The 115343-nt window shown below is 60.7% G+C and carries 106 protein-coding genes, 2 tRNA genes and 3 pseudogenes (2 of these 111 cut by a window edge); 41 read left to right on the top strand and 70 right to left on the bottom strand.

The annotated features are described in order from the left end of the window. The 8 genes from RBB18_RS08915 to RBB18_RS08880 form a co-directional block, all read right to left on the bottom strand. Positions 1 to 893: the 5' portion of an ABC transporter substrate-binding protein gene (locus RBB18_RS08915; protein WP_103763586.1), read on the bottom strand. It extends 394 nt beyond the left edge of the window; the window shows 893 of its 1287 coding nt (coding positions 1–893); the start codon lies at positions 891 to 893; the stop codon falls past the left edge of the window. Between the two features lie 84 nt (positions 894 to 977). Continuing rightward, complete coding sequence (locus tag RBB18_RS08910) at positions 978 to 2354, bottom strand: hypothetical protein (protein ID WP_306110906.1); 1377 nt, start codon at positions 2352 to 2354, stop codon at positions 978 to 980. A 115-nt stretch (positions 2355 to 2469) separates the two neighbouring features. After that, on the bottom strand, positions 2470 to 3402 hold the full coding sequence (locus RBB18_RS08905; RefSeq protein ID WP_274593659.1) for a dimethylarginine dimethylaminohydrolase family protein: 933 nt from the start codon (positions 3400 to 3402) through the stop codon (positions 2470 to 2472). Positions 3403 to 3522: 120 nt separating this feature from the next. Then, a complete protein-coding gene (locus tag RBB18_RS08900; RefSeq protein WP_274593658.1) occupies positions 3523 to 3801 on the bottom strand; it encodes a YrhK family protein in 279 nt (92 codons plus the stop codon). A gap of 70 nt (positions 3802 to 3871) precedes the next feature. After that, positions 3872 to 4288, bottom strand: coding sequence for a BLUF domain-containing protein (locus tag RBB18_RS08895; RefSeq protein ID WP_306110905.1), 417 nt, complete (start codon positions 4286 to 4288; stop codon positions 3872 to 3874). 56 nt (positions 4289 to 4344) lie between these two features. Next, positions 4345 to 4857, bottom strand: coding sequence for a hypothetical protein (locus RBB18_RS08890; protein WP_306110904.1), 513 nt, complete (start codon positions 4855 to 4857; stop codon positions 4345 to 4347). After that, positions 4791 to 5864: a phenylalanine--tRNA ligase subunit alpha gene (gene pheS / locus RBB18_RS08885; RefSeq protein ID WP_306110903.1), complete on the bottom strand. Its 1074-nt coding sequence runs from the start codon at positions 5862 to 5864 to the stop codon at positions 4791 to 4793. The genes RBB18_RS08890 and pheS overlap by 67 nt, the downstream gene beginning before the upstream one ends. 178 nt (positions 5865 to 6042) lie before the next feature. Then, positions 6043 to 6936 carry a fatty acid desaturase family protein gene (locus RBB18_RS08880; protein ID WP_274593657.1) on the bottom strand — a complete coding sequence of 298 codons (894 nt, stop codon included), beginning with the start codon at positions 6934 to 6936 and terminating at the stop codon, positions 6043 to 6045. 252 nt (positions 6937 to 7188) lie between these two features. On the opposite strand from RBB18_RS08880, the gene RBB18_RS08875 reads away from it, so the two are divergent. Further along, positions 7189 to 7869, top strand: a complete 681-nt coding sequence (locus RBB18_RS08875) for a hypothetical protein (RefSeq protein ID WP_306110902.1) — start codon at positions 7189 to 7191, stop codon at positions 7867 to 7869. A gap of 333 nt (positions 7870 to 8202) precedes the next feature. On the opposite strand, the gene rplT is transcribed toward RBB18_RS08875, so the two are convergent. Both rplT and rpmI read right to left on the bottom strand, forming a co-directional pair. After that, positions 8203 to 8568: a 50S ribosomal protein L20 gene (gene rplT / locus RBB18_RS08870; RefSeq protein WP_103763595.1), complete on the bottom strand. Its 366-nt coding sequence runs from the start codon at positions 8566 to 8568 to the stop codon at positions 8203 to 8205. A 12-nt stretch (positions 8569 to 8580) separates the two neighbouring features. Beyond that, a complete protein-coding gene (rpmI, locus tag RBB18_RS08865; protein WP_103763596.1) occupies positions 8581 to 8781 on the bottom strand; it encodes a 50S ribosomal protein L35 in 201 nt (66 codons plus the stop codon). Between the two features lie 214 nt (positions 8782 to 8995). On the opposite strand from rpmI, the gene RBB18_RS08860 reads away from it, so the two are divergent. The 3 genes from RBB18_RS08860 (at position 8996) to adh (ending at position 12576) form a co-directional block, all read left to right on the top strand. Further along, positions 8996 to 9886 carry a cation diffusion facilitator family transporter gene (locus RBB18_RS08860; RefSeq protein WP_306110901.1) on the top strand — a complete coding sequence of 297 codons (891 nt, stop codon included), beginning with the start codon at positions 8996 to 8998 and terminating at the stop codon, positions 9884 to 9886. 43 nt (positions 9887 to 9929) lie between these two features. Beyond that, positions 9930 to 10922, top strand: coding sequence for a GAF domain-containing protein (locus RBB18_RS08855; RefSeq protein ID WP_306110900.1), 993 nt, complete (start codon positions 9930 to 9932; stop codon positions 10920 to 10922). Positions 10923 to 11055: 133 nt separating this feature from the next. Further along, entirely contained in the window at positions 11056 to 12576 is a 1521-nt protein-coding gene (adh, locus tag RBB18_RS08850; protein WP_103763598.1) for an aldehyde dehydrogenase, read from the top strand. Between the two features lie 43 nt (positions 12577 to 12619). On the opposite strand, the gene RBB18_RS08845 is transcribed toward adh, so the two are convergent. Both RBB18_RS08845 and pyk read right to left on the bottom strand, forming a co-directional pair. Then, the gene (locus RBB18_RS08845) at positions 12620 to 12844 is read right to left on the bottom strand and encodes a hypothetical protein (RefSeq protein ID WP_103763599.1); all 225 of its coding nucleotides are present in this window, start codon (positions 12842 to 12844) and stop codon (positions 12620 to 12622) included. Positions 12845 to 12890: 46 nt separating this feature from the next. Next, entirely contained in the window at positions 12891 to 14336 is a 1446-nt protein-coding gene (gene pyk / locus RBB18_RS08840; RefSeq protein ID WP_103763600.1) for a pyruvate kinase, read from the bottom strand. Positions 14337 to 14453: 117 nt separating this feature from the next. On the opposite strand from pyk, the gene RBB18_RS08835 reads away from it, so the two are divergent. Genes RBB18_RS08835 through RBB18_RS08825 form a run of 3 tightly spaced genes read left to right on the top strand, consistent with a single transcriptional unit; the run spans position 14454 to position 15950 of the window. Continuing rightward, positions 14454 to 15224 (top strand): N-formylglutamate amidohydrolase, encoded by a 771-nt coding sequence (locus tag RBB18_RS08835; protein WP_274593653.1) that lies wholly within the window; start codon positions 14454 to 14456, stop codon positions 15222 to 15224. 48 nt (positions 15225 to 15272) lie between these two features. Beyond that, complete coding sequence (locus RBB18_RS08830) at positions 15273 to 15614, top strand: 5-carboxymethyl-2-hydroxymuconate isomerase (protein WP_103763602.1); 342 nt, start codon at positions 15273 to 15275, stop codon at positions 15612 to 15614. 21 nt (positions 15615 to 15635) lie between these two features. Continuing rightward, positions 15636 to 15950 carry a DUF1244 domain-containing protein gene (locus RBB18_RS08825; RefSeq protein WP_103763603.1) on the top strand — a complete coding sequence of 105 codons (315 nt, stop codon included), beginning with the start codon at positions 15636 to 15638 and terminating at the stop codon, positions 15948 to 15950. 282 nt (positions 15951 to 16232) lie between these two features. On the opposite strand, the gene RBB18_RS08820 is transcribed toward RBB18_RS08825, so the two are convergent. From RBB18_RS08820 to RBB18_RS08805, 4 genes are all read right to left on the bottom strand, one after another. Then, complete coding sequence (locus RBB18_RS08820; RefSeq protein WP_103763604.1) at positions 16233 to 17096, bottom strand: D-amino-acid transaminase; 864 nt, start codon at positions 17094 to 17096, stop codon at positions 16233 to 16235. Further along, positions 17093 to 18058 (bottom strand): N-acetyl-D-Glu racemase DgcA, encoded by a 966-nt coding sequence (gene dgcA, locus RBB18_RS08815; RefSeq protein ID WP_103763605.1) that lies wholly within the window; start codon positions 18056 to 18058, stop codon positions 17093 to 17095. The genes RBB18_RS08820 and dgcA overlap by 4 nt, the downstream gene beginning before the upstream one ends. Positions 18059 to 18136: 78 nt before the next feature. Continuing rightward, entirely contained in the window at positions 18137 to 19138 is a 1002-nt protein-coding gene (dgcN, locus tag RBB18_RS08810) for an N-acetyltransferase DgcN (protein WP_103763606.1), read from the bottom strand. Between the two features lie 104 nt (positions 19139 to 19242). Continuing rightward, a complete protein-coding gene (locus tag RBB18_RS08805; protein WP_306110899.1) occupies positions 19243 to 20529 on the bottom strand; it encodes an MFS transporter in 1287 nt (428 codons plus the stop codon). Between the two features lie 143 nt (positions 20530 to 20672). Here RBB18_RS08805 and RBB18_RS08800 point away from each other — a divergent pair, with 143 nt between their 5' ends. From RBB18_RS08800 to mdoH, 6 genes are all read left to right on the top strand, one after another. Next, positions 20673 to 21629, top strand: a complete 957-nt coding sequence (locus RBB18_RS08800) for a CoA ester lyase (protein WP_306110898.1) — start codon at positions 20673 to 20675, stop codon at positions 21627 to 21629. A 168-nt stretch (positions 21630 to 21797) separates the two neighbouring features. Beyond that, positions 21798 to 23420 carry a thiamine pyrophosphate-binding protein gene (locus RBB18_RS08795; protein WP_103763609.1) on the top strand — a complete coding sequence of 541 codons (1623 nt, stop codon included), beginning with the start codon at positions 21798 to 21800 and terminating at the stop codon, positions 23418 to 23420. Between the two features lie 235 nt (positions 23421 to 23655). Beyond that, positions 23656 to 25020, top strand: coding sequence for a tetratricopeptide repeat protein (locus tag RBB18_RS08790; protein ID WP_306110897.1), 1365 nt, complete (start codon positions 23656 to 23658; stop codon positions 25018 to 25020). Between the two features lie 45 nt (positions 25021 to 25065). Continuing rightward, complete coding sequence (locus RBB18_RS08785) at positions 25066 to 26376, top strand: OpgC family protein (RefSeq protein ID WP_306110896.1); 1311 nt, start codon at positions 25066 to 25068, stop codon at positions 26374 to 26376. Then, on the top strand, positions 26373 to 27905 hold the full coding sequence (locus RBB18_RS08780; protein WP_306110895.1) for a glucan biosynthesis protein: 1533 nt from the start codon (positions 26373 to 26375) through the stop codon (positions 27903 to 27905). Before RBB18_RS08785 ends, RBB18_RS08780 begins: the two co-directional genes overlap by 4 nt. A gap of 2 nt (positions 27906 to 27907) precedes the next feature. After that, the gene (gene mdoH / locus RBB18_RS08775; RefSeq protein ID WP_103763612.1) at positions 27908 to 29776 is read left to right on the top strand and encodes a glucans biosynthesis glucosyltransferase MdoH; all 1869 of its coding nucleotides are present in this window, start codon (positions 27908 to 27910) and stop codon (positions 29774 to 29776) included. Between the two features lie 7 nt (positions 29777 to 29783). Here mdoH and RBB18_RS08770 read toward each other — a convergent pair whose 3' ends face one another. Both RBB18_RS08770 and RBB18_RS08765 read right to left on the bottom strand, forming a co-directional pair. Further along, positions 29784 to 30251, bottom strand: a complete 468-nt coding sequence (locus tag RBB18_RS08770; protein ID WP_306110894.1) for a rhodanese-like domain-containing protein — start codon at positions 30249 to 30251, stop codon at positions 29784 to 29786. A gap of 52 nt (positions 30252 to 30303) precedes the next feature. Further along, positions 30304 to 31092, bottom strand: coding sequence for a hydroxypyruvate isomerase family protein (locus RBB18_RS08765; protein ID WP_103763614.1), 789 nt, complete (start codon positions 31090 to 31092; stop codon positions 30304 to 30306). Between the two features lie 85 nt (positions 31093 to 31177). Here RBB18_RS08765 and RBB18_RS08760 point away from each other — a divergent pair, with 85 nt between their 5' ends. The 7 genes and pseudogenes from RBB18_RS08760 to RBB18_RS08730 form a co-directional block, all read left to right on the top strand. After that, positions 31178 to 32218 (top strand): zinc-dependent alcohol dehydrogenase family protein, encoded by a 1041-nt coding sequence (locus tag RBB18_RS08760; RefSeq protein WP_103763615.1) that lies wholly within the window; start codon positions 31178 to 31180, stop codon positions 32216 to 32218. Positions 32219 to 32554: 336 nt separating this feature from the next. Beyond that, positions 32555 to 33751, top strand: a complete 1197-nt coding sequence (locus tag RBB18_RS08755) for a glycosyltransferase family 2 protein (protein ID WP_103763616.1) — start codon at positions 32555 to 32557, stop codon at positions 33749 to 33751. An 18-nt stretch (positions 33752 to 33769) separates the two neighbouring features. After that, positions 33770 to 34777, top strand: coding sequence for a lysylphosphatidylglycerol synthase domain-containing protein (locus tag RBB18_RS08750; RefSeq protein ID WP_306110893.1), 1008 nt, complete (start codon positions 33770 to 33772; stop codon positions 34775 to 34777). Continuing rightward, on the top strand, positions 34774 to 35718 hold the full coding sequence (locus RBB18_RS08745) for a glycosyltransferase (RefSeq protein WP_306110892.1): 945 nt from the start codon (positions 34774 to 34776) through the stop codon (positions 35716 to 35718). Before RBB18_RS08750 ends, RBB18_RS08745 begins: the two co-directional genes overlap by 4 nt. A gap of 1 nt (position 35719) precedes the next feature. Beyond that, entirely contained in the window at positions 35720 to 36346 is a 627-nt protein-coding gene (locus tag RBB18_RS08740; protein WP_306110891.1) for a bifunctional 2-polyprenyl-6-hydroxyphenol methylase/3-demethylubiquinol 3-O-methyltransferase UbiG, read from the top strand. A 139-nt stretch (positions 36347 to 36485) separates the two neighbouring features. After that, complete coding sequence (locus RBB18_RS08735; RefSeq protein ID WP_306110890.1) at positions 36486 to 37853, top strand: glycosyltransferase family 39 protein; 1368 nt, start codon at positions 36486 to 36488, stop codon at positions 37851 to 37853. Between the two features lie 263 nt (positions 37854 to 38116). Beyond that, positions 38117 to 38260, top strand: a pseudogene (locus RBB18_RS08730) (transposase); the annotation flags it as partial. An 880-nt stretch (positions 38261 to 39140) separates the two neighbouring features. Here RBB18_RS08730 and RBB18_RS08725 read toward each other — a convergent pair. The 3 genes from RBB18_RS08725 to RBB18_RS08715 all read right to left on the bottom strand — a co-directional run bounded on the left by RBB18_RS08725 (position 39141) and on the right by RBB18_RS08715 (position 41558). After that, positions 39141 to 39217, bottom strand: a tRNA-Pro gene (locus tag RBB18_RS08725). 294 nt (positions 39218 to 39511) lie between these two features. Continuing rightward, entirely contained in the window at positions 39512 to 40618 is a 1107-nt protein-coding gene (leuB, locus tag RBB18_RS08720; protein ID WP_103763621.1) for a 3-isopropylmalate dehydrogenase, read from the bottom strand. Positions 40619 to 40673: 55 nt separating this feature from the next. Next, complete coding sequence (locus RBB18_RS08715; protein ID WP_245890493.1) at positions 40674 to 41558, bottom strand: LysR family transcriptional regulator; 885 nt, start codon at positions 41556 to 41558, stop codon at positions 40674 to 40676. A gap of 108 nt (positions 41559 to 41666) precedes the next feature. On the opposite strand from RBB18_RS08715, the gene RBB18_RS08710 reads away from it, so the two are divergent. Then, complete coding sequence (locus RBB18_RS08710) at positions 41667 to 42599, top strand: epimerase (protein ID WP_306110889.1); 933 nt, start codon at positions 41667 to 41669, stop codon at positions 42597 to 42599. Here RBB18_RS08710 and RBB18_RS08705 read toward each other — a convergent pair. The 6 genes from RBB18_RS08705 to RBB18_RS08680 form a co-directional block, all read right to left on the bottom strand. Continuing rightward, the gene (locus tag RBB18_RS08705) at positions 42563 to 43582 is read right to left on the bottom strand and encodes an endonuclease/exonuclease/phosphatase family protein (RefSeq protein ID WP_306110888.1); all 1020 of its coding nucleotides are present in this window, start codon (positions 43580 to 43582) and stop codon (positions 42563 to 42565) included. The two genes, RBB18_RS08710 and RBB18_RS08705, sit on opposite strands and share 37 nt — an antisense overlap. 41 nt (positions 43583 to 43623) lie before the next feature. Then, entirely contained in the window at positions 43624 to 44463 is an 840-nt protein-coding gene (locus tag RBB18_RS08700; RefSeq protein WP_306110887.1) for a hypothetical protein, read from the bottom strand. 362 nt (positions 44464 to 44825) lie between these two features. After that, positions 44826 to 45431, bottom strand: a complete 606-nt coding sequence (gene leuD, locus RBB18_RS08695; protein WP_103763625.1) for a 3-isopropylmalate dehydratase small subunit — start codon at positions 45429 to 45431, stop codon at positions 44826 to 44828. Further along, positions 45431 to 46834, bottom strand: coding sequence for a 3-isopropylmalate dehydratase large subunit (gene leuC / locus RBB18_RS08690; protein WP_306110886.1), 1404 nt, complete (start codon positions 46832 to 46834; stop codon positions 45431 to 45433). Before leuC ends, leuD begins: the two co-directional genes overlap by 1 nt. Before the next feature lie 320 nt (positions 46835 to 47154). Next, positions 47155 to 47856, bottom strand: coding sequence for a response regulator (locus tag RBB18_RS08685; protein WP_103763628.1), 702 nt, complete (start codon positions 47854 to 47856; stop codon positions 47155 to 47157). Continuing rightward, on the bottom strand, positions 47853 to 48350 hold the full coding sequence (locus RBB18_RS08680; RefSeq protein WP_103763629.1) for a MarR family winged helix-turn-helix transcriptional regulator: 498 nt from the start codon (positions 48348 to 48350) through the stop codon (positions 47853 to 47855). Before RBB18_RS08680 ends, RBB18_RS08685 begins: the two co-directional genes overlap by 4 nt. Positions 48351 to 48506: 156 nt before the next feature. On the opposite strand from RBB18_RS08680, the gene RBB18_RS08675 reads away from it, so the two are divergent. Next, positions 48507 to 49373, top strand: a complete 867-nt coding sequence (locus tag RBB18_RS08675) for a branched-chain amino acid aminotransferase (protein WP_103763692.1) — start codon at positions 48507 to 48509, stop codon at positions 49371 to 49373. 29 nt (positions 49374 to 49402) lie between these two features. Continuing rightward, positions 49403 to 50791, top strand: coding sequence for a citrate lyase subunit alpha (locus RBB18_RS08670; RefSeq protein WP_306110885.1), 1389 nt, complete (start codon positions 49403 to 49405; stop codon positions 50789 to 50791). 54 nt (positions 50792 to 50845) lie between these two features. On the opposite strand, the gene RBB18_RS08665 is transcribed toward RBB18_RS08670, so the two are convergent. From RBB18_RS08665 to RBB18_RS08650, 4 genes are all read right to left on the bottom strand, one after another. After that, the gene (locus RBB18_RS08665; protein ID WP_103763631.1) at positions 50846 to 52075 is read right to left on the bottom strand and encodes an ABC transporter permease; all 1230 of its coding nucleotides are present in this window, start codon (positions 52073 to 52075) and stop codon (positions 50846 to 50848) included. A gap of 3 nt (positions 52076 to 52078) precedes the next feature. Then, positions 52079 to 53818: an ABC transporter permease gene (locus tag RBB18_RS08660; RefSeq protein WP_211286150.1), complete on the bottom strand. Its 1740-nt coding sequence runs from the start codon at positions 53816 to 53818 to the stop codon at positions 52079 to 52081. 90 nt (positions 53819 to 53908) lie between these two features. Beyond that, positions 53909 to 55021, bottom strand: a complete 1113-nt coding sequence (locus RBB18_RS08655) for an extracellular solute-binding protein (protein ID WP_274593628.1) — start codon at positions 55019 to 55021, stop codon at positions 53909 to 53911. A gap of 114 nt (positions 55022 to 55135) precedes the next feature. Next, positions 55136 to 56239, bottom strand: a complete 1104-nt coding sequence (locus RBB18_RS08650; protein ID WP_103763633.1) for an ABC transporter ATP-binding protein — start codon at positions 56237 to 56239, stop codon at positions 55136 to 55138. A gap of 424 nt (positions 56240 to 56663) precedes the next feature. Between RBB18_RS08650 and RBB18_RS08645 the strand changes: the two genes are divergently transcribed. Continuing rightward, complete coding sequence (locus RBB18_RS08645; RefSeq protein ID WP_103763694.1) at positions 56664 to 57851, top strand: M24 family metallopeptidase; 1188 nt, start codon at positions 56664 to 56666, stop codon at positions 57849 to 57851. Between the two features lie 156 nt (positions 57852 to 58007). Here RBB18_RS08645 and RBB18_RS08640 read toward each other — a convergent pair whose 3' ends face one another. The 3 genes from RBB18_RS08640 to RBB18_RS08630 form a co-directional block, all read right to left on the bottom strand. Continuing rightward, entirely contained in the window at positions 58008 to 59195 is a 1188-nt protein-coding gene (locus RBB18_RS08640; RefSeq protein ID WP_306110884.1) for a leucine-rich repeat domain-containing protein, read from the bottom strand. Positions 59196 to 59300: 105 nt separating this feature from the next. Next, on the bottom strand, positions 59301 to 60698 hold the full coding sequence (locus RBB18_RS08635) for an aspartate aminotransferase family protein (protein ID WP_306110883.1): 1398 nt from the start codon (positions 60696 to 60698) through the stop codon (positions 59301 to 59303). A gap of 88 nt (positions 60699 to 60786) precedes the next feature. Continuing rightward, the gene (locus tag RBB18_RS08630) at positions 60787 to 61482 is read right to left on the bottom strand and encodes a GntR family transcriptional regulator (protein WP_274593625.1); all 696 of its coding nucleotides are present in this window, start codon (positions 61480 to 61482) and stop codon (positions 60787 to 60789) included. A gap of 148 nt (positions 61483 to 61630) precedes the next feature. Between RBB18_RS08630 and RBB18_RS08625 the strand changes: the two genes are divergently transcribed. The 5 genes from RBB18_RS08625 (at position 61631) to RBB18_RS08605 (ending at position 67410) form a co-directional block, all read left to right on the top strand. Then, entirely contained in the window at positions 61631 to 62725 is a 1095-nt protein-coding gene (locus RBB18_RS08625) for a polyamine ABC transporter substrate-binding protein (protein WP_103763636.1), read from the top strand. 63 nt (positions 62726 to 62788) lie between these two features. After that, positions 62789 to 64285: an ABC transporter ATP-binding protein gene (locus RBB18_RS08620; RefSeq protein ID WP_306110882.1), complete on the top strand. Its 1497-nt coding sequence runs from the start codon at positions 62789 to 62791 to the stop codon at positions 64283 to 64285. Next, positions 64282 to 65172 carry an ABC transporter permease subunit gene (locus tag RBB18_RS08615; RefSeq protein ID WP_306110881.1) on the top strand — a complete coding sequence of 297 codons (891 nt, stop codon included), beginning with the start codon at positions 64282 to 64284 and terminating at the stop codon, positions 65170 to 65172. Before RBB18_RS08620 ends, RBB18_RS08615 begins: the two co-directional genes overlap by 4 nt. Positions 65173 to 65251: 79 nt before the next feature. Continuing rightward, a complete protein-coding gene (locus RBB18_RS08610) occupies positions 65252 to 66073 on the top strand; it encodes an ABC transporter permease (protein ID WP_103763639.1) in 822 nt (273 codons plus the stop codon). A gap of 2 nt (positions 66074 to 66075) precedes the next feature. After that, complete coding sequence (locus tag RBB18_RS08605) at positions 66076 to 67410, top strand: FAD-binding oxidoreductase (protein ID WP_306110880.1); 1335 nt, start codon at positions 66076 to 66078, stop codon at positions 67408 to 67410. Here RBB18_RS08605 and RBB18_RS08600 read toward each other — a convergent pair. After that, the gene (locus RBB18_RS08600) at positions 67407 to 68330 is read right to left on the bottom strand and encodes a DMT family transporter (protein ID WP_103763641.1); all 924 of its coding nucleotides are present in this window, start codon (positions 68328 to 68330) and stop codon (positions 67407 to 67409) included. The genes RBB18_RS08605 and RBB18_RS08600 overlap by 4 nt on opposite strands. Before the next feature lie 129 nt (positions 68331 to 68459). Here RBB18_RS08600 and RBB18_RS08595 point away from each other — a divergent pair, with 129 nt between their 5' ends. Then, a complete protein-coding gene (locus RBB18_RS08595) occupies positions 68460 to 68993 on the top strand; it encodes a glutathione peroxidase (protein WP_371931612.1) in 534 nt (177 codons plus the stop codon). On the opposite strand, the gene RBB18_RS08590 is transcribed toward RBB18_RS08595, so the two are convergent. The 10 genes from RBB18_RS08590 to RBB18_RS08545 form a co-directional block, all read right to left on the bottom strand. Next, the gene (locus RBB18_RS08590; RefSeq protein WP_306110879.1) at positions 68950 to 69960 is read right to left on the bottom strand and encodes a GlxA family transcriptional regulator; all 1011 of its coding nucleotides are present in this window, start codon (positions 69958 to 69960) and stop codon (positions 68950 to 68952) included. The two genes, RBB18_RS08595 and RBB18_RS08590, sit on opposite strands and share 44 nt — an antisense overlap. Before the next feature lie 169 nt (positions 69961 to 70129). Beyond that, positions 70130 to 71161, bottom strand: coding sequence for an L-threonine 3-dehydrogenase (tdh, locus tag RBB18_RS08585; RefSeq protein ID WP_211286154.1), 1032 nt, complete (start codon positions 71159 to 71161; stop codon positions 70130 to 70132). A 15-nt stretch (positions 71162 to 71176) separates the two neighbouring features. Next, positions 71177 to 72097, bottom strand: a complete 921-nt coding sequence (locus tag RBB18_RS08580) for a PLP-dependent cysteine synthase family protein (RefSeq protein WP_274593621.1) — start codon at positions 72095 to 72097, stop codon at positions 71177 to 71179. Beyond that, the gene (locus RBB18_RS08575) at positions 72094 to 73293 is read right to left on the bottom strand and encodes a glycine C-acetyltransferase (RefSeq protein WP_306110878.1); all 1200 of its coding nucleotides are present in this window, start codon (positions 73291 to 73293) and stop codon (positions 72094 to 72096) included. The genes RBB18_RS08580 and RBB18_RS08575 overlap by 4 nt, the downstream gene beginning before the upstream one ends. A gap of 88 nt (positions 73294 to 73381) precedes the next feature. Continuing rightward, the gene (locus tag RBB18_RS08570) at positions 73382 to 75382 is read right to left on the bottom strand and encodes a hydantoinase/oxoprolinase family protein (RefSeq protein WP_306110877.1); all 2001 of its coding nucleotides are present in this window, start codon (positions 75380 to 75382) and stop codon (positions 73382 to 73384) included. Between the two features lie 44 nt (positions 75383 to 75426). Next, positions 75427 to 76476 carry a tRNA epoxyqueuosine(34) reductase QueG gene (gene queG / locus RBB18_RS08565; protein WP_306110876.1) on the bottom strand — a complete coding sequence of 350 codons (1050 nt, stop codon included), beginning with the start codon at positions 76474 to 76476 and terminating at the stop codon, positions 75427 to 75429. A gap of 117 nt (positions 76477 to 76593) precedes the next feature. Further along, positions 76594 to 77259, bottom strand: a complete 666-nt coding sequence (locus RBB18_RS08560; RefSeq protein ID WP_103763647.1) for a glutathione S-transferase family protein — start codon at positions 77257 to 77259, stop codon at positions 76594 to 76596. Positions 77260 to 77317: 58 nt separating this feature from the next. Continuing rightward, the gene (mtgA, locus tag RBB18_RS08555) at positions 77318 to 78046 is read right to left on the bottom strand and encodes a monofunctional biosynthetic peptidoglycan transglycosylase (RefSeq protein ID WP_103763648.1); all 729 of its coding nucleotides are present in this window, start codon (positions 78044 to 78046) and stop codon (positions 77318 to 77320) included. Positions 78047 to 78163: 117 nt separating this feature from the next. Further along, the gene (gltB, locus tag RBB18_RS08550) at positions 78164 to 82696 is read right to left on the bottom strand and encodes a glutamate synthase large subunit (protein ID WP_306110875.1); all 4533 of its coding nucleotides are present in this window, start codon (positions 82694 to 82696) and stop codon (positions 78164 to 78166) included. Between the two features lie 65 nt (positions 82697 to 82761). Further along, entirely contained in the window at positions 82762 to 84198 is a 1437-nt protein-coding gene (locus tag RBB18_RS08545) for an NAD(P)-dependent oxidoreductase (protein WP_306110874.1), read from the bottom strand. Positions 84199 to 84418: 220 nt separating this feature from the next. Here RBB18_RS08545 and RBB18_RS08540 point away from each other — a divergent pair, with 220 nt between their 5' ends. Next, complete coding sequence (locus tag RBB18_RS08540; protein WP_274593614.1) at positions 84419 to 85222, top strand: undecaprenyl-diphosphate phosphatase; 804 nt, start codon at positions 84419 to 84421, stop codon at positions 85220 to 85222. Here the strand turns inward: RBB18_RS08540 and RBB18_RS08535 are convergent. Then, a complete protein-coding gene (locus RBB18_RS08535) occupies positions 85213 to 85917 on the bottom strand; it encodes a hypothetical protein (RefSeq protein ID WP_306110873.1) in 705 nt (234 codons plus the stop codon). The two genes, RBB18_RS08540 and RBB18_RS08535, sit on opposite strands and share 10 nt — an antisense overlap. A gap of 26 nt (positions 85918 to 85943) precedes the next feature. Further along, the gene (locus RBB18_RS08530) at positions 85944 to 86927 is read right to left on the bottom strand and encodes a complex I NDUFA9 subunit family protein (protein WP_274593612.1); all 984 of its coding nucleotides are present in this window, start codon (positions 86925 to 86927) and stop codon (positions 85944 to 85946) included. A gap of 148 nt (positions 86928 to 87075) precedes the next feature. Here RBB18_RS08530 and RBB18_RS08525 point away from each other — a divergent pair. Next, positions 87076 to 87161, top strand: a tRNA-Leu gene (locus RBB18_RS08525). Positions 87162 to 87273: 112 nt separating this feature from the next. Here RBB18_RS08525 and RBB18_RS08520 read toward each other — a convergent pair. From RBB18_RS08520 to RBB18_RS08500, 5 genes are all read right to left on the bottom strand, one after another. Beyond that, positions 87274 to 87843, bottom strand: coding sequence for a PIN domain-containing protein (locus RBB18_RS08520; RefSeq protein WP_306110872.1), 570 nt, complete (start codon positions 87841 to 87843; stop codon positions 87274 to 87276). A 3-nt stretch (positions 87844 to 87846) separates the two neighbouring features. Next, positions 87847 to 88308 (bottom strand): helix-turn-helix domain-containing protein, encoded by a 462-nt coding sequence (locus RBB18_RS08515; protein WP_306110871.1) that lies wholly within the window; start codon positions 88306 to 88308, stop codon positions 87847 to 87849. Positions 88309 to 88461: 153 nt separating this feature from the next. Then, the gene (locus RBB18_RS08510) at positions 88462 to 88962 is read right to left on the bottom strand and encodes a hypothetical protein (protein ID WP_306110870.1); all 501 of its coding nucleotides are present in this window, start codon (positions 88960 to 88962) and stop codon (positions 88462 to 88464) included. 75 nt (positions 88963 to 89037) lie between these two features. Next, a complete protein-coding gene (locus RBB18_RS08505) occupies positions 89038 to 89274 on the bottom strand; it encodes a hypothetical protein (protein WP_274593608.1) in 237 nt (78 codons plus the stop codon). 31 nt (positions 89275 to 89305) lie between these two features. Beyond that, the gene (locus RBB18_RS08500) at positions 89306 to 89707 is read right to left on the bottom strand and encodes a hypothetical protein (RefSeq protein ID WP_306110869.1); all 402 of its coding nucleotides are present in this window, start codon (positions 89705 to 89707) and stop codon (positions 89306 to 89308) included. A 56-nt stretch (positions 89708 to 89763) separates the two neighbouring features. Between RBB18_RS08500 and RBB18_RS08495 the strand changes: the two genes are divergently transcribed. From RBB18_RS08495 to RBB18_RS08485, 3 genes are all read left to right on the top strand, one after another. Next, positions 89764 to 90018, top strand: coding sequence for a helix-turn-helix domain-containing protein (locus tag RBB18_RS08495; RefSeq protein WP_274593606.1), 255 nt, complete (start codon positions 89764 to 89766; stop codon positions 90016 to 90018). Continuing rightward, the gene (locus RBB18_RS08490) at positions 90015 to 90410 is read left to right on the top strand and encodes a Rap1a/Tai family immunity protein (RefSeq protein ID WP_274593605.1); all 396 of its coding nucleotides are present in this window, start codon (positions 90015 to 90017) and stop codon (positions 90408 to 90410) included. The genes RBB18_RS08495 and RBB18_RS08490 overlap by 4 nt, the downstream gene beginning before the upstream one ends. Before the next feature lie 1419 nt (positions 90411 to 91829). Next, complete coding sequence (locus tag RBB18_RS08485; protein ID WP_306110868.1) at positions 91830 to 92249, top strand: response regulator; 420 nt, start codon at positions 91830 to 91832, stop codon at positions 92247 to 92249. Between the two features lie 199 nt (positions 92250 to 92448). On the opposite strand, the gene RBB18_RS08480 is transcribed toward RBB18_RS08485, so the two are convergent. Then, entirely contained in the window at positions 92449 to 94038 is a 1590-nt protein-coding gene (locus RBB18_RS08480; RefSeq protein ID WP_306110867.1) for an ATP-binding protein, read from the bottom strand. Between the two features lie 298 nt (positions 94039 to 94336). On the opposite strand from RBB18_RS08480, the gene RBB18_RS23175 reads away from it, so the two are divergent. Beyond that, on the top strand, positions 94337 to 94780 hold the full coding sequence (locus RBB18_RS23175; protein WP_371931611.1) for a thermonuclease family protein: 444 nt from the start codon (positions 94337 to 94339) through the stop codon (positions 94778 to 94780). A 1158-nt stretch (positions 94781 to 95938) separates the two neighbouring features. On the opposite strand, the gene RBB18_RS08475 is transcribed toward RBB18_RS23175, so the two are convergent. Then, positions 95939 to 96310: a Rid family hydrolase gene (locus RBB18_RS08475; RefSeq protein ID WP_306110866.1), complete on the bottom strand. Its 372-nt coding sequence runs from the start codon at positions 96308 to 96310 to the stop codon at positions 95939 to 95941. 297 nt (positions 96311 to 96607) lie between these two features. Here RBB18_RS08475 and RBB18_RS08470 point away from each other — a divergent pair, with 297 nt between their 5' ends. Continuing rightward, the gene (locus RBB18_RS08470; protein WP_306110865.1) at positions 96608 to 97708 is read left to right on the top strand and encodes a cache domain-containing protein; all 1101 of its coding nucleotides are present in this window, start codon (positions 96608 to 96610) and stop codon (positions 97706 to 97708) included. 507 nt (positions 97709 to 98215) lie between these two features. Here RBB18_RS08470 and RBB18_RS08465 read toward each other — a convergent pair. The 14 genes from RBB18_RS08465 to RBB18_RS08400 all read right to left on the bottom strand — a co-directional run bounded on the left by RBB18_RS08465 (position 98216) and on the right by RBB18_RS08400 (position 111096). Continuing rightward, positions 98216 to 98506, bottom strand: a complete 291-nt coding sequence (locus RBB18_RS08465) for a hypothetical protein (protein WP_306110864.1) — start codon at positions 98504 to 98506, stop codon at positions 98216 to 98218. Positions 98507 to 98508: 2 nt separating this feature from the next. Further along, entirely contained in the window at positions 98509 to 101085 is a 2577-nt protein-coding gene (locus tag RBB18_RS08460) for a hypothetical protein (RefSeq protein WP_306110863.1), read from the bottom strand. Beyond that, positions 101082 to 102698 (bottom strand): hypothetical protein, encoded by a 1617-nt coding sequence (locus RBB18_RS08455; RefSeq protein ID WP_306110862.1) that lies wholly within the window; start codon positions 102696 to 102698, stop codon positions 101082 to 101084. The genes RBB18_RS08460 and RBB18_RS08455 overlap by 4 nt, the downstream gene beginning before the upstream one ends. Positions 102699 to 102953: 255 nt before the next feature. Beyond that, positions 102954 to 103190, bottom strand: coding sequence for a hypothetical protein (locus RBB18_RS08450; protein WP_306110861.1), 237 nt, complete (start codon positions 103188 to 103190; stop codon positions 102954 to 102956). Beyond that, positions 103187 to 103633, bottom strand: a complete 447-nt coding sequence (locus RBB18_RS08445) for a hypothetical protein (protein ID WP_306110860.1) — start codon at positions 103631 to 103633, stop codon at positions 103187 to 103189. The genes RBB18_RS08450 and RBB18_RS08445 overlap by 4 nt, the downstream gene beginning before the upstream one ends. Positions 103634 to 103785: 152 nt before the next feature. Further along, positions 103786 to 106317, bottom strand: a complete 2532-nt coding sequence (locus RBB18_RS08440; RefSeq protein ID WP_306110859.1) for a phage/plasmid primase, P4 family — start codon at positions 106315 to 106317, stop codon at positions 103786 to 103788. After that, positions 106314 to 106583, bottom strand: coding sequence for a hypothetical protein (locus RBB18_RS08435; RefSeq protein ID WP_306110858.1), 270 nt, complete (start codon positions 106581 to 106583; stop codon positions 106314 to 106316). Before RBB18_RS08435 ends, RBB18_RS08440 begins: the two co-directional genes overlap by 4 nt. Continuing rightward, complete coding sequence (locus RBB18_RS08430; protein WP_306110857.1) at positions 106580 to 106966, bottom strand: hypothetical protein; 387 nt, start codon at positions 106964 to 106966, stop codon at positions 106580 to 106582. The genes RBB18_RS08435 and RBB18_RS08430 overlap by 4 nt, the downstream gene beginning before the upstream one ends. Positions 106967 to 107069: 103 nt before the next feature. Further along, the gene (locus tag RBB18_RS08425; protein WP_306110856.1) at positions 107070 to 107249 is read right to left on the bottom strand and encodes an AlpA family transcriptional regulator; all 180 of its coding nucleotides are present in this window, start codon (positions 107247 to 107249) and stop codon (positions 107070 to 107072) included. Positions 107250 to 107338: 89 nt separating this feature from the next. Beyond that, positions 107339 to 107902 carry a hypothetical protein gene (locus RBB18_RS08420; protein WP_306110855.1) on the bottom strand — a complete coding sequence of 188 codons (564 nt, stop codon included), beginning with the start codon at positions 107900 to 107902 and terminating at the stop codon, positions 107339 to 107341. Then, complete coding sequence (locus RBB18_RS08415; RefSeq protein WP_306110926.1) at positions 107895 to 108095, bottom strand: AlpA family transcriptional regulator; 201 nt, start codon at positions 108093 to 108095, stop codon at positions 107895 to 107897. Before RBB18_RS08415 ends, RBB18_RS08420 begins: the two co-directional genes overlap by 8 nt. Positions 108096 to 108165: 70 nt before the next feature. Further along, positions 108166 to 109353 carry a site-specific integrase gene (locus RBB18_RS08410; RefSeq protein WP_306110854.1) on the bottom strand — a complete coding sequence of 396 codons (1188 nt, stop codon included), beginning with the start codon at positions 109351 to 109353 and terminating at the stop codon, positions 108166 to 108168. An 800-nt stretch (positions 109354 to 110153) separates the two neighbouring features. Then, entirely contained in the window at positions 110154 to 110402 is a 249-nt protein-coding gene (locus tag RBB18_RS08405) for a DUF6552 family protein (protein WP_103761795.1), read from the bottom strand. Next, entirely contained in the window at positions 110392 to 111096 is a 705-nt protein-coding gene (locus tag RBB18_RS08400; protein ID WP_103761796.1) for an SDR family oxidoreductase, read from the bottom strand. The genes RBB18_RS08405 and RBB18_RS08400 overlap by 11 nt, the downstream gene beginning before the upstream one ends. Before the next feature lie 116 nt (positions 111097 to 111212). On the opposite strand from RBB18_RS08400, the gene RBB18_RS08395 reads away from it, so the two are divergent. Then, the gene (locus RBB18_RS08395; protein ID WP_245890389.1) at positions 111213 to 112100 is read left to right on the top strand and encodes a LysR substrate-binding domain-containing protein; all 888 of its coding nucleotides are present in this window, start codon (positions 111213 to 111215) and stop codon (positions 112098 to 112100) included. 233 nt (positions 112101 to 112333) lie between these two features. Here RBB18_RS08395 and RBB18_RS08390 read toward each other — a convergent pair. After that, positions 112334 to 112477 (bottom strand): annotated as a pseudogene (locus RBB18_RS08390) (transposase); the annotation flags it as partial. 704 nt (positions 112478 to 113181) lie between these two features. On the opposite strand from RBB18_RS08390, the gene RBB18_RS08385 reads away from it, so the two are divergent. From RBB18_RS08385 to RBB18_RS08375, 3 genes are all read left to right on the top strand, one after another. Beyond that, on the top strand, positions 113182 to 114177 hold the full coding sequence (locus RBB18_RS08385) for a response regulator transcription factor (RefSeq protein ID WP_306121243.1): 996 nt from the start codon (positions 113182 to 113184) through the stop codon (positions 114175 to 114177). A 319-nt stretch (positions 114178 to 114496) separates the two neighbouring features. After that, positions 114497 to 114778, top strand: coding sequence for a type II toxin-antitoxin system RelE/ParE family toxin (locus tag RBB18_RS08380; RefSeq protein ID WP_306110852.1), 282 nt, complete (start codon positions 114497 to 114499; stop codon positions 114776 to 114778). Positions 114779 to 114790: 12 nt separating this feature from the next. Next, positions 114791 to 115081 carry a HigA family addiction module antitoxin gene (locus RBB18_RS08375; protein WP_274593586.1) on the top strand — a complete coding sequence of 97 codons (291 nt, stop codon included), beginning with the start codon at positions 114791 to 114793 and terminating at the stop codon, positions 115079 to 115081. Between the two features lie 254 nt (positions 115082 to 115335). Here RBB18_RS08375 and RBB18_RS08370 read toward each other — a convergent pair. Further along, a pseudogene (locus tag RBB18_RS08370) lies at positions 115336 to 115343 on the bottom strand (IS3 family transposase) (its annotated part continues 496 nt past the right edge of the window); the annotation flags it as partial.

Raw genomic sequence — 115343 nt, 5'->3', positions numbered from 1 at the left:
TCCTGCGCGTAACGCGGCATCCCTTCCCAGAAATACGTCCCTTCCAGAAACTCCAGGCCCGGGCTGGAAATATCCACCGCCTCCAGGCTGTCGATAAAGCCAAAGATCTCCGGCCCCTGGTCGCCGAAGAATTCGCCCAGCTCCTTCACGAATGTCAGCACCGCAGGGCCGACCATCACATGATACAGCACCTCGGTATCGCGCGGAATCTGCGGGAAATACTTGGTAAAGCTCGTCTCGCTCGGCGGAATCGCGATCTGCTCCAGCACCTCGCCCCCCTGCTCCTTGATCGCGGCGGAAAAGAAATCCCGGTGATCGTGGCCGAATGCGAAATCGGGGAAAATCATCGTGACCTTCTTGCCAAGGTTCTCCGACACGTAGGGCGCCATTGCCTGCACCTGGCTCTTCACATCGGTGATGCCGGGTTGCAGCGTATAGCGGTTCAGCATTCCGCTCGCCACGTGGTGCCCTTCCGATACCACGAAATAGGGCAGCTTCAACTCGCCAGCCCGTGGCGCGGACCCGATCACAACATGCGAAAACAGCGTGCCGAAACCCACGTCACAGCCATGCTGGTTGGCGAATTTCTCCACCACCTCGGCGCCGCGCTTGGGGTCCGTGCCGTCATCCTCTGCAATCAGCTCGATCATCCGGCCATTGATCCCGCCGCCATCGTTGATCAGCTTGACCGCCGCCTCGGTGGTGCGCCCGTACCAGCGCCCATAGGCGGCGCCGATGCCGGTGCTGTGCTGCTGAAACCCGATCTTGATCGGCTCCGAGCTTTGCGCCTGCGCATACCGCGCCCAAAGCGGAAGGCTCGCGGCTCCGGCGGCGGCCCCGGCCAATGTCTTCAGCGCGCCACGGCGCGACGTGGCCTTTTTCTGATTGGTCATCACGACCTCTCCCTGTTTCTCGATATGGATTGGCCCGATCCTGCGAAGCCTGCCCCGGTTTGTCCAGCGTTTTAAACCAGCGCCTTACCCCCGTGGCGACGCCAGAAGCCACAACCCGAAGAACGTGTAGGCCACCATGAACACCGCCAGCGGCGCCTGCCCCAGCACGGCCCGCCGCCGATCGGCCCGGTCCCGCATGGCCAGTGCATGCGCCATCAGGATCGCAACGACATGCCCCACCACCACGGCCCCGGCCTGGCTCAGCCAGATCCGCCGCACGGTATCCTGCGTATTGAAGAACCCGGTGGTCACGTAAAACCCGTCCATGCCCAGAAAATGGGCGCCACTGGACAGCGGATCGTCCAGCATCTGCACCACGTACTGAACCTCCACAAGAAACGTCGGCAAGTAATGCGCCACGTGATAGCCCAACGCGATCGGCAGGATCGACGGCGCGAAAAGGCAAAACGCCGCACGCAGGCGCCGCCCCGTCCCGGCGATCCGCTCCCCCAGCCACAGGCAAGCCGCGAAAACCGTCAACAGCCCAAGATTCGCCACCACCAGCCCGATCAGGTTCGGGACCACCACCGCCGACCGCCCCGGAAACTCCAGCGGGTTGACCCCGATCACACCCATCCACCAGAAGGTCTCGTTCAGCCCGTCGAAACTGCCCGTCCCGAGCAGCAGCACCATCAAAACGGCCAAGGCCAAGGGCGGCGCCCGCCGCATCACGCCCTGCCACCCCCACAAGCCCAGCGCCAGGCGCCCGCGCACCGGGGCAAGCACCCCCATGCGCCCATAGGCCCGCATCATCACCGTCACCATCTCGCCCCGCAGCAGGAACGCCGGCCCGAACAGCAGCACCCCGAACAGCACCGCGTACCAGTAAAGCCCCACGACACTGGCCAGTCGCGCCGGATCGGCCGGCGCCGGATCGCACAAGAGGAACGCAGCAAAGACCAGGAAAAGACCCACAGCAGGCCAGTATCCCCACCTGCGCGGGTACCGCATCAAGGGCCTGATCCCGGTCCACCGCGCCAAAACCGAGACCACCCCCGTCCAGGGGTTCGTCCAGCGCCAGTGATTGCCGAAAAGCCCTTGCAGACTCACCAACGCCACCCACCACACCGTCCACAGCAAAAGCGGCATCGGGTTTTCCATCGGCGTGCGCGGCCCTGCAAAGCCCTGCCAAACAGCAAAGGTCAGCACCCCGGTCGCCAGCAGACTTGTCGCATGCCGCCATGCCCAGCGCGGCCGCCGCACCAACGGCACCGGCGAAAACACCGCCTCCCCCGCCCGCGCCGGCAACACCGCCAGCAGCAGCACCGTCAGGACAACACTCGCCACCCCCGCCGAGATGTAGACATCCGTCGGCAGCAACAACACAAAGCTCTGCTCCGACGCATGCGCCGATGCCATCCCGCCCCAGAACAGGACGAGGCAAACCAGCAATCCGCGCATCACGATCTCTTCTTCTGGCCCAAAATACCCCGGGGTGAGCGTTGAAACGCAGTTTCAACGTGAGGGGCTGGCCCCTCCTCCCACGAATCGAGCGTGGCGCAGCCACTCATTCAGGTCACCCCGGGTCGCGGATCAGGCTCTGGCACATGCAATGCACGCCGCCGCCCCCTTGGGTGATCATGCTCAGGTCCGGGTCAAAAATCTCGAATCCCAGCGCCCTCAGCTTCTCTTTCAGCGTTTTCGACCCTTCCGGCAACAGCACCCGGTCCTGCCCCAGCGCCACCACGTTGCAGCCCAGCGCGATCGTTTCCTGGAACGGCACCTCGACGATCTCGATATTCTTCGCCCGCAGCCAGTCCACGATCTCGGGATCGGTGCAGTCAGTGCAGACAGCAGCCAACTTCGGCGCCAGCATCACCACCATCAGGTCGATATGCACATAAAACGGGTCGATATCGGCCAGCTTCACTTCCCAGCCCTCGGCCTCCATCCACGACGCCACCTGGCGTGCGCCCTGCTCCATGGTCCGGCCTTCCTCGCCTTCCCAACCGATCAGGACGCAGCCCGGCTCGATCACGTTGAAATCGCCCCCCTCGAAGGTGCCCGCCGTGACGAAATCGTAAATCGGAACCCCAAGACCCTGGTAGGTCTCGATCGCCCGGAAATTCTCGCCCCGGCGCCAGTATTGCGACATATGCGTGATGATCGCGCCATAGGGCGTCATGACCGAACTGTCCCGAGCATAGACCTGGTAGGGCAGCTCCGGGTCCGGCACGTGCGTGTGCACCGCGACGCCCGCACTTTCATAGGCGCTCACCATCTCGGCATGCTGTTTTTTCGCAATGTTAGGGTCGAATTCGATCCCCCGCCGCAGCGTCTTCTTGCTCACCGAGGATGTCTTCAGCCATCGGTAATTCTCGATCGGCCCCAGCAGGACCGATCGCAACGTGCCATAATCGCTATCCGCACCCCAGTCGTTCAGCCTGGGCGTGCCACCGCCCTCGCGCCGCGCGCGCAGAGTGAAATTGTCTGCCGGTTGATCTTTCATGTGGACTCTCCTTTGCGCGAAAGGCTGAGCCGATGCCGCGCCCAAGTCAAGCGCGACCGCGCCACCGCCGCCGTGGCCATTGTCCATTGCGCAAAATGAAGCCATCGCAGGGACAAAACCCTAAGGCTCGTACCGCTCCGCCAGGTCCTCGGTATCCCCGATCGACGCCAGCTTCACCTCCCGGATCAGCTTCAGCGTCGGTTTCAGGCAGAAGAACACCGAGCCCACGATAAACAACCAGATCGCCGCGGTCTCCGTCTCTTTCCACAGAAACAGGATCGACCCGATCAGGAACGAGAACGCCGCGACGAAATCCGCCAGCGTGTGCAACAGCTCGAATACCGCGTAAAGCCGCTGTGTCTCGGCGCTGACGTGGCGCTTGTCCTTGAACATCTGCATGGGGTGCCTCCGGGGTTCGACAGTCGCGCCCTAGAAAAAGCAAGCTCGCACGTTTGGCAAGACTCAGACCCTAATCCTGCGGAAAAGGCACAACGCCATCCGCCGCCAGCCGATTGAAAAAGCCCAGAACCTCGTCCTCGGTCGCCCGCTCCACCGCGCCCGCGCGCACCGCCTCGCGGCTCCAGACCCAGGATTGCGCCGGGTCATCCCGCATCGCCCAGGCCGGAAACAGCCGTGTCCGGATCGTCCGCTCCATCAGCTTGCGCGGCTCCAAGTGGCGGTCATCCTGTCTTATCCGGGCGTAACAGTCCCGAACGGCCTTGTCCGGCCCTTCCAGCAATTGCAGGTACCGATCCGCCCGACAGATCAGCGCCCCGGTGATATCATCGCGTTCATTGCACCGCCGCGCATCCAGCAGGATACCGGCCAGCATCGCGTCGTCATATCCGAAGGGGCGGGAGGCATAGATCAACTGGGTGAGCGCCATGGCGGGGCTCCTTTCCCGCACAGCCTAGGCGACAGCATCACAACTGTCCACGCGCCTCACGCGCCGCGCTTTGCCCGAAACACCTCGGCATTGGGAAACTGCCCCGCGCCACGATTCAGCTTCAGGTCGTCGCGCATCTTCACGTTCAGCTCGACCAGCTTTGCCTCCAGCGCCTGTTTCGCCGCCTCGATCCGCGCCGCGCCTTGGCCTTCGCTCCTGGCATGGTGATACGCCAGCACCGCCTCAAAGGCCTCCGTGCTGGCCCGCATCACCGCGACCGACGCGATCACGTCAATCGCCTTGCCCTCCCCCGGCGCACGCTCCGGCAGATCCTGCCCATGATACAGGGCGTGCGCCATCTTATGCAATTGGGTCAAATGCTCGGAATAGAGCCTGATCCGCGCCTCAGTCAGCCGCCGAAACGCCCGCGTGACCTTGACCGCGATATAGGCCAGCAGCGCCGCAATCACGCAAAGAAGCGCAAGAATGCCCTGCCCGACGCTCAGCGGCTCAAGCCCCCATGCAGCGTCGGCACGTCCAGCGCCGCAAACCCGTAGTGCCGCAGCCACCGCAGATCACTGTCGAAGAACGCCCGCAGGTCCGGGATGCCATATTTCAGCATCGCGATCCGGTCGATCCCCATGCCGAATGCAAAGCCCTGCCACTCGTCCGGGTCGATCCCGCCCGAACGCAACACATGCGGATGCACCATGCCGGACCCGAGGATTTCCAGCCAGTCGTCGCCTTCCCCGATCTTCAGCGTGCCGCCCTCCCACGAACACCGGATATCGACTTCCGCCGACGGCTCGGTGAACGGGAAATGCGACGCGCGGAACCGCAGTTCGACCTCGTCGACCTCGAAGAACGCCTTCACGAACTCTTCCAGAACCCATTTCAGGTTCGCCATGCTGATGTCCTTGTCGATGGCCAAGCCCTCGACCTGGTGGAACATCGGCGTGTGCGTCTGGTCATAGTCGGCGCGATACACCCGCCCCGGCGCGATCACCCGGATCGGCGCGCCCTGCGCCTGCATCGCGCGGATCTGCACCGGGCTGGTATGCGTGCGCAGCACATGCGGCGGGCGGTCGTCGCCTTCCGCGCGGTGGGTATAGAACGTGTCCATCTCGGCCCGCGCCGGGTGGTGGCTGGGGATGTTCAGCGCGTCGAAATTGTACCAGTCGCTTTCGATCTGCGGCCCCTCTGCCACGGCAAAGCCCATGTCCGCGAAGATCGCCGTGACTTCCTCGGTCACCTGGCTGATCGGGTGAATGGTGCCCTCGCGCCGTGGCCGCCCCGGCAAGGTCACGTCCAGCCATTCGCCGCGCAGCCGTTCGTCCAGCGCGGAATCCGCCAGCGCCACCTTCTTGGCCGCCAGCGCGCTGTTGATCTCGTCCTTTAGCGCGTTCAGCTTGGGCCCCATCTCCTGCCGCTCTTCGGGCGTCATCTTGCCCAGTTCGCGCATCTTCAGCGCGACCTCGCCCTTCTTGCCGACGGCCTGCACGCGCAAATCCTCCAGCGCGGCCTCGTCACCGGCCCCGGCAATGGCTTTCAGGTACTTGTCTCTCAGGTCATCCATGTCGTCTGTCCGGCCAAATCCATCGGGCCGGGGTTACCCCGCCTGACGCGATTGCGCAAGACAAGCCTCCGCCCCGCGCCTCAGGGCCGGTACAGCTCTACTATCCGCCGCATCAGGTCCGGGTCCGGCTCCTGCCCCGGCCTGATCTGGCGGGCCATTTCCTCGGGCATCCGTTCCATCAGCTCTTACGAAAACCGCTTGTGTAGTCTCTGTTGAAGGCAGCATAGCCCTCTGACGTGACACCGTGATGGCCCTGCATCATCCCGTGCAATTCCGGCAGCCGGTGAAACGGCACCTGCGGCAGGGCATGATGCTCTGTGTGATAGGGCATGTTCCACGCCAGGAACCGCACGAGGCGATTTGTGTAGGTCGTCCGGGTGTTCCGGAACATGTCCGCGACGAAGGCGCAGCGCCCGTGTTCCGCCAGCAGGTAGAGCCGCAGGAAAGGCTGACCAAGCAACGCGGGGAAGATCCAGGCCCAGAACAGCACCGGCGTCACCGGCAGGCTTGAAAACGCCAGCGCATAGATCGTCAGCATCACCCGTGCCTCCCTCACCACGCGCGGCCGCGCGCGCTCTGGCACGTAATCGCCCGGATCACCGCCCACCGCATTGCGCAGGGTCTGCCCGATCATGGCCCACCAGAACGGCAGACCGGTCACATGCCACACATACGCGCGCCAACTCTCGGGCTTCGCCCCGGCCAAAAGCTCGGGGTCCTTGCCGGGGATGTTGGTGTGCCGGTGGTGCGCCAGGTGAAAATACCGGAACCACTCGAATGGCTGCACGATCAGCAGGCCACAAACCCGCCCGACCCATTCATTCAGCCATAGCGTTCGAAACGGCGTCTTGTGCGTCGCCTCATGCTCCAGCGTGAACAGGAAACAGATCGCGATTCCCTGCGGGATCAGCAGCGCCCACCACAGCGGCCCGCCCAGCCCGATCCAGACACCGAACAGCACGATCAGCCCGAAATGCAGCGCCAATCGGAACAGGCCGGGCGCATTCTCGGCCTCGGCCAGCCCGGCCAATTTGTCTCGCGGCAAGGCGGCGATGAACTCCCGGTGATCCATGCGAAAAGCCTAAAGCGTTTCGCGAAAAACCTGAATCACAGATTTTCACGAAACGCAGTGCTCCGCTCAGTCGTTGCACGCGTTCCGCCTTTTGCTGATGCCTCGGGTTAAGAGCGGAACGCTTTAGGCAGCCCGTCGCGCTCCGGCAAGGGGAGAGCGCCGGCGCCCGCTCACGCACGGGTTACTTGACACCCCCAACGACGAACCATAGCGCAGGCGGGCAAGCTTTTTACTCAACAATAGCAGATCCCCATGAACAATCTTTCCCCCGTGGACCAGTTCCTTTTCGGGCTCATGAACGCCAGCCTTCTCTTTACGTTGGTCTACTGGATACTGGGCTTCGACATTCAGTTCGCCACTGGCTTCGCCATCGAGGACGGCCCCGTCGAGTACGGCACTGCCGTCATGCTGTTCGTGTCGGCGCTGGTGCTGGCGTGGCAATCCGCGCGCCAGTTCCGGAAAGGCCAGGCGCTTGCCGGGGTCTGCCTGTCGATCTACGCGCTGATTTTCGTTTTCGGCACGGGCGAAGAGATATCCTGGGGTCAACGCATCCTGGGGCTGGAGACGCCCGACTCCCTCCGCGAGGTCAACTTCCAGGATGAGATCACGCTGCACAACATCGTGGTGGGCGGCAAGCAGCTGACCAAGACGGTGTTCGGCAGCGGGCTGACCATCGCGATCCTGCTCTACCTGCTGGCATTGCCGGCACTTTATGGCAAATCCCGCCTTGTCACGCACATTGCGGACCGTCTGGCATGGCCGGTGCCGTCATGGCGTCACGGAATCATGGGCGTTATCGCCAGCGTGGTAATGCTGGTGGTCGAGATCCCCCGCCAATGGGAGGTGTACGAATTCGTCTTCAGCCTGCTGACCACGTCGATCTTTCTGGCGCCGGCCAACACCGCCAGGTTCGAACGGTCTGCCGCCACCTGAGCCGCAATTACGCGCCCGCCGCGTACCGGGCCAGTGGAAATCAGGCCGCTGACTTGCTGCGCAATGCGCGCACTTCGCGGTCATGCGCCGCCAGCAGCCGCTTGGCCTTTTCACTCAATTCGGATTGCCCGTCGCGGGTCTGCACGATGGTGCGTACCATGTTTCTGCCTCTTGGTTTTCCGTCCTTTTCGAACCGTTGTGTCAAAAGGCATCGCACATCTTTGCGGGGAGAGTATGGCAAATTTTAGGAAATTGTTAACGGATACGGCACAAAGAAAAACGCCGCCGGGCGTTCCCGACGGCGCTCATTTTCTTGTCCCTCGAACGGCAGGCTTACGCGGTCAGCGCGCCTTTTGCCTGTTCCACGATGGCGCCGAATGCGGCGGGTTCGTGCACGGCCAGATCGGCCAGGACCTTGCGGTCCACTTCGACACCGGCCAGCGACAGGCCGTTGATGAAACGCGAATAGGTCAGCGATTCGTCATGGGCGCGCACGGCGGCGTTGATCCGCTGGATCCACAGCGCGCGGAAATTCCGCTTGCGGTTCTTGCGGTCGCGCGTCGCGTACTGGTTGGCCTTGTCCACGGCCTGCGCCGCCACCTTGAAGGTGTTCTTGCGGCGACCGTAATAGCCTTTCGCGGCTGTGGTGACTTTCTTGTGACGGGCGTGGGTGACTGTCCCACCTTTGACTCTTGCCATGTCTCAAACTCCTCAGCGTGCGTAAGGCATCATCGGCTTGATGATACCTTCATCAGCCTTGCAAAGCGTCGTGGTGCCACGCGCGTTGCGGATGAACTTGTTGGTGCGTTTGATCATGCCGTGGCGCTTGCCGGCCTGGCCAGCCACCACGCGGCCCTTGGCCGTCACCTTGAACCGCTTCTTGCAGCTCGATTTCGTCTTCATCTTGGGCATTTCCGGCTCCTCTTGATGGTCGGTCTTATGCGCGACTCGGCATGCCACTTCGGCCGGCCGCGCGAATGAGAGCGCCGTATAGGACGACAGCGTACATAAAGCAAGGGGCGTTTGCCGCCGGATCAGTCGTCAGGGACCCCTGCCGCATGACGGGCGCTTGCCAACCGTCACGGGCAGGGCTAGACCGGATTTTCCCAGCCTAGGGAGACGCCCCGTGTCCACCACTCTCCGGCTCGCCATCGGAAGCATTTTCGTCGGCGCGCTCGTCCTCGCGATCAAAACCCTTGCCTGGTGGCTGACAGGCTCCATCGCCCTTCTGTCCGACGCCCTGGAAAGCACCGTCAACGTGGCCACGGCCATCGCGGCGCTCATCGCCATTCGCGTCGCGGCGCGCCCGGCCGATTCCTCGCACCCTTACGGCCATCACAAGGCCGAGTTCTTCAGCGCCGTGCTCGAAGGCATCATGATCATCATCGCCGCGCTGGTGATCCTGCGCGAAGCCTACCACGGCTTTCTCAACCCCGTGGCGCTGGACCTGCCGATCGAGGGGCTTCTGATCAACGGCGCCGCCACCATGATCAACGCGCTCTGGGCCTGGGTGCTGATCAGCCGCGGGCGCCTCAACCGCTCGCCGGCGCTGGTGGCCGATGGCAAGCACCTGCTGACCGACGTCGTCACCTCCGCCGGCGTCGCGCTCGGCGTCCTCATGGCCCTGGTCACGGGTTGGTGGGTGCTCGATCCGATCATGGCGGCCATCGTCGCGGTCAACATCCTGTGGTCCGGCTCCAAGGTGGTGCGCGAATCGCTCAGCGGCCTGATGGACGAGGCCGTCTCGCAGGAAACCCTGGACACCGTGCGCGAGATCATCGCGACCCAGGCCGGCGGCGCGGTCGAGGCCCACGACCTGCGCACCCGCCATGCCGGGCAGGCGACCTTCATCGACTTTCACCTCGTTGTGCCCGGAGAGACCACCGTCTTCGACGCGCACGAGATCTGCGACCGGGTCGAGGCCGCGCTGAAAGAGGCGGTCGAGGGTGCGCGGATCACGATCCATGTCGAACCCGAGCACAAGCAGAAGCATTCCGGCATCGTCGTTCTGGACTGACTGGGGCAGGCACGCCAGACGTGCCATTTGCGCGAAATCCCCGTTGCCCCTAACATCGCGGAACGGGAGGACAGGCACGCTGGACAAGAAAACCCATATCGACAAGGTCGTGAGCGCGGTCAATTCGCCCTCTGCCGCCGCGCGCTCGGCGCTGGCGGCCTCGTGGCACCGCTCGATGGAGCGGCACGGACTGGATCCCGCTGCCCCCGCGCAGGGCCAGCGCGTCGATCACAGCGTCGTGGACGAAAGCCGCGCACGGCTCGACCGCTTCATGACCATCGCCGCCCCCAAGCTCGATCAGCTCTTCGGCCTTGTCGGCCTTTCCGGCTGCGGCGTGCTCCTGACCGATGAAAGCGGCATCATCCTCGACCAGCGCTGTTCCGACGGCGACCGTACGACCTTCGAGGACTGGGGCCTGACCGTCGGCGCCGACTGGAGCGAGGCCGCCGAGGGCACCAACGGGATCGGCACCTGCCTGACCGAGAAGCGCCGCATCACCATACACCGCGACGATCACTTCCTTGCCCGCAACATCGGCATGAGCTGCATGGATGCGCCGATCTTCGGCCCCGATGGCGGACTTCTGGCCGCGCTCGATGTCTCCTCGGCGCGCGTCGACCAGACCGAGGCCTATAACCGTTTGATCGCCGCCATGGTCGACCAGACTGCCCACGCGATCGAGGCGGATTTCTTCCGCGCCTCCTATCCCAAGGCCCGCATCGTCGTCGCCGATTCGGCCGACGGCGGCGCGGCGACCCTCTTGGCCGTGGATGCCGACGACATCGTGGTGGGTGCCACCCGCGAGGCCCGCAAGGCGCTTGGCCTCTCGCCCAGCGGCACCTTCACGCCGCGTCCGGCATCGGACATCTTCGGGCGCGAGGACGGCCCCCGCGGCTTCGAGAAGGCCGAGCGCGCCGCCGTCGTCCGCGCCCTGACCCGTGCCAATGGCAACGTGTCCGAGGCCGCCCGCGCTCTGGGAATAGGCCGCGCCACCCTCTATCGCCGCATGAAACGGCTGGGTCTGGACGACACCTGACCGCACCTGTCTCAGTTCTGAGACACAAGCGCCCTATCACCGTTTGACCCCCTCCTGACGAATCGCCTCGCACACGGCACCCCTGTCCTCACGACTTCGGGCGGAGGACCCGAGGCGACCAGGAGGAACCAACATGAACGAACTCACGCAACTCTCGGCGGAATTCCAATCGCCGTTCAAATCCCGCTACGACAACTTCATCGGCGGCAAATTCACCCCACCCGTGAACGGCAAGTATTTCGACAACGTGACCCCGATCACCGGCCAGGCGGTCTGTGAAATCGCCCGGTCCGACGCCGCCGACGTGGACCTGGCGCTCGACGCCGCCCATGCCGCGAAAGACGCCTGGGGTCGCACTTCGGCCACCGAACGCGCCAACATCCTGCTCAAGGTCGCCGACCGGATCGAGGAAAACCTCGACCTGATCGCGGTGGCCGAGACATGGGACAACGGCAAGCCGATCCGCGAGACTGTCAACGCCGATATCCCGCTCGCCGTCGACCACTTCCGCTATTTCGCCAGCGTCCTGCGCGGACAGGAAGGCGCGATGTCCGAGATCGACGCCGACACTGTGGCCTATCACTATCACGAGCCGCTGGGCGTCGTGGGCCAGATCATCCCGTGGAACTTCTCGGTTCTGATGGCCGCGTGGAAACTTGCGCCTGCGCTGGCCGCCGGCAATTGCATCGTCCTGAAACCGGCGGAACAGACCCCCGCCGCGATCATGGTGCTGATGGAGGTCATCGCCGATCTTCTGCCCGATGGCGTGCTGAACATCGTCAACGGCTACGGCGCCGAGGTGGGCGCGGCGCTCGCGAAATCCAACCGCATCGCCAAGATCGCCTTCACCGGCTCCACCCAGACCGGCCGCACTATCATGCAATACGCGACCGAGAACCTCATCCCGGTCACGCTGGAACTGGGCGGCAAGTCCCCCAATATCTTCTTCTCCGATGTCATGGCCAAGGACGACGCCTTTCTCGACAAGGCAATCGAGGGCTTCGTGCTCTTCGCCTTCAACCAGGGCGAGGTCTGCACCTGCCCCAGCCGCGCCCTGATCCAGGAAGACATCTATGAAGAGTTCATCGCCCGCGCCATCGAACGGGTGAAAGCCATCAAGCAGGGCGATCCTCGCCTGATGGACACGATGGTCGGCGCCCAGGCCAGCCGCGAACAACAGGACAAGATCCTCAGCTACCTTCAAATCGGTGTCGAGGAAGGCGCCGAGGTGCTCGCCGGCGGTGCGGCGGCGCAGATGGACGGCGAACTGTCCGAAGGCTACTACATCCAGCCGACCATCCTGAAGGGCCACAACAAGATGCGCGTCTTCCAGGAAGAGATCTTCGGCCCGGTCGTCTCTGTCACAACCTTCAAGGACGAGGCCGAGGCGCTGGCGCTGGCCAATGACACCATCTACGGTCTTGGCGCCGGTGTCTGGTCGCGCGACGCGAACACCTGCTACCGTTTCGGCCGCGGCATCCAGGCCGGGCGCGTCTGGGTCAACAACTACCACGCCTACCCGGCCCACGCGGCCTTTGGCGGCTACAAGCAATCCGGCATCGGGCGCGAGAACCACAAGATGATGCTCGACCACTACCAGCAAACCAAGAACATGCTGGTCAGCTACAACCCCAACAAGCTGGGTTTCTTTTAGGGCAGGGTTCGGGGCGGCACAGCGTGTCGCCCCTTGTTCCATGTCAGGTCAGGTACCGCGCCACCACCTGGACAAAGACGTTGGGGATCTCGTTGATATCGTATCCGCCCGGCTTGTTCCCAACCGCCCAGAACACCATCAGCCCCGACGAGATGATCGTAATCGCCGCAACCCGCGGCGCATGCCCGTCAGACAGTGCCGACAGGATCGACGGGATTGAAAAAACGCCCAGAACCAGGCCGATGATGAAAATAAGATCGGGATCCATTTCAAAGATCCTCCATGAACTGCTCTGCGCAATAGTATAGCGCAGTTCAGTCCTGGTCGGTCGAAGAAAGTTCCTTTTGGTTACAAGGCGCTACCCGCAGGATATTGGTGGTCCCCGGCACGTTGAACGGCACGCCCGCAGTCACGATCACAAGGTCGTCCTCGGTGGCATAGCCTTGTTTCAGCGCCGCGCGCGTGGCGTTCTGCACCGCCATCTTGAACCGCGTCAGTTCGGGCGTCATCACGCAATCCGTCCCCCAGTTCAGGGTTAGGCGCCGCGCGGTTTCGCGCACGTTCGTCATCGCGATGATCGGCACGCGCGGCCGCTCCCGCGCGGTCAACAGCGCGGTCGTCCCGCTTTGCGTGTAACAGCAGATCGCCGCGACCTGCGTTGTCTCCGCGATTTCCCGCGCGGCGGCGACGATGCCATCGGCCACCGTGGTCCGGTCCGCCTTGCGCGAGGCTTCGATGATCTCGGTATAGGTCGGGTCGTCCTCGACCTCTTGCGCCACGTTGTCCATCGTCTGCACTGCCTCTACGGGATAGTCGCCCGCCGCCGATTCCGCCGACAGCATGATCGCGTCCGCCCCTTCGTAGATCGCGGTCGCCACGTCGCTGACCTCGGCCCGCGTCGGCATCGGGCTTGCGATCATCGATTCCAGCATCTGCGTGGCGATGATCACCGGCTTGGCCGCGGCCCGGCACTTGCGCACCATGCGCTTTTGCAACGGCGGCACGTTCTGCACGGGCAGTTCCACGCCCAGATCGCCCCGCGCCACCATGATGCCGTCCACCTCGTCCAGGATCTCGTCGAAATCGGTCACCGCAGAGGGTTTTTCCACCTTCACCATGATCGCCGCCCGTCCGCGCACCAGCGCGCTGGCCTCGATCACGTCCCGTGCCCGTTGCACGAAACTCAGCGCCAGCCAGTCCACCCCCAGCTCGCAGGCGAATTCCAGGTCGTCGCGGTCTTTCTCTGTCAGCGCCGCCAGCGGCAGCACCACGTCCGGCACGTTCACACCCTTGCGGTCGGAAATCGTGCCGCCGGTAATCACCTCGGTTTCGGCAAAGTCAGTGCCGCATTTCGTCACCTTCAGGCGAATCTTGCCATCGTTCACCAACAGCCGCGCACCGGGCTTCAGCGCCTGGAAAATCTCGGGATGCGGCAGGTTCACCCGGTCGATCGTCCCTTTCGCCTCGTCCAGGTCCAGCCGGAAAGACGCGCCTTCCTCAAGCTCTTCCGACCCGTTCTCGAACGGCCCCACGCGCAGCTTCGGCCCCTGAAGGTCGGCCAGGATTGCGATCGGGCTGTCCATCTCCTCTTCGACACGGCGGATGATCTCGTGCTTGGCGCGAATATCGTCCTGCGTGCCGTGGCTCATGTTCAGCCGGAACACGTCCGCCCCCGCTTCGTGCAGCGCGCGGATGGTTTCATAGGTCTCCGATGCCGGGCCCAGGGTGGCCACGATCTTCACGTTGCGATGGCGTCTCATGTCTGTCCTTACCTTTATGTTCAGCTTGCGTTAGCGCTAAACTTACAGAGGGTTTATTACCCAATTCCCATTTCCTGACAACTGACATAAAAGTGGTGGTCAAGAGATGACATCACCATGACATATCGACCGTTTTTTACAGAAGGGGCAAATCGTCCCTCCCGCTGGCTCGTGACCTGCGATCATGCCGCCAACACCGTTCCGCCCTTCGTGAACGGCGGCTCGCTCGGGCTCGATCCGGCGGACATGGCGCGCCACATCGCCTATGATCCGGGCGCCGCCGGGGTTGCGCGTGCGTTGGCCCGTGCGCTCGGCGCACCGTGCATCATGACCAACTTCTCCCGCCTCGTGATCGACCCCAACCGGGGCGAGGATGACCCGACCCTCGTGATGAAACTCTATGACGGGACCATCATCCCCGCCAACCGCCATGTCGGCCCGGCCGATATCGAACAGCGGCTAAACGCCTTGTATAGACCCTATCACAGCGAATTGGCCCGCATGGCGGCACGGCAGGACGACACGATCATCGTCTCGATCCACTCCTTCACCCGCCAGCTTCAGGGCCGCCCGCCGCGGCCCTGGCACATCGGCGTGCTCTATGCCACGGACGAGCGCCTGACCCGTCCGCTGATCAACCGAATGGCGCAAGAAACAGACATCTGCGTAGGCGAGAACGAGCCCTATGGCGGCCACCTGCCCGGCGACGCCATCGCCCGTCACGGCATCGCCTATCAGCGTCTCAATGCCCTGATAGAACTGCGCAACGACCTCATCATCAGCGAAGACCAGCAAACCGCCTGGGCCAATCGCCTTGCTCCCATGCTGATTGAAGCGGCTGGTCATGCCGGTGCCGAATTAGAGACTGTATCACCTCAACCGGGCTGATTCACTTCAACCGCCCTCACGCTCATCCCTCACGTCAGGAGACGCCCCGTGCCGCACATCATCATCGAACATTCCGGCGGATTGGAAGACAGCCACGACCTTCAGGCGCTTTGCGGCGACCTTTGGGAAAAATTCGCGGGTCACCATAGCGTCAGCGCACCCGACACCGTGCGCACCCGCACCATCGCCGCCACCGCCTCGCGCATCGGGGTCGAGCCACAAACCTTCGCCCACGCCACGCTCCTCCTCCTGCCCGGCCGCAGTGACGCTGTCCGTGCCGAACTGGCGCAACTGACGCTCGACACGCTTCAGGCCCACCTGCCGGACGTCGGCAGCCTGACCGTCCGGTTGGATGATATCCAACAGCCCTATATGAAGCGTATGCTCTGACTCAAAAAGGAGACCCCGGAAATGGACGATCAAACCCGCATCGAACTTGAGGCCGCCGCGTTCCGCACCCTGCGTGAACACCTGATGGAAAAACGCACCGACGTGCAGAACATCGACATGATGAACCTCGCCGGCTTCTGCCGCAATTGCCTCAGCCGCTGGTACCAGGAAGCCGCGAACGAGCGCGGCATCGACATGACCAAGGACGAGGCGCGCGAAATCTTCTACGGTATGACGATGGACGAGTGGAAAGCCAACTATCAGACCGACGCCTCGGACGACAAGAAAGCGGCGTTCGACAAGTCCTTTGCCGAAAACGTGGGCTCCAAGACCTGAGGTCATGAGGCCCGCCCGCGAGATGCTGTCGCACTTCAACAACGCCGGCGCGGGCCATATCGGCCTCACCCATGTCCCCACGCAGGGCGGTCTTGTCTGCGGGCCAGATCGACCCCGGTGCCAAGCGCTTCGAAGGACGGGAACGCTGCTTCATCGGTCAGATCGGCCCCAGAGCACCGGACGGTCGGTCAACGAACGCGATTTGCGGATTATACCGTCGCGATACCACCCAGATACCGACGCGATACCGACGTGGGTTTCCAGCGTTAACCTTCGATTCGCTCAGACCGCGACTTTCCGGCTTTCCTCGATGTAGATTTCCCGCAACCGCGTCGCCACCGTGCCGGGCGTCCCGTCGCCAAGAGCCACACCGTCGACTTCCACCACCGGCATGACGAAGGCACTGGCCGAGGTGACGAACGCCTCGTCGGCCGCCTTGGCCTCGTCGACGCTGAAATTCCGTTCCTCCACCTGCATTTGCGCCTCTTCGGCAAAGCGCAGCACGGCGGCCCGGGTGATCCCGTGCAGGATGTCGTTCGACAGCGCGCGGGTGATGATCTTGCCGTCCTTGACGATATAGGCGTTGTTCGAGGTGCCCTCGGTCACGAACCCGTCCTGCACCATCCACGCGTCATCGCAACCGGCTTTCTTGGCCATCATCTTGCCCATCGACGGATACAGAAGCTGCGTCGTCTTGATGTCCCGACGGCCCCAGCGCATGTCCTCTACAGTGATGATCTTGATACCTTTTTTCGCCACGGGGTTATCCGCCAGCCCGGGCTTCGACTGGGTGAACAGAACCACGGTCGGCGGCGTGTCGGGATCGGGATAGGCAAAGTCCCGGTCGCGAGGCGCACCCCGCGTGATCTGCAGGTAGACAAGACCGTCCTCGATCTCGTTCACCCGCACCAGCTCGCGGTGGATGTCCAGCAGATCATCCAGCACCGCCGGGTGCGGCATGTCCAGCTCGTCCAGCGACCGTTGTAGACGGCGATTGTGACCCTCGAAATCGATCAGCTTGCCGCCCAGCACGCTGGTCACCTCGTACACCCCGTCCCCCATCAGGAACGCCCGGTCGAAAATCGAGATTTTCGCTTCATTCTCGGGCAGGTAATCGCCATTCACATACACGGTCCGCATCGTCATCCCCATAGCTTTGCGGTGGGCGGATGCACCCCGGCCGCGTCGAAAATCAAAGGTTCGTCCCGGTCTTCGGCCAACAGAAGCGGGCCGTCAAGGTCGGTCACCGTCGCACCCTGCGCCACCAGCACCGCGGGCGCCATCGCAAGGCTCGACCCGATCATGCAGCCCACCATCACGTCATACCCTTCGGCCAGCGCCGCCTCGCGCAGCGCCAGCGCCTCGGTCAGCCCACCGGTCTTGTCCAGCTTGATGTTCACCATGTCGTATTTGCCCCTCAGCCTGGGCAGGCTAGCGCGGTCGTGACAGCTCTCATCCGCGCAGACCGGCACAGGCCGCTCCACGCCCAGCAACGCGTCGTCTTCCCCCGCCGGCAAAGGCTGTTCCACCAGCGCCACGCCCAACCGCACAAGGTGTGGGGCAAGGTCGGCATAGACTTCGGCACTCCAGCCCTCGTTGGCATCCACGATGATTTTCGCATCGGGCGCGCCGGCACGTACGGCCTCCAGCCGCGGCATGTCATCGGGCGTGCCCAGCTTGATCTTCAGAAGGGGCCGATGCGCGTTCTTCGCCGCCTGCTCCCGCATCTTTTCCGGGGCATCCAACGATAGCGTATAGGCCGTGATCTCAGGCCCCGGCGCGGGCAATCCGGCCAAGTCCCACACCCGCTTTCCGGCCTGTTTCGCCTGCAAATCCCACAGCGCGCAATCCACCGCGTTCCGCGCCGCACCAGCCGGTAACAGTCCGTAAAGCTTTTCGCGGGAAACTTCCTCGGGCAGGCTCTCGATCTGCGCCGTCACGCTGTCCAGCGTCTCATCATACCGCGCATAGGGCACGCATTCGCCCCAGCCGGTGATGCCGCCTTCGGTCACGCGCACGGTCAGGACCTTTGCCTCGGTGCGCGAGCCCCGGCTGATGGTGAACACCTGCGCCAGTTTGAACACATCGCGCGTCACGGTAATTTGCATCAATAACGGCCCCTTCTTCTGGCCATAAATATCCCCGCCGGAGGCATCCGGCAGACGCCACCAGCAAGAACGGTTGGATCAGAAAGCCTCCAGCGCGTCCACCAGCTTGGCCGATCCAAAGCGATACGGGTCCGTCGCGGGCAGCCCCATCTCGTCCTCGACCTTTGCGAGGTAAGCCTTCGCGTCGTCCTCGCTCATGTGCTGGGTGTTCACCGAAACACCGACGACGCGACAGTCCGCATTCGCAATCTGTGCCAGCGGCAACGCGGTGTCACGCAGCGTCTGAAGGCTGGGCAAGCTATAATCCGGCAGACCGCGCATGTGCGTGCGCGTCGGCTCGTGGCACAGAATCAGCGCATCGGGTTGGCCGCCATGGATCAGCGCCATGGTCACCCCGGAATAGGACACGTGAAACAGGCTGCCCTGCCCCTCGATCAGATCCCAGTGATCGTCGTCATTGTCCGGCGTCAGGTACTCGACCGACCCGGCCATGAAATCGGCGATCACAGCATCCAGTGGCACGCCGTCGCCCGTAATCAGGATACCCGTCTGTCCCGTGGCGCGAAACGCGGCCTTCATGCCGCGTTCATGCATGTCCCGCTCCATCGCCATCGCCGTGTACATCTTGCCGACCGAACAATCGGTGCCGACCGCAAGGCAACGCTTGCCGCTGCGTTTCTTGCCATCCGCGATCGGATAGCGCACCGACGGCACGCGCACGTCATGCAGCGTGCGGCCATGCTTCTGTGCCGCTGCCACAAGGTCCTCCTCGTGCTTCAGCAGGTTGTGCAGGCCCGACGCGATGTCATAGCCCATCGCAAGCGCCTCCAGCAGCACTTCCTTCCATTTGTCCGATATCACGCCACCGCGGTTCGCCACACCGATCACCAACGTCTTGGCGCCCGCTTCCCGCGCCTCGGCCAGCGACAAGTCCGTCAGGCCAAGGTCAGCCCCGCATCCCGGCAACCGGATCTGACCCGTCGCGTATTCCGGTCGCCAGTCCCGAATGCCAATAGCAACCTTGGCCGCCAGCATGTCAGGCGCATCGCCGAGAAAAAGCAGGTACGGGGTCTCGATCATCTCGCAGTCCTTTCCGGAATCAGGTTTGCACAATGGTGCGATGAATCCCGTTGTATTTGGTACCAATTTGGCCGCCGATGACCGTAGCGCGACAAGATTTCCTGTCATCTTGCGAATTTTTCAGCAGATTCTTGCGTCCCGGGGTCGGATGCATCTACCCGCCCCTCCAACTCATCCGACAAGGTCTCGGCCTGCAGCAGCCCGGGTTGCGGCACGCCGAGAACGCCCATCGCCTGGACGGAGCCGGTTTCTTCTGGCGGCTCGGACGAAACCCGCCGGGCAATGGCGATTCCGGCCACCACGACGCTTGTCGTGAAGATGAACAATTGCAGGCCCCGCCCATCCATCATGGAAATCAGGTTCGGCCCCAGCAACATGCCGCCGAACTGTCCCAGTTGCAGCAGGAACGCCATCGTTCCGCTTGCCGCCACGATCTGTCCAGGGCTCAGGTGGTCATTGGCATGCGCCGCCAGCACGGAATACACCGGGAAGGACACCGCCGCGATGACCGAAAAGCCCAGAACGATCCGCGACGGCGCCGTATCCACCGCCATCCAGAGCGCCGCAGCCGCGGTGATCAGGGCCAGCCCCATGACGACGAACCGCCGGTCCACGTTGTCCGCAATCCAGCCAACGGGATATTGCACCACCGCCGCCACGATCATCGCGACCACCAGCGCGCCCGACGCCTGCGCCTCGGAAAATCCGCTGCGCAGGGCATAAAGGGGCAAGGCGATGAACCACGAAACCACCCCCGCGCCCATGATCACGATCCCCAGCACGGCCATCGGCGACACGCGGTAGAGCCGGGCGACCGGCATCCGTTCCGGAGCGGTATAATCCGGGGCCCGATTATTGGACAAAAGCAGCGGCACGAACCCCACCGACAGCAGGATCGAGGCAAGCCCGAAGAGCATGTTTCCCGTCGGGTCCGGCAAGGCCACCATGGCTGTCCCAAGCGCCGGTCCCGCCGTCTGGATGATGAAATAGACCGACAGGATCTGCGCCCGCAGCCGGTTTTCGGCCTTGGCGTTCAGCCAGCTTTCGGTGATCACGTAGAGGCCCGGAAAACAGAACCCCGCCAACAGGCGCATAACGCTCCAGCTGACGGGATCGCTGGTCAGAAGGTGCGCAATCGCGGCCACCGACACCATCGAAGCCAGCGCCGAGAAGACGCGGATATGCCCCACTTTCTCGATCAATCGCGGGGTGACGACCGTTCCGGCCAGTGCCCCCAGCGGATAGCAGGCCTGCATCATCGCGATGGAAAAGTCCGAAAACCCGATCCCCGCGCCGCGAATCGTCAGCAACGTCACCAGCAGCCCGTTGGCCACCATCAGCATCGTCATGCCCAGGAACAGGGCCCAGTTTTCCAGCAAGGCGCGTCTCATGCGGCCATGCTAATCGGTGAGCGATGCCGCGACCGTGCGTTTGCGACGCGAGAAGGTCGTTGTCATCTGCTTGCCAATGTCCGCGCAATTTTATAGCTGGTCTGCGACGTGGTTTCGCAACAATCTGACCAAAGGATCACAATATGAGTTTCCGCCCGCAACCTCCCGCACCCGCGCGCCCCAACCGCTGCCAACTCTTCGGCCCGGCCTCCAACCCCAGCCTGTTCGAGAAGATGGCCGCGTCGAAGGCCGACGTCATCAACCTCGACCTCGAAGATGCCGTGGCGCCGTCGGACAAGGACCAGGCCCGCAAGAACGCCATCGAGGCCATCAACGACATCGACTGGGGCAAGAAGACCCTTAGCGTGCGCATCAACGGCCTTGATACCCAGTACTGGTACAAAGACGTCGTCGATCTGCTGGAGCAGACCAATGGCCGGCTGGACATGATCATGATCCCCAAGGCGGGATCGGGCGATGATATCTACGCCGTCGACGCGCTGGTCAGCTCGATCGAGATGGCCATGGGCCACAAGAAGCGTATCGCCTTCGAATGCATCATCGAAACCGCGATAGGCATATGCCATGTCGAGGATATCGCGCAAGGCAGCCCCCGGATGGAGGCGATGAGCCTCGGCGCCGCCGACTTCGCCGCCTACATGGGCATGCAGACCACCGGCATCGGCGGCACGCAGGAAAATTACTACATGCACCGCAAAGGCGAGAACTACTGGGTCGACCCGTGGCACTGGGCGACCGCCAAGATCGTCGCCTGCTGCCGCACCCATGGCCTTCTGCCGGTCGATGGCCCGTTCGGCGACTTCTCCGACCCCGAAGGCTTTCGCGCGCAGGCATTGCGTGTGCTGACGCAAGGTATGGTCGGGAAATGGGCGATCCACCCCAGCCAGGTCGAGGCGTGCAACGAGATCTTCACCCCGACCGAGGAAGCCGTCACCGAAGCGCGCGAGATCCTTGAGGCAATGGAAGAAGCCAAGAAGAAGGGTCTGGGCGCGACCACCTACAAGGGTCGCCTGATCGACATCGCCTCGATCAAGCAAGCCGAGGTCATCGTCAAATCGGCAGAAATGATCGAAGACTGACCTGCTATCGCGCTGGAAAGGACGGCCCCCGGCATTTCGGGGGCCGTTTTATTTTGAAGATCCCGCTTTCTGACGCATGCGTGATTACAGTTTTACAAATGTCACGGGACATCCCATTGCGACTGCGGCTAGGCTCCGCCACAGGACCAACCGCTTCAAGGACAGACGATGACGACTCCCCCGCTTCGTGCCGCCGACATTCTTGCTCAGCGACTTTACCAGGCGGGGTGTCGCCACGCGTTCGGTATGCCAGGGGGCGAAGTGCTGACCGTCGTTGACGCGCTCGAAAAGGCAGGCATCCGGTTCACGCTGGTCAAACACGAAAACGCCGGCGGGTTCATGGCCGAGGCGGTACATCACCGCGACGGCGCACCTGCGATCCTCGTCGCCACCGTCGGGCCCGGCGCCATGAACGGCGTCAACGTCGTCGCCAACGCCGAGCAGGACCGGGTTCCGATGATCGTGCTGACCGGATGCGTCGACGCGGACGAGGCGCTGACCTACACGCATCAGGTCCTTGACCACCGCGCCGTCTTTGCCCCGATCACCAAGGCGACATTTCAACTGACGGCCGCCGGGGCCGGCATCGTGGCCGACAAGGCCGTGTCGATCGCAACCGAGCCGCGATGCGGGCCGGTCTTGATCGACGTGCCGATCAGCGTCGCGGATGCGCCCGTTTCGGCCGATATACCGCGCCCCGTTCGACCCGCCGCATCGCCCGTTGCCCCCAGTGGCGCCGACGCCGCGCGTGCGCGCACGGCCCTGGCCGAGGCGGAGCGCCCTGTCGCCATTGTCGGCCTGGATGTACTCCAAGACAGCTCACATACTGTGTTGCGAGCCTTTCTGGAACAGTTCGGCATTCCTTTCGTCACCACCTACAAGGCCAAGGGAGTCCTGCCGGAAGACCACCCGCTCTGTCTCGGCGCTGCGGGCCTGTCGCCATTGGCCGACACGCACCTGCTTCCGCTGGTCGCCCGGGCGGACCTTGTCTTGTGCATCGGGTATGACCCGATCGAGATGCGCACCGGCTGGCGTAACGCCGTCGACCCGGCGCGGCAGACGGTTATCGACATCGCCGCTGTACCCAACACCCACTACATGCATCAGGCAACGCTGAACTTCGTCGGCCATACCGGAGAAACGCTCGAGATGCTGGCCCAGAATACGGCGGTCCGCGAGACTTGGGCGGACGGCGCGCCAGACAAGTCGCGGGCGGCCTTGGCCGACGCCTTTCCGCATGGCGATGACTGGGGCCCCGCCGCTGTCATCGCCGAAACCCGTGCAGTGATGCCCGATACCACGCTTGCCACTGCCGATAGCGGAGCGCATCGGATTCTCCTCAGCCAGATGTGGCGCTGCAGCGAGCCCCGCGGTCTGATCCAATCCTCGGGTCTTTGCACGATGGGGTGCGCCGTGCCGATGGCCATTGGCCTCAGGATCGCCGAGCCGGACAGGCCCATCATCAGCTTTTCCGGCGATGCGGGCTTTCTGATGGTCGCGGGGGAGCTCGCGACCGCGTCGGAGCTGGGGCTGACACCGATCTTCCTTGTCTTCGTCGATGCCAGCCTTGCGCTGATCGAGCTGAAACAGCGACAGCGACAGATGCAGAACCAGGGCGTCGACTTCGCTCGGCACGATTTCGCCGCCATGGGCCGCTCTTTCGGCGGCGCGGGTCACACTGTGCGTAACCGAGCCGAATTGCGCGCGGCTCTGCAGGAGGCGCAGTCCTGCAAGACGTTCACCGTGATCGCAGCCGAGATCGAACCGGGCGGGTATGACGGACGTATCTGACCCTGTTAGCTCATAATTTTGTAACATTCGCCCAAAAAACCGGCGAATTTACACCCATATCGGGGTATTTCCGCCGAGAGGTACGATTTTTAGGCGACTTTTCGCAATCGCACCCCAATCTCGATACACGAAGCTTCACCAATACGTTAGCGCGAACGATACCGTTGTGTGCCTGACTTATCTGTTTGTTAAGCAGGTTCAGCGGGGCGGTCCCGCGTCAATTACGGAAGAATTTATGAAGTCCGATGTTTTCGATCAGCCCGTCTGCCTGACAAAGGAAAACGCCGTTGAGGCTTGGAACAATACGATGCTGGGTTTTCTCGCCCATGCGGCTGTCACGCCCAAGCATCTTGGCAAGGTGCTGGAGATCGAGCCTGATTTTGCGCTCGGCCATGCGGTCAAGGGCATGTTCTACATCCTGCTTGGCCGCCATGAACTTCTCCAAACCGCGCACGAGGCTCGCGCAGCAGCGCTCGAAGCGCTGGAAACCGTCGGGGCGACGACGCGGGAGCGCAAATACGTCCACGCGCTTGGCGTTTGGCTAGATGGCCGGCCAAGTCATGCCATAGCACTTCTGGAAGAGGTCTTGACGGCTCAGCCGCAAGATGCGCTTGCGATGAAGCTCAGTCACGCCCTGCGCTTTCTTCTTGGAAATTCCAGCGGAATGCGTCGGTCCATTGAGCGGGTGCTTCCGGCCTATGGCCACGATCATGCCGCAAGAGGCTATCTTCTTGGATGCCATGCCTTCGCGCTCGAAGAGACCGGCGACTACGAGAAGGCGGAAATCGCGGGGCGTCAGGCGCTCTGGATGGCGCCGGATGACGCGTGGGGGCTTCATGCCGTGGCACATGTGCATGACATGACGGCGAATGCCGCGAAAGGTCTCGACTGGCTGACAGGCCGAGAAGCTGCCTGGGCGCACTGCAACAATTTCAGGTACCACGTTTGGTGGCACAAGGCGCTGATGCATCTCGACCTTGGCCAAGTGGACGCTGTTCTGAACCTCTATGACACCCAGATCCGAAGCGACCGGACAGATGACTACCGCGACATCTCGAACGCAACCTCTCTGCTGATGCGGCTGGAACTGGAAGGCGTGAATGTCGGCAACCGGTGGGAGGAGCTGTCCGAGCTTTGCGCCAACCGCACCGAGGATGGTTGCCTGATCTTCGCTGACCTGCACTACCTGATGGCATTGACCGGCGACAAGCGGCCCGGCGCGACGTCGCGATTGCTGCAAAGAATCGCACAGGATGCCAAGTCCAACTGCGAGATGGGCAACCGTATGAGCGACCCCGGCGTCGCCGCTGCACAGGGGCTGGAGGCGTTTGGCGATGCGCGATACGACGCTGCGTTTCTCAACCTAGCACAGGCACGAGACGGGATGCAGCGCGCCGGCGGCAGCCACGCGCAGCGCGACGTGTTCGAGCGCATGACGATCGATGCCGGAATTCGCGCCGGGTACTTGGATCAGGCCGAAGCAATACTAGATGATCGACAGTCCAAGCGTGCGGGGCGCGAAGACGGATATACCGCAGCCCGCCGTGCGCTGATCGCGTCGGGTCGTGGCGGGTATGAAACAACCTCATTGCCGGCCTAATAGATCACGATCGACTCCCGGTTTGTAACAAGAAAGACCAATGCCATGGCGACCATTTCGCCATCATCCGATTACCAAGAAACCGTCGAGGCTCCTGCCGTCAGCGCAACGCCCGTGGCTACACTGCGCGATCCCAGGCTGGATTTCTTCCGCGGCATCGCGATGTTCATCATCCTCCTGGCCCACACGCCCGGAAATCTCTGGACAAAGTGGCTTCCCGCGCGTTGGGGGTTTTCCGACGCGACCGAGATGTTCGTCTTCTGCTCCGGCATGGCGTCGGCCATCGCCTTCGGCAAACTGTTCCAGAGCAAGGGCCTCGCCATGGGCACTGCCAGAATCGCCTTTCGGGTCTGGCAGGTCTACTGGGCGCATATCGGCCTCTTTTTCGTCGTGCTGGCCTGCATGCTTGCCCTGCCCTACCTGGGCTTCACCTTGCGGGACTACGTCAGCCAGCTGAACCTGCCGCCGTTTCTCAATAATATCGAAGGCAACATGATCGGCCTCATGACGCTGACCTATGTGCCCAACTATTTCGATATCCTGCCCATGTACCTGGTGATCCTCGCGATGATCCCGTTCATGATGGCCCTGTCGCGGCTTCATCCCCTCGCAGTACTGGGCGCCAGCGTCCTCATCTGGTGCACAGCCAATGTCGAGATGCTCGAACTTGTCAGCGATACCGACGTCACGCCGCTGCAACTGCCCGCGCAACTCTGGTTCCCCGAAGGCAAGGATGAACGCCCCTGGTTCTTTAACCCGTTCGGCTGGCAGCTGTGTTTCTTCACCGGTTTCGCGCTGATGATCGGCTGGTTGCCCCGCCCACCGGTCAACCGCCTGTTGATCGGTGCCGCCACGGCTTACGTGCTCTTTTCCTTCGTCTTTTCCTCTGTCGGCATGCGTGCCTATGACTGGCAACCGGCTTGGTGGGACAGCATCCGCAGTTGGCAGTGGGAGACATATCGCGACTTTGGCGCGCTGCGCAGCAAAACGGAATTCGGGCTGTTTCGCTATCTTCACCTGCTGGCGCTTGGCTATCTCGGCTGGGTCGCCGTGGGCGAAGGGGGCAAACACCTCCGGGTCGGACAGGTTTGGTCCTGGGTGGTAAACAACATCATCATGAAGGTCGGTCAGCAATCGCTCGCTGTCTTCGTGTTCTCGATGTTGCTCGCGCGGCTGCTGGGTGTCTGGCTTGACGAAACGTCGACGCTGGATGGTGACGACCTCGTCCGCAACCCATGGACCAACGCGTTCATCAATCTGGTCGGTTTCGGTCTGCTCGTTGCCTGCGCCTACACAGCAGCCTGGTTCAAGTCGACTCCTTGGAAACCGCGCAAACCGACAAGGTCACCAATATGAACCGTGCTTTCTCGCTTTCGCGCCGCCAACTTCTGGGTGGGGTCGCGGCTTCGGCACTTTGGCCCATTGCGACGCGGCACGCAGCCGCCACCGACGGGCCCGTGCCTTTCAGCCGTGAGATGGTGATCGAGTTGGCGCGGCAAAGGTCGCAGCAGGACTACACGCCACGCGACACCGTACCCGAAGATTGGCGAGCGCTGACCTACGACCAGTATCGCGACATTCGTTTTCCTCGGGACCATGCGCTCTGGGCCGACACGGACCGCTCCTATAATATCGATTTCTTCGCGCCGGGCCTCTATTTTCCGCGCGCCGTCAAGGTCTTTTCGGTCGAAGACGGCATGGCTCACCCAGTGACGTTCGACCTTGCGATGTTCGACAAGGGCGACCTCGTGCCGGACCTGACCAAAACAGCTGAAAGCCTAGGGTTTTCCGGGATCCGCCTACGCACCGACCTTGGTCACCCGGAATATAAAACCGAGTTCTGCGTATTTCAGGGCGCCAGTTACTTCCGTGCCATCGGCATAGGGCAGACCTACGGGTTGTCCGGGCGGGGTCTGGCGCTGAACACCGCCGGTCCCGAGGGCGAGGAGTTTCCCGAGTTCATCCAGTTCTGGCTGGAAGCGCCCGGGTCAGATCAGGAAAACATGGTCGTGCATGCCCTCATGGACAGTCCCAGCGTGTCCGGGGCCTATCGTTTCGACATAACGCCCGGCGCAGCCAGCGTGATGGAGGTCGAGGCAACGCTTTTTCCGCGTGTCGAATTGAACAATGTCGGCGTTGGGCCGTTAACATCCATGTTTCTCTACGATCAGACCAATCGCAGCCGCTTTGACGATTTCCGCCCCGCGGTGCATGACACCGACGGGTTGCAGATGATGAACGGCAATGGCGAGATGATCTGGCGGCCACTGGCCAACCCGAAACAGCTTCAGGTGTCCAGCTTCGTCGATACCAACCCGCGTGGGTTCGGGTTGATGCAGCGCGCCCGCAAACTGTCTGATTTTTCCGATCTGGAGGCGCTTTACCACAACCGGCCCGGCCTTTGGGTCGAACCGAAAGGCGACTGGGGTCGGGGAACGGTGACGCTGGTGGAAATTCCGACACAGGAAGAGATCTACGATAACATCGTCGCCTATTGGCGACCGGCCGATCCCATGCCAGCGGGCCAGCAGGTGGATCTGTCCTATCGGCTGACATGGGCGGCGGAGGCACCCGTGCAAGGCGACATGCCCCGCGTGCTGAACACCGCCATGGGAAAACGCGCCTTTGGCGAAGGCCGGGTCGTCGTGATCGATTTCGAAGATAACCCGCTCTTCGATGACGGGCCGGACGAGATCGACATGCATATCCATTCGCCGCAAGTCGAGGTCAGCGACGGCGTCCTGCAGCGCAACCCGGCCACGGGCGGGCTGAGACTGGCGTTCAATTTCGACCCCGGCGAACGCGGGCATGTCGAACTCCGCGCACAATTGCGCAAGGACGGACAGAACGCATCCGAGGTGTGGCTTTACAGGTGGACAGCATGAGTATGAACGACCTTCGCGTAATGCCGCCACTGGCCCCGCTCGACATGCCCGAGCAGGATCTCGACGTTTGTTACGCAGATCCCAAGGCGCCCCCTGCCCGACCGGAAGAACGCGTCACGCTTTGGCGTTGCGTGGTCTTCATCCCGGCGATTCTGGCAACCATCGGCTTCATCTGGTTCATGTGGGACTGGTTCGGTGCCGATGGCATCACCTGGGTCGAGGGCACTCTGCTGGGCCTGATGTCGTTCAACGTGTTCTGGCTCTGCCTGACGGTCACCACGGTCTTGCTGGGGATCGGCTCTCTGACACAGGCGCTGAAGCGGCCCGGTCATCCACGACCTCTGAAGGTGGCGCTGTTGATGCCGATCTACAACGAGGTGCCGTGGTACGTGCTTGGCAACGCCCGTTCCATGCTGGAAGAACTGAGGGCGCGCGGCGGTCCGCATGAATACGCCATGTTCATCCTTAGTGATACGAGGGACGACGCTATCGCCCGTGCGGAACAGGATTCCATCCGCTCGCTTCAGGCCACGCTGTCTCCGGGGCTCCGCATCTACTATCGCAGACGCGCCGAGAATACCGACCGCAAAGTCGGCAACATCACGGACTGGGTGCAGAACTGGGGCGCCGACTGGCCCGCCATGCTGGTGCTGGATGCTGACAGCCTGATGTCCGGCCGCGCGATAGGCCGCCTGACCGATGCGCTGGCACAGGATCCGGGCGCGGGCCTCATTCAAAGCTGTCCGCAACTGATCGGTGCCAACACCGTTTTTTCCCGGATGCAGCAGTTCGCCAACGGCGTCTATGGCACCGCCCTCGCCGAGGGGCTGGCCCGCTGGACCGGGCAGGAAGGCAATTACTGGGGTCACAACGCGATCATCCGCACCGAGGCCTTTGCGGCCAGCGCCGGCCTGCCGCACCTGCGTTCGCTGACGGGCCGCGATCAGTTGATCATGAGCCACGATTTTGTCGAGGCCGGTCTGTTGCGCCGGGCCGGGTGGGGCGTGCGGGTCCTTCCGCGCATCCGCGGCTCTTACGAGGAAACGCCGCCGACGCTGATCGACCACATTCAACGAGACCGCCGCTGGTGCCAGGGCAACTTGCAGCACCTGCGCCTTCTCTCGACGCGCGGCCTGCGGACCGCATCGCGCTTTCACATGTTCCACGGCGCGATGAGCTATCTCGCGTCGCCGATCTGGTTCGCGCTCCTGGTGATGTGGGCGCTGATGGGCCAAGGCGGCGAAAAGTCCGTGCTGACCTACTTCCGTCCCGACAACCCGCTGATGCCGGTCTGGCCCGAGATGACCGAGGCGAAACACGTCCTGATCATTGCCCTTATGTATTCGCTGCTCTTGCTGCCGAAACTACTGGGCATCCTGGTGGTCCCGCTGACACGGTCGCGCTTTGCCGAATACGGTGGGCCATGGCGTTTCGCGTTGTCATTCCTGTCCGAACTCGCGCTATCCGTCGCCTATGCGCCTATCCTGATGGTGCAGCAGATGATCGCGGTCTTCCGCACCGTGTTCGGCCTGCAAAGCGGCTGGAGCCCGCAACAACGCGATGGTGGCCGCTACGGCTTGGGCACCTTGCTGATCTGCCATGCGCTGGAAACGGCAAGCGGTGTCCTGCTGGTCGCCGGCATGGCGGCGGGGCTGGTGTCGCTTTGGCTGCTTCCGATCGCGGTCAGTCTTGTTCTGGCGGTTCCCCTGTCGGCCCTCAGCGGCGTGTCGCTGAAGGGCCTGGTGTCCAAGTGGATGGGAACAAAGGAACTATGGCGCGAACCCCCGATCACCCAGGCCGCGCGTCATTACCGCGCCGAACTGAAGCAGGCTCTGGAAGGCAAGCCACCCTCGCGGCAGGCTGCGGAATAACCGAGGCTCAGCTGTCGTAGGCTGTTACCGGCAAACCCGTTTCGATCCAGCCCGGCCCGACGGACGAACCCAACATGCCTTCGGGTACGTTGATGACCCGGGTATATCCTTCCTCGGTCGGGGCAATGCTCAGCCGTGCGGAACGGACGCCACGCGCGCAGATCAAGGCGATCGGCACATCCTTGCGTGCGCCCGTCAATGCATCCAGATGGGCAATGAACCCGGCATCCCGCATGTCGATCGGATGGGCACCCTGGCCAATACCGGTGCGCGTCCATTCGTCGGGCCGGCGAATATCAACAAGGATGATCTCGCCGGCCTTCGCCGCATCAAAAGCGTCACGGACCGAGAGCGCAGCCCCGTCTAATTGCCGCCTCGGCCAGACCGCCCAGCCGAGAGCCGCCGCCGTGCCAACCCCCAAGACTGCCCCTAGCAGGGCGCGGCGAGAGAGGCGCGAGGCGGGTTGTCCTGTCATCTTTTTCGTCCTGAAGGATCCGCACTAAACATATCTCGCCCCTGTGCACCTGTCATGGTCCGCCGCTTCGTCGCACAACACGTTCGCGTGCACGGGCAAGCCAGCCAAGCGATGTCTCGGTGTCACCTTGGGGCCTGTACTCTGCGCCCAGTGGGCGGTTCCAGCCAAGCGCGTCGATTTCGTGGAACACCATGTCATAGTCGAGATCGCCGTGATCCGGCCCACCCCGGTCAGGCACGGCAGCGAACTGAATATGCCCGATATCAGGCAGGACCGCGCGCAGGCGCGCGATCACATCGCCCTCGACCCGCGCCACGTGGTAGCAATCGAACATGAGCTTCAGGTTCGGCGCGTTCACGTCCGCAATCACCTGCTGCGCATGGTCGGTGGATTGCAGAAAATAGCCGGGAGCGTCGAACGGGTTGATCGGCTCGATCAGGATGGTCCTGTCGGATGCGATGTCACACGCATAGGCAAGGTTGTCCCTGAAAACCGATCCGGCCTTTGCCCCCTCCGCCCGGCCTGCCATGACATGGATCGCCTCGGCGTCTGCAGCGCGAGCGTAGTCTACAGCTGCATCGATGGCGGCGCGCGCGTCCGCCGCGCGTCCCGGCAGGGCGGTCAGGCCGAAATCCCCGGCGGATACGTTGCCCTGAGCGGTGTTTAGGCCAAGAAGGGGCAGTCCCGTCTCGTTCAACGCGTCACGCAGAGCCTCGGGCGGCGTGTCGTAGGGCCAATGACATTCCACCGCATCGAAACCGGCCCGCGCGGCCGCACGTACGGCCTGCGGCAAATCCAGCCGCGACCAAAGGAAACCCAGATTGGCGGAAAACCTCGGCATGAGACCTGCTTGACCCGCTTTTGCACAGAGGACGACCCTGCTAAATCACAACCATAGACGACGCATTGACCCAAGGGAAAACACCATGAAGGCCGTGTTGTTCGACCAGTTCGGCGTCACGCCGAAGATCGCAAATGTTCCGGACCCGACACCGGATGGCAAGGGCGTTGTCATCGAGGTCGGCGCGACGGGCGTGTGCCGCAGCGATTGGCACGGCTGGATGGGCCACGATCCAGACATCACGCTTCCCCATGTTCCCGGTCACGAACTGGCGGGTCGGGTTGCGGCGGTCGGGCGCGAGGTGCGGCGGTGGAAAGTGGGAGACCGTGTGACGGTGCCGTTCGTCGGCGGCTGCGGCACCTGCCCGGAATGTCACGCGGGCCATCAGCAGGTCTGCCACAACCAGTTTCAACCCGGGTTCACGCACTGGGGGTCCTTCGCGCAGTATGTCGCTATCGGGCAAGCCGACCTGAACCTGGTGGCCCTTCCCGACACGATGTCTTTCGAAACCGCGGCAAGCCTTGGCTGCCGGTTCGCAACCGCCTTCCGCGCGGTGGTCGACCAGGGACGTGTCCGGGCGGGCGAGTGGGTCGCCGTGCATGGCTGCGGAGGTGTGGGACTTTCGGCTCTTATGATCGCGCGGGCAATCGGGGCGCAAACGGTCGCCATCGACATATCAGAAAACAAGCTGACCCTCGCCCGAAGCTGCGGCGCGACGCATACGATTGACGCCACCGCGGCTGGCGACGTGGTCCAAGCAGTGCGCGACATCACCGACGGTGGCGCGCATGTGTCGCTCGATGCGCTTGGTCACCCGACGACATTCTTCAACTCGGTCTCGAACTTGCGCAAGCATGGGCGTCACGTGCAGATTGGCCTGCTTTTGGCGGAACAGGCCACGCCGGCCGCCCCGATGGCGAAGGTAATCGGCGACGAGCTTGAAATCCTCGGCAGCCACGGGATGCAAGCGCATCGCTACGATGCCATGCTGGCGATGATCCAATCCGGCTTGCTGTCTCCCGATAAACTTATAGGCGACCGCATTTCGCTCGAGGCGTCCATCGACGCCTTGACGGGAATGGACAACTTCGCCGGCATTGGTGCGACCGTCATTACCGAATTCTAAAGGAATTCTGGTCGGAGTGAGAGGATTCGAACCTCCGGCCCCTGCCTCCCGAAGACAGTTCGGAAATCTTGGGAACAGAAAAACAAGACATTTTAATTGCTCATAACTTCGTATTACCCCAGAAATCCGTCAGATATCTGGGACGGTACCAGAAACATCGGACCTGCATGCTTAGCATCTTTGAGCCGCTATTCCACGTCAGCATTTTTTGCATGCCTCACGCAATCTCGCTCTGAAAACCCAAAATCAGTACAGGTTCAGCCCAAATCTTGACACAAGATCCATTAAAAAGAAACGAACCGTTTCGCGGTTTAAATTTCAGCTTGTGAGGGGCTAATGAAGAACGAAACAATCTCTGTTGCATTTGTCCTGCCATGTCTCAACGAGGTTGCGACGCTGGAGAAGTGCATTCTCAGAGCGCAGGTCGCTCTGGCAGAAATTCGTGAGAAGTTTGGCCTTTCCGGCGAAGTGATCGTTGCTGACAACGGCAGCACCGATGGCAGCCAGGACATTGCCCGACGCGCGGGCGCAAGGGTCGTGGATGTGCCGGAACGCGGCTACGGCGCGGCGCTGCTCGCCGGGTTCGGCGCGGCGAAATCGCAATATCTCGTCATGGGCGATAGCGATTGCTCCTATGACTTCGTCGAGGCCGTCCCGATGATCGAAGAGCTTTTGAACGGTGCCGACTTGTGCATGGGCAACCGGTTTCGCGGCGGCATCAAACCCGGCGCAATGCCGTGGAAAAACCGCTACATCGGAAATCCGGCCCTTTCGGGTCTCCTGAGGTTTCTCTTCAAGACCGACATTGGCGACGCCCATTGCGGCCTGCGCGCCCTGACTGCACCCGCTTTCGAAGGCCTTAACCTGTCGTCATCCGGAATGGAGTTCGCCTCCGAAATGCTCCTGAAATCCGTCTTGCTGGATTACCGGATCGCGGAAGTGCCGGTCACCCTGTCGCCAGATCAGCGCGGCCGCGATCCGCATCTGAATCCTTGGCGCGACGGGATGCGGCACCTCATCTACATGCTTTTGCTCAGCCCAAGCTGGCTCTTCATGGTGCCTGGCCTCGCGCTTGGAGTGCTCGGGCTTGTATTGATGACCGCCCTGCTGTCCGTCGAGGGCGATGACTTGGTGCAAATCGGCTTCTTCTTCTTTGGTAGCCACTGGGCCGTCATGGCCAGCGCCGCAATGGTCATCTCCGTGCAAACGATCATCATGGGGTTGTTCGCCCAGCTCTACAATTACAAGGCACTGATCCGGCGGCCCAGCAAACGGGCCATAGCCTTTCTCACTGCGTCACGGCTCGAATACTGGCTTCTGGCCGGCTTGTTGCTGATCGCGGGCGGCCTTGCGTGGATCAGCACCATCACGCTCGGCTGGATTGCATCCGACTATGCTGGCCTCAGCGCGATGCGGTCGATGATCGCAGCAGGAACGATGTGCGTGATCGGTGCGCAGGTATTCTTTGCCGGTTTCCTGATGTCGGTGGTCTCCGGCAACCGCTCGCAGCATCTGTATGCAGCAAGTGTCTGACCAAAGCTGGCAGATGCGATGATGAAGCAGGCAAATATCATCGACGGAGCCGAACCAAGACAAAGCCAGCTGTGGATCGCGCTGGCCGTCACGGTCGGCGCGGTACTGGGGATCGTGGCCCTCTTCTTTGCCAGCGAAGCGTCCTTCCCCAGTCTTGCGGCCCTGTGCGCCCGCGTCCCCCTTTGGACCTATGGCATCGTTGCCCTTGGCCAGGCGACCATCGTATTGCTGGCGGCTGTCCGCTGGCGCGTGTTGCTGAAAGCCGTTTCGCCCCGGGGCGAAACCTTGGCCCTCCGCCATGCAACCGCGGCGACGACATCGGCCGCCATTGCAGGACAGTTTTTGCCGATCCAGCTTTGCACCCCGGTAATTCGCGCATGGTTCGCGGCGCGTTTCGATATCCCTGTCCTGAGATCCCTGGGCACGTCGGCATTGGAGCAAACGTTTCAGCTTCTCGTGCTGGTCAGCGCAGCAGGCCTGAGCGTGTTGTTACTGCTGCCAACACCCGGCTGGGTGTTCGATGCGAGTGCCGCGATCCTGTTCATGACCGCCCTGGTCTTCTTCGTCCGATTATCAATTCAGCTGGCGTCGAAACTGCTTACACATATCGCTGATCATGGGGCGCCACTTTTGACGCGTTCCGCCGATCGTCTGCGCCTGGGCGTCGAAAGGGCCGCGCAGTTGCCCGACCACATCCTGACATCGGTCACCGCACTGAGTCTTCTTGGGTATGCTGTCCTTGCCGCGCTGAATGTCCTGCTGCTCAGCACCATCGCGGGCGTGGACATCCTGCCACTTCTGATCGCTTATCCGTTGGTTCTGTTCCTTATGTCGCTGCCCGTGTTCCCCGGCGGGCTTGGCGTGGTCGAAGCGACATGGGCGGGCGTCCTCGCGCGCGAAGGCCTGCCCTTCGATCAGGCGGTCGAAGCCGCTCTGGCGTTGCGGGTGGTCTCGACCCTGGGCTTCTTCCTAATCGCGCCGCTGCTCCTCGCCGACCTCCAGCCACGCAGGCGGAGCGCGCCATGACCCGGCCCTGGCTTTCCGTGATCATGCCGATCTTCAACGGCCATGCGACTCTGGACACAGCGCTGTCATCGCTTGCAGGGCAATGCGATGGGCTCGAGATCATCGCCGTCGATCAAGCGTCAACCGATGGCAGTCGCGATCTGCTACAGGCGGCGCAAATCCGTCTTCCGATCCGGATCATCGACAATCCCGACGGCAGCTCGTGGACCGAGAACACCAACATCGGCCTGCATGAGGCCCGCGCACCGCTTATCACCATGCTGCATCAGGACGATGTCTGGTCGCCTGGGCGCGCCGCGCTTCTCAAAGACATGGCCGGCCGGCATGAAGAGGTCGACATTTGGGCGCATGGCGCTGACCTCATTGACGAACACGGGGCAACCGTCGGTCAGATGTGCCCACCATTCGGGACGGCGCGCCGTGTTCTGACGTCCGAAGAGGCGATGTCGCACCTGATCGTGCAAAACACCCTGGCGCTGCCCGCTGTCATGTTCCGGCGCGATGCCGCGCTACACAAGGGCGGTCTTGATGAGGCACTTTGGTACACTGCGGATTGGGATCTTTGGCTGAGCCTTGCGCAAAACGGTTTGGCCTGGGATCCCGGACACGCCTCGGCGTTCAGGATTCACGCGAACTCCCTGACCATGACCGGTTCGCGGAACTTGCAGTCCTTCAAACGCCAGTTGGAGATACCGCTCGACCGGCATCTCGTGCATCTGCCGGACCGGCTCAGGCGGCGCGCCCGCAGACGCGCGGAGGCAGCCAACGCGCTCAACGTCTGTTTGGCGGGCCTTCATCACCGCAGTCTTCGCGGTGTTGGTTCAGCCCTTCGAAAGGCCTTCATGCTTGGCCCTAACGAATGGAGCGATTTTCTCATGACAACACAGATCGTGAACAGGTTGGCGCCCCGGATGAAGCTGGCAAAGAAAAAAGGAACATGACATGGGATCTATCGGAGCAAGCGTAAGACGTGCCTTTGGTCCCTATGAGAGGCAGGTTTCGGAACTCTACCGCCGTGTTTTCATCGACCTGGAGAATCTGGCGGACTGTATCCAGGACTGGGCAGATCCGACCGCCATCTGTGAAATCGGCTGTGGCGAGGGCGCATTGGCCGAACGCCTTTGCCGGGACTTTCCTGATGCGTCCTACCTAGGCATCGACATCGCCCCGCAACTTGGACGCATGTATGACGGGGATCGTGCCGAATTCCGCCAGATCGACGCACAGGACCTGGCCGAAGAACGCAGCGGACAGTTCGATCTGGTTGTCCTCAACGATGTCATGCACCATGTGCCGGTCGGTATCCGCGCGGACATCCTGCAAGCCGCGAAAAAGCTTTTGGTGCCCGGCGGTGTTCTGGTGTTCAAGGACTGGCTCAGACGCAGCACGCCCATTCACGCGGCCTGCTATGTGGCCGACGTCTATATCGGTGGCGACAAGAACGTCGCCTACATGGCCATGGAAGAGCAACGGGAGCTGATCGCTTCGGTGTTCGGGCCCGCAGCGGTCGCGGCGGAGCAATCGATCAGACCCTGGTCTCAGAACCACGCCTTCAAGGTTGTCAGATAGGCCATTGGAGATGACGGCAATCACGTGCATCCAACCTCCGGGGCTCAGTCACGAACAAAGGCTTACGTTTGCGATAAGGCTGTTCATCCTGGTGAAAATCGCCGCCTTGTTTGTGCTGGCGATCAACACGCGCTTTGTGATGGATGAGTTTTGGCACTTCACCCAGCCTGTATATCTGTTCGACGGCACCTTCGACACGATATGGCCCAAGAAAGCGGTTGGCTACGCGGTCTTCTACGAACTGTCCCACCTGATCGGCTCGGATGCGACATCTATGTTGATCACGGGCCGGTTGACCACAGCCTGCCTTTCGCTGGCGTTGATCGTGTGCATCTACAAATGCGCCCGCGCCTTGGGCCACGAGCGTATCACAGCGATCCTGGCAGTGGCGCTCCTGCTCAGTTTCAGCAGCTATATCGAGCGCGGATTCCGACTTCGGTCCGAGCCGCTCGCCACGCTGTTTGCGGCTTTGGCCGTGCTGGTCGTCATCCGATATGAAACCGACCGTGCCAAGACCCTTCTGATCGCGGGGTTGCTCAGCGGGTTGGCCTTCGTGACGACGCAGAAATCGGTCTATTTCAACTTTGCCCTGGGGGCCGCTTTGGTGGTCGATGCCCTCTGCATGCGCTCTGCCTCGCGCGCGTTCTTTCGCGGAGGGCTGCTCATTCTCGGCTGGGCCGGTGCCATATTCTTCTACGGCGCCCTGCTCGGCGGCACCGCGATGCCGCAGGTCCTGAAGATGCTTTTCCTCGGGCCGGTCGAACTCGCCCTCCATGGTGGCAGCTACTATGAAGGGCTGGATGCCTTTGTCTGGCAGACGCTTTTGCGCAACGCTGTGCCGTACGCGCTGGTGTGCCTTGGCCTTGTCCTGTCAGCTGCGCGTATTCTCAAATGCGACAGTGCCGCGCGGATATTTCTTGTCCACGCGGTCCTGCTGACCGGGCTTGTCTTCTTTCACAACCAGACATGGCCCTACATGTTCTCAATGGCGCTGCCATTCCTGGCGGTCTTTGGCGCTGTTGCCCTGACAGTCCTGCTGCGGCAGGGGGCAAGCCGGTCCGCAATGGCGCTGGTCATCCTGTCGGTGATCGCCGTACAGAGCATCGTTCGCAATGTGCAGTACCTGGGCCACGACAATCTCGCTCAACTCGCACTCGTGCAACAGGCTGAAGCGCAGCTTGCGCAGGACGAGACATATTTCGACGGCATCGGCATGATCCCGAGCCGCCGTATGGAGCCCCGCCTGTGGCTCGATGCCCAGGCCGTTCGTGAAACGAACGAAGAAGGGCGGAATTCCACGCTCTACGGCGCATTACTCCGTGCCGAGCCTCACCTTGTGATTGCGACGTATCGCACAGACGGGTTGAGCTCCGTATTCGGTGATGCTCTGAATACGACATACGGCTTCCTAACTTCACATATTTTGCTGCGGCTCGAAGCTAATCGGATCCTGACACCTCCAAAGGCCGAGCGGGCTCCGCTCTTCAACGGTATATATACCGATTGATATCTGCTGCGTACGGATGCGTGTTTCATGTTTAGACATGCTCATCTTGCGTTTTTCGAGTTCGTCAGTACATTCTGGAATATCTGCCTCGTGCGGATTAGATCTTGTGAATGTTGGCTTTTCAGCGCCTATATTGCTCACGATCAGCACATAAAAATTTCCGCGTAACGGTTTTTGCTTACTGATCTGATCCCCGCAAACTGGACCGTCTGAAGCTGGAGTTTTCCGCTATGATTCCCTGGCTGGGAGAGGAGCGGAATCGCATGAAGGCATCGAAGTTTTCGGTCGCGCAGAAAGCATTCATCATCAAGTACGGCGAGGAAGGCACGCTGGCGTCTGAGATCTGCCGCAAGACAGGCATCAGCCAGGCGACCGATTTCAACTGGAAGAAGAAGTATTCCAACATTCAAGCGTTTTGTTCTGTATGATCGACGCCGCCGACACGTTCTCTCGCAGGCAACCAGCGTAACTTGGCTACCAGTCTGAATTTCCAACCTTCCAGCCAATTCCCCTTCAGCGGCATGAACCAACTGCTAATTGACCTGCTTGGATACCTTGGAAGGATGTTCTTCAAGCCGTCGGGGTACCCGCGACGAGGTAGCCCAGCTCATTCGTGCGGCACGCAAATCACCAAGGACGCGATACCTCGCGAAGTTCATTCTAACGGCCCTGTACACTGGATCCCGAAAATCTATGATCCTCGGCCTCGGTTTCATTCTTCACTTTTATGGTGGCTATGTGGGTTTCCGAACCGCAAAGCTTCACCGCAAGGGGAATGCCCAAAAGCAGACCAAGAAGAATGCGCCGACCATTCCGATTCCGGATCGGCTGCTCCGCCATTTCTAGTGGTGGCAAAAGAATGGTGCGAAATGGGTTGTCGAGATCGAAGGACATCGCGTTGCAGGCATAAAGAACGATTGGGAAACCATGGGACGCCGGAGGTCACGCCTCACACATTGCGACACACCGCGATCACCTGGGCCATGCAGGGCGGTGCGAATGCCTGGCACGTATCAGGCTTCTTCGGCGTAACGATGGACACGCTCGAGAAGTATTACGCGCACCACCATCCGGACTACGTTAAGACAGCTGTCAACGTGGCCAACAACATGGGCAAATCATGCGTCTCCTACGGGCAGGTCAACGCTGCGCGTCACGCCAGCCTGCCTCCTATCGAGAAGCGGCAGACGCCACCATAAGACCAGGTCAGTGTCGCATTTCTGGGACGCGTCCCAGATAAAAACATATCCTAAAAAACTTAAGGGCCCCTCGAGGCCCTTATTTTATTGGTCGGAGTGAGAGGATTCGAACCTCCGGCCCCTGCCTCCCGAAGACAGTGCTCTACCAGGCTGAGCTACACTCCGACCGTGAGACAGCCGATTACAGAAGCCGCATTTCCTTTGCAAGGGCGGAATCGCGTGGTGGGCTCTCATCGGCTTGCCGGAGCCGTTTGCAAGAGCGCTCACAACCTTCCGCCTTTATGGGCCTATCGCCTTAGAACACCATAAGGCAGGAAACATGCCGCGAAGCATTCAGCAGGTCGATTACGTGCCGTTCTTGCTTTTGCGTCGCCGCGTAGACCCTGTAATGCGACAAGCACGCCCGCCAAAGAAGCAGGATATCCGGCTCCAATTCCGGGCGATACTCCCGCGTATCGATCAAAGACCGTCGGACAGCGCGGCGACGATTGCATCGCCCATTTCGCTGGTCGTCACCGGCTGTACGCCTTCCTCACCCAGAAGGTCCGCCGTGCGCAGGCCATCGGCCAGAACTTTCTCGACCGCGGCTTCAAGGCGTGTAGCCTCGTCGCCTTGATCGAAGCTGTACCGCAGCGCCATCGCAAAGCTGAGGATACAGGCAATCGGGTTCGCCTTGCCCTGCCCCGCGATATCGGGCGCCGAACCGTGCACGGGCTCGTAAAGCGCCTTGGGCCGACCATTGGCCATCGGCGCCCCGAGGCTGGCCGAAGGCAGCATCCCAAGGCTGCCCGTCAGCATCGCGGCGGCATCCGACAGCATGTCGCCAAAGAGATTGTCGGTGACGATCACATCGAACTGCTTGGGCCAGCGGCAAAGCTGCATCGCGCCCGCATCGGCGTACATATGGCTCAGCTCGACATCCGGATAATCCTCGTCATGCACCTTCTGGACCACTTCGCGCCACAGGATGCCCGACTCCATGACGTTGGCCTTCTCCATCGAACAGACCTTGTTCGACCGCCGCCGCGCAAGTTCGAAGGCCGACCGCGCGACGCGGTCGATCTCGGATTCGGTGTAGCGTTGGGTGTTGATACCGACCCGCTCGTTGCCTTCCTGAATGATGCCGCGCGGCTCACCAAAATAGATGCCGCTTGTCAGCTCGCGCACGATGACAATGTCGAGCCCTGCAACGACATCTTTCTTCAGGCTGGAAAAATCCGCCAAGGCGTCAAAGCACTGTGCCGGGCGCAGGTTGGAATAAAGATCCATCTCCTTGCGCAGCCGCAACAGGCCGCGCTCCGGCTTGACCGAGAAATCCAAGTTGTCGTATTTCGGTCCGCCGACCGCGCCCAAAAGCACCGCATCAACAGATTGCGCCTTTTCCATCGTGTCGTCATGCAGCGGCGTGCCGTGCTTGTCATAGGCCGCGCCGCCGACAAGATCCTCGCTTACGTCAAACGCCATGCCGCGGTTGGATCCGAACCAGTCGATCACCTTACGGACTTCGACCATGACCTCGGGGCCGATCCCGTCGCCGGGCAGAATAAGAAGCGAGGGGGTACTCATGCGCGATCCTTTCGAAACTCTCTTTTCCATCGCCTAGCCTGAGCCGCGGGAAGGGTCAAGAAAGGTAAGGCTTCAATCCCGTTGCAAGAGCCTGCCAAACCACGGCAATCCTTGGTGTGTGTCGCAGCGCCTGATGGGTGGCGAGCCAGACTGGAAGGCTTGGCAGATCGATATCGAAATCGAGATCCTCGACATCATCGTGAAGCTTGCCCAGCGCCTTCATGCCAAATCCGATACCGCATCCCGCGCGGACCAGTTCCCAACCCACCGTGTGGCTGTCGCATCGAAAGGCAAACATCTCGCGCGAGGCGGGCATGTCACGTTCCTGCATGCCGCGAATGATCTCCTCGTTCCGGTCATAGCCGATCAGAGGATGGTCATAGAGGTCCTTGAAGGTGCGCGGTCGTCCTGCGCTGTGCAGGTAGGCGCGGGAAGCAAACAGGCCAAGCGGGAAATCCCCAAGGTGGCGCGCCACCAGCTCGAGCTGTTCCGGGCGATACATGCGCACCGCGATATCGGCCTCGCGGAACAAAAGGTTTTCGGTGCTGTCCGAAGGCATGAGGTCAATGCTGATTCCGGGATGCTCGGCCCTCAGCCGCGCCAGGATCGGCGGCAGAATATAGACCGACACCGTCTCGCTTGCGGTAATTCGCACCGCGCCGGCGGCCTGTGTCTGTTGCCCGGCAGCGGTAAGCTCGATCTCGACCATGGCGCGATGCATTGCGCGTGCGGGTTCCAGCAAGGATTGGCCGCTTTCGGTCAGATCCAGGCCCTTTGCTTTGCGGTGGAACAGAACTTGGCCAAGCTGCTCTTCCAGCTGTCGGACTTGGCGTCCAAGCGTCGGTTGGCTGGCCCCCAACAGCCGGGCCGCGGCGGAAAGCGATCCCTTTTCCGCCACCGCAAGGAACGCGCGGACGAGCGACCAATCCAGATCTGACATGCGGCTTACCATTCATAAATGAATATCTTATGAGCAACATTTGGCAATTCCTATTCCCGCTCAATTATCTAACGTGGCGTAAATCATCGTCGCGCGAGGGATGAACAGATGCAGAAAACCGTTCTTATTTTGGGTGCCACGGGGCGATTCGGGCGCCACGCCACCGACGCGTTCTGGAATGCCGGCTGGACGGTGCGTTTATTCAACCGCGCGCAGGACGACCTGACGACCGCGGCACGGGGTGCCGATATCATCGTGGTCGCGTGGAACCCGCCGTATCACCTCTGGAAAGATCAAGTCCCCCTGCTTCACGCCAAGGTGCAGGCTGCCGCGCGGGCTTCTGGCGCTGCGGTGGTCTTGCCGGGAAATGTCTATGTCTACCCGCCCGACGCCAAGGCACCGTGGAGCGAAGGGACAAACCACGCCGCGCCCACGCCGTTGGGGCGCATCCGACAGGAAGTGGAACAGGGCTACCGTGACAGCGGCGTGCAGACGATCCTTCTGCGCGCGGGTGATTTCATTGACACTGAACCGACAGGCGGCTGGTTCGACAGGGTTCTGATGTCGCGCTTTGACCGGGGACAGATTCTTTACCCCGGTGATCCCGATGCGCTGCATGCCTGGGCCTTTCTACCCGACCTTGCGCGAGTGGCCGAACACCTTGCGCGGCAGAAGCTCCGCCTGGGAAGTTACGAGGAAGTCATATTTCCGGGATACAGCGTGACGGGCAGGCAAATTGCCGATCTTCTGTCGCAAATTTCACGCCGCAAGATCATGGTGCGACGGATGTCATGGATACCGCTTCGGCTGGTTGCACCGGTCTGGCCCATGGCAAAGGGCTTGCTGGAGATGCGCTATCTTTGGGACACTCCCCACAGCTTGCGGTCCAAGCGCCTGTCGGAGCTTTGCCCAACCTATCGCGATACCGATGTGGAAGATGCGCTCCGCCAGGCTGCCGCGCCATGGTTGAGCCGCGTCCGACACGCGCGCTGCGCTCAGTTCTGTCACTTCACCAAAAGGTCGACCCAAACCAGCCTGTGACGGCTTGCTTCCGCGATGTCCGTCTCGGTGTCGTGCGCCACTATCCCGCTGTCCAGGATTTCCAGCTCGGCGGATGGCAGGACATAGCTGACCCGAAGCGATCCAGGCACGGGCGCAGGCCAGTCCACCGTGTCAAGGCGCGGGTCGCCCGTATGGGCCTCGCCCTGTCTCAAGCCGCCGCTACGCATCGGCGTCGGATCCCGGAGCCGGTCATCCGAAAGAAGGCGCCGGATTGCCTCTTTCCGCCCTTCGCCGTCAACTGGGTCGAGGTTGGCGTCGCCGGCTAGAACGAAGGGCGCGTCGGGTGCCTGATCCAGCCTGCCATCGAGATAGTGAAGCCAAAAGACAATCTCGTCATGGTTCCTGCGTCCGTTCCGATCTTCCGACCCGTCAAACACCGGCGGGCTGGCGTGAAAGGTCAGAACTCGCAGGGTCGTGTCGCCGACCTGGATCGGGACGTCCCAATGCGCCACGGTTGAAAGGCGCTGAATCGCGGCGACATCTTTTGGCAATAGCGGTGTACCATCCTTCAACGTCAACTGCGCATCAGGCGTGTCACGCCAAAGGTAGCCACTGAAGTCACGCACCTTGCCGGTCAGGATGGGGAACCGCGACAGCACCGCCATACCACCCTGTCCTGCGAACTCTCCGTAGCCTTGTGCGTCCCTGGCACGGCCCAGCCGTCCGTCTCCGTCAAGGTCCAGCCCCGTCACCATTCCAGCGTTTGGGCGCAGGGCAAAGATATAACGCAGATTGAGACCGTGATGGGCAATTCTGTCACTCAGCGCCCGCAAGGCGGCCAAGTCATGGTCATAGTCGATATCTTGAAGCGCGATGATATCCGGCTGCGCCTGCGCGATGACCCGTGCGACAGCCTCCGCCTGCGGATCTTCCTCGGACAGGATATCGCGCAGCAAAAGTCCCGGACCATTCCGGGCCAGCTCGGTGTTGAATGTTGCGATGCGAACCAGCGTTTCTGCCATCGCGGGCCAAGCGCCAAGGGACCCGATCAGAATGCCGGCGATCAGGCGTTCTGCAATTCCTCGGCCTCGGCCTTGGCGTAGACGCGCCGACGCTTTTCCTCGATCAACTCGGCCACACGCATAAGGGCGATGCCACGCATCAAGATGCTTGCAGGAAGAAGGGCCCATACGGTCATCATCCAGATCAATGTTTGCTCGCTCTGGAACGACACCGGCTCGATCACCAGCGATGCCGCCTTCACGATCGCTGGAATCAAGAATGGCAGCAAAGCTCCTAACACAATGTTAAGACCTGAATCGCGCCGTAGCCGATCCACGATGTCGCCCCCGCGCGTGGGATCGAAAAGCGGCAGGTTCACCCATACGTTGAACGCGCCGTTGCGCATCGGCCACCCCAGAAGCCGCACCAGCGTGACGAAGACCAGTATCATGATCAGCGACACGCTGTAGGCGACGCCTGCCGCGATCCGCACGCTATTGGCAAGCTCCAACGTCGCGTCTGGCGGCAACATCAGCACGACAAGACGCACCGGCGAGAACGGAAAATCCATCGCATTGCCGATTGCCTGGGCGAAATAGGTGATGATCAGCGTGATCGGGCTCGGCTCGATCTTGCCGCGCGCGATCAGCGACAGCATGACAACCACCAAGACCAGCGCCAGGAACTTCAACCGGTTGAACGGTGGGGCGAACCGGAACTCGACAATGCTCGGGTAACGGCCAAAATACTCGATGAACGTCAGAAACGAGAAGAGCAGCGCGATCACCACGACGATCTGTGCCGTGTCCGTCGCGACCGACGGCAGCACAAGTGCCGGTGTTGCCACCAGCAAAGCCACGAGTATTGCACGCGTCAGCGCGCTAATGATCTGCGAAACCACTGCCCGGTTCCCTTCCAACTGGCCTGACCCGGTTCGATGCCGTGCCATTGTTCCAACTTGGGTCCGTCGATTATGACGGCTTGCCTCATTCTTGCCCAATTTTTGCCTTCTTTCACCATCCGGCTCAAGATACCAAGTCTTTAGAGTTAGAATTTCCGGCGATTTGATGGTAATTGTGGTGCCAGATTGCATCAATTTGCTGCCCGGTTTGAGGCGCTGTGGTGTTCACACCCTACATGTAGGGGTATCTCGCTAACCCCCCACAATAATTGATTAATATAAGTTGTGGTTTTAATTAATGTTTTAAGAACTGGATTGCGCCGGCCACTCAATGCCGCCGGCGCACTGCTGTCAGTTCGGGATCAGACCCAAGGGCGTTCCGTCGCAGCCTTCGATTCGAACGCATCGATAGACGCGGCCTTTTCCATTGTCAGACCGATATCATCAAGCCCATTCAGCAGGCAGTGCTTGCGCCAGGGGTCCACTTCGAATCCGATCGTGCCACCATCCGGGCCGGTGATTTCCTGATTTTCCAAATCCACGGTCAGCACCGCGTTCGCCCCACGCTCCGCGTCATCCATCAGCTTTTCCACCTCTTCCTGCGGCAGGACGATGGGCAGGATGCCGTTCTTGAAGCAGTTGTTATAGAAGATGTCGGCGAAGCTGGTGGAGATCACGCAACGGATACCGAAATCGAGCAGCGCCCAAGGGGCGTGCTCCCGGCTCGAGCCACAGCCGAAATTATCGCCGGCCACGATGATCTTGGCCTCGCGATACGCGGGCTGGTTGAGAACGAAATCCGGGATCTCGTTGCCATTGTCGTCATACCGCATCTCGTCGAACAGGTTCACCCCCAGCCCCGACCGCTTGATCGTCTTTAGGAACTGCTTGGGAATGATCATGTCGGTGTCGATGTTGACCAGCGGCATCGGCGCCGCGACGCCTGTCAGTTTCACGAATTTTTCCATTAGTTCATCTCCCGGATGTCGGTCAGCTTGCCGGTCACCGCCGCCGCCGCGGCCATCGCCGGGCTCATCAGGTGCGTGCGCCCGCCGCGGCCCTGCCGGCCCTCGAAGTTACGGTTGGACGTCGCGGCGCACCGTTCCCCGGGCTGCAACTGGTCCGGGTTCATCGCCAGGCACATGGAACAGCCCGCAAGCCGCCATTCAAAGCCCGCTTCTGTAAATATCTCGGCCAGACCTTCCTCCTCGGCCTGCGCCCGTACAAGGCCCGAGCCCGGCACGACCATCGCCCGCTTCACCTTGATCTTCTTGCCTTTCAGGATCTCGGCGGCAGCGCGCAGGTCTTCGATCCGACCGTTGGTGCAGGAGCCGATGAAGACCGTGTCGATCTCGATATCCTTCAGCTTCTGACCCGCTTTGAGACCCATGTATTCCAGCGCGCGCTTGGCTGCCTCGGTTTTGCCGCCACTGAAGCTCTCGGGCGTGGGCACCTCGGCGTCAATCGGCAGTACGTCCTCGGGGCTGGTACCCCAAGTCACGACCGGCGCGATATCCTCGCCCTTGATGGTGATCACCTTGTCCCAATGCGCGTCGTCATCGGAATACAAAGTCTTCCACCAGGCCAGCGCCGCCTCCCACTGCGCGCCTTTCGGCGCGTGAGGACGGCCCTTGATGTATTCAAAGGTCTTTTCGTCCGGCGCGATAAGGCCAGCGCGGGCGCCGCCCTCGATCGCCATGTTGCAGACGGTCATTCGTCCTTCCATCGAGAGGTCGCGAATCGCTTCGCCGCAATATTCGATCACGTACCCTGTGCCGCCCGCCGTTCCGGTCAGGCCGATCACCGACAGCGTAATGTCCTTGGCGGTCACACCGGCAGGCAACTTGCCCGTGATCTCGACCTTCATGTTCTTCGACTTGGTCTGGATCAGTGTCTGGGTCGCCAGAACGTGCTCGACCTCCGACGTGCCGATCCCGTGCGCCAGCGCACCGAACGCGCCATGGGTCGCCGTGTGGCTGTCGCCGCAAACCACGGTCATGCCCGGCAAGGTCCAGCCTTGTTCCGGGCCGACGATGTGAACGATCCCCTGCCGCACGTCGCTGACCGGGTAATAATGGATGCCGAAATCCTTGGCGTTCTTGTCGAGCGCGGCCACCTGGATGCGGCTGTCCTCCGGCATGGCTTCGGGATTGTCGCGGCCCTCGGTGGTCGGGACGTTGTGGTCCGGCACGGCAATTGTCTTGTCCGGCGCACGCACCTTGCGGTTCGCCATACGCAGCCCTTCAAAGGCCTGCGGACTGGTCACTTCGTGTACCAGGTGCCGGTCGATATAAAGCAGGCTGGTGCCATCCTCGGCCTCATGTGCCAGGTGGGCATCCCAGATCTTGTCATAGAGTGTCTTGGGGGACATTGGTCCTCTCCCGTCGTGTCAGTGAAATCTCAAAATGGCAGGTATCGGCACCGCCCTATAGGCGCGCCAGAACCGTGCAGGCCGCACCGAAAAAACGCCAAGGCAGGCGCGCACGATCGTCCATGTCGAAAACCCGTATCATGAATGTCAGATACAACCCCGCTCCGAGTCTATCAAGGGCACAACGAAACAGTGGTCCGAACCGTCCCTTCCTCTGGCCGTAAATTTCCCGGGGATTCGGTTGAAGCCGCGCTTCAACCCTGGGGGCTGGCCCCAATTCACCAAACCTGCGCGGCGCAGCCGCTCCTTCCGATCGCGCCTCAGTCCGGGGCCAGCATGTACCCTTCGCCACGCACCGTCTGCAAATAGCGCGGCTGTTTCGGGTCGGCCTCGATCTTGCGCCGCAACCGGGTGATCTGAACATCCACCGCGCGTTCCTGCGCCTGCCCCTTGTCGCGCCCCAGATCCTCGACCAGCTTGGTGCGGCTGACCGGCTCGCGCAGGTTCTCGGCGAAGATGCGCATCAGCTGAACCTCGGTCGCCGTCAGCCGGACAAGGTCTTCTCCGCGCATCAGTTCCGACCGTTCGATATCGAATCGCACCGGCCCCATGCTCAGCACCTTCGGTGCGGTATGCTCCGGCAGGGGTTCAGGCATCCGGCGCAAGATCGCGTTGATCCGCAACAGCAATTCCTTGGGCTCGAACGGCTTGGCAAGATAGTCGTCCGCTCCGGCCTCCAGCCCCGCGATGCGCTCGTCGGTCTCGCCCTTGGCGGTCAGCAAAAGGATGGGAGTCTCTATCGTCTCACGCAGCGACCGCGTCAGCGTCACGCCATCTTCGCCCGGCATCATCACGTCCATCACGATCAGGTCGAATTCAAGCCCCGACAACACGCGGCGCGCATGGCTTGCGTCCCGCGCGACCGAGACCAGAAACCCATTGCGCGCAAGGAACTTGCGCAGAAGATCGCGGATGCGCTCGTCGTCATCGACGATCAGCAGGTGCGGCGCCGGATCGTTCATGTATCTGCCTCCCGGATCGCATGGTACTTCCGCCGCATATCCGGGTCCATCATTGCTTCCAGCACCTGCCGGAATCCCGCCACGGCCTCGGGGCCCGCCTTGCGATAGGCCGCCCGCATCCGGGCCCTTTGCGCATCGGACAAGGTCTGTTCCAGTCCGCGCCCCTTGTCCGTGAGGGTCAGGTGCCGTTCCCGCCGGTCCGTCTTGCCTTGCTGGCTTTCGACAAGTCCATCCTCGATCAACGTCCGCAGCACCCGGTTCAAGGATTGCTTCGTGACGCCCAGTATCCCCAATAGGTTGTTCACGGTCGTGCCGGGACGACGCGCGATGAAGTGCAGCGCGCGGTGATGTGCTCGGCCATAGGCCATCGTGGCAAGAATACGGTCCGGGTCGGCGGTGAACCCGCGATAGGCAAAGAACATTGCCTCGATCCCCTGGCGCAGCTGTTCATCCGTCAGAAACAGCAGGTTTTCGCCGCTATGCACCTCGGCCATGTTCGTCCTCCCGTCGCCTTGGCTGTCAAGATACGTCAGCCTTGTTGACATTCCAAGATCAAACTGGTAGCGAATCGCAGTTTATGCGCAATTTTATGTCCACTTCGGACGTTTCTAGCGCAACAAATGAAAAGAGTCTGGGCTGAGGAGGCGAAAATGGCAGCGTATGACGATCGCGACGGCAAGATCTGGATGGATGGCAAACTGGTCGAATGGCGGGACGCGAATGTGCATATCCTGACCCACGGCCTGCACTATGCCAGTTCCGTGTTCGAAGGCGAGCGGTGCTACAACGGCAAGATCTTTGAGAGCCGCAAGCACTCGGAACGTCTGCATTATTCTGCCGGGCAACTGGATTTCGAGATCCCCTATACAGTGGACGAGATCGAAGCCGCCAAAATGGAAGTACTGCAAGCCAACGGGTTCGAGAACGCCTATGTCCGCGCGGTCGCGTGGCGCGGCGCGGGCGAGGATATGGGCGTCGCATCGGCTCGTAATCCCGTTCGCCTGGCCATCGCCGCCTGGGAATGGGGCGCCTATTACGGTGACGCCAAGATGAAGGGTGCCAAGCTCGATATCTCCAAGTGGAAGCGGCCCAGCCCCGAAACTATCCCCAGCCACGCCAAGGCGGCCGGTCTTTACATGATCTGCACCCTTTCGAAACACGCCGCCGAGGCGAAGGGCTGTTCGGACGCCATGATGTTCGACTATCGCGGCTACGTGGCCGAGGCGACGGGCGCCAACATGTTCTTCGTCAAGGACGGCGAGGTGCATACGCCCGATCCCGATTGCTTTTTGAACGGGATCACGCGCCAGACGGTCATCGGGATGCTGAAGGACCGCCAGGTCAAGGTGCACGAGCGGCACATCATGCCCGAGGAACTGGAAGGTTTCGAGCAATGCTGGCTGACCGGCACCGCCGCCGAGGTCACGCCCGTGGGCCAGATCGGTGATTACAATTTCGAGGTCGGCGCGCTGACTCGCGACATCGCGGAAAGCTACGAAAAACTGGTGCGCGCTTAGGTCTTGGCCTTCGCGTCGCAGACGACCGCATGAGCGTACGCACCGCAATTTCGGCCGCAGGCCTGGCTGACGGTGCGACGCTGTCGTTTCACCATCACCTGCGGAACGGCGACGACCTGATGCGCGAGGTCCTGCAGATCTGCGCCGAAGAGGGCCTGCGCAACCTGCACATCGCGCCCTCTTCGCTCTTTCCCTGCCATGCGGCACTGATCCCTTTCGTGAAAGACGGCACCGTTACACGGATCACCACATCCTACATGAACGGGCCTCTCGCCGAGGCGGTACAGCGCGGCCTTCTGCTTCATCCGGTCCGTCTGCAAACCCATGGCGGGCGGGCTGAGGCCATTGCCTCAGGCCGACTGAAAATCGACGCGGCGTTCATCGCCACTCCGGCGGTGGACGCCAAACGCAACCTCGGCGGCGCCGCCGGCCCGAACGCGTGCGGCCCGCTGGGATACGCAATGGTCGATGCCGCCCATGCCGGCTTTGTCACGGCGGTCACCGATCATTATGTCCATGACCTGCCACGGGTTTGCATCCCGGCCGAGCAGGTCGATCTCGTGGTCACCGTCGACAGCATTGGTGATGCGCAGCAGGTGGCCTCTGGTACGACCGCCCGTGCGCCGTCTGCCAAGGGTCAGGCCATCGCCAACCTGACTGCCCGCCTCATTGCATGCAGCGGCCTTCTGAAAGATGGGTTCAGTTTCCAGACCGGCGCTGGCGCGACATCTCTTGCAGTCGCACGCAGCCTGGCGCCCGTCATGGCCGGACGCGGCGTGGTTGGCGACTTCGCGGCGGGCGGCATCACCGGGCCACTGGTGCAAATGCTGCATTCCGGACTCTTCCGCCGTTTGCTCGACGTTCAGGCCTTCGACGGAGCCGCCGTGACCTCCTATGCCAATGACACCGCGCATCACGCGATGTCCGCGTGGGACTACGCGAGCCCTGCCAATCCCGACAGCGCGGCCTCCCGGCTTGACGTGATGATCCTCGGCGCGGCAGAGGTCGACATGAATTTCAACGTCAACGTGACCTGCACCAGCGACGGGCGGATCATCGGCGGATCGGGCGGCCATGCCGACACCGCTGCGGGCGCGAAGCTGGCCATCGTGACAACCCCGCTTTGCGCCGGCGGATTTCCCAAGCTGGTCGAACGCCTGACCTGTCTCACCACGCCGGGCAACACCATCGGCGCCGTGGTTACGGAAGAAGGCATCGCCATTTCCCCTGCCGCCCCGGAACTGGCGCGGGCCGCGAAGAGCGCCGGGTTGCCGCTGTCATCGCTCGACGAGCTGCGCCACAAGGCCGAAGCGCAGGCCACGCAACGTGCAGCGCCGAAATTTGCGGACCGGGTTATTGCCGAATGCGAAGCGCCGGACGGCAAAGTTATAGATCACGTGCGCGCGCTTGTACCTTGAGCAAAAGAAAAGCCGGGCAAGCAGGCCCGGCTTCTCCTAAAGTTATCGTCAGGTTCAGCCCGGACTCAGCCCGCGCAGACGCTCGGACCGGCGGCGCAACAGCTCCACCGTCGTCAGCAGCAGGATCGAGATCGTCACGAGGATCGTCGCCGCCGCAAGAATGGTGGGCGAGATCTGTTCGCGCAGGCCGGTAAACATCTGCCACGGCAGCGTCTGCTGCTGCGCCGAGCCGACGAACAGCACCACGACCACCTCGTCAAAGGACGTGATGAAGGCAAAGAGCCCGCCAGAGATCACCCCCGGCAATATCAGCGGCATTTGAACCCGGAAGAACGTCGTCACCGGGTTCGCGCCCATGTTGGCCGAGGCCCGTGTCAGCGAGCGGTCAAAGCCAACAAGTGTTGCCGTCACCGTGATGATCACGAACGGCACGCCCAGTGCCGCGTGCGCCAGGATAACCTTCACATAGCCCACGAACGCTTGGTCGAGGCCAAGATTCGCCTCCAGCCAGTTGCCCAGCGGCGCGTAGAAGAAGAACATGCCGGTGGCCGAGATGATCAGCGGCACGATCATCGGCGAGATCAGGATTGCCATGATCGCCTGTCGCCCGGGAACGTGGCTTTGGGAAAGGCCGATGGCAGCCAATGTGCCGAGGCTTACCGAAATGAACGTGGCGAAAGGCGCGATGATCAGCGAGTTCTTCAGCGGCGTCATCCACTCGTCGGTGCCCAGGAAGTCGCGGTAGTGCTTCAGCGAATAGCCCTCGGCCTGGAAATTCAACATCTCGGGCGTGAAGGTAAAGAAGTTCTCGGCATTGAAGCTGAGCCACATCACGGGGATCAGCGGTGCGATCAGGAAGAAGAACACGAAGCCGCAGATGAAAAGGAACGTATTGTGCCAGAGAACCTGCCCGGGAGTGTAGTAAATGGGCACGTTCTTGCGATAATCGCCGGTGTCGAGCCAGTAGGCGAACCAACTGAGCACCGCGCCGATGATGACACCGGAAATCGCCGCGCCAAGACCGCCGGCAAGAAAGCCCGCGACAGCGAAAGCCGCGATTATACCCCAACGGGTTTGAGTGCGCTGGCCCGACATCTGATGCGCCAGCGCCGCGATACCCGCCCCGATCACCGCGCCGACCAGCGCGCCAAGCCACGGCTGGCCGTAAACATTACCCGCGACAAAGCCGAACATGGCGCCCAGAACCGCCGTCAGCGGCAAAGTGAACCCGGTCAGCGGCGGGCGCGGAATGGTGACTGTGTAGCCATCGTCTTGATCGGTCATGACCTAGCCCCCCAACTTGACGTTATCGATGCCCACGATCCTGTCGTAGCACCAGTAGAGCACCAGCACGACGACCAGCAGGATCGTTCCCAGCGCGGCCGCCAGACCCCAGTTCAGCGAGCTGGAAATGTGGTAAGCGATCCGGTTCGAGATGAAGACACCGTCGGTGCCGCCCACGATCTCGGGCGTGATGTAGTACCCGATCGACAGGATGAACACGAGGATCGAGCCCGCGCCGATGCCCGGCACCGATTGCGGGAAATAGACCCGCCAGAAGGCCGTGACGTTCGTCGCGCCCAGCGATTTCGCCGCACGAAGGTAAGATGGCGGGATTGTCTTCATCACCGAGTAGAGCGGCAGGATCATGAACGGCAACAGGATATGCGTCATGGCGATGATCGTGCCCGTCGCGTTGTTCATCAAGATTAATCGGTTCGCGTCATCCACGAAGCCAAGCCAGACGAGGATCTCGTTGATCACGCCCTGTTGCTGCAACAGCACCTTCCACGCGGAGGTCCGTACCAGCAGTGAGGTCCAGAAGGGCAACAGAACAAGGATCATCAGCACGTTCGCCGTGCGCAGCGGCAAATTGGCGAGGATCCACGCCACCGGATAGCCCAGCAGGATACAGCTGCCGGTGATGACCAGCGACATGTAAAGCGTGCGCATGAACAGCTTGATGTAGATCTGCTGGTTCTCGGGCCGTGCCTCGACCCCGTCGAAACCAAGCTGGTAATCTGCGGCGTTCAGGAAGTAGCCCGATGTGTAGGGCGACTTGTAAACGTTGATCGTTTTCCAAGTCTGCGGGTTGCCCCAGCCCTCATCGATCTCGAGGAACGATTCCTTGAAATTCTGTTGCGGCTGATCGGCCAGCATCTCCTGCGCAGCGCGAAGTTCCTCGGCGCCAAAGCCATTGTAGGAGGACACGTCGGCACCGGCCTGCAGTTCTTCGATCAGGGCAATCTTCACAGATTCCCACGGCTCTTCCTCGGCCACCACGTCTTCTTCGGCGATGGCCGTAAAAACCGCGAAGCTGGCGTATTCATAGGCCGTTCGCGGGAGAAGCGCGGAAATTTCCGCGCCGGGCAGGAAGCCGGTGCCGCCTGTGAACGCGTCGCCCGTCAGGGCTCGCAACCGGGCACGGGCACGGTCCAGCACGTCCTGGTCGGTGTTCTCGGCATTCTCACCGCCGCGCATCAGGTCGAACCAGAACGCCTCATTATCCCAAGTGTCCTCGGCCAGATCCTCGAGCGCGTCGATCTGGTCTTCGCCAATCTCATCAAGGTCGCGCCCGACGGAGCGGAACTGCGAGGACAGGCCGGTTTGTTCGTAGTTCAGGCGCGTGCCCAGCTTGGTGTGTTCCTTCGCCTCGGAGGCGAGGAACAGGTCATAATAAAGCGCCTCGTAGACGGGCTCGTCCGGCAGGTCGCTTGCATTCGGATCCCACTCGGAAATCACGCTGACCGTCTGCGGCAGCGTGTCCGGTACAATCGTGTTGTCGACCGAACGCAACAGCATTGAAACGATGGGAACGATAAAGGTAACCAGAACGAAGATCAGAAGCGGGGCGATCAGCAGCAGCGCCCGCATCTTCTGGCGGCGTAAGGTGCGCGAAAGACTTTTCTTGAGCGGTGTGCCGTCTGCGGCCAGAACCGGGCCGCTGTCGTTGCTGTCCGCAATGCGTAGCCCATCATCTGGCGTGGGCGCCGCCTTGCCGGTCGTGGCGTCAGTCACATCGCTCATAAAGTCCCCGTCGGCAGATTGTTGATTTGTTTTTCTTATCGGTGTGGAAGGGCCGCGCGCGGCCCTTCCAGGTAGCTTCAAGCGGACCGCTTATTGCGCCAGCCACGCCTGGAATTTGGCGTCGATGTCGTCGCGGTAGTCAGCCCAGAACTCGTAGTTGTAGAGGAACGTGTTCTCGGCGTTGTCCGGGTCGGTCGGCATGTGCGGAGCCATGTCGATACCCAGTTCCGCGTGCTGACCCACCAGCGGTGCCGAGGAGGCACGGGCCGGACCGTACGAGATGTACTTGGCCTGGTCGGCCAGACGCTGCGTGTCGGTCGCGAACATGATGAAGTCCTTGGCGCGGGCCAGGCGATCCTCGGGCAGGCCCTCGGGGATGATCCAGCCGTCCAGGTCAAAGACCTGCGCGTCCCACATCATGCCGATCGGCTGATCCTGTTCTTCGATCGCGGCAAACAGGCGACCGTTGTAGGTCGAGCCCATGAAGACTTCGCCATCAGCCAGAAGCTGCGGCGTGTCGGCACCGGCGGACCACCAGATCACGTCGTCCTTGATGGTTGCCAGCTTGTCCAACGCCTGTTGCTGACCTTCAGCGGTGGCCAGAACGTCGTAGACTTCTTCTTTCGGTACGCCGTCACACAGCAGCGCCCATTCGACGTTGTTGATCGGGCGCTTCTCCAGCGCGCGCTTGCCCGGGTAGGTTTCCAGGTCGAACACGTCGCAGATGTCGTTGGGCGCTTCCACGCCTTCCGGAACCATGTCGGTGCGATAGCCGAAGGTGGTCGAATAGACGATCTGCGGGATGAAGCAGTCACCGACCAGCAGTTCACCGAAGTCTTCCTCGGCCGAGGTTCCGTCGGGTGCCGCGGCCAGGTCTTCCTCGGGGTCGATTTCCATCGCCAGGCCTTCGTCGCACAGGCGCAGCGCGTCAGCGGCCACGACGTCGACGACGTCCCAGGTGATGTTCCCGGCCTCGTCCATCGCGCGCAGCTTGGCCACGGCCTCGTTTGAGCTTTCGTCCCAGATCACTTCCAGGCCTTCGTTCATTTCCTGGTAGGGGTCGGTATACGCGTTCTTCTGGCTCGCCTGATAGGCGCCGCCCCAGGACACGACGGTCATCGAGTCGGCCATTTCCTGTGCGTGAGCCGACGCGGCTGCAACCGTCAGTGCGGTTGTGGCCATGAGTGTTTTCGTCAGTTTCATGTCATACTCCCAAAAGTACTCCCGTTTACCTTTCGAGCCCCATGTCACGGGAACAACATGCGGACCTCGTTCTATCCGGGCTAGCTCAGAGGCCCGCCCGAATGCCTTAAACTCCTAGTTCGCATCCAGTGCGCGGCAATCTTCGGGCAGCCAGCCGATCTCGATCGTCTCACCCGGCTTGAGCCGCGTCTGGTCCGGCGCGTTCCGCGACTTGATCACGAAATTGTCGTTGCCCGCCACGCTGAGACGCGTGCGGAAGATGTCACCCATATAGATGAATTCCAGCACTTCGGCCTTGATCGTATGAGTGCCTTCCTTGAGGCGCTTCTTGTCGAATTCGACACGTTCAGGCCGGATCGAGACGCGGGTACGTTCGCCTACTTCGCTGACGTTGACCGGCTTGCAATCGATGATTCCACCATCGTCCAGCTGCACCTGCGCGAGACCGCCCTGGATCTCCTTGACGGTGCCTTCCAGCGTGTTGTTCTCGCCGATGAACTGCGCGACGAAGCTGTTCTGCGGGCTTTCGTACAGCTCGTCCGGTGGCGCAAGCTGCTGGATGCGGCCATCGTCGAACACCGCGACGCGGTCCGACATTGTCAGTGCCTCGGTCTGGTCGTGGGTCACGTAGACCGTGGTGATGCCAAGATCATGCGCCAGATTGGTGATCTCGAACTGCATGTGCTCACGCAATTGTTTGTCGAGTGCGCCCAGCGGTTCGTCCATAAGCACCAGCTCGGGCTCGAACACCAGAGCGCGGGCCAGCGCGATCCGCTGTTGCTGACCGCCCGAAAGCTGAGCCGGACGTCGGCCACCGAAGTCGCCCATCTGCACCATGTCCAGCGCCCGCTTGACCTTGGCCTCGCGGTCGGACTTGCCGATCTTGCGCACTTCCAGCGGGAAAGACAGGTTCTCGGCCACGGTCATGTGAGGAAATAGGGCGTAGTTCTGGAACACCATGCCGATGCCACGCTTGTGCGGCGGGATATCGTTGATGGAAACGCCATCAAGCAGAATGCGGCCGTGGGTGGCGGTCTCAAACCCCGCCAGCATCATCAGGCAGGTGGTCTTGCCCGACCCGGACGGCCCGAGCATGGTCAGGAACTCGCCCTTGGGCATGGAAAGGTTCAGATCCTTCACGACAAGCGTCTCGCCGTCGTAGCTTTTCTGAACGCGATCAAATGCGACGAACGCATCGCTCGCTTGCGCTTCGGTCAAGAGTGTCTCCCCATCGTTTTTGTCCGCGGTTTCCCCGCGCTTTGCTTGGAATAAAGCTAGTTTCCGCCGCTGATGCAAGCAGACTCATAAACTCATCCGGCTCGATATACGCTTGAAGGCAAATCGCCTGCATCTGCCCAGTAAAAAGTCACTTTTCCCGTGTTTCACGCTGTATCGCGTCGAACGACGCTCAAAAATTCATCGAAATCCGCGGCTTGTCGCGGTCTGGAACGCCCGGTTTGGCAGGGGTTCGACGCGTCATTCGGCCGATACAAAGGGCCAGAGCCGCACCCGCGCGCAAGATTACTTCGTCGGTCGGTCACAACGTTCTGAAGCGAATTTTTTGCGTGCAATCCCCTGAATTGGGATGCAGGCTCGACACGCTGCGGATGTTCCATCCCGCCCGACGATGATGAGGAGCACCATCACAATGAAAGACCTGCCCTTTACCCCTGTCGAGTACGACCGCCGCTTGAAACGGGCCCGTGCCGCGATGGAAGAGCGCGGCCTCGACGCCGTTTTCATCACCGATCCGTCCAACCAGAACTGGCTGACCGGCTATGACGGATGGTCCTTCTACGTGCACCAGGGGGCGATCCTGACGATGGACGGCCCGCCGCTTTGGTGGGGCCGGCACATGGACATGCTGGGGGGGCGCAGGACCTGTTGGATGGAGCACGATTTCATCCTTGGATATGGCGACCATTTCGTGCAGTCGACCGAACGCCATCCGATGCAGGATCTGGCGGAAGTGCTCAAGCGGTACGGGCTGGAAACCGCGACGATCGGCGTGGAAATGGAGAACTATTACTACTCCGCCAAGGCCCATGCCGTGCTGTGCGAGGAAATGCCGAAAGCCAAGATCGTCGACGCCACGACGCTTGTGAACTGGCAGCGGATCGTCAAATCCGAAGAGGAGCTGGTGTTGATCCGCAAGGCCGCCCGCATCTCGGAAAAGGTGATGCGCACCGCCATCGACATGGCGGAGCCCGGGCTGCGCAAGAACGACCTTGTGGCCAACATCCTGAAGGCCGGGATCGAGGGCGTGGATGACGACTGGGGCGACTATCCGGCGATCATGCCGCTGACCCCTTCGGGCCTCGATGCCACCGCCGCGCACCTGACTTGGAACGGCAACCCGATGCAGGCCGGCGAGGCGACTTTCTTCGAACTTTCAGGGTGTTACCGCCGCTATCATGCGCCGCTGTGCCGGACGGTTTTCCTTGGCGGCGAGCCGCCGCAGGACATACGCGACGCCGAGAGAGCGCAGCTGGAAGGCATCGAGGCGGGGCTGGAAGCGGCGCGCCCCGGCAACCGCACCTGCGATATCGCGCAGGCCCTTCTGGATGTTCTGGCCAAGTACGAAATCAAGCGCGAAGGGCGCATGGGCTACCCTGTCGGCGTCAGCTATCCACCCGACTGGGGCGAGCGGACGGCGTCGATCAGGTTGGAGGATGACACGGTGCTGGAACCCGGCATGGTGTTCCACTTCATGCCGGCCCTCTGGATGGATACCTGGGGTCTGGAGACGACCGAGACGATCCTGATCAACGAGGACGGACCGGCGGAATGCCTGTGCAACATGCCCCGGCAGATGTTCGTCAAGGACTGACGCGAATCAGCCGGCGGAAACCACGGTAAACGCTGGCTGAGACGCCGAAATGGCACGTCGGTATCGCGTCGGTATCCGGGTGGTATGGCGACGGTGTCATTTTCGGCATCCTGGCGGGTTTGCAGAGCGTACGGCGCATCGAGCCGGCGTTTACGTTTACTGCCGTACCGTGATCCAATCGCGGCCCAGAAGCGGACCGATATCGGCCCGATCCGCATCCTTGAGCTCCAACGTCCTGAGCTTGGGCAGGTCAGCAATCGGGGTCAGGTCGCGCACCGGCGTCGCGCTTAGATCGAGGCGGGAGAGCTCGGGCAAGCCTGACAAGGGCACAAGGTCGCTCACCTGCGTTTCGCTGAGATAGAGCCTGTTCAGGGACTTCATGCCCGAAAGGGACGAGAGATCCGACACCGCCGTTCGATCCATGTCGAGGGTCGTAAGTTGGGTCATCCCGGCGAGCGGCTTGATATCGGTGACGGCGGCGCCGCCGAGGTAAAGCGAGCGCAGCTCGGTCAGATCCGACAGCGGCGACAGGTCGGACACCGGCATGTCCCGAAGCGACAGGGTGTTCAACCGCGTCAAGCCTGCCAGCGGCGACAGGTCAGCCACCTCCGTCTGTTCCATCACCAGTTTGACCAATGTCGACACGTCGGCGAGGGGCGACAGGTCGGTCACGGCGGTCTGGGAAATGTCCAGTTCCTGCAGCGCGGGATGCCCGGCAAGCGGGGACAGGTCCGAGATGTCGGTCGCGAAGATCTGCAAAACGCGAAGGTTGGGCATATCCGCGACGAAGGAAATGTCGGAGATGTTGCTGGACCCGATGTTCAGCACGGTCAGATCGTTCAATTTCGACAAGGTGCTGAAATCGTTCACCTTCGCCCCGAAAAGGCTCAGACTGGTCAGGTTCGGCAGGCCGGTCAGCAGGCTCAGATCGTCAGCCTCGGCCCCCGTGCTCATGATCGTGCGGATCGAGGTATTGCCCTGAAACTCCGACAGCCAGCCGAATTGCGGGCCGCGCATCGAAACGATGCTATCGGATTGGGACGTCACGCATTGCGATCCGAAACGGATACCCGGCAAGCCGTCCGCGTCACAAGGGATCGGGGGACCGTTCTGTTCGGCGACGGTGGTGCGGGCTTTTTCGAGGATGAATTCCGAGGTTCGTGGCGCCCGCGCTTTGACGACCGGGTCCTTCGCCATCTCCTCGATCTTGGCCAGCAGCTTTTCGTCATGGCTGGGTTCAGCCGTGGCCTTGGGGGCGGTGGCCTGAGACCACGTCACGAGTCCCGCGCCCACGATAAGAATGACACCGAGGATCAGCCCGATAAATGCAATGTATTTAGACACTGTTCTGCCCCTGAAATGAAACTGCCACGCAATTGCTTTGCGCGGCAGTCTCTTTCTTCATTGGGACGAAAGATGGGCGTCCTTGGTCAATTTCAAAGGCGCGGCCTAGCTGGCCGCTTTCATCAGGCCTTCGTCTTTCAATTGCTTGTGCGCGAGGTCGAGGGCGATGTTTGCCCGTTCGACCAGCGTGTCGATCTCGGACTTGGTGATGACCAGCGGCGGCGAGATCACCATGCGGTCGCCGACGTGACGCATGATCAGGCCGTTGGAAAAGCAATGCTCGCGACAGATCAGGCCCGCGGTGCCGGCATCGGCGGCGAACCTGGCGCGGTTGGCCTTGTCGGGGCTGAGCGCGATGGAGCCCATCAGGCCGCAGATCGCGGCCTCGCCCACCAGCGGGTGATCGGCTAGGGTTTCCCATTTTTCCTTCAGGTAAGGCGCGGTTTCAGACCCGACGCGGGTGACGATGCCTTCCTCGTCGAGGATGCGCAGGTTTTCCAGCGCCACGGCGCAGGTCACCGGGTGGCCGGAATAGGTGTAGCCGTGGGCGAACTCGCAGCCGTTCAGCACCTCGGCCACCTCGTCGCTGACCAGTGAGCCGCCGACAGGGGCATAGCCCGAGCTGACACCCTTGGCGATGGTCATGACGTCGGGCTTGATGTCGAAGGTTTCCGAGCCGAACCAGTTGCCGGTGCGCCCGAAGCCGCAGATCACCTCGTCGGCGATCAACAGGATGTTGTACTTGCGGCAGATGCGCTGGATTTCGGGCCAGTAGGTTTCGGGCGGAACGATCACGCCGCCCGCGCCCTGCACCGGCTCGCCGATGAAGGCGGCGACCTTGTCTTCGCCCAGTTCGAGGATCTTTTCCTCGAGCTGGCGGGCGCGCTCAAGCCCGAATTCGGCTGGATCAGTGTCTTTTCCCTCGCCGTACCAGTAGGGCTGGTCGATGTGATGGATGTCGGGGATCGGCATGCCGCCCTGGGCATGCATCGCGGCCATCCCGCCCAAGCTGGCACTGCCCATGGACGAGCCATGGTATGCGTTCTTGCGGCTGATGATGGCCTTTTTCTCGGGGTGGCCCTTCTGCTCCCAATAGGTGCGCACGAGGCGGATATTGGTGTCGTTCGCCTCGGACCCCGAGGAGGCGAAGAAGACGTGATTCAGGTCGTGCGGCGTCAGCTGCGCCAGCTTGTCGGCCAGCGCGATGGCGGGCACGTGGGTCGTCTGGAAGAAGGTGTTGTAATAGGGCAGTTCCTTCATCTGGCGGGCGGCGGCCTCGGCCAGTTCCTCGCGGCCATAGCCGATATTGACGCACCACAGGCCCGCCATGGCGTCGAGATAATCATGCCCTTCGTTGTCGGTCAGGGTCACGCCCCTGGCGCGGGTGATAACGCGCGCGCCCTTCTTGTTGAGCGCATCGCCATGGGTGAAGGGGTGCAGGTGATGCGCGGCATCCAGCGCCTGCAGCTCGGCGGTGGGCATATGATTGGTGATGGCGGTCATGGCGGTACCTTTCATGATCGGGGGACCGGACAGGGCGGGCCGGTCCGTTTGCGCCAGAATATGATCAAATTATTCTGAGTCAATCGAATCACGTCAAACCGGCGGACTGCTCCAGCGAAACGCGGACCTGCTCCATTCCCTGGATCACGTCCTCGCGGATGGCGCGGGCCGCGGCTTCGGCATCGCGGGCGTGCATGGCGTCCAGCATATCCTTGTGCTTGTCCGGCAGGTTCTGGGTGCCCATGCGCCCGCAGACGACCCGCAGGGACGGGCCGAACCGCAGCCACAACCCATCGGCCAGATCGGCGAGTATGGGGGCGTCCGCGATGGTGTAGATATGCGCGTGAAAGGCGTAGTTCAGCTCGAGATAGGACCGCAGGTCGCCGCCGTCGATGGCCGCATCGAGGTCACTGTCGAGCGCGGTCAGGTGGTCGAGGTCTTCCAGTCCCGCACGCTCGGTCGCCCTTAAAGTAAGGTGCGGATCGAGCCATTGGCGGGCCAGGATCAGCTCGGAGATATTGTCGGCGGTCAAGGTCGGGACCACCACGCGGCGGTTGCCGCGAAACTCCAGCGCGCCCTCGGCGGTCAGCCGGCGGATCGCCTCGCGCACCGGGGTCATGCCGGCGCCAAGGCGGTCGGTCAGGCCCTGTATCGTCACCGCCTGCCCCGGCGCCAGGTCGCCGAACAGCACCAACGCGCGCAATTCGCGATAGATCAACTCATGCGCCGGAACGCGCGTCTCCGGCGCGCCATCGGTGCCGAATTTCTGGGCGTGTCTGGTCATTCGATCTGCTTTCCGTCGCGGCGATCCATGCAATCGCCTTGCGAGTTTAGCGGCTGCGTGAAAGCATTACCATATTGCCATGTCCGGTTTTGTTTGATCAAATCCCGGGCCAAGACGCAACAAGCGTCGAACCAAGGGGAGATACCGAATGACACAGAAGTTTCTGACCATGACCGCCGTTCTGGCGCTGGGCGCGACGAGCGCCATGGCGCAGGAAGTGCGCGTCTACAACTGGTCCGACTATATCGACGAAGACCTGCTGACCCAGTTCGAGGAAGAGACCGGGCTGGAGCTGGTCTATGACGTGTTCGACAGCAACGAAGTGCTGGAAACCAAGATGCTGGCCGGTGGCTCGGGCTATGACGTGGTAGTGCCGACGGGCAGCTTCCTGCTGCGCCAGATCCAGGCGGGCGCGTTCCAGAAGCTGGATTATGACCAGCTGCCCAACTCGGACAACCTGTGGGACGTGATCAAGGACCGCCTGACGGGCTATGATTCCGACATTCCGATCAGCGAATACGCGATCAACTACATGTGGGGCACGACGGGCATCGGCGTGAACACCGGCAAGGTGCAGGAAGTCCTGGGCGAAGATGCCCCGATCGACAGCCTGTCGCTGATCTTCGAGCCCGAGAACATGGAAAAGCTGGCCGAATGCGGCGTGCATTTCCTTGATGCGCCGGACGAGGTGATTCCGGCGGCGTTGACCTATCTTGGCCTCGACCCGAACAGCCATGACGAGGACGAGCTTGAACAGGCCGGCGAACTGCTGATGTCCGTGCGGCCGCATGTTCAGAAGTTCCACAGCAGCGAGTACATCAACGGGCTGGCCAATGGCGATATCTGCGTGGCGATCGGCTGGTCCGGGGACGTGCTGCAGGCGCGGGACCGTGCCGCCGAGGCGGATAACGGTGTCGAGATCGCCTATAACGCGCCGAGCGAAGGCGCGGTGATGTGGTTCGACATGATGGCGATCCCCGCCGACGCGCCGAACCCGGAGGGTGCGCACAAGTTCCTGAACTTCATCATGGATGCCGAGAACATGGCGGCGGCCTCGAACTATGTCTACTACGCCAATGGCAACAAGGCGTCGCAGGAGTATCTGGAGGAAGACGTGATCAACGATCCGGCAATCTATCCGTCGGAAGCCGCTCTTGAGAACACCTATATCAAGAAGCCCTATCCGGCGAAGGTGCAAAGGACGGTGACCCGTCTCTGGACCAAGATCAAGTCCGGCACGTAAGACACCAGACGTCAGGACCCGCGCAGCACGGTTGCGCGGGTTCATTCCTTCAAGGGGACAGCAATGCCGGAATGCAAGTTCGCGCCGTGGAACGATCCGAATGAAAAGCCGCTGATCCAGTTCAAGAACGTGACCAAGCGGTTCGGCACGTTCACCGCCATCGACGACCAGTCGTTCGACATCTACGCGCAGGAATTCTTTGCCCTGCTGGGCCCGTCGGGCTGTGGCAAGACGACGATGATGCGGATGCTGGCGGGGTTCGAGACGCCGACCGAGGGTACGATCCTGCTGGGCGGGCGTGACATCGCGCCGATCCCGCCCAACAAGCGGGAAGTGAACATGATGTTCCAGTCCTACGCGCTGTTTCCGCACCTGTCGGTGCGCGACAACATCGCGTTTGGCCTGAAGCGCGACAAGCTGCCCGCCGACAAGATCGCGGCACGGGTGGACGAGATGCTGAAGCTGACCCGGCTGGAGAAGTTCGCGGGCCGCAAGCCGCACCAGATTTCCGGCGGGCAACGGCAGCGCGTGGCGCTGGCGCGCAGCCTGGCAAAGGGGCCGAAGCTGCTTTTGCTTGATGAACCACTGGGGGCGCTGGATGCCAAGCTGCGGCAGGACACGCAGTTCGAGCTGATGGATATCCAGGAAAAGACCGGCACGACGTTCGTGATCGTCACCCACGACCAGGAAGAGGCGATGACCGTGGCCAGCCGCGTCGCGGTGATGGATGACGGTCGGATCGTGCAGATCGCCACGCCGGACGAGATTTACGAGGCGCCGATCTCGGCCTATGTGGCGGATTTCATCGGCGACGTGACGCTGTTTTCCGGCACGGCGATTAATCGGACGCCGGGGGCGAAGCCTGTGGCTGCCGACGCGTCCGAGACCGAGGCCGAACCTGCACCGCAAGAGGCCGAAACGCCTGAAACAGAGACTGTAGAGACGCCCGAGGCGGTGGCCGAGATCGGCGTACCGGCAGACCCGGAGGCGCCTGTCGCGTCCGATGACCCCGCGCCCGCCGAGCCGAAAGCGGCAAAGGCGAGACCTGCGCAAGGGCCGCAACCCAACAAGTTGGGTCTCTGGCTGCATGACAAGGTCTGGGCCAGGGTCTTTGGGCCACGCACCGATATCGTGCGGCAACTGCCGCCGCCAAGCGACGCGGAACGCACGGCGAAGCGTGAAGAACCAGAGACTGTTCCCGCCGAACCCAACGATATTCCGGAAGGCGGTATCACCATCGACTGGGCCGAGGGGCAGCCGCCTCTGATCGCGCTCGACGCGCCGGATCTGGAGGATGGCACGCAAGTGAAGCTGGCGCTGCGCCCCGAGAAGGTCGGCATTTCCAAGACCAGGCCCGACGCGGTCAACGCGCTGAAGGGCAAGGTGATCGACATCGCCTATCTCGGCAACCTGTCGACTTATCACGTCGAGTTGGAAAACGGCACGATGATCAAGGCGCAGCTGTCCAACACCCGCCGCATCTCGCGCCGGGACATCACCTGGGAAGACGAGGTCTGGGTCAGCTGGACCGGCACGGCGGGCGTGGTGCTGACATCATGAGGCGCGTGGCCCTCATCATCGTGCCTTACCTGTGGCTCCTGGCGCTGTTCCTGGTGCCGTTTGCCATCGTGCTGAAGATCAGCCTTTCGGATATCGAGCTGTCGATCCCGCCCTACACGCCGCAGCTGGACCTGTCCGAAGGGTGGGAGGGCGTGAAGGCGTTCTTCGCCGCGCTCGATTTCGAGAATTTCGTGTTCCTGACAGAGGACGACCTATACTGGAAATCCTACCTGTCCTCGCTGCAGATCGCGGTGATTTCGACCATCCTGACGCTGCTGGTGGGCTACCCGATCGCCTATGCCATGGCGCGCGCGCCGAACCACTGGCGGCCGACGCTGCTGATGCTGGTGATCCTGCCGTTCTGGACCAGCTTTCTGATCCGGGTCTATTCGTGGATGGGGATCCTGTCGACCGAAGGGTATCTGAACCAGCTTCTGCTGGGTTTGGATCTGATTTCGGAACCTCTGATGATTCTGAACACCAATGTCGCGGTCTATATCGGGATCATCTATACCTATCTGCCGTTCATGATCCTGCCGATCTATTCGACGCTGGAGCGAATGGATGACAGCCTGTTGGAAGCGGCCGAAGACCTTGGGTGTTCGCGGCTGACGGCCTTCTGGCTGGTGACGCTGCCACTGTCGAAGAACGGGATCATCGCGGGGTGCTTCCTTGTCTTCATCCCGGTGATGGGCGAATTCGTGATCCCGTCGCTGCTGGGCGGGTCGCAGACTCTGATGATCGGCAAGGTGCTGTTCGAGGAATTCTTCAACAACCGCGACTGGCCGGTGGCGAGCGCGGTGGCGGTGATCCTGCTGTTGATCCTGATCATTCCCATTGTGCTGTTCCAGCGCAACGAGCAGAAGCAGCGGGAGGCGGAAGGATGAGGGGCCGCAAAACTCTTGAGAAGAGTTTTGCCAAAAGCTTTCTCAAAGCTTTTGGCGCTCCGGCGTGGAAGGCTGTGCGATGAGACGCCTGTCATGGTTCAACACGACGTCCCTGACGCTGGGCTTTGCGTTCCTGTACCTGCCGATGGTCATTCTGGTGATCTACAGCTTCAACGCATCGCAGCTTGTGACTGTCTGGGCGGGATTCTCGACCAGGTGGTATGGCGAGCTGTTGCAGAACGAGGCGTTCCTCGATGCGGCCTGGGTCACGTTGCAGGTGGCGGTCGTCAGCTCCACCATCGCGACGGTGCTGGGCACGATGGCGGCCTATGTGCTGGTGCGCGCCGGGCGATTCTGGGGCCGGACGCTGTTTTCGGGCATGATCTATGCGCCGCTGGTGATGCCCGAGGTGATCACGGGCTTGTCGCTCTTGCTTTTGTTCATCGGGATCGGGCTGGACCGGGGGGTGCTGACGATCATCCTGGCGCACACGACCTTTTCGATGTGTTTCGTGTCGGTCGTGGTATCCTCGCGGCTGATCAGTTTCGACAGGTCGCTGGAAGAGGCGGCGCTGGACCTGGGCTGTTCCCCGTTCCAGGCGTTCCGGCTGGTCACACTGCCGATCATCGCGCCGGCGGTGATTTCCGGTTGGTTGCTGGCATTCACGCTGTCGCTGGACGACCTGGTGATCGCCAGCTTTACCGCCGGGCCGTCGGCCACGACGCTGCCGATCAAGATCTGGTCGTCGATCAGGCTGGGCGTCAGCCCCGAGATCAATGCGCTGTCGACGATCCTGATCGCGATCGTGGCGGTGGGAGTCATCGGCGCGTCGCTGATTTCCAAGCGCCAGCTGCTGCGGCAGGACGCCGATGAAAAGGCCGCGGTGCGGGCCGAGGCGTGAGCATGCTCAAACGAATCTGGGAAGACGGCGCTTACGGCGCCGCGCCGGTGGCCGATTGCTGGTGGGCCGATACCGTGCCGCCGGGCGATTGGCCGGCGTTGCAGGGCGACACGACGACCGAGGTCGCGGTCATCGGCGCAGGGTTCACCGGGCTGAACGCGGCGCTTGCCCTGGCCGAGTCGGGCGTCGGCGTGACCGTGCTGGAGGCGCAGCATCCGTTCTGGGGCGCGTCGGGGCGCAATGGCGGGTTCTGTTGCCTGGGCGGGGCCAAGGCCAGCCATGCCACCATGAAAGCGAAGTTCGGCGAGGCCGAGGCGCGTGGATTTGCGCAGGCGGAACTGGCGGCGGTCGCGCATGTGGGCGGCCTGATCGACCGGCTGGGGCTGGATGTCGACTGCCATTCGGAAGGCGAGACGCAGCTGGCGCACCGCCCACGCGATTTCGACGCGATGCGCGAGGATGTCGAGGCGACGCGGGCTCTTTATGGTGTCACGCCGACCATTACCCCGCCAGACGAGCTGGCGCAGGTGGGGCTTCGGGGGCCGTTTTACGGCGCGTCGACCATGCCGATCGGCTTTGCCCTCAACCCGCGGAAATACGCGCTTGGCCTGTGCCAGGCGGCCGAGGCGGCGTGGGCCGTGGTGCATGGGCACAGCCCGGTCACCCGGATCGAGAGTTTGGCCGATGGGCGCTATCGGCTGCACACCGATAAAGGCTCTGTTACAGCCGAAAAAATCATTATCGCCACGAACGGCTATAGCTCGGACAACCTGCCCGACTGGATGGACGGGCGGTACCTGCCGACACAATCGAGCGTGATCGTCACGCGGCCCATGAGCGATGACGAGCTGGCCGCGCAGGGCTGGACCAGCCGGCAGATGTGCTACGATTCACGGCACCTGCTGCACTATTTCCGCCTGATGCCGGACAACCGGATGCTGATGGGGATGCGCGGCGGGCTGCGGCATTCGCCCGGCACCGAGGCGCAGATCAGGGCGATGATCCGCGCCGATTTCGAAAAGATGTTTCCCGCCTGGACGCATGTGGAAACGCCACATTATTGGTCCGGCTTCGTGTGCTTGTCGCGCGACCTGATGCCTTATGCAGGGCCGATTCCCGAGATGCCGGGCGGGTTCGCGGCGTTCGCCTATCACGGGAACGGGGTGTCGATGGGCAGTTACGCCGGGCGTCTGTTGGCAGATCTGGTTCGTGGCCAGACGCCCGAGACGCCCTATCCCGCACCGTTGCGACATACGCCGCGCAAGTTCCCGCTGGGCCGGTTTCGCCGGATGCTGATGCGGCCGGCCTACCTGCATTACGCCTGGCTCGATCGCTAGCCCTGCGGGGTCTTTGCCGCCTTGGCCTTTCCGCGTTGAAGGCCAAGCTGACGTTCGCGCAGGATAATGATGATCCCGGCCAGCACGATCAGCGCGGCGCCGATCAGCATTTGCGATGTCGGCACCTCGTCGAAGATGAAGTACCCGATGGCGATGGCGAACAGCATCGAGGCGTAGTCGAAGGGCGCGATGACGCTGGCATCGGCAAAGCGGTAGGCGGAGGTCAGGAAGATCTGGGCGAGCCCGCCGAAGAGACCGGCGAGCACGAGGTAAACAGTCTCCGTTCCGCCCGGAATGACCCATCCGAAGGGCAGGGTCAGCAACGACAGCAGCGTCGAGGTAAGCGAGAAATAAAATACGATCGCACTGGTCTGTTCGGTCTGGACCAGCTTGCGGATGTAGATCTGCGCCAGCGCGGCACAGACCGCGCCCAGAAGGACCAGCACCGCGCCGACCGCCTGCGCGGTTTCCACCGTCGGCCCGCCCAGCGTGGTCAGGCGCGGCGTCAGCACCACCAGAACGCCGACGAGGCCCAACGCCACGGCGGCAAGTCGAAAGACGCCGACCTTTTCATCGAGAAACATCGCCGCGAAGACCACCACCAGCAGCGGGGCGGCATAGCTGAGCGCCGTGACTTCGGGCAGGGGCAACAGGCCGAGACCGGCAAACGTCAGGCCCATTGCCGTGGTGCCGACGAAGCCGCGCCAGAAATGGCCCATGCGCGACGCCACTTTCAGGCCCGTGGACATTTCCCCGCGGATCGCGAGCCAGGCGAGGATCACCGGGATTGCGAAGAACGAGCGGAAGAAAACCGCCTGTCCTGGTGGAACAGTGTCTGATGCGGCCTTGATCAGGGCCGACATGACGATGAACAGCGTCACCGCGACAAGCTTGAGGGCAATACCCTTGAGAGGTTTCATGGAGCGTCTCCGTCCCATTGACCTGACCGAAAGTAGTGGCAAAATCAATCTACAAGCGTGCAAGGCCGCTATGACGCGAATGATCCAGGCTGGGCCACGGCACGTAACGCTCTATCATTACGGAGTATGATGATGCGCTTTCTTCTCGGCCTCGTGGCCGCTGTTTTCGCCCTTCCCGCGCTTGCGCTGGACCTGCAATCCACCTTCACCAATATTGACGGCGGCACGCACCGATTGTCGCATTGGCAAGGTCAGCCGGTGCTGGTGGTGAACACCGCGTCGATGTGCGGGTTCACCGGGCAATATTCGGATTTGCAGGCGCTTTACGACACCTACCGCGACCGGGGACTGGTGGTGCTGGCCGTGCCGTCGGACGATTTCAACCAGGAGCTGGCGAGCGAGGACGAGGTCAAGGATTTCTGCGAGGTGAACTATGACCTGACCTTGCCGATGACCGGCATCACCAAGGTACGGGGCGCGGACGCGCATCCTTTCTATCGCTCGGTCGCACAGGAAGCCGGGTTCACGCCGCGCTGGAACTTCAACAAGATCCTGCTGAGCCCCGAGGGCAAGGTCGTGGGCACCTACGGTTCGCCCGTCAAGCCGATGTCGTCCACGATCACCGGCGAGATCGAGAAGATGCTGGCCCGGACGGGCGGCTGATCGGCGTGATCGCGTCGGCCTCCTTGCTGGGGGCGATGCTGTACAGCTTGCGATATGCGCGCGAGAAATGCGTGGGGCTTGTGAAACCGCAGAGAACGCTGATGTCGGTGATGCTCATCTCGGTCTGACGCAGCAGATTTCGAGCCTTTTCCAGCCGAATTTCGAGGTAATAGCGGCTGGGCGAGATATTGAGGAAGGCCATGAAAAGTCGCTCCAACTGCCGCACCGAGACGCCGACCATCGCCGCCAGTTCACTGAGCTTCAGTGGGTCTTCGATATTGCCGCGCATGATCTCGATCGCCTGCGTCAGACGGCGGTTGCCACGCCCGACGCGGGCGGGCAGCGACAGGCGCTGCGACTGGCTGTGGTCGCGCGGCGCGGTATAGACCATCTGCTCGGCCACGTATTCCACCAGTTTGGGCCCGTAATCCTCGCCGATGAGGTGCAGCATGAGGTCCATCGAGGAGGCACCACCGGCACAGGAAAACACGCGGCCGTCCACCGAATAGATCGTGTCCTGCACGGTGACCTGCGGCAGCGCCTCGGTCAGGGCATCGACATATTCCCAATGGGTGCTGACCCGCCGCCCCGCGATCAGCCCCGCCAGCGCGAGGGTATAGGCGCCGCTGCTGAGCGAGCCGAAACTGATACCCTTGCGCGTCTCGCGGCGCAGCCAGGCAAGTACGTCCTTGGTGCTGCCCGCCGCAGCCGCATGTCCGGCACAGACCACCAGCGTATCGTCGCGGCGCAACTCCTCCAGCGCGCCGTCGACGGCCACGGTGACACCATTCCAGGCCCGCGCGACGGCGCCATCGGCACTGAGAAGGCGCCATTCATAGTAGTCGCGGGTGCTGGATTGCCGGTTCGCGAGACTGAGGGTTTCCAGCGCACAGGTGAAGCCCAGCATGGAAAAGCCGGGGATCAGCAGGAAGACATACCGTTTCGGCGGTTGGGTGCTGTCGCGCATCGAGAGGTCCCTGGCTGTGGGTCACGAAAGGCTCCCCGGCGGGAGGCATGATCGTGTACTCTTCATCCTGACCGGCCCTGCCCGTCGCGTTTGATTTCGGCACGAAGATGTCCGCAGGCGACATGACTCGACCCGATCCGCCAAATTCGGCCTGCACCGGTGCATCGCCTCAGGACACGCCCCAGTCCATCACCACCTTGCCGGAATTGCCCGAGATCATCGCGGCGAAGCCTTCCTCGAACGCGTCGATGCCGATCCGGTGCGTAATCAGGCCGGACACGTCCAGCCCCGACTGCACCAGCGCGATCATCTTGTACCACGTCTCGTACATTTCGCGGCCGTAGATACCCTTGATATGCAGCATCTTGAAAATGACGGTGTTCCAGTCGACCGGGAATTCGGTGGGAGCGATGCCCAGCAGGGCGACCTTGCCGCCGTTGTTCATGCGCGCGATCATCTGTTGCATGGCCGCCGAGGCGCCGGACATTTCAAGGCCAACGTCGAAGCCTTCGGTCATGCCGATCTGATCCATCACGTCGCGCAGCTGTTCGCGGCTGGTATCGACCACGTGTTGCACGCCCATCTTTTGGGCGAGGTCTAGGCGATAGGGGTTGATGTCGGTGATCACGGTCTTTCGCGCGCCGACCTTCTGCGCCACGAGAGCGCCCATGATGCCGATGGGGCCGGCGCCGGTGACCAGCACATCCTCGCCCACCAGGTCAAAGCTGAGCGCGGTGTGCACCGCGTTGCCGAACGGGTCGAAGATGGCGGCGATCTCGTCGGGGATATCCTCGGGGATCGGCACCACGTTGGATTCGGGGATGCAGAGATACTCGGCAAAGCTGCCGGGGCGGTTGACGCCGACGCCCTTGGTGTTGCGGCAGAGGTGCCCACGCCCGGCGCGGCAGTTGCGGCAGGCGCCACAGACGATGTGCCCCTCGCCGCTGACTCGCTGGCCGATCCGGTATTTCAGCGCGGCGGGGCCCATATCGACGATCTCGCCCACGAATTCGTGGCCGACGACCATGGGCACGGGCACGGTCTTGGCGCTGAATTCGTCCCATTTCCAGATATGCACGTCAGTGCCGCAAATGGCCGATTTCTTGACCTTGATCAGCACGTCGCTCGGCCCCGGTTCGGGGACCGGCACGTGTTCCATCCACAGGCCCGGTTCGGGTTTGGACTTCACGAGGGCTTTCATCTGGTTCTGCATGGTCTAGTCCCACAAATCGGTGCTGAGATACTTGAGGCCGCTGTCGCACATCACGATAGCGATTGTGCCGCCCTGTTCCACGCCGCCCAGAAGCTGGATCGCGCCGGCAAGGTTGGCCCCGGCGGAATAGCCGGCGAATATGCCCTCGGTGCGGGCCAGCAGGCGGGCGGCCTCGGCGGCGTCGCGGCCGGAAACAGTGACTGTTCCGGCCAGATTGGCGTTTTTCAGATGCGTGAGGTCCGGCATGGAATAGCCGCCGCCCTGGATCGGATGGCCGGGTTTGTCAGGGTCGATGCCGTAACAGCGCACGCCTTTTGGGCCAAGATAGGCCGCTACCCCGGCCAGCGTGCCGCCGGAGCCGACGAAGTCGCAAAAGGCGGTGACTGCGCCGCCCGACTGCGCCCAGATCTCTGGCCCGGTGCCCATCTCGTGCGCCATGGGATTGCCCGCCCGCTCGAACTGGTCGGCGCGGTAGGCGCCTCTCTCCGCGGTGATGTCCTGCGCGGCGGCCTCGACCAGCGCGAGGTCCGCGCCCGATACCTCGCCCTTGCGGCTGCCATTGGCCTGCGGGACGAGGATCACCTCTGCCCCCAACGCCCGCATCATCCGGGCGCGCTCCTCGGAATTGCCTTCGCTCATCACCGCGACGAACGGATGCCCCAAGACGCCACAGACGATGGCGAGACCCGTGCCCATGTTGCCCGAGGTAAGTTCCACCACCGTCTGGCCCGGCGCAAGCTCGCCCGTGGCACGCGCGCCTTCGATGATCGCCCGCGCCGCGCGGTCCTTCTTGGAAAAGCCCGGCATCAGGTAATCGAGCTTGGCGAGGATGCAGCCGTCGAGGTTCAATGCGTCTCTGATCCGGCTCAATTCGACCAAGGGGGTCTCTCCCATGGCCTCGATGACGGAGGGCAGGACGGTCACGGGATGACCTCCAGTTCACGGCCCACCGCCTCGAACGCGTCGATGGCGCGGTCCAGCATGGGCCGCGTCAGGGCCGCGCTCATCTGGGTGCGGATGCGGTCCTGTTCGCGCGGCACGACAGGAAAGCTGAAGGCGGTGACATAGACGCCGCGGTCGTTCAGCCGTTTGGCCATCTCCTGCGCCAGCTTGGGGTCGCGCAGCATGACGGGGATGATCGCATGCTGCCCGGGCAACAGCTCGAAGCCCAGCTTGCCCATCCGCTCGCGGAAATACGCGGCGTTGTCCCAAAGCTGGCCTCGCAAGGCGTCGCCCCGTTCCTCCAAAAGGTCAAATACGCGCAAGGACGCGGCGGCGATGACCGGGGCCAGCGTGTTGGAAAACAGGTAAGGCCGCGAGCGCTGGCGCAGCCATTCCACAACCGGCGCGCTGGCCGCGGTATAGCCGCCCGAGGCACCGCCCATCGCCTTGCCCAGCGTGCCGGTCAGGATATCGACGCGGCCCATGACGCCGCAATGTTCATGGCTGCCGCGCCCGGTGTCGCCCAGGAACCCGGTGGCGTGGCAGTCATCGACCATGACCATCGCGTCATAGCGCTCGGCCAGGTCGCAGATCTGGTCCAGCTTGGCGATATAGCCATCCATGCTGAACACCCCGTCGGTGGCGATCAGGCGGTGGCGCGCGCCCTCCGCCTCTTTCAGGCAGCGTTCCAGATCCGCCGTGTCACTGTTGGCATAGCGATAGCGCTGCGCCTTGCACAGGCGCACACCGTCGATGATGCTGGCGTGGTTCAGGGCGTCGGATATGATGGCGTCCTCGGGACCCAGAATCGTCTCGAACAAACCTGCATTCGCGTCGAAGGCGGCGGCGTACAGGATGCTGTCATCGGTCCCCAGGAAGTCTGCAATCCGGGCTTCCAACGCCTTGTGCTCTTCCTGCGTGCCGCAGATAAAGCGCACGCTGGCCATGCCGAACCCGTAGCGGTCGAGCGCGGCGTGCGCGGCGGCAATCACCTCCGGATCGTCGGCAAGGCCAAGGTAATTGTTGGCACAAAGGTTCACGACCTCGTGCCCGCCTTCCAGCGTGACCTCGCCCGCCTGCATCGAGGTGATTACCCGTTCGGTCTTGTAAAGCCCGTCATCGCGCAGCCCGTCGAGGCGACCGGCAATATCCGCGTCAAATTTCTCGGCCGCCCGCATGGTGCGCTCCCTCTGGCGTTCATCGTTCCTCGAATACTCAATGTAACAGCTGCCGATCACAAGCGCAGCCATCAGATGGGTGACCCGGTCACGCGGCGATGCGCGGCCGGCCGCTGACCTCGACGGTGATTGTGGCCTCGAGGAAAACCTCGCGCGCCTCGGCCTGCGCGGTCTTGATGTCGCGGGAAATGTCCGTCTGAAGATCCTCCGCGCCAGCGGCGAGGGCTGTCTGACGTGCATCGGATTTCAACACGTCTTCGAGCCGTTCCATGGCTTCGTCGGACTCGACGAAATCCTCCGGCCCGGTTTCCAGATGCACGCGAAAGCGGCCCTCGGCGGGGCTGGTGATGGTGCCCTGCCGCCGGATCGTGACGCGCCCGACCACCGCGCCGATGGCATTGGCGACCCCGGCATGTTCGGGCAGGATCATGTCGCAGCCAAGCCGCGCGCCGACCGCCGGATAATAGCTGCTGGCCGAGGCGCCCAGCCCGATCACTGGCACGTTCAGCCCGGTATCGAGCCGCACCAATCCGCGATGCCGGTCCAGCCCTTTCTGCATCAGGACATGCCGCGCCAGCTGTGCGGCAGGCAGGCCGAAGTCGTGGTCGTCCTCGGCAAAAGCAGTCTCTAACAAGGCCAGACTCGTCTGGTGGGTCAGTTGATCGACGATCACCTGCGCCATCGCCTCGGGGTCGGGGCACAGGCGGTTGCCATTGCCGGTGCGCTTGCGGCCGACCAGTTGCACGGCCTTGCGCGCGGCCCCGGCATCCCAGGCATCGAGCCGCCCCAGCACGTGGCTGGCATCGGACGGCGTGACGCCGGCCACCTGCACGAGGCCTCGCGCCACCAACCGCCGCAACGCCGCGCCGTCCATCCGGTTGCGCAGCACCGTGCCCAGCGGCTGAACGCCAGTGCCGATCCGCTCCAGCAGCGCAGTGTCTTTCGGCCCCAGTCCGTCCGCGTCCACGCCCGGCACGATGCGCACGAACCGGCCATCATGTTCGCCCGGCGTGTCGTTGCGCAACTGGTCGTCCAGCACGGCGTGCAGGGCGACGGGATCTTCCAACGCGATCAGGCTGACCGGCACCACCCGGCGCGGGCCCAGCGTGACGCCGCCAACCAACCCTTCGTCGATCACGTGCACCTCGCTGTCGCCGCCGAGGCCGGTGGTGCACATCGCAACCGCCTCGACCATGGTGCGCCACGGACCCACCTGCGCGCCCGCCGGGTCGATCATCGGGCGGCCGTCGCGCAGCACAGCGACATCCGTGGTGGTGCCGCCGATATCCGAGACCAGCGCGTGATCGGCGCCGGTCATCCAGCGCGCGCCGACGATGCTGGCGGCCGGGCCGCTGAGAATGGTCTCGATGGGGCGTTCCCGCGCCTGGGCGCTGGAAATGAGCGCGCCATCGCCGCGCACCACCATCAGCGGAGCGTCGATGCCGAACCGGTTCAGCGTCGCCTCGGCCTTTTCGATCAGCCGCGCGATCATCCCGATCAGCCGCGCATTCAGCAGCGCGGTCAGCGCCCGCTTCGGGCCATTCAGCTTGGCCGACAGGTGATGTGAGCAGCTGACCGGCTTGCCGGTCGCGGCGCGGATCATCTCGGCCACGCGCAACTCGTGGCTGGGGTTGCGGGTGGCGAACTGGCTGGCGACGGCGAAGGCAGAGGCACCCAATTCAGTGTCTAACCAAGCGGAAAGGGCGCTTTCATCTAATTGTGCCGCCTCGCTGCCCGCGTGGTTGTGCCCGCCGCTCATCACGAGTGCGGGATCCCCGGCCAGCGCCTCTGTCAGGCCATGCGTGTCAAGATCACGCTCACGAAACCCGATACAGACCAGCCCGACGCGACCGCCCTGCCCCTCGACCAGCGCATTCGTGGCCAGCGTGGTGGACAGCGAGGCAAGCCCGATCTGATCGGACGTCACACCGCTTTTCGCCAGCACCGCCTCGATTGCGTCACCGATGCCGATCGACAGGTCCTGGCGCGTGGTCAGCGCCTTGGCGCTTGCGATCACCTCACGCTCGTCGCGCACCAGAACCGCGTCGGTATAGGTGCCGCCAGTATCCACGCCCAACAGAATTGCCATGAGTGTCCCCTTTGTCTGGGTTCTGGCTTACGGGAAATCGAGGGCTAATCGCGCCCGTTTGCGGCATGATCGAGACGCTTTACCGCCCATTGCGCCGCATCGGCCACGGTAGCGTCCGGGTCGTCGCACAGATCCTGCGCCACCGGTCGCAGGTTGGGGCGGCCCGAATTGCCTATGGCGTACAGCACGTTGCGCACGAAGCGATCGCGCCCGATGCGCTTGATCGGACTGCCGGAAAACCGCGCCCGAAATCCGGCATCATCCAGTTGGGCCAGCTCTGCCAGCGGCGGCGTGACAAGATCGTCGCGCGCGTGATAGCGCAGTTCGGTGGCCTCGACCGCGAACTTGTTCCAAGGGCAGACCGCAAGGCAATCGTCACAGCCATAAATCCGGTTGCCCATCTTTTCGCGCAAGTCCTCGTCCACCGGACCCTTGTGCTCAATCGTCAGGTAGGAAATGCAGCGCCGCGCATCCAGCTGGTAGGGCGCGGGAAAGGCATCGGTCGGGCACACGTCAAGACAGGCCCGGCAAGAGCCGCAATGGTCAACTTCCGCCGGATCAGTGTCTATTTCCAGCGTGGTGAACACCGACCCGATGAAAAACCAACTGCCCATGTCGCGGCTGACCAGGTTGGTGTGCTTGCCCTGCCAGCCCAGCCCTGCCGCCTCGCCCAGCGGCTTTTCCGGCACCGGGGCGGTATCGACGAACACCTTCACCTCGCCGCCGCCTTCCGCGATCAGCCAACGCGCGAGCCGCTTCAGCCGTTTCTTCACCACATCGTGGTAGTCGCGGTTGCGGGCATAGACCGAGACCGTACCAACCTCGGGGTCGTCCAGCGTCGCCATCGGGTCACTCTCGGGCGTATAGCTTTCGCCCAGCATGATCACGGAGCGCGCCTCGGGCCACAGCACATCGGGCGCGCCGCGCCACTGCGCCCGGTCGGCCAGCCACGCCATCTGTCCGTGATAGCCCTTGTCCAGAAAGGCCGCCAACCGCTCGGGCACCTGCGGCACGTCACCCGGGCGGCACACACGGCAAAGGTCGAAGCCTTCGGCCAGGGCCTGCGCCACCAGTCTCTGTTTCAGCCCATCCATGCTTTTTCTTGGCCCAAATACTCTGGGGTGAGGCCGCAGGCCGAGGGGCAAAGCCCCTCATTAGGTGCCGCATATCCGGGGAGCGCAAAACCGGTCCCCACTTTTGCGCGACACGCTTTAAAAATCAAGGTCGGCATAATGCGCCGGCGGCGGGAAACCCGGCACCTGGTCGGCCAGGATGCTGCGGAAGGCCGGGCGCGACTTGATCTTGGCGTACCAGTCCTTGACCACTTCGGAGCGGTTCCAGTCCACGTCCGAGATATAATCGAGGCTGGAAAGGTGCGCGGCGGCGGCGAAATCGGCGAGCGTCATCACGTCGCCAGCCAGCCAGCGGCGGCGGTCCAGCAGCCACGCCATGTAATCGAGGTGGAACTTGATCGCCTTGGCGCCCGCCTTGACGTTGCTGCTGTCGGGAAAGCCCTGGCCCATGACCTTCTTGTTCACCCGCTCATAAAGAAGCTTGGAAGACACCTCGTTGTGGAACTTGTCATCGAACCAGCCCACAAGGCGCCGCACCTCGTAGCGGCCTTCATGCGCCTTGGGCAGCAGGGCAGGCTCGGGGTACTTGTCTTCGAGGTACTCGCAGATCGGCGTGCTTTCCGCCAGGGTCATGCCGTCGAGACGCAGCACCGGCACCTTGCCCGCCGGGTTGCGGCGCAGGAAATCGGGATCGGCCTCCCAGTAGCGTTCCTCGACCAACTCGCATTCGATCCGCTTTTCCGCGAGGCAGAGCCGCACCTTCCGGCAGAAGGGGGAGAGGGGAACGTGGTATAGCTTGGCCATGTCTACTCCGGGCGGCTGGCGAAAATCTGTTCTTCAATGCCCGCAATCTGCGCCCATTTCAATCCTCGAAACACGCCGCGCGCCCGTCACGGCGAATCGTGGCCGCCCCGTCCATGATACCGGCGGCGCGCTTGCGGGTCGCGCTGCTGGGCTGGGACGCAGAGCGGCCCTTGGGGTTGGGCAGGATGGCGGCAAGCCGCGCCGCCTGCACGTCACTCAGCGCGTCCGGGGCCACGTCGAAATAATGCCGCGCGGCGGCGTCGATGCCGAAGATGCCTTCGTCGAACTCGGCCACGTTCAGATAGACCTCGATGATCCGACGCTTGGACCAGAGCAGCTCGACCACCGGGGTCAGAGCCGCTTCGAGCGCCTTTCGGGTCCAACTGCGCCCGTGCCAGAGATAGACATTCTTGACGACCTGTTGGCTCAGGGTCGAGGCGCCCCGCCCGCTGCCGTCTTCCAGCGCGTCGCGGATGGCGTTCATGTCGAAACCCCAGTGCAGGCAGAAGTTGGCGTCTTCGGCTGCTACCAGGGACCGCGCCATCACCGGGGTAACGTCACTCAGCGACACCCACTGGTGCCGGATCTCGCCCAGGCGAAAGGCTTCCTGCTTCATGTAAAGCGTGTCGGGCGGGGCCCACCAGCGATGTGCCAGGATCGTGCCGCAGACGATCACCACGACGATCAGGAACACGCGCACGATCCAGACACGCGCCCACACCACGGGGGCGGCGATGCGATCCATCACCGAGGGCTTGGATTTTCTGCTGCGTGTTTTCCTGGCCATCGCTGCCCGCAATAGTGCAAACCGGGGTCCGATGGTCAATCGACAGTTTCTTCCGGCCCAAGGTATCCCGGCCGGGGGCATGGCTTGCATTCCCCCAGCCGAAGTATGATTCAGCCCCTATTCCGCCGGAATGGCGCTGTCCTCGATGCCGATGGGATGCTCCAGCTTGCCCAGCATTTCCTTGGGGCAGACCTGCACGAACTTGTCTTTCTCGGCCTCCCAGTATTGCAGGATCTCGGCGGCGCGGCGGCTGCCGGTTTCCTCGACATGACGCTCGATCAGGTCCTTGAGCTGGGTCAGCCAGTGCAGCTCGGTGACCGGGCAGGTCACCACCGACTCGCGGTTGATCAGCTTGTCCGTGTCGCCCTCTGGATCATAGAGGAAGGCCATGCCGCCGGTCATGCCCGCGGCAAAGTTCGCGCCGACGGAGCCAAGGATCACGGCCATCCCGCCGGTCATGTATTCGCAGCCGTTGCTGCCGCAGCCCTCGATCACGACCTTGGCGCCAGAGTTGCGCACGGCAAAGCGTTCGCCCGCGCGACCGGCGGCAAAGAGGTACCCTTCGGTCGCACCGTAAAGGACGGTGTTGCCGATGATGGTGTTATCGGCGGCCTCAAGCGGGCTGACCATGGGGGGGCGCACCACGACAGTGCCGCCCGACAGGCCCTTGCCGACATAGTCGTTGGCATCGCCCGACACCTCGATCTTGAGCCCCGGTGCCGCGAAGGCGCCCAGGGACTGACCCGCGCTGCCCGTCAGCTTGACGGTCAGGTGATCGGGTTGCAGCGCGTTGCGCATGCCGAAGTTGCGGACGATATGGCTGCTGACGCGGGTGCCCACGGTGCGGTGCGTGTTCTGGACCGCATAGTGAAGCTGCATCTTCTCGCCATCGTTGAGGAACCGCGCGGCATCCCGCACGATTTCGGCGTCCAGCGTATCGGGCACCTCGTTGCGCGGCTTGTTGCGGTCATAGGTGATGTGCTGCGCCCCATCCACGGTGATCAGCATCGGGTTGAGGTCCAGGTCATCGAGATGCGCCGAGCCACGGCTGACCTGGGTCAGCAGATCGGCACGTCCGATTACGTCATCGAGGCTGCGCGCGCCGATGCTGGCCAGCACCTCGCGCACTTCCTGGGCGTAGAAGGTGATCAGGTTCACCACCTTGTCGGCATTGCCGGTGAACTTCTCGCGCAACGACTCGTCCTGGGTACATACGCCGACGGGGCATGTGTTGGACTGGCACTGGCGCACCATGATGCAGCCCATGGCGATCAGCGCGGCGGTGCCGATGCCGTATTCCTCGGCCCCCATCATCGCGGCCATGACGATGTCGCGCCCGGTGCGCAGCCCGCCATCGGTCCGCAGGGTGATGCGGCTGCGCAGGTTGTTCATCGACAGAACCTGGTGCGCCTCGGTCAGGCCCATTTCCCAGGGCAGGCCGGCATATTTGATCGACGTGGCGGGGGACGCGCCCGTGCCGCCATTGTGGCCCGATATCAGGATCACGTCGGCCTTGGCCTTGGCCACACCGGCGGCGATGGTGCCGACACCGGATTGCGACACCAGCTTGACGCAGACCTTCACGGTCGGGTTGATCTGTTTCAGGTCATAGATCAGCTGCGCCAGATCCTCGATCGAGTAGATGTCGTGGTGCGGCGGCGGCGAAATGAGTGTCACGCCTTCGGTCGAGTGCCGCAGACGCGCGATCAGCTTGGTCACCTTCATGCCCGGAAGCTGGCCACCCTCACCGGGCTTGGCGCCCTGGGCGACCTTGATTTCAAGCTCTTCGCATTGGTTGAGGTATTCCGCCGTCACGCCGAAGCGGCCCGACGCGACCTGCTTGATCTTGGCCGATGGGTTGTCGCCGTTGGGTTCTGGCACGAAATGCGCCGGATCCTCGCCGCCCTCGCCACTGTCAGAGCGCGCGCCGATGCGGTTCATGGCGACGTTCAGCGTCTTGTGCGCCTCGGGGCTAAGCGCCCCCAGCGACATGCCGGGCGTGACGAAGCGTTTGCGGATCGCGGTAACGCTTTCCACCTCTTCCAGCGGCACGGCCTCGCCCATGGGCTTGATCGCCATCAGGTCGCGCAGGTGAATCGGCGGGTTGGCCTGCATCGCCTGGCTGTAGCGTTTCCACAGCTCGAAGCTGGCCTTGTTGCAGGCCATCTGCATCATGTGCATCGTCTGCGCACCCCAGGCGTGGGTTTCGCCCGATTTGCGCGACTTGTAGAAGCCGCCGATCGGCAGCACGTGCTTGCCGCCGCGGAAGGCCGTGGCGTGGATTTCCTCCAGCTTGGCCTGGATGCCGCTGACACCGATGCCGGAGATGCGGCTGACAAGGCCCGGGAAGTACTCGGCGCACATGGCGCGGGAAAGGCCTACAGCCTCGAAATTCAGACCGCCGCGATAGGACGAGATGACACTGATGCCCATCTTCGACATGATCTTCAGAAGGCCTTGGTCGATGGCGAGGCGATAGCGCGCCACGGCTTCGGTCAGCGAACAATCCAGCAGGCCGCGTTCGATCCGGTCGGCGAGGCTGTCCTCGGCGAGGTAGGCGTTGACCACGGTCGCGCCCGCGCCGATCAGAACGGCAAAGTAATGCGGGTCGATGCATTCCGCAGACCGCACGTTGAGGCTGGTGAAGGTGCGCAGACCCTTGCGGGTCAGGTGGCTGTGCACCGCGCTGGTGGCCAGGATCATCGGCATGGCGATGCGCGTCTCGTTGACGCCCTGGTCGGTCAGCACGATATGCCCAGCGCCAGAGCGCACGGCATCCTCGGCCTCGGCGCGAATCCGTTCCAGCCCGGCCTTGAGCGCGCCTTTCCCGGATTCGAAGGTACAGTCGATCTCGCAGACGTCGGCGTTCAGGCTTTCCAGCATCGCCTGCCACTGCGCGTTGCCGACAAAGGGGCTTTCCAGCACCATGATCTCGGTCTGGCTGCTGGACTCGTCCAAAACGTTCTTGAGGTTGCCGAACCGGGTCTTCAGGCTCATCACGCGGAATTCGCGTAGGCTGTCGATCGGCGGGTTGGTCACCTGGCTGAAGTTCTGGCGGAAATAGTGACTGAGTGGGCGGTATTTCTTGGACAGGACCGCGCTGGGCGTGTCGTCACCCATGCTGGCCACGACCTCCTTGCCGTCCTCGGCCATGGGGGCGAGAACCTGTTCCAGTTCTTCCACGGAATAGCCCGCGGCAATCTGGCGGCGGCGCAGCTCCGTGCCCTCGCAGGTCGCCGTCTCGGTCACCCCGGCAAGGCGCTCATCGAGGTCGGTGATCTTGCCCACCCATTCATCAAAGGGCAGGGCGCGGGCCATTTTGTCCTTGATCTCGGTGTCGTGGTAAAGAACGCCCTTCTGCGTGTCGACGGCCAGCATCTGGCCCGGGCCCAGCGCGCCTTTTTCGCGCACGGTGGCCTCGTCGATCGGCACCATCCCGGCCTCGGACCCCGCGATCACAAGGCCGTCGCCCGTCACCACATACCGCATCGGGCGCAACCCGTTCCGGTCGAGCCCGGCACAGACCCAGCGGCCATCGGTCATGGCAAGTGCTGCGGGGCCGTCCCACGGCTCCATCACCGAGTTGCAGTAGGAGTACATGTCGCGCCACGCCTGCGGCAGTTCCTCGGCCTGCTTGGACCAGCTTTCGGGCACCAGCATGGTTTTCGCCATGGGCGCCGAGCGTCCGGCGCGCACCAGGACCTCGAAAACAGAGTCTAATGCGGCGGAATCCGACGATCCTTGGGCGATGATCGGCTTGATGTCGTCGGCCATTTCACCAAAAGACTGCGAGGCCATGCGGATCTCGTGGCTTTTCATCCAGTTGGTGTTGCCCTTCAGCGTGTTGATCTCGCCGTTATGGGCCAGCATGCGGAAGGGCTGCGCCAGCCACCATTGCGGGAAGGTGTTGGTGGAATAACGCTGGTGGTAGATGGCGAAGTTCGACTTGAACCGCTCGTCCTTGAGGTCGGGATAGAACTCCGCGACCTGCTCGGCCAGCATCATGCCCTTGTAGATGATGCTGCGGCAGCTGAGCGACGCGATGTAAAGCTGCCCGACACCGGCGGCGGCGGCGGCTTTCTCGATCCGGCGGCGGATGACGTAAAGCTCGCGCTCGAAATCTTCGACATCGATACCCTTGGCGTTGGAAATAAGGATTTGCTCGATCTCGGGGCGGGTCGCGTTTGCCTTTTCGCCCAGCACGCTGATATCCACGGGCACGTGGCGCCAGCCGTAGATATAGTGCCCCATGCGCAGCACTTCGGTTTCCACGATGGTCCGGCAGGTTTCCTGCGCCCCGAAATCGGTGCGCGGCAGAAAGACCTGACCAACGGCGAGAAGTTGATCTTCGCGCGGCTCGTGTCCGGTGCGGCGCACCTGGTCATAGAAAAACGGCGCGGGAATCTGGATATGGATGCCGGCGCCATCGCCGGTCTTGCCATCGGCATCGACGGCGCCCCGGTGCCAGATCGCCTTGAGCGCGTCGATCCCGGCCTCGACCACCTTGCGGCTTTCCTTGCCGTTGACGGACACCACAAGGCCGACACCACAGGAGGAATGCTCTTCCTCGTGGGCGTACATGCCGTTTTCTGCCGTCCAGTTGCGCTTGGCCTCTTCGCCAGCGGCCCAGGTTTCATCGAATTTCGTCATCACTATACCCCTTCAATGGGTGCGGGCATGGCCCGAAAAACAGTCTCTAACGTGGCGGAAAACGCTTATTCCGCCGCCACCGCCGTTGCGCCGGCGTCCATCTCTTCAAGAATTGCCGCAGCGGCGTCGCGTCCGTCGCGAATGGCCCAGACCACGAGGCTGGCACCGCGCACGATGTCGCCGACGGCATAGACGCCGGGCAGAGAGGTCTTGCCGCTGGTAAATTCGGCCCGGATGGTGCCCCAACGGGTCACGGTCAGCTCATCCTGATCCCACAGCGTCGGCAGTTCCTCGGCCTCGAAGCCCAGCGCCTTGATCACCAGGTCGGCGGGCTCGTCGTAATCCGCGCCTTCGATCTCCTCGGGGCTTTGCCGGCCCGTGGCGTCCGGCGAACCGAGGCGCATCTGCTGCACCTTCACGGAGGTCACCGGGTCGCCGTGGAACGCCTTGGGGGCGGAAAGCCACTGGAAGTCCACGCCTTCTTCCTCGGCGTTCATCACCTCGCGTTGCGAGCCCGGCATATTTGCCCGGTCGCGGCGATAGAGACACTTGACGCTGGTGGCGCCCTGCCGGACCGCAGTGCGCACACAGTCCATCGCGGTGTCGCCGCCGCCAATCACGATGACGCGCTTGCCCTCGGCATTCAGCTCGCCGTTTTCGAACTCTGGCACGTCATCGCCGAAACTCTTGCGGTTCGACGCCGTCAGGTAGTCGATGGCCCGCACGATGCCCGCGGCGCCCGCGCCGGGGCCGGGCAGTTCGCGGCTTTTGTAGACGCCCGTGGCGATCAGGACCGCGGTGTGTTTCTGCCGGATCTCGTCAAAGGTGATGTCATTGCCCACGTCGCAGTTCAGCACGAACTCGACACCGCCTTTTTCAAGCTGTTCGACACGGCGCATGACAACGGGCTTTTCCAGCTTGAAGCCGGGGATGCCATAGGTCAGCAATCCACCCGCGCGGTCATAGCGGTCATAGACCGTGACCTGCACGCCAGCGTTGCGCAGCACGTCCGCCGCCGCCAGCCCGCCAGGGCCAGCGCCGATAATGCCAACGCTTTCCTCGCGCTCCTGAACGGGTGCGATGGGCTGCACCCAGCCTTCCTCCCACGCGGTGTCGGTGATGTATTTCTCGACCGCGCCGATGGTGACCGTGCCGTGCCCGGATTTCTCGATCACGCAGTTGCCTTCGCACAGCCGGTCCTGCGGGCAGATGCGGCCACAGATCTCGGGGAAAGTGTTAGTCGCCTGGCTTACCTCGTAGGCCTCCTGCAGGCGCCCCTCGGCGGTCAGGCGCAGCCAGTCGGGGATGTTGTTGTGCAGCGGGCAGTGGTTCTGGCAATAAGGCACGCCACATTGGCTGCACCGGCCGGACTGCTCCTTGGCCTTTTCGTCGGCGTATTCCGCGTAGATCTCGTTGAAATCTTCCCGGCGCGCATCAGCGGTGCGCTTGGTGGGCATGTCCCGCTCGACGGACACGAATTTCAGCATCGGTGTTTTTGCCACGATTCTCTCCAAAGATCGCCTAGGTTCGGAAGGTGTAGTGCAAGACCAAGCAAAAATAAAGTCAGTACAGTTTACCTATATTGCGATATTTCTACCCTCGGCACCGCGCAACGTCAAGTTTGATCAAAAACTTAGGTCCGATCCGGACATAAATGTCCACTTCCCTCGGACTCCGAATGCGGTATAGCTAGGAAAAAAAGACACGAGCAGGGCCGCGTACATGCCGCTTTTCCATCTTATACTGGTGGCCGTGATCCAAGGGATCACAGAGTTCCTGCCGGTGTCGTCCTCGGGCCACCTGATCCTGCTGCCCGGCCTGACCGGACTCGACGATCAAGGTCAGGCGATCGACGTGGCGGTGCATGTCGGTACGCTTTTCGCGGTGATCCTGTATTTCTGGTCGGATGTGAAACTGGCGCTGTCGGGCCTGCCCCGCGCCCTGAAGGGCCGGATCGACACGGAAGGCTCGAAACTGGCCTTTCTGCTGATCGTGTCGTCGATCCCGGTGGTGGCCTTTGGCGTGCTGTTGAAATTGACCGGGCTGGACGACGCCATGCGCTCGATCGCGGTGATCGGCTGGACGATGCTGGTCTTTGGTATCGTGCTCTACTGGGCCGACCAGGCGGGCGAGGCGACGCGCACCACCGCGGACTGGTCGCTCCGCGATGCCATGGTGATGGGCGTCTGGCAGGCCATCGCGCTGATCCCGGGCACGTCGCGGTCCGGGATAACCATCACCGGCGCGCGGTTCATGGGCTACAGCCGGTCCGACGCGGCGCGGCTGTCGATGCTGATGTCGATCCCGGTGATCATCGAAAGCGGCGTGTTCCTTGGCGGCGAGGCGATCTACACCGCGAATGTCGCGCTGATCCGGGACAGCGCCATTGCCGCCGCGTTTGCCTTCGTCTCTGCGCTGCTGGCGCTGACGCTGATGATGCGGCTATTGCGCAGCGTGTCCTTCACGCCATACGTGATCTACCGGATCGTCCTCGGGATCGTACTGCTGGTCGTGGCTTATTCGTAGTCAGGCAGGTCGCTATGGCGCTCGGGGATGAACAGCGCATAGGTCAGAAAGCCCCAGTAGTCGTTCCAAGCCACATCTGTCACGGCGACGGTCACGGTGGGGAAATAGCGCCGGTCGAGCGTGTTCCTCCCGAAATACAGAACCTGGCCGCGCCACTTCTCTGCCATCTCGGGCGAGGCGCACCACAGGTGCAACGTGTCGCCGAGCGGCAGATCCAGTGACATGAGCACGTGCCCCTTGCGCGCCATCGCCGCCTCGATCGCGCGGACATGCCCGCCAAAGCCCTTGCGGAAGGCGCGCCATTGATCGTCGCTCGGTCCGGTTTCAGGGTCTATTTCACCCGGAAACAGGGTCATGACATCCCTTTGCGGGTCGCCTGCGAAATCGGCCAGACCCTGTTGTTCCAGCACCAGCGGCATCTCGTTGATGTACTTGTCCTCGATCCCGAGGATGTGACCGCGAGCGTCGAGCAAGCTGATGATCCCGCGCAGCGTGCGCTCTGCTGCCGGGGCGTCTTCGAGACCGTAGTACCCGATCGTCTCCAGCGTGGTGGGCGGCGTTTCAATCAGGTCGCGCGCGGTGACCATGACCTGAGGATCATTCCCCGAGACGTCCCGCGCAAAATCGACGAAAAGCTGCGCCTGCTTTTCCGGTATCGGTTGGGCACAGACCGCAAGCGCCGACGAGACAAGCAACAGCGCGGCACATATCGCGCGCCGGATCATCCCTGGCGAAGGTTGCGCGCCGATTCCTTGATATCCGAATACTGGCCCGACGGGCGGAACCGCCACAGGTAATCGGACAGAACCGCCTCCATCGCCGTGGGCCGGATGCCCAGCGCGGCAAATCCCTTTGCGTCGTCCGCGACGACGTTGTCCCGTTTAAGGCTGGCGACCTGGTCGCGGGTGATTTGCGCCGGGATCAACCCGCCGCTGAGGAACTGGACCCCGTCCATCGCGGCGCCAAGGGGCCGCGCGATGGCGAAGGGGATGTTCATGATCAGACGGCGACGGCGGATCACCTCCAGCATCTGGTGCATCAGCTCGCGGAAGGTGTGCACGTCAGGTCCGCCCAGCTCGTAGATGCCGGGGGCGGCGTCGCCCGTGGCGCCCATCACCGCGGCCTCGGCGACGTTGTCGACATAGACCGGCTGGAACTTCGTGCTTGCGCCGACGACGGGCAGGATCGGCGAGATCCGGGCCATGCCGGCGAAACGGTTAAAGAAGCTGTCCTCGGCGCCAAAAATCACCGAGGGGCGCAGGATGACGGCGTCGGGCATATGTTCCAGCACGGCCTCTTCGCCCTTGGCCTTGGTCTGGGCGTAGATGCTGGGCGAGCCCGTGTCGGCGCCGATCGCCGAGATCTGCACCATGCGGCCGACGCCCGTCTCGGCGGCCATACGCGCCACGCGGCGCGCGCCTTCGACCTGGATGGCGTCGAAATTGTTCTTGCCGCGCCGGTCGAACGTGCCGACGCAGTTGATCACTGCATCCGCGCCGTGCATCACCGAGCGCACGCTGTCATCATCGCGCAGGTTGCACGTTACGGGCGCAACCTGCCCCACGACACCGTAGGGTTTGACGAAGATCGCCTCGTGCGGGCGGCGCACCGCGACCCGCACACGCCATCCCTTCTGCGCCATCCGCCGCGCGATATACCGCCCGACAAACCCCGATCCGCCGTAAATGGTGACAAGCCTGGACATGATTGGTGCTCCCGTCTGCGCCTTTGGGTTCCTTTCTACTAGACGTGATGGCCGAAATCGACAAGGCGAATTGACCAATGCGAACTATCCGCACGAATCCACGTTGACATGACCCGGCGTGATGTCTAAATGCGCCTCCACGACACCTGCCCAGGTGGCGGAATGGTAGACGCGCTAGCTTCAGGTGCTAGTGTCCGTATGGACGTGGAGGTTCGAGTCCTCTCCTGGGCACCATTAATCCCCTAAAAAAATAATAAAATCAATGCGTTCCGCAGTAGTTCGTTTTTTCAATCCACCCCTCTGTCCACCCTGCCATGCCTAATAACGAAGTGCTGACAGGGATGAGTTATAGAAATTCGGTGTACTCATTCAGAATGCTGGCTGTTTCCGGCAAGCCAACCTGCTCACATCTCAATAGCAAAGCTTCTGGTGAGTAAGCTGGATCTTGAAAGCGCCGCCGCATTAAACGTAGACGGTAAACCGCTGCAGTTTCCGAAAGCGAGATTGTGTTGGAAAAGAAATGATCGGCTGAAATAGCCTCTATTTCGTACGGCTCCAATAATTCGGAAGGAAAGTCCCTCAGATTATCAGTCACGATTTGTGCGGCGCGCGCCTTTATCGCAGCTGCCAGTACGTGGTTGTCTCCATCATCCGGCAATGTGAGCCTAGCTTCAGCCTCAGCTGAAATTTCCACCTCGCCCTCAGGGAATGCGTGTTCAATTCTTTCGCGTTGCAGCTTTGCAGTTCTATGGTCGCCCAATCTGCTCTCGAGGTTTCTCTCTAGCTCCTCCAGAATTTTTGTAGACCATCGCGGTCTGTAAAACCCGCCCTCTGCGAGTGATAGAGCAATATTTCGGTGTAGACCTCCAAACAGTACGTTTGCGTCAAGAATGACCGTAAAGCGGTTGGCGATCAAAGCTCAAATCTGCCCTAGTCTTGCATCTTCTTGCGCCAGCTTTTCGAGCGCATCAGCGCGCCCTTGGTCACGCTTGTGCTTGAATGCAAATAGGTCCTCAGCTTTGACCCTACGATGTCGACCAACTCGCGTGTATTCAATCTCATTGCTTTCGAGAAGTTTGATAAGAAACGGCCTTGAGACATTCAAAAAATCAGCTGCCTCCTGAGTGGTTAGTTCAGCCTTGTAAGGAATCACATGAAAGCCTTGGCGATTAGAAATCAGCCGCAAAACCTTAATGAATGTTTCCGCGATGCTAGGCGTTAAGACTACCTCTGCTAGCTGCCCGTCTTGACGAGCAAACTTAATTTTTGCGCCGTCTGTGCCGGACTCTAGTGCGCTGGCGATTATCTCGCGCAGATGATCCGCACTTTTGATATCGATGTCACTGGGCAGGCGCTCATCAAAAGCATTCATAGAAGTCATTTTTCCCTCCGCATGAGCTAGATATGAGTCCTATTCGAAATATTCGCAACAGAATTTTATCGGAGATTCCTTAAGGTACTGAAAAAAGATTCAATTTTTATAGGCTGTTGGCCCTTGGCTTCCGTTATTAGCCCTTGATGAACGTGATAAGTTTTAAATCGCATCATGTGACCTCGCCACCACCAACGGCGGGTTAGCCGGAAAGCTGCGTACATCGAACCAGGTGAAGCGCGTTCCATCCTGGTTGCACTTGTTCCCCCAACATAGCCCCTCTGAACCCTGCCGGATCAACGCCGCCCGGAAGGCGTTCAGGTCGATCAGATACCAGCGCTCCACAGCCGTCTGTGAGGCGTTGGCGTGGCCATAGAACAGCCAGTCGCCCTTGCCGTTCACTATCTTGGAAAGCTCCGTCTCAGCGCCTGAGGGAAGCCGTGAGCGCACTGTGAACTGATGGGGGTAGCGGTCGGCATATCCCGGCCTGCGTACCCGTGCTGCAATTCGCATATCGCGGGCGTCCAGCATTACCAGATCCGTTGCTTGCGTCATATCGAGCATATCGGGGGCAGCCTGCAATAGGTGGCTGCCGACGATGCTCTTGATCTGCGGTATGAACTGGTCAGACCACTGGCGGTTAATGTCGTACTGAAATGTCATTTTTGAAATAGCCTTAATGGGGAAAGGCAGCCCACGATTGCAGGCTGCCTTCGACGACAAGGAAAAGGGCGATTTTCAGTTTCCGGCTCCTTTCACGCCCTGGATCTTCGGTTTGCTCTGGCTTGAAAGAGTCTGGAGGGCCATGCTGAGTTCGTTCATCATTGCTTCCGCAACCTCTGCGACTGCCACGCGGGCGTTGCAGTGTCCCTCACTGTCGAGGTGATTTGCGCCCTCCATCACACCGCACAGGATGATCGAGTAGTGCTCACAGTCAGAGAGCGAGGCGTTCTTTGGCAGGCTCAATTCATTCATTTGTATTCCCTCCTGGGTTTTTGGTGCAGGCCTACGCAGCTGAGGCTTTGCGTAGGTCGCCTATCTTCTTTTGGGCGTTTTCCACGGCGTTGGAAAATTCGACCTCGCCTGATCCAATTTTTCTGAGCGCGCCAACGAGGACCTCCTGCTCTTGCGGATCGAGCTTCTGGAGCAAGTCAAGGAAGTGAGCGGTTTCAGGGTCCATTTTGTGCTTCTCACGAAACACCGATGCCATCCCTGCAACGCCACCACAGAACACCCAATCCATGGATGCGCCTTGCACTTTGATCCACGTCATAAGCTCATCAGTGAGCAGGATCGCGTCGGGTTCATCATCGTCGTGCTCCAGCGCCGGGGGCGAAACATCAAAATGCTCGCAGAACCAAGCGATGCGTTTGCCAGCGGTATCTATGTTTTCAGGGCAGTCTTTCATTGCGGAAACCTCCACTCGTGATATGATACCAAAAGTATCAACATGGGGGCGGACGCTTGTCAATACTAAAAGTATCAATTGAGCAGGTGAAAGCTGCACGAGCGTTACTGAAATGGTCCCAAAATGACCTTGCGGAAAAGTCAGGAGTGTCCATTCCAACGATCAAAAGGCTCGAAGCTTCTACCGGGCCTATTGGCGGTCGAAGTGAAACCGCCGATGCTATCCGAGAAGCCCTCGAAGCAGCCGGGGTGGAATTCATCCCCGAGAACGGCGGCGGTGCAGGTGTGAGATTAAAGAAGGATAAAGCATGAAATGGATTAGGCTTGCCTCTATGGCTTGTTGCCTGACGGCAATAGCGACGAGTTCCAGCGCACAGCAGATTTCCGGTAATGAACTGTTGAATACCTGCATAAGCGACAACCAGGTCATGGCCGGGTTTTGCCTTGGCTACATCATCGGGTATTCGGAGGGCGCTCCCTGGGGCGGTACTCTGGCTGTAATTCAGTCCAACCCTGGATTGGGCGAAGATGCTGTAAATGATGCAGTCGGGGCCATTACAGGCAGCTGCGTTCCGTCTGAGGCTTCAAACGAACAACTGAAGGACGTGGCGATTAAGTACCTCACCAACAACCCTGAAACACGCCATACCAGTGCCCGAACCTTGATCTGGACGGCATACTCCGAAGCCTTTCCCTGCGGCTAAAACAACTCCTGCAATCGATTGCCAGGCTGTTCGGCTTCTCGATGACGGCCAAGTGGCTACAGGGCCAGGGGTGGCTTTGAAAGCACTGGAATAAAGCGATGATCCAATGATCATCCCGGCGCACCCATCTCTACAGAACGAGAATTGCGGCAACCGCCAAGTATCGGCGGTCGCCGCCTATATCCTCAAATGTTTGCCGTAAGAACTCACTATACATGGCAGGTGTCGCGATTCATTGCTGAGCAAAAATAGACATGTGCATGTCGAATTTGCTCCTTTGCCCAAACCTGGACACCAGACGACACCTAGTATGCCAACCCTGCTATCAGCGCATTATCGGTACGGATTTTATTGAAGCCAGTAACGGTTTTTGTTGAAAATGCCTGCTCAACATTTCCGTTACCAATCTCAACGCAAAGCGTTATCGAATTGAGGAGTAATGGGGGTAGAAGCCAAAAACATTCAAACAAAATTGCGACCGTGCAAGGCCAGCGCGGGTGTGCTGCTATTAAACTAGAGTGGGTGGCGCATCACTTCATAATTCTATAGGAGCAAATCTATAGGCGAGGATTTGAACCCCATCAGCCTCACCTATCTCCTTGTAACTGCGACCGGGCTGCCTCGGTCGCTTTTTCTCTGCTCAGACTATGTTGACGCTCTTAAAGCACAAGGAAAACGACGCCGATTAAGACCGTCAACAACAGGGTGTAAGCCAAATACATGTGTAACCAATTCAAAATGGGAAAGCCTCGACTTTTGCAAACAGAAGTTCTCAACGCCAAACATCACGTAAAAGTTCCGAAGTTTCTGTAATTGCACGGAAGAACTCCGAATTGCTCTATTGATCCAAGACAGTTTTCAGCCAAAAAAAATTGCGCCCACACTTCCTAAGCGTGAGCGCAATCAGGTTTGTGAGTGGTATGTATGATGGTGTCGATCCTAACAGAACCTAAGCACAATCATCAATAAGCTTGGAAGGCTACATGGACAACTATAATGGGTTGTCGGCACGACCTTGCCAATCTCTTTATGCGCGTGACGGAGTTGTTGAGAAAACAACGGACGTGTGTTGCGCTACGAAAGCGGTCGTCTTTCCCCAGGGCATCCGTGTGGCGGTTACTCCCCGCCACCGCAGCCGAACAGTCCCGAGAATGTGCAGCTGCGAAAAACTAACAGCCTTAATTGGGTGCTGGGCGGCTGGAAGGTCAATATCCTTTCAGTCGCTTGCCGTTAAGGGGCGAAACTTATTCACGCGACCGCTTGAGTTATTGTTCGGACTTTTCCTTACCCACGCGATGCGTCTGTTTCTTTGTTATGTCTTATTTAATTCTGCGAATCACTGAACATGGCTTAGTTCGATTTGACTGTTCAACACTTGAGCGAGTAATCGAAGCATGCATCTCGGAGCAAGATCACTACATGAACCAAATACCTGTACTCATTATCGAAGACGATCATGTAGTAGCCCTCGACCTAGAGCTAGCGTTTCAGGGATACGGTCTTGATGACGTGAGAACGTGTAAGAGCATCGAGGACGCTGACCGTGAAATCACGCTACGCGCACCAAAGGTCGCAATAGTAGATTTAGCTATGGATTGCGGAACCCAAAGTGCGGAGGTTGCTGGACGGTTAATTCAGCTAGACTGCCACGTCATACTCCTCGCGAACTTCAAGGAAGACATCCGAAAACTTCCGCCCAGCTTGGGTTACTGTGACGTGATCGAAAAACCATTTCGGGATGCCGACCTGCGTGCAAAACTGCAACGCGTTTCCGGTCTTAGTCTTGTCAGGGCGACAAGCTTAGATGTGGCACCGAACATCGAAAAGGGCACAAGTTGAGATCAAAGCAGAGATGATCGCAATCATCTGCCGCGCGTCGAGTTAACGGTACAATAACCTTTTGATGCGACAATCCCCTCATAGGGGAGCCGCCGGTGACCATAGAACGACTGGAAGAAGCAGAGCGAATCCTTGCGGATTACGCAGCAAAATATGGTCTCACAGATGAAGCCAGAGCCTATTTCTCTTTACCGAGCGGCTATGCGGAAAGCGTAACCGTAAAGGTAGTTCCTTCGCCTTCAGCTGTATCGAACTCGATTTGTCCGCCGTGGTGATCAACAATGGCCTTAACGATGCTCATACCAAGACCGGTGCCTTTTTGCGTTGCTGTATAACTCTCAGGCGACCGCGTGAAGCGGTCGAATAGTTCTTGTTGCAAAGAAGCTGGAATGCCTTTGCCATGGTCGCGGATCCAAAAACCGTTTCCACTTGAGGTTAGTCCAACTTCAACCACTCCTGCAGCCGACGAGGCCTTCACCGCATTCGATAGCAAATTGCTCAAGACTTGGAGCAAGCGAGCTCCATCGCCAACTATGGTAGTTTGACCGGCATCGCCGTTCACTAAATCGAGCCTCACGTCATACTGATCAGCATACGGGCGCATGTCCTCAACCGCCCTGGCAACCAGCACCGACAGGTCTATTTTTCGGTGGTCGACAAAGTATTCATTTGAGTTGAGCTTCTCCAAGTCGAGAATGTTTTCTACAAGGTGTATCAGCCGATCAGAGTTTCGGGTGGCTGCGTCAAGTAGCACCCGCATATTCTCAGGAAGCTGTTCACGTTCCATCGCCAGGAGTTTCACAGCGCCATTTATCGAAGTGATGGGCGTGCGAAGTTCGTGCGATACGGTCGCTATGAGTTCATCCTTGGCCTTGCGAAGTGCTGTTTCCTCACTGATGTCTCGTATAACACCTACTACGCCAAGCTTTGCATCAGCGTCGCCGTTAAGAGGGGCCATAAAGACTTCGCCGGGGAATATTGATCCGTCCTTCTTGCGAAGGTTCATTTCGAAACGGTTCACCGCTTTCTGCATTGCTTTGTCGTAGACCCGTTCGCCCTGGCGTTCGTATTCATCGACGCTGGGGTAAAGAACAGATGTGCTTTGCCCCACCAGCCTGTCTCTATCAAAGCCAAATAGCTTTTCGCCAGACGAGTTAATCATCTGGATTGTACGTTCATCGTTCGCGGTAATGATTGCGTCCGGAACGGCTTCGACAATGGCATTGAGAAGCATGGTCTTCTCCGCGAGCTCACGAGTCCGTTCCGCCTTGAGCCATTCCTGACCAAGCCAGCGCCCAAATAACCGCACCAGTTCGGCTTCGATAGGAAGGAAAGCCTTGCGTTTATCAGGGCTCGAAAAGTTCAAGGTTCCCACCCGTTTGGAACCTACTCTCAGAGGTACACCGATATAACTCTCAAGGCCGAAATTGAGGTAGCAAGGGTGGTCTGCGATTTCAGATGCGCCAGCGTAATGGAAATGGGTAACGTCGTCTGCAATGAGTGTGTGAGTGCAGTACGTTGCGGACACGTCGAATTCAGCCCCAGGCTCCGGGGCCCAATCGGGTCCGTGCACATGATGTATCGTATAGCTGCTATCTTCGATGCAGCTCACAATCCCTAGAGGCAAGCTCAGAGCCTCACAGCCCAACTGAAGCAGTCGAGCAATTTTCTCTTCCATGTCGATGTCGGGGTCGAGTGAGAAAATGAACAGTTGCCTAAGAGCGTCATCGTGGCCCTTGGGGATCTCGCCTCTATCCGATGGGTTGGGTGAAACGCCAAAATCTTCCATCGATCCCTCACGACACGTTTCCAAGATACTTCTGAATTTACTACTGCGAAACGCGAACCTACCCTAAACGAATGATCCAATTTGGTAATAAAACCGGCTCAACGTTGTATTTCGACAGCATTGCCTAGCCGTGGAATCCCTCACCTGGGTTCATGGGATAACGGCAAAAGAACTGCTGCCTCTTGGAACGGAGCAAACCATTGAAGGGCACAAATAGCCACAAGACTGCCTGTAAATTGCCAGCGTGTGTGCTTAGGCGGCGGGAAGTAGAAGCTCTCAAACCGTAACGGATACCTTGATGCTGAAATCCCTAACCTCCGCCGCGCTCCTCGCAATGATTTGCGTGCTCAGCGCTACTTCACACGCTTCGGCAACCACCCTCAGCGGAAAGCTTGTCCATGTCCGGGACGCAGACACCATCGAGATTGCAACAAGTCGGGGTCGGATCGCCGTGAGGTTGAATGGGGTCGATGCCCCCGAATTGAACGAACGGGGCGGGCAAGCCGGGAAGCGCTGGATGCAGAATACCTATAGCAACTCAACCATCACATGCGAGTTCAACGGACAGAAGACCTATGACCGCTGGGTAGGCGTTTGCTGGGACAAGAGTGGCGTGGATCTGGGTGCAGCGGTTATTGCCGCCGGACACGCCAGGGACTGCCCTCGGTACTCAGGCGGTAGATACCGAAAATTCGAAACTCCAGAGAGCCGCAGACACCAACAGCATAGTTACTGCAGGTGAACATTCATCCAGCGCAAGCGCGGGCGTTGCACACTCGGCAGGTGTCGCTTCGGTTCATGCATAAAGTTCCGAACGCCTACCGGGTCATCAAATTGCGGGTCTTTCCGAATCCAGAAATTGCGAGCCAGATTTCGTAATCATCACTCGCCCGAACTCTCCGATTCTGACAAAGCCAGAGCTGATCAAGGGCTCTAGTCTGGACCTGTCGAAGTATGGCTGACCGCCAGATTTGATCTTTCGAAGAAGTTCGAGGGAACGGCCCTCAAGGTGCACTTGGTTCTTCTCCATAGCACTATCCTCCCAAATTTAGGATCGGCGCTATCCTTGGTGGCGTCAACTTGTGCGTTCAAACACGTTTTTTTGCGCAATTTCTGGCTCACCTTGTAACGTGCACGGGGAATTTACTTGGGATGGCACCGTTAACGGTCCGCTTAGCTACGTTAGTTGTAGATGCTGTCTCCGAGGCGAACTGCTTATTGCCGCGACCAGGCTTTGTGTTGCAACTTGCAACACTATTCTGTCGCGCCTCCACAACTACTTTTGCTTGGCGAGATGTTCTGTCATCTGCGTCGGAGTCGGGGCTGCTAGGGTTTGGTCGCTTTAGTATCGAAGAGTATACGCCGTTGTTTTCGTTGGATCGGCTCAGTTTGCCAGTAGCAGAATACTCAAGACCCCAATAACGAGGATCGCATAGCAGCGACGTTTGCGCACTCTTACAGCTCTTTCGGGAACACAATTCTCTTTGATGTCGAATTTGTCTGCTGCTTCTGTCTTGCTCATCATTCCTGATCACCTGGGGACTCGCCACAAGGCTGCCTGTCTTCTTTTTGATTGAGCGCTTTCGTTCTGCGCTACGGAAAACGCTGCGCCGTATACAAAGTGAAATGCACCTTCTGGCGGTCGAGAAGGAGACTCAATGAAGCCAACAAAGTGACAAACGCGACTAAGTGAGAAACACTCCGTTTTCAGGATCAGTCTTTTGTTGATAGAGCCGACATTGCCAGATACGACGCCCTAAGAGCTCTACCCAGAAAATTGCTGCGGCCTAAGCCAAAGTTGGGTGCGCGGGAGGAATGGAATTTCGCAATATCTGTTCCAGTGGCAGTTTTCATTTGGCGTCAAATTCGTCGGATTATTCGCTCAGACACGACAATGTGGTCATGACTCTGCCGTGTCGCCTGAAACTACCGCATCAACTTCAATCTCAACTAACCACTCCGGGTTTACAAACCGGGTGACTGCCATAATGGTATCGACTGGTCGGGCTTCGAGACAGTATCTCTTTCGCGCCTCAATGGCGTCTTTCCAATTCTCTATATCTGTCAGAATAACTCTTGTCCGCACGATATCGTGGATACCGGAGCCAGCCTGCTCAAGGGCGGCTTTAATGATCTCGAAGCATTGGGTAGTTTGCGCAAATACGTCTCCGACGCCTACGGTTTTACCTTCCGCATCGACTGGAGCAGTTCCACCTACCGAAATGTAGGGACCTACGCGAACTGCGCGACTGAACCCGACGATTTCCTCCATAGGGTTTCCATTCGAGACAAGCTGCCGCATGTGAGTGACCTCCACTATGGATCGGATTTCAACACATGATAAACCAGCTGCTTCGATGCACAATGCGGACGTTCGTGCGCAGTGCAACATTCGGCAAATTGAGCTCGGAGCAGACCTTCCACATGTTAAGGACGAAAGAAACCGGGTGGTCATAATATTGCCGGAGTTCCATTCTAACGACGCCAGGGTGTGGCTGTAGTCGGGATATATTCAAATCAGGAAAGCCGACTGGCCCAGCTTAAGTAATTTGTAGTTGGGGGGACAGATATGCCTTACGTCGAGATCAGAAGCCAGAGCGGCTCGCAACAACAAAAATTACACGCACCTCGTCTTGCCAACTCAGTTCTTGGATTTGTCGTCATATGCGGGCTCCTGGGCATGTTGGCAATCTGGTGGCCGATCCATCAGCATGCTCGGAATTTCGAAGCTCAAGTGGAAGCCACCAATGCTACTCGAGGAGCGAAGGCGATTAGACTCGCCGTGTCCCGCGCGTTGGAGCGTGAATGGGAAAGTCTTCGGGCGGTCGCTGGGCAGATTGCGTCAAAGGATTACGACGAGGTACGCGCCTTTACGGATGCGGTTCTTGTAGCCGGTGGTCGTGTAAGCTGGGCTGGTCTCGCGGATCTTTCGGGAACAATTCGAGTCGGATCAAATGGACTGAGAGAGGGGACTTCAGTATCAGGCACCGACTGGTACAGGCGAGGACTCCGAGGGCCATTCTTCGGTGCAATGACGTCCTCGGCCACCGAGCAGTCGCATGACCGTAAGGACGTGTTGAACATATCGGTGCCGGTTAAATCGCCAGATGGAAGTGTCAAAGGCGTATATGTCTATAGCCTTAAAGCCAGCTGGCTTAGGCAGTATGTGGAAGCGGCTGCATATGATCTCGAACTCTTCACGTACGTTGTCGATGCACGCGGACGCTCTGTTTTCGACCAGGATCAAGAGAATCAGCCCAGTCTCACGCCTGTCGACCTCAGCTCTCTTTCGCTAAACATCGGCTCTGCACAAATCATCGAAGACAAATATGGTGAGCGAAACATTTATGCTGTCGCACCAGAATTAACTATCGGCAATGCTCCACCGACTGGTTTGTCCGTCGTGGTACGCATCCCGCCGTCAAACTTCGGTGAAGACGCATCGCAACTATCTTCTGCGATGTGGATGAGCTTATTCAGCCTCGTGGGCATCCTCGCGATATTTTCTATGTTCTTTACCCGTCATTTCGTGCGTCCTTTGGAAAGATTGACCGATATCGCAACAGAGATTGCTGACGGCAAAGAGCCGTACCCGGAGGAATACGATTCAAGTCGCGAAAGTGAAAAGCTCTCGGAAGCTCTCAGTCGTATTCAAAGCCGGTATTACTAGCTTCTCGGCACTACAGGAAAGTTGGCAAACGATCCGCGTTCACACAGGACATTTTCTACAAAGTCCATGAGGGTTCGCCGCACCGCGAAAGCTAAGCCGAGCTGGCGTTTTGCCACCTGTTCGACCTAAACTTGTCGGTCATTAAAATCAGTGGCAAATCATCAATAGCCAAGTTCTTTGGCGAAGAGGCAGGCTATCTCAGCACGCGTGAGTGGTGTCGGTGACTGTCTCATGTTCCGTTCGTCGGTTCCGTCTCGTTTTGCAAGAGCAGCAATAATCGCAAGCATCTCTTTCCACGCCATTTCGACGCCCCCGATCCTCACTCACGGATCGACCGGCAAAAAGTTTCACGAAAAGTCAGAAGCCTATCTGATTATCGCTAGCTGTTACCAGTGACCCGCGCCAATACGCCTCAGCTGCTCACCCACGCTTCTCAGCGTCTTGGACAGGTCGTCTGTGGCGTACACGATGGACACGTCAGTCGGGAGACACGCTTCGAAATAATGCTCAAGTCGTTTCTTCCTCGTGTTTTGGGGCAAACGGATCATCCGCAGAACTCCGCTCCTGAAGGTCGTAATCCATAATCCGGTCCATCACTGCCCAAACCATTGCCTCCGCCTCGGGGCTCGCATTGACGTCCCGGCGCTCCAGCATTTCAGTCAATTGCGCCGTGTACAGTGCATGCTCTGCATCATTGGTGATTGGAGGCGTGGTGACATAATGAAAGAGGGCGAGTTCAAGCGAAACGCGCTCATCTTCCATGGCAAGAAGGCTGGGGATTTCATCGTCGGAGTACAACGCTACTGCTCCCGTTCTTCGGCGGATCCCGAAACCCCGCCGGTAAAATAGGGAGCCAACCTGTTCAGTTCCCGTGGTTTCAAACGAACACTCCCCGGATCAACCAGGAGCAGCCGGAACAATTCCGGATCTTCTACTGCATCCATTAGCAATTGCTCGGCCTTGTCATTCTGCAGGTTCCCCAGCAACGCCTTGACCCGCCCGGACGCCATTTGCGCCGTCTGGATCGATCCGCCACCGGAGCCGCCAGCCTGAGCGCCCTGCCGCGCCGCGATAATTCGGGCAGCAATCTCGATGATCCGATTTGGCGACCGATTTGACAATGCACCGATATCGGGAGCCGCCTTCCGGGCCCTCTCAAGCTTTCTGAGTTCCGCAGCGATTATATCCATTCGCCTGATTTCGCGCGGCTCGAATGCGGCCTTAAGGGCTGATCGGTATTCTGGCGTTTGCAGAAAGTCCCGCATCCTGTCGCCGGACAAGCCGCCTGAGGTCATGCTGCGACGGATCAGATAATCGCCAAAAGCGCCTTTAAGGCCGTCCACAGCCGCCCCGCTCTTGTCCTTGCGGGCCGTGGCTGCGAGTTGTCGCGCCGATAGCGAGGGCCTTTTCGACTTGAATACCTGGTCAACTGCGTTCTCCGGTGCGGCCTGGGCAAAGGCAGCGGATGCGGACTTGTTCGGATTGTCCATGTCCTTGAACACGCGAGTTGCGCGCGTTGATGTTGCAGAGGCCCGCGCCTGGCTTTGCACAGCCTGGGCAAGAGTATCCCGCAGCGCGGGCATTTGCTCAAGTGTTTCGGCGTTGTCCCGCAGGAAGTTCCGCGCTGCCGTATCGTTGAAAGACCCGTCAGCCTTGAAGGCCGTGCGGTCAAACCGACCGCGAAGGAAATCCTCAATCGCGCTTTGAGTGTCGCTGGTGCTCGATGCTCGCCCAAGGTCGTCCAGTGCAACGCTGCCTGCCGTGCCGCCTCGACCGACCGAGCGTTCAAGGGTCATGCGTGGGTCAATCTGTTCATCGCCGTCCAAGGTGCGCTTGAGCAGCTTGCCAACAGTGCCTTGATCAAAGATTTCATGCTTCGCGGCGCTGTAGGCGCGCGCGGCGTCAATTGCCTGACCGATACGGGTCTGACCAGCATTGGCCCCGAGGTCGTCCAAGATGGCATCTGCAACACTATTCGCAATCCTTGCCTTGTTGCGGTTCTGATCCGTTCCGGCCATCGCAGACCGTGCGACCCGGCGAAGTTCCGAGTACAGACCATGCATTTCCGAAACGGTTTCGAACTCACCGAAAGGCGCGTTGCTTCCCTCTCCAAGAAGCTCCCTGACTTTCGCGGGGATGTCATCCTGCTGGGCCCGAGGCGTGGATTGGATAAGTTCATTGGAAACTCGCCTTGCCGTAACCGTGCCGACCTGTGCGCCCTTGGGAACAGCCTCCCACAGCCTTGCCTCTTCTATGTCGGCTTGCGTCTCGGCCTGTCGGATCCGTTCCGCGACACGTTGGCTGTTCAGGCTTTCCGGGTTGCGCGCTTCAGGTCGCAAGGCACCTTCCGTTGCACGATCCACGTGCCCTTGAATCTCCGCGCGGGCATCCGCTCGGCGCTTCTGGAAGAAGCTCTGCGCTGCGGTGACATCGCCGCCCATGTCCTGGATGCCGCCCTCAGCACTCTGAACACTTCCGCTCATGCGTTCTTCGAGGCGTTCGCGCAGCAGGGGGTTCTGCCGGGCTGCAGTTTGCTCCAGGGCCAGCATGTTCGGATCTTGTGTGCGTTGTGCCGGTGTCAGGTTGATTTCGGATCCGGCCTGGATGCCACGAGCCAGTTCTGCGGCCCTCTCCGGCCCGCCTGCAAGTTCCTGAACCCGCCGCCGTGCCACTTCCCTTGCGCCCTGTTCGGTATAGGGCATCATTGCACTTTTGAGGGCACCGCCAAGTTTGCGCGCTCCGATGGCACTGGGCGTCTTTGAAGCCACGTAGGGCAGAGCTCCGACGCCAACCCCGCCTGCAATCGCAGCGGTGTTCTGCGCCCACTCGGGCGCTCCCGCCCTTTCAGCAGCGTTCTCAGCAGCCCTTGCAGCACCCCCGGCCATGAGTTCCGAAACCGTGCCCCGGACAGTGTTAAGCGTTTGAGCAGCGTCGTCCGCGACACTGCCAAGCAAGCCCCCGGCTCCGCTTAGTGCACGCGCGGTTGCCCCCGCCGGTACAGCAGAACCTGCGGCAGATCCGGCACCCCGGCCCACGCTTTGCCAGAGCGTCTCAGGATCGTTTTGAGCACGGCGAACCCCGGTTGCATCCATTACATTCTCAATTCCAGAGGTTGCCGATCCTGTGCTGAAATCGAGTCCCACGGCGTTTGCAACAGCAGGCGTGTCAAAGGGATTGATGAAGTCCACCAAGCCACCGACGCTTTCGGCGATACCTTGGTTAAGCTGACCCATGAACCCATCTTCGCGCCGGTTTATGGAAAGGTTGCCCGCGATTTCTTCGACGGTTGCCTGCTGTTCTTCCGGTGACAGGCCCAGGAAGGCCTTATCGACCTTCACCTTGCGCCCTTCGATGTTAAGTGTGACTTGATTTGTCATTGTTCGATGCTCCACTTGATGCCGCCCGAGGTTGTTCCTGAACCAGAACCGCCTTCGAGGTTGGAAATTATCGCGGAATAGGCTCTATAGAGCTGGCCTAGTGCGCGCTGCTTTTGACGAGCTTCGGTCTTCTGCGTGGGGGAGAACTGACCGCGTTCCACACGGTCGGCAGAAATCATGGCTTCACCGATCAGATCCCGCATGTCTTGCAGCTTGATCAGCGCACTGTCTTTCCCGGTGAAGAATTCATTCGGTTTGACCGTGAGCGCCTCGATCCTTTCTCGTGTCAGGTTCGAGGGCCTGCCAGACCATTCCCCCGAAAGGGTGAGCATTGTCTGGGTCGATAGATTATTCAGTTCGCTGCGGGCCTCCTCCGCTTCCGGAAACGCCAGGCCTGCGCCGAAGAAATCGCCAACCCGGTTCACGAAGGTCTTGCCGATACCCTGAGCGCCCAACGCTGAAGGTACGTCTCCAACGTTCTGAGGCGATTTAGGCTCTAGTGCAGGGACCGTGACATCATCACTCGTTTCTGGCTGCTCTGCTGCGCCGACAGGCCTACCTGTAGCCTTGTTGATCAACTGGGCCTCGCCGGTCTGCGGGTGCCGGCTGACGGTGTACAGGTCAGCAATCTGAATGGCCTCCTGGCGGGAGAAGGGCTGACCTGTCTGAGGATTCCTCACCTCCATGATGCGGCCAATCGTTTCTTCGGCTGCCGATCCGCCGCCCGAGTAGTCGCCCATGACTTCGCCGGTATACGGGTTTACGAGGCGACCGTTGATTTCAACGCCCTTATCTCGCTCCGGCTGTTGCCGCGCATAGCTGAATGCCTGAGGCGCGGTGATAGCGCCCGCACGCACGCCCTCCGCAAGTGGCCCCATGCCCTGACTTTCCAACCAATCCGCCGTCTTGTTCCGTTGTGTTGCGTCCCGCTTGGTATCCCGCCGATCCTGCGCCCGATCCTGGATAGCGCCCATCTGCGCCCGCATACCTGCCGTGGGATAGGCTGACATGCTCATGAGACCCATTGCAATGCGGTCCAGGGCCTCGCTGCGGTCTGGTCGGTCGTTACCCCCGCCCAACATGCCTAGAAGGCCCTGTGGGCGGCTCTGTGCGCTCTGTTGCGATGCTTGACCGCGTGTGCTGATCGTCTGGTTCATTATGCCACCTGTTGCATTGCTTGGTTGCGGGCCTGCTGTTCCGTGGTACGCCTGCCGCAGCCACCCCGGCGCATTGGCCCCCTTGCCGCCTGCGCCCCACACTGCCGGGGTTCCGAAGCCGATGTGCATAGAGCCGGGCTGCATGTAGTTCTGACCCGCACCGAAGCCTGTGAGGCCCGCCGCTTTACCCCGGCGCACAATCTCCGAGAAAATCGGTTGATCGTTCGGATCAGCCCAGTCGAGCCTGCGACCATCCTTGTAGAAAAACACGTCAGCCGCGTTGCCGTGGTCATGCCGCGTTGATCCGGTGCGCGGCCCGCCTGACCCCTTTGCGGACTGCCCGCCTGAGAACACTTCCATTTCCACGCCCAATTCAGGCAGAAAGGAAAGCGCCCCCATCATTTGTTCCGAAAGGGGCTGGTTGCGAATGGCCCCTTGGTTGCTGTAGCGGATCATTTCAGAATTCCTCCTGTCTAGAATTGTTGGGTGTGCGCCTTGCCTCGGCGACAGGGCGATGTGCTTCCATGAATCTGGCTCTGAATTGGCTTTCGTTCTCGTCGCTGTCGCGGACGACAAGCACACCATCGCCCCACAACGAATGCACTCGCTCAGCCTGAGCGCCCGGCGTCACAATTATGCGCTCGATGAAAAGCGTCTCCGGCTCCGAGGGCATTCGTGCTTCCAGCCCATCAACGCGCTTTCGCAGGGTAGTCATTGAACACCACCTTTCGGCGCCAACGCGGCCTCTTCCACTCGTTTGATAAAAGCTTGTTCACTCTCGTTGCTCTGACGGCATTCAGTGACGCCATCGCCTCGGATAGCGATGTTCATCCCTTTGCCATCGTCACTGCCTCGCGGCACGCCGGTGGCAATGAAAGTTATTCGCTGTCGGTTACCCCATAGGGCACTGCCTTCCAGCGCTTTGATACGATGCTTGATCCTGCTCATTTTGCTGCCTCCAATGCAGTTATCCGTTGTTCGAGTTCGGTCGTTTCCAGTGCCTTCCGGTAGCCCTCCACCAGCGCCATGACGCTTGCGCCTTCCAGCGGGGTTAGCTGACCCTCGGAGACGGCCTGTAGGACCGCCTGAGCGGCCTGTGAGGCGTCCTGTGCGGATTTCATGGGCGGGAGGTCGAAGTTGACCGGCGTGTCCTTCCTCGCGGGCGCTATGCGCTCCATGCAGAGGCGCAGGGCGGTCGTGTCGCCTTCGAGGGCCAGCTCCACCGCCTTGCGGGTCAGACCCTCGGCCTCTCCGTTCAGAAGATCCTCGACCGCACGGGTTGCCTTGTGGCGCGCGCCTCGCTGCTTTCCGGGATTGCCGGGGGCAAAGGTGCCGTCGGGGTTGCGACCGTCCGTATTCGCCCCGCTGTTACGGTCGGTTTTACGTGTCATCACGCACCCCCTTTCTTGCCACCGTGGGGGCGGCAGACGGGCAGGGTGACGGGGGTGACACTTTGCTACATATCGACCGTATGCGCGCGCGTATGTGTGTGCGCGCACGCGCGGATACGGTGGATAAGGGCCAAACCGTCACCTCCGTCACCCTAAGCAAGTTTCACCCCCTCGAACCCACGTCCGTATTTGCGCCGCGAGTGCTGAAAGCCGCGTGATTTCAATTCCTTACGCATGGTGTTCTGCGTCCAGGGGTGAAGCCCCTGGCGTTCGCACCAGAAGGTGAACCGTTGGTGCAATTCGCCGGTCGTGACGAAGCCGTCAGGCGTTGAGACGGTTTCGTCGGACAGGAATTGTCCCAACGTGTCCTCGTCATCCATGTATTCGGTTGAGGCAGCAGCCACGCTGACTGGTACATCCAGACCGCGCTTCTGCCACTCGACAGCGCCGTCGATGGCCCAGCGAAGGATCTTCGAACCTTCTACCCGGAGCTTGTCGGCAAGGTCAGGATCCCGCTTTTCGGCTGGGATAGTGACTGTGAACGGGACCAGGACCACGCGCGCCCGGATCGCCTCATCGACCCCCCGGAACGATGGCTGGTTGTTTCCTGCAATCATCAGGGTCAGTTGCGGGTCAAAGTCGAAGAAGTCGCCGCGCATGAAGCGTGCGGTCATCCGGTCGCCGCCGGTCAGGTCTTTGATAACCGACTCGTCCCAGGTCTTTCCTACCGGTAGCTCCGACCCCGCCACCAAGCGTGCGCCTTGAAGCCCTGCAAGCCCGGTGGAATGCTTTTCTACCGCGCTGTTGAGGAAGGTTTCTGCCGCCGCTCGGCGCGCATAATCGCCCCAGAGGTCAAACAGCGTGTTCAGGAAGACCGACTTGCCGTTCCGGCCCGTGCCGTAAAGGAACAGCAGCTTATGCTCGGTCGTTTGGCCGGTCAGGGCGTATCCTGCCGCGCGCTGCATGAAGGAGATAACCTCCTGGTCGCCTGCGAAGACGTCATTGAGAAAGCGAAGCCACAATTCGGGGCGTTCGCCTGTTGGAGCAGGAGCGCATGCCGTGAGTTTGGTGATGTTGTCCGCGCGCAGTGCATCGCGAAGCTGACCGGTGCGCAGGTCAACCGTACCGCCAGGAGTGCCCAGAAGCATCCTGTCGGCGTCGAAGTCTTCCGCCCCCGCCACACTCGCCGGATTCGACCTAGCAAGGCTCTCTACCGCCGCAACAGTGACTTTACTGCGGAGGGCGCGGGCCTGCTCTTTGGCCCAGCGGCGCAGCTTGTCGCCTTCACCTTCGCCCTTGTCCTGATCTAGCTTTGCAGCCTTGTGCTCTGAGGCCTCTACAAGGTCACTGGCACGATCCCGAAGAAAGGCGCGCGTGCGGGTGAGGTGGCCCAACTTGTCGTCGGTCTCCCATCGCGAACCACTCCAGAACAGCCACTTGCTCCATATGGCGACGTATCTGCCGTTCTGGTCGAAATCCTGGCTACCAAGGTCCGTCGCAAGCGCGTCGTGGCTCAGGTCAAAGTCGCCTGTTTCGGCACCACATTCTGGCTGCGGTGTGTTAGCCGGTTTACTGCCGAAATCCCATCCGGTCGGGGCACCGGGGGCGCGACCAAGGTTTTCACTCTTCGCGTAGGCGCGCACGGCTTCGGTAAAGTCTCCGCCATGCTCGAAGTGAACGAACAGGTCAAAGGCGTCGCCTGTTCTGTAACCGCTCTGCGTGCCGCGCCCGATATCTGCCGCTGCATCGCTGCCTGAGAGACTGACCCAGTAATCCCCGTAGCACCGGGTTGCATGGCTCCCGCTCGACTGCATCGGGCTTTGCCAGTCGTCGGTGCCTGGGAGGTGCTTGTAGCCATAGTGTCCCAGAAGCTGCTCGACCGTGTGAGCGCCGTTGAAGTGGTCAACGGGGCTGACATCACCTCCCGAAGCCTGTACGCCTCTCTGAGCGGCTCTACGGTCCCTCTCGGCCTGAGCTTCCGCCTCGGCTTCTGCCAACGCCCTGCGGTTTGCCTCGCGGCGTTGAATGATCGGGTGCTCGGCATCCAGGGCAAGCCTTGCTTCCCTGCAGATATCGAACTGGTAGTGCTCACCACGGTTCGGCAGGTAGACGAGCTGTCCGGGACGTTCCAAACCCCGATCCGGTATCAACGAGCCGTCACTTGCTTCTTCCAGGAGGTCGAAGAAAGCGCGTTGCGTATCCGAGAAGTCCTTCCCAAATATAGGCTCTGACAAAGGCAGCAATGCCCGCCACTTCTTATTTTTGGGTGTCGCGGATTTGCTGCTGTAGACCACCCTGCGGGCGTTGCCGACAACACCCTTGATGGCCGATACGACGTCGGTCAGGTCTAGGTTGTTCTCGTCAATGTCGAGCGTCAGCCACCAGAAGCAGCCTCGGTCCCGCTGTGCCTCATGAGAACGTGCATCCGTCTGGCAATAGTTGGACGGGATGAACCACTGCGCTTGGTCCTTCGCCACGCTGGCAGGTGCCTCGACCAAACGCACGATTTCCTTGCCAGTTACTGAGCCGTAGGCCTGACCAGCAGACTTGTGGGGGTTGCGCCGCCCATCGCTCAGGATTTCGGCGTGCGTGTCGCTTTGACCGAACCCGGTGCAAAACTCCCTTGCTACCACCCCCTCGGCGTAGCCCTGCATTTCGATTACGGCTGCGGTGGAATTCATCATGCAGCCCCGCTTTCCCGACGAAGAGGGATAACCTCTGCCGTCGCGAGATCCCGTTCATGGGCTTCGGCCCAATCTCTGGCAAACTCGATGGCTTTGGGGCGCGTGTCGAAGCTACCGACAATTGCCGCGCTGTCCCGGTGGCGGGACCAGTCATAGACGTAGTAGACCGTCAGGTAGCGGTATGGGGCGATTTCCTTGCCCCAACCTTCGCGGACCTCCACGTACCCCCGAAGGTCACCCTCGGGTTTTCGCGAACACTCGGTCATGCCGCCACGCTTTCCGCAGCGGGACTGGCGACCGTGCTGACTTCGCCCAGGTATCGCACCTGGTCTACAAGGACGTAGATGCCGAAGCGTGTGTTCTCGATCCCATCATTTTCCTGGAAGAACTCGGTTTCGATGCTGATCCCGTTTTCATTCCGCAGAAGCAGAACGATATCGGACAGGCGAACCGGGCTGGCGCAGTAAATCGGGTTGCGTATCAGCGCATCCAGAACCTGCCTCTTGCGGTTGCTCAAGGTGATGGTTTCACGCTCACCGTCCGCGTATTGCACCTCGTAGCGCGCCCCGCCTCGGCGGCGCGGTAGATCAAGCCTCGAAATGATCCACTGGGTGTTTTGGGGCGGTTTAGTGTCTGTTTTCTTATACATGCTCGTTACCTTCTTCTTGAAGGAACAGGCCGGATGCGGTACGTTTCTGTTGCTGCACAAACGAATACTGCCCCTGCCCGAACCTTTTGGGTGGGGGTTTCGTTTATGCGGCTTCCTGCAGTTGGCTGGTCAGGGCCTCATCAACCTGACGCTCTACCCAGTACAACCGTCCACCTAGCTTGAGGGGTTTCGGCAGGCGTCCTGCTTCAATGTCCCTGTAGACCGTTGACCGTCCTCGACCGCCGAGTTTCTGGCGGAGTTCGCTGAAGCTGAGATATTTCATCGTTAGGGCCTCTTACTTGCTGGAACACCGCAATGGCGTCCCTTCTGGCCCAACTATGCCCCACTTTAATTTGGCTTAATAACAATTACTTAGGTAGAAATGTCGCGACGTTTTTCCCTAGCTAGCTTAAGTGCGGCCTGCAAGGTTTTGGACCCGTACTTTTGAAAGGCCTTTCGAACCGTTTCATACTCTTCGCCCTGTTCCTCAACTACTGTTTGGAAAGCAGCATCTTGGCTAATTGGTTGACCTTCGTATTCAGCCAAAGCCATTAAGAGCACTACGTTGTATGAAAGCCAACGGTTCCGGTTTTGTGTTTTCTCGGTATTTCTTGTGGCCCGCTTGCCTTGTCCACCACCTTCAATGTTGAATGCTTCTCCAAGCTTTTTGCTCCCGGTTTGGTACTCCATCCACCCCTCAACGATAGGCCGTAGTAAGGCCCGTGGCACTTCAACTGTATCGTTTCGCCATGATGCCACAGGGTAGCACGCCGTAATTTCCGTGTTATCCAGGCCCTCCTCAATTGCGAGGAATACAGTGGAAAGAATATCAAGGCTTGCGTACTGTGCGGAGATTTCTGAATTGGCGACTCTATCTGCATACTGGCGAGCCCTGGCGGAAAGCTTAGTAAGATATTTTTCTTTGTTGCTAGTCACTGGTTCGCCCCTTTAGCTGAGTTGGTTGCTTATACATCCAGTTTTCCACGGCACTATCCCGCCAGCCGATGGCGCGCAGGCCAAGCTTCTGGGGTCGCGGGAAATCACCGCGCTCGATCATGCGGTATATCGTGGATCTGCTAAGCCCTATGGCCTGCTGAACTTCTATGCATCTCAGTATTCTATCGGTCATTAAATGTTTCCTCTTTCCAAATGAAAAAAGGTTACAATCTAATAGTTTAAGCCCAGTTAAATTTTCCAGATTAAGCAAGTCGAAGCACCTCGCTCGCGTTCTTCCCGGTGACATGATCCGCCCAGCGGGCCATCAATACACGGCGCTGATCGAGAAAATCCGTGCGGCGATAGGCACGGGCAACTTTCGTTCCGGTCACGTGCGCCAAAGCCACCTCGGCAATGTTTTCCGGCGTACTCGTTGCCTCTGCGCACCAGGTTCTGAAGCTGGATCGGAAGCCATGCGGGCGGGCGTCCATGCCTCGCCGCTTCATCAATGCACTCATCGTCGCGTCGGAGAGAACGCCCCTACGAACACTTGGGAACAGGTAGCCGTCCCGCGCCAGCGGCTGGGCCTGCTCGATGACGGCCAAAGCCTCCTTAGACAGCGGCACCCGGAATTCCTGCTCATAGCCTTTCTGCGACTTCATGTTTTCGGCGGGAACGGTCCACACGTCGTCTTCAATCTCATCTAGGCGGCAGAAGCGGATCGGCTTGGACCGTAGAGCTGTCAGGATTAGAAGCCTAAGCGCCAGGTGCGTGACCGTTCCATCCGAAAGGCTTTCATAGAAGCTCGGCACTTCCTGCCACAGCAGCGCGGGGATATTGCGTGCTTCGTGTCTGGACTTGCCCAGAAGCGCCTTAGCCTTTTCCGTTGCCTGAACATCCACATCGAGTCCCATGGCAGCAGCATGCTTCAAGGTGATATTCAGCCGGTTTAGAGCCTTTCTCGCGGTGTCTGACTTCGTGTGCCAGATAGGTGCCAGGGTGTTCTTGATGTCACGCTGGTCGATATCCTCGACCGGGACTTTTCCAATCTTCGGCAAGACGTGCAATTCGAGGGGAGTGAACCACCGGCCTGCCTTGCCGTCGCCTTTCAACTCGGCCTTCTTGGCTTCGAATGCCTCCACAGCCACTGAGGATAGAGTGTGGTCGTCGCGCATAGCATTGCGGCGCAGGCGTTCCCTTTCCTTGATCGGATCCTTGCCCTCCCGAACGACGGCCCGCCAGCGTTCGGCAGTATCGCGAGCTTCTTTCAGGCTGACATCGCTCAGGGCACCGAGCCCCATTTCCCTGCGCCTGCCATGGACAGTGACACGAAGAACCCACTGAGCCCCGCCGTCTTCACGCTTGTGGAGCCATAGACCGGCGCCATCGGAATACTTGCCGGGTTTCGCGTTCTTGACCTTGGCGGCTGATAGCTTGTGTTGCGCGGGCAAATCACTGTCCCCCTCTTAATCCACCTCTATATATAGTATATAACGCGACAGCATGAAACAGCATGAAACAACTAAACTACCAAATTTATTGGAAAACTGTGATGTATGACACGGGTTGGCACTACATGATATAGGGTTTCAATGCCTCTCCTGGGCACCATTCGTCAACCCCGAAATCCTTATTTTTCTGGTTTTCTTGGGTTCTGAGCGAATCGCGACCGAAAACTGCCCCACAAATCGCCACGCAAGTTGGTTTCCGGCAGCCTCTTGCTGGCACGGGAAAGGGAACCCACCCGCCATTGCAGTTAAGGGACGGCCATATCCGAGAATTGTCCTGTAGAGAAAACGCCGATTTGATATCTCGCTCAAGGTCGGTAAGCCTTGCGGCATGCCAGCTCAGACCGAGGTCGGCAAACCCACCGAATTGGTACCGGAGATCCGACGCCGCTCCCCAAGTGAAGCTAAACAGACAACAAGAACCGCCACTGGAAAGAAACCCGGCGGAGATGAGGAATCACCTGCTTCTCATACTCAGGACACAGATACACAGCAGCCGAAGATGCTCTGAGGCGGCTTAAAAGAGCTGGCGTTCGAGTCAACCAAGACCCGTACGGGATGTGTTGATAATCGCGATCAGGTAGGTCGCGATTATCAAGAACGCGTTCGTCCGCTTCAAGCCCAAACTGACCCGGGCGTGTCTTGTCCACGTCGCGCGCGCAGCGAGGTCCGCATCGACAAGGACGGCCCACAGCGGCCATCCATGCAAGTAGTAGCGAACGGCGGCTTCGAACCCTTTTGCGTCATTGACTCGCCATCCCCGCCAGCATGGAGCCAAGAGCAACAAAGTGGATCAACATGATCGCTTTGTCGTTCCATATCACGCCGACAATCAGCCAGCCCAGAACGCCGATGAGGAACAGGTAGAGGTTCCAGGGCGTCCAGCCGAAAGCGGTTCCCGCGTAGCCCAGGATCTGGATGACCGAGGCGATCCACTTCACGATGAACGCCGTTTGGCCGCGCTGGATGATATTTGTTGCCTCAGACGCCACGGGTCAGCCCTCCGTCGATCCGCCAGTTCTGCCCGGTGACATAGCTGCCGCCTTCCGAAGCGAGCCAGCCGATGAGTGAGGAAATCTCTTCTTCTTTGCCGTAGCGTCCCATCGGGATACGTGCGCGGCGGTCCTCGGTCTCTGGCAGGCTGTCGATGAAGCCAGGCAGAACATTGTTCATGCGGATGTTCTGTGCGGCATACTTGTCGGCGTATAGTTTGGCGAAACTGGCGAGGCCGGCGCGGAAGATGCCCGAAGTTGGAAAGAGCGCGTCGGGCTCGAAGGCTGCGAAGGTCGAAATGTTGATGATCGCGCCACCGCCTCGTGCCGCCATGATCGGCGTGACGAGGCGGGTGGGACGGATCACGTTCAGAAGGTAAACATCAAGCCCCGCATGCCACTCTTCGTCGGTGATCTCGATGATATCTCCCTTGGGTCCATGCCCGGCTGAGTTCACCAGGACATCGATGCGGCCCCACCGGTCAACCGCGCCGTCAACGAGGCGTGTGAGATCCTCGACCGACTGGTTCGATCCGGTGACGCCGAAGCCGCCGAGATTTTCGGCGAGCGCCTCTCCTTTGCCGGAAGAAGATAGAACACCGACCTTGAAGCCGTTGGAGGCCAGGCGTTTCGCAGCAGCAGCTCCCATACCGCTACCGCCTGCTGTGATGAGCGCTACTTTTTCTATCGTCATGGTCCTATGCTCCTTAGTGGCCGGAGAATCCGGTTGTTTCTGTTTTCCATCAAGTAAGTGGTATGGGATACTATGACCAGCCAGATGGGCTATTTCGTGAGTGTAGGAAATCTATCGTGTCGAAGGAAAACGGCTTGCCGCCCCTTAACGGCCTCCGGGCATTCGCAGCGGCGGGCAGACATCTGAGCTTCCGCGCGGCGGCCGATGATCTGGGCGTGACCCAAGGGGCGGTAGCCCAGCAAGTCCGCGGACTCGAGGAACATCTCGGCCTTCGCCTGTTCCTGCGGGTGTCCCGTGGTCTGGCTTTCACCGAGGAGGGGCGCGCTTACCACGCGGCGGTTTCGCGGGCTTTCCTACAGCTCTCGGAGGCAACCGTGGCACTCCGGTCGGCACCGTCGCGAGCGACGATCAGTGTGACCCCCACCTTTGCGTCGAAGTGGCTCATCCCGCGGCTCGCGGAGCTCACCGAAGCCCATCCCGGGATCGACCTGCGCATTACCGCCACCGAGCGCGTCGCGAGCTTCCATGCCGACGGGATCGACCTCGCGGTGCGGCAGGGACGGCCGCCCTTCGGGGCGAGCCTGCGCGCCGATCTACTCTTCCCGCAGGAGGTGATTGCAGTCTGCTCGCCCAACCTGATCGCCCGTCAGGATCTACCGCTCGACGCGGCGGCTTTGTCGCGCATGACGCTGCTGCACGACTCGCACGATCTTTGGCCGAAATTCATCGAAGCCGCCTTTGGGGGTGAAGTTGAGCTGTCGCGCGCACTTCGGTTTAACCAGACAACACTCACTATCGACGCGGCGCTGGCTGGGCAGGGTATTGCGCTGGCAAGCCGTTTCCTCGTTCAGCGAGACCTGAAGGTTGGGCACCTTGTGCAACCGCTCGACTGTGCTCTCGAAGGTGGACTGGACTTCTACCTGCTGACGCCGCGACAAAATCCGTCTGATGCGTCATTGATCGTCCGCGACTGGTTTCTCGGCATGACTATCGAAAGCGCCTAAGTGAGTCGCCGTGGTTCGCCGCAGCTAAGGCAACTTTGTCCACTTAACGTACATTGACGTCATGTGCAGCGAACGACGGCTTCCCGCCCCTCTCCGCCAGATGCTTCATGTGCGAGAAGCAGTCTCTTGCGTATACAGCGAACGGCGGGAAGATCCGCACAGCTGACACCCGAGACCTTGAAACTGCCCCTCTGATTTCTGCGAGGGCAATAGCCTGTTAGAACCGTGTGACACTCCCCGAACAGCTTCATCCATTTGCACAGAGAATGAGTACTGATGCCCAAACGCCTGGAAACCTCACGAACCGGTTAGCCCCGCACCGTGATCTGATGCACCGCATCCCTCTTAAACTCGTCGCTGTAATTGCTTGTCCCCATGTCGGCCTCCTTGCTTCAAAGTAAGAGGGCAAAGCGTCTAGAAACCTAGGGCGACCTCAGGGCATCCAATTCCTCGATGACGGTCAGGTGGCCACAGGGCCAGGCGTGGCTTTGAAAGCGCTGGAATAGAGCGATGAGTTAGCCATTATTTCGGCATAAACAGTCTCCAGAAAATGAAAAATGCGGCAACCGCCAATCACAGACGGTCGCCGCTTTCATCATAGAAATCAGTTTTAAACACTCGTTACTGATAGACATCATTGCGTTCTGTCCGTGCGTTAAATGTGGCGCGATTGTGTCCGAAATTGGCCGTTCAGGGTTTTCTGCGAAACAACCCGTTTCGAAAAACGAACTGCAATGTAAGTCTTCGAACTTTGCTCCAATCGCATGTCACGCCTCGCGGTAGATTGCCGTCGTTATCCGCAATAGACGCTGGATACAGCACGGGCCGGATCGAGGGTGCGAATGCATGCTTGGCGGAGTGCGCGAATTAATCCTTGTTTGCAGCGACAGAGCCACGTCTTCAGATGTGAAGGCAGAAAATCTAGAGCACTGGCAATCCTGAATAAGGTCCGGGCAGAAGTTTTTGCTGCTTTCTTTCCAACCAGCCGTCGCAATTTTATCCACTTCGCCTTATAGTTGTTTGGAGATGGCGTGATGCACGTAAAATGCATTCGACCGCGCGCTGTGAAAAAAGTTTCTGCTTGTGGGACGAGAAAATGCACCTTCTGGCTGTAGATGACGAACCGGCAATCCTCCAGCTCATCGAACTGTTGGTGCAGTTCAATGGAGAACACACGGTAACCGCTGCAGAATGCGCAGTTGATGCACTTGACGTGCTAGCGCAGCCCGACGCTGAGCCAATTGACTGCTTCCTGGTGGATATTCAGATGCCCGGAACAGACGGTATTGAGCTTTGCAAGATCCTGCGAAGTCGGCATGATCACAAGAAGACGCCAATCCTTATGCTGACGGCAATGTCGGACAAGTCGTACATCGACCGAGCTTTTTCGGCTGGGGCCACTGACTACATCACCAAACCAATCGACATCGATGATCTGCTCGGGCGTATCAAACTGATAGAAGAGATTGTCTTCAGTCGAAAGAAGCAAAACCAACAGCCAGATTTGAGCAACACAGGTGCGAGCGAAACCGACGCGCCGCTGGCACTGCACGAACCGTTCCATGTGCGCGATATAAACGGGATGATCGATTACCTGGCCCTTGAGAATTACATTTCCTTAATGGCACGCAAGAAGCTGTTCGGTTCAGCTGTGTTTGCGTTCAGCATTCGCGACATAGAAGGCCTGTTCCGACAAACCTCGCGCTTCGAATACGAATGTCTCGTGGCGGATGTGGCCGAGGCCATCACATTGGGTCTCAGCGAACATCCACATTTAATATCGTATGCTGGGAACGGCACTTTTGTATGCATTGTTGAGGACGGATGGCAGCCGGATTCAGAAGCTCTGGCCGATAAGGTGAATATAGCCATTCACACCCTAGGACTCTATTTCAATGACGGCAGGCCGATGTCTGTCAAAGTGTCTGCTGGCGATGTCATACGCTTGGTTTGGAAAAGTGGCGACAGCGCAATAGATGCCCTGTCAGCCGCGCATCAAAGTGCCGAGAAAGAAAGCCGACGTTACGCAAAAGACCTCGAAAACTTCTGGGACGATAAGGACATCGTATCACGCTGACCGGGGCTATTCGCCCAGTCGGAAAAGAATGTTCCTGCCTGAGACGGCAATCGGTTTGACATGCCGGCAAAGGTCGCTCGAAGCTGGATGCTAGTATTGAAAGTACTTGGAGCGGTATCGGATTTATTGAAAATGCCCGCTCAACATTTCCGTTACTAATTTCAACGCAAAGCGTTATCGAATTGAGGAGTAATGGGGACAGAAGCCAAAAAAATCTCGGATTCGAAGCGACACCCTTACCCAAAAGTGAAGGTTTCGTACTTACATTTACTCACTTCGACCCATTGACACTGTATCATGTCATGATACATACTACGCAATGATTCAGAGCACCAAGGGCAAATTGGCGGATAGGGCCGTTGCCGGGAAATACGGCAAAGGATGCCCTGCCAACCTTGTAAAGCGAACGATTGCTATGCTCGCCGCGATGGATGCTGCTTCGGTTCTTGAGGATCTCCGGTTCCCACCGGGTAATCACCTCGAAGAGCTAAAGGGTGACCGCGCTGGTCAGTACTCCGTTCGCATAAACGACCAGTGGCGCATCTGTTTCACCTGGGCCGAGCTTGGTCCTGCTGACGTTGAGATAGTTGATTACCACTGAAAGGAGCCGACTATGACCATGCTGCAAGTGCCGGTCCATCCCGGCGACGTGCTTAATGAGCTTTATCTGGAGCCGCTGAATATGAGCGCTCCTGCCCTCGCCAAGAAACTTGGAGTGCCTCGCACTCGTATTGAACGCGTATGCAAGGGTGAAGTTGCTCTCAGCGTTGATACGGCTTTTCGCCTGGCGAAGTTCTTTGGTACGACCCCAGAGTATTGGGTAAATATGCAAAAGAACTATGAACTGATTAGAGCTCGTAGTGAAATAGACGTCTCCAACATCCAACCGTTGGAAGCGGCTTAAACTTGCTGCGCCTCTGCCATTACATCGATTGTAATGCGCTGTGCGCCAGCCTTGATGACCTCAACGCTGGCTAATAATCTGTCGCTGGCGTCATCGACAACTCCCCGGAAGGGGAGTTCAAGCTGCCTGCGCGTAAATGGTAAGGATCACCACAAAACAGTCTGTGAATTGCCACCAGAAGTAGCTTAACACCCTGCCACGAGCAAAAGCTTTAAGCTATTATTCCAAGGTCAGTTTGAGATGCCCCTAGTTTCCTAGACAG

It is taken from the genome of Roseovarius sp. MMSF_3298, from assembly GCF_030733705.1.
GTDB classification, from domain to species: Bacteria; Pseudomonadota; Alphaproteobacteria; order Rhodobacterales; family Rhodobacteraceae; genus Roseovarius; species Roseovarius confluentis.
This window is presented reverse-complemented; position numbering and strand designations above follow the sequence as displayed.

Coding starts and splice junctions, on each gene's coding strand:
- RBB18_RS08910 (WP_306110906.1), bottom strand. CDS start 2,354: ATGCGCGGATTGCTGGTTTGCCTCGTCCTGTTCTGGGGCGGGATGGCA.
- RBB18_RS08905 (WP_274593659.1), bottom strand. CDS start 3,402: ATGAAAGATCAACCGGCAGACAATTTCACTCTGCGCGCGCGGCGCGAG.
- RBB18_RS08900 (WP_274593658.1), bottom strand. CDS start 3,801: ATGCAGATGTTCAAGGACAAGCGCCACGTCAGCGCCGAGACACAGCGG.
- RBB18_RS08895 (WP_306110905.1), bottom strand. CDS start 4,288: ATGGCGCTCACCCAGTTGATCTATGCCTCCCGCCCCTTCGGATATGAC.
- pheS (WP_306110903.1), bottom strand. CDS start 5,864: ATGGATGACCTGAGAGACAAGTACCTGAAAGCCATTGCCGGGGCCGGT.
- RBB18_RS08880 (WP_274593657.1), bottom strand. CDS start 6,936: ATGGATCACCGGGAGTTCATCGCCGCCTTGCCGCGAGACAAATTGGCC.
- RBB18_RS08875 (WP_306110902.1), top strand. CDS start 7,189: ATGAACAATCTTTCCCCCGTGGACCAGTTCCTTTTCGGGCTCATGAAC.
- rplT (WP_103763595.1), bottom strand. CDS start 8,568: ATGGCAAGAGTCAAAGGTGGGACAGTCACCCACGCCCGTCACAAGAAA.
- rpmI (WP_103763596.1), bottom strand. CDS start 8,781: ATGCCCAAGATGAAGACGAAATCGAGCTGCAAGAAGCGGTTCAAGGTG.
- adh (WP_103763598.1), top strand. CDS start 11,056: ATGAACGAACTCACGCAACTCTCGGCGGAATTCCAATCGCCGTTCAAA.
- RBB18_RS08845 (WP_103763599.1), bottom strand. CDS start 12,844: ATGGATCCCGATCTTATTTTCATCATCGGCCTGGTTCTGGGCGTTTTT.
- pyk (WP_103763600.1), bottom strand. CDS start 14,336: ATGAGACGCCATCGCAACGTGAAGATCGTGGCCACCCTGGGCCCGGCA.
- RBB18_RS08835 (WP_274593653.1), top strand. CDS start 14,454: ATGACATATCGACCGTTTTTTACAGAAGGGGCAAATCGTCCCTCCCGC.
- RBB18_RS08825 (WP_103763603.1), top strand. CDS start 15,636: ATGGACGATCAAACCCGCATCGAACTTGAGGCCGCCGCGTTCCGCACC.
- RBB18_RS08820 (WP_103763604.1), bottom strand. CDS start 17,096: ATGACGATGCGGACCGTGTATGTGAATGGCGATTACCTGCCCGAGAAT.
- dgcA (WP_103763605.1), bottom strand. CDS start 18,058: ATGCAAATTACCGTGACGCGCGATGTGTTCAAACTGGCGCAGGTGTTC.
- dgcN (WP_103763606.1), bottom strand. CDS start 19,138: ATGATCGAGACCCCGTACCTGCTTTTTCTCGGCGATGCGCCTGACATG.
- RBB18_RS08805 (WP_306110899.1), bottom strand. CDS start 20,529: ATGAGACGCGCCTTGCTGGAAAACTGGGCCCTGTTCCTGGGCATGACG.
- RBB18_RS08800 (WP_306110898.1), top strand. CDS start 20,673: ATGAGTTTCCGCCCGCAACCTCCCGCACCCGCGCGCCCCAACCGCTGC.
- RBB18_RS08795 (WP_103763609.1), top strand. CDS start 21,798: ATGACGACTCCCCCGCTTCGTGCCGCCGACATTCTTGCTCAGCGACTT.
- RBB18_RS08790 (WP_306110897.1), top strand. CDS start 23,656: ATGAAGTCCGATGTTTTCGATCAGCCCGTCTGCCTGACAAAGGAAAAC.
- RBB18_RS08785 (WP_306110896.1), top strand. CDS start 25,066: ATGGCGACCATTTCGCCATCATCCGATTACCAAGAAACCGTCGAGGCT.
- RBB18_RS08780 (WP_306110895.1), top strand. CDS start 26,373: ATGAACCGTGCTTTCTCGCTTTCGCGCCGCCAACTTCTGGGTGGGGTC.
- mdoH (WP_103763612.1), top strand. CDS start 27,908: ATGAACGACCTTCGCGTAATGCCGCCACTGGCCCCGCTCGACATGCCC.
- RBB18_RS08770 (WP_306110894.1), bottom strand. CDS start 30,251: ATGACAGGACAACCCGCCTCGCGCCTCTCTCGCCGCGCCCTGCTAGGG.
- RBB18_RS08765 (WP_103763614.1), bottom strand. CDS start 31,092: ATGCCGAGGTTTTCCGCCAATCTGGGTTTCCTTTGGTCGCGGCTGGAT.
- RBB18_RS08760 (WP_103763615.1), top strand. CDS start 31,178: ATGAAGGCCGTGTTGTTCGACCAGTTCGGCGTCACGCCGAAGATCGCA.
- RBB18_RS08755 (WP_103763616.1), top strand. CDS start 32,555: ATGAAGAACGAAACAATCTCTGTTGCATTTGTCCTGCCATGTCTCAAC.
- RBB18_RS08750 (WP_306110893.1), top strand. CDS start 33,770: ATGATGAAGCAGGCAAATATCATCGACGGAGCCGAACCAAGACAAAGC.
- RBB18_RS08745 (WP_306110892.1), top strand. CDS start 34,774: ATGACCCGGCCCTGGCTTTCCGTGATCATGCCGATCTTCAACGGCCAT.
- RBB18_RS08740 (WP_306110891.1), top strand. CDS start 35,720: ATGGGATCTATCGGAGCAAGCGTAAGACGTGCCTTTGGTCCCTATGAG.
- RBB18_RS08735 (WP_306110890.1), top strand. CDS start 36,486: ATGGATGAGTTTTGGCACTTCACCCAGCCTGTATATCTGTTCGACGGC.
- leuB (WP_103763621.1), bottom strand. CDS start 40,618: ATGAGTACCCCCTCGCTTCTTATTCTGCCCGGCGACGGGATCGGCCCC.
- RBB18_RS08715 (WP_245890493.1), bottom strand. CDS start 41,558: ATGTCAGATCTGGATTGGTCGCTCGTCCGCGCGTTCCTTGCGGTGGCG.
- RBB18_RS08710 (WP_306110889.1), top strand. CDS start 41,667: ATGCAGAAAACCGTTCTTATTTTGGGTGCCACGGGGCGATTCGGGCGC.
- RBB18_RS08705 (WP_306110888.1), bottom strand. CDS start 43,582: ATGGCAGAAACGCTGGTTCGCATCGCAACATTCAACACCGAGCTGGCC.
- leuD (WP_103763625.1), bottom strand. CDS start 45,431: ATGGAAAAATTCGTGAAACTGACAGGCGTCGCGGCGCCGATGCCGCTG.
- leuC (WP_306110886.1), bottom strand. CDS start 46,834: ATGTCCCCCAAGACACTCTATGACAAGATCTGGGATGCCCACCTGGCA.
- RBB18_RS08685 (WP_103763628.1), bottom strand. CDS start 47,856: ATGAACGATCCGGCGCCGCACCTGCTGATCGTCGATGACGACGAGCGC.
- RBB18_RS08680 (WP_103763629.1), bottom strand. CDS start 48,350: ATGGCCGAGGTGCATAGCGGCGAAAACCTGCTGTTTCTGACGGATGAA.
- RBB18_RS08675 (WP_103763692.1), top strand. CDS start 48,507: ATGGCAGCGTATGACGATCGCGACGGCAAGATCTGGATGGATGGCAAA.
- RBB18_RS08670 (WP_306110885.1), top strand. CDS start 49,403: ATGAGCGTACGCACCGCAATTTCGGCCGCAGGCCTGGCTGACGGTGCG.
- RBB18_RS08665 (WP_103763631.1), bottom strand. CDS start 52,075: ATGACCGATCAAGACGATGGCTACACAGTCACCATTCCGCGCCCGCCG.
- RBB18_RS08660 (WP_211286150.1), bottom strand. CDS start 53,818: ATGAGCGATGTGACTGACGCCACGACCGGCAAGGCGGCGCCCACGCCA.
- RBB18_RS08655 (WP_274593628.1), bottom strand. CDS start 55,021: ATGAAACTGACGAAAACACTCATGGCCACAACCGCACTGACGGTTGCA.
- RBB18_RS08635 (WP_306110883.1), bottom strand. CDS start 60,698: ATGACCGCCATCACCAATCATATGCCCACCGCCGAGCTGCAGGCGCTG.
- RBB18_RS08630 (WP_274593625.1), bottom strand. CDS start 61,482: ATGACCAGACACGCCCAGAAATTCGGCACCGATGGCGCGCCGGAGACG.
- RBB18_RS08625 (WP_103763636.1), top strand. CDS start 61,631: ATGACACAGAAGTTTCTGACCATGACCGCCGTTCTGGCGCTGGGCGCG.
- RBB18_RS08620 (WP_306110882.1), top strand. CDS start 62,789: ATGCCGGAATGCAAGTTCGCGCCGTGGAACGATCCGAATGAAAAGCCG.
- RBB18_RS08615 (WP_306110881.1), top strand. CDS start 64,282: ATGAGGCGCGTGGCCCTCATCATCGTGCCTTACCTGTGGCTCCTGGCG.
- RBB18_RS08610 (WP_103763639.1), top strand. CDS start 65,252: ATGAGACGCCTGTCATGGTTCAACACGACGTCCCTGACGCTGGGCTTT.
- RBB18_RS08605 (WP_306110880.1), top strand. CDS start 66,076: ATGCTCAAACGAATCTGGGAAGACGGCGCTTACGGCGCCGCGCCGGTG.
- RBB18_RS08600 (WP_103763641.1), bottom strand. CDS start 68,330: ATGAAACCTCTCAAGGGTATTGCCCTCAAGCTTGTCGCGGTGACGCTG.
- RBB18_RS08595 (WP_371931612.1), top strand. CDS start 68,460: ATGATGCGCTTTCTTCTCGGCCTCGTGGCCGCTGTTTTCGCCCTTCCC.
- RBB18_RS08590 (WP_306110879.1), bottom strand. CDS start 69,960: ATGCGCGACAGCACCCAACCGCCGAAACGGTATGTCTTCCTGCTGATC.
- tdh (WP_211286154.1), bottom strand. CDS start 71,161: ATGAAAGCCCTCGTGAAGTCCAAACCCGAACCGGGCCTGTGGATGGAA.
- RBB18_RS08575 (WP_306110878.1), bottom strand. CDS start 73,293: ATGCGGGCGGCCGAGAAATTTGACGCGGATATTGCCGGTCGCCTCGAC.
- RBB18_RS08570 (WP_306110877.1), bottom strand. CDS start 75,382: ATGGCAATTCTGTTGGGCGTGGATACTGGCGGCACCTATACCGACGCG.
- queG (WP_306110876.1), bottom strand. CDS start 76,476: ATGGATGGGCTGAAACAGAGACTGGTGGCGCAGGCCCTGGCCGAAGGC.
- RBB18_RS08560 (WP_103763647.1), bottom strand. CDS start 77,259: ATGGCCAAGCTATACCACGTTCCCCTCTCCCCCTTCTGCCGGAAGGTG.
- mtgA (WP_103763648.1), bottom strand. CDS start 78,046: ATGGCCAGGAAAACACGCAGCAGAAAATCCAAGCCCTCGGTGATGGAT.
- gltB (WP_306110875.1), bottom strand. CDS start 82,696: ATGACGAAATTCGATGAAACCTGGGCCGCTGGCGAAGAGGCCAAGCGC.
- RBB18_RS08540 (WP_274593614.1), top strand. CDS start 84,419: ATGCCGCTTTTCCATCTTATACTGGTGGCCGTGATCCAAGGGATCACA.
- RBB18_RS08530 (WP_274593612.1), bottom strand. CDS start 86,927: ATGTCCAGGCTTGTCACCATTTACGGCGGATCGGGGTTTGTCGGGCGG.
- RBB18_RS08515 (WP_306110871.1), bottom strand. CDS start 88,308: ATGACTTCTATGAATGCTTTTGATGAGCGCCTGCCCAGTGACATCGAT.
- RBB18_RS08510 (WP_306110870.1), bottom strand. CDS start 88,962: ATGACATTTCAGTACGACATTAACCGCCAGTGGTCTGACCAGTTCATA.
- RBB18_RS08505 (WP_274593608.1), bottom strand. CDS start 89,274: ATGAATGAATTGAGCCTGCCAAAGAACGCCTCGCTCTCTGACTGTGAG.
- RBB18_RS08500 (WP_306110869.1), bottom strand. CDS start 89,707: ATGAAAGACTGCCCTGAAAACATAGATACCGCTGGCAAACGCATCGCT.
- RBB18_RS08490 (WP_274593605.1), top strand. CDS start 90,015: ATGAAATGGATTAGGCTTGCCTCTATGGCTTGTTGCCTGACGGCAATA.
- RBB18_RS08485 (WP_306110868.1), top strand. CDS start 91,830: ATGAACCAAATACCTGTACTCATTATCGAAGACGATCATGTAGTAGCC.
- RBB18_RS08480 (WP_306110867.1), bottom strand. CDS start 94,038: ATGGAAGATTTTGGCGTTTCACCCAACCCATCGGATAGAGGCGAGATC.
- RBB18_RS23175 (WP_371931611.1), top strand. CDS start 94,337: ATGCTGAAATCCCTAACCTCCGCCGCGCTCCTCGCAATGATTTGCGTG.
- RBB18_RS08475 (WP_306110866.1), bottom strand. CDS start 96,310: ATGGAGGAAATCGTCGGGTTCAGTCGCGCAGTTCGCGTAGGTCCCTAC.
- RBB18_RS08470 (WP_306110865.1), top strand. CDS start 96,608: ATGCCTTACGTCGAGATCAGAAGCCAGAGCGGCTCGCAACAACAAAAA.
- RBB18_RS08460 (WP_306110863.1), bottom strand. CDS start 101,085: ATGACAAATCAAGTCACACTTAACATCGAAGGGCGCAAGGTGAAGGTC.
- RBB18_RS08455 (WP_306110862.1), bottom strand. CDS start 102,698: ATGATCCGCTACAGCAACCAAGGGGCCATTCGCAACCAGCCCCTTTCG.
- RBB18_RS08450 (WP_306110861.1), bottom strand. CDS start 103,190: ATGAGCAGGATCAAGCATCGTATCAAAGCGCTGGAAGGCAGTGCCCTA.
- RBB18_RS08445 (WP_306110860.1), bottom strand. CDS start 103,633: ATGACACGTAAAACCGACCGTAACAGCGGGGCGAATACGGACGGTCGC.
- RBB18_RS08440 (WP_306110859.1), bottom strand. CDS start 106,317: ATGATGAATTCCACCGCAGCCGTAATCGAAATGCAGGGCTACGCCGAG.
- RBB18_RS08435 (WP_306110858.1), bottom strand. CDS start 106,583: ATGACCGAGTGTTCGCGAAAACCCGAGGGTGACCTTCGGGGGTACGTG.
- RBB18_RS08430 (WP_306110857.1), bottom strand. CDS start 106,966: ATGTATAAGAAAACAGACACTAAACCGCCCCAAAACACCCAGTGGATC.
- RBB18_RS08425 (WP_306110856.1), bottom strand. CDS start 107,249: ATGAAATATCTCAGCTTCAGCGAACTCCGCCAGAAACTCGGCGGTCGA.
- RBB18_RS08415 (WP_306110926.1), bottom strand. CDS start 108,095: ATGACCGATAGAATACTGAGATGCATAGAAGTTCAGCAGGCCATAGGG.
- RBB18_RS08400 (WP_103761796.1), bottom strand. CDS start 111,096: ATGACGATAGAAAAAGTAGCGCTCATCACAGCAGGCGGTAGCGGTATG.
- RBB18_RS08380 (WP_306110852.1), top strand. CDS start 114,497: ATGATTCAGAGCACCAAGGGCAAATTGGCGGATAGGGCCGTTGCCGGG.
- RBB18_RS08375 (WP_274593586.1), top strand. CDS start 114,791: ATGACCATGCTGCAAGTGCCGGTCCATCCCGGCGACGTGCTTAATGAG.